Raw genomic sequence first — 100083 nt, forward strand, 5'->3', positions numbered from 1 at the left:
CGCCGGCACCCTCCACGACACCCCCCTCACCACCCAAACCCCCCACACCCTCCACACCACCCTCACCGCCAAAATCGACACCACCCACACCCTCCACACCACACTCCAACACCACCCCGACGTGAATCTCGTCGTCTTCGGCAGCGCCACCGGCACCCTCGGCAACGCCGGTCAGGCCAACTACGCCGCGGCCAACACGTTCCAGGACGCCCTGACGCACCACCGTCACACCCTGGGGCTCGCCGGCACCACGATCGCGTGGGGGCTGTGGCACACCGAGTCGGGGATGGGCGCCGGCCTGCAGCAGCAGGATCTCCAGCGGCTCGGCCGGATCGGCGTACGGCCGATGGACGTCGCGGACGGCCTGACCGCCCTCGACGCGGCCGTCGACCTGGGGCAACCGGTGACCGTCGCGATGGGGCTGCACCTGCCCACCCTCGCCGCCCGTGCGCGTGACGGGCTGCTCGCGCCGCTCTTCCGGGCGTTGACCGGGCCGGTCGACGCAGCCTCGTCGGAGCGGGACGGTCCGGCGACGCTCAGGCCGCTGCCAGAACGACTCGCCGGGCTCACCGACAACGACCGGCACGCCCTGCTGCTGACCCTGGTCTGCGAGAACGCGGCGATCACCCTGGGCCATGCCGGGACGGCGGGCATCCCCCCGGAGCGGCAGTTCAAGGACCTCGGCATCGACTCGCTCACGGCGGTGGAGCTGCGTAACCGGCTCGCCACGGCGACCCAGCTGCGGCTCTCGGCCAGTCTGATCTTCGACCACCCGAGCCCGGCACAGCTGGCGAGGCACCTGGGTGAACGGTTGACGCCCCGGGAGCAGGACCCGTTCGCGGTGTTGTTCGCCGAGTTGGACCGGCTGACCGCCGACCTGACGGTGGCGGCACCCAACGCCGCGGCGATGGGCCGGCTGGCCGCCCGGCTGACCGGCTTCCAGGACCGGGTGGAGGAGCAGCGGTCCGCCGTGGTGGCGGAGACCGGTGACGAGGTGACCGCGATCTCGACGGCGACCGACGACGAGATCTTCGACCTGATCGACAACGAACTCGGCATCGGCTGAAGGAGTCGCACATGACCGCACCAGTGATCATCGCCGGGGGCAGCCTGACCGGGCTCATGCTCGCGCACGAGCTGACCCTGTGGGGGATCGACGTCGTCGTGCTGGAGCGCAGCCCCGGCCTGACCGACGAGTCGCCCGGACAGGCGATCAACACCACCACCGCCGAGCTGCTCGACCAGCGGGGTCTGCTCGCCGGCCTGCGCGGGCACGTCTCCCCCGTGCAGGGCACCCACTTCTCGCTGATGTGGTTGGACATGTCGCCACTCGACGGCCGGCATCAGCCGGCCATGCTGCTCGGGCACCAGTTCATCGCACGGCGGCTCGGCGACGCCGCCGTGGCCCGGGGGGCCGACGTGCGCCACGGCCACCGGGTGACGGCCTTCCACCAGGACGACGACGGCGTACGGGTCCGGGTCGCCACCCCCACCGGCGAGTACCACCTGCACGGCAGCTTCCTGGTGGCGGCCGACGGCGAGGACAGCACGGTGCGCGCGGCGGCCGGCATCGACTTCCCGGGGGCCGGCCCGGCGAACTGCGGCCTGGTGGCCGACGTGGAGGTAGCGGTCGCGGACCTGCCCCCGGAGCACCGGGGGTCGAAGTTCTGCCCCGGCGGGGGCGTCTACTCGGCGGTGCCGGTCGGGCCGGGGCTGCTGCGGGTGATCACGGCGGAGTTCGACGTCGCGCCTCCCGCCGACACCGCGCCGACGACCGCCGAGCTGCGTGCGGCGATCGCCCGGCTCACCGGGGCGGAGTTCCCGGACGCGCCGGTGCGCTGGGTCCGTCGCTACGGCGGCCAGACCCGGACCGTGGACCGGATGCGCAGCGGCCGGGTCTTCCTGGCCGGCGACTCGGCGCACACCTTCTACCCGTTGGCCGGCCTGCGCCTCAACCTGTGTCTGCAGGACGCCGTGAACCTGGGCTGGAAGCTCGCCGCGGAGCTGTCCGGGTGGGGCCGCCCCGACCTGCTGGACACCTACCACGAGGAGCGCCATCCGCAGGCGGTCCGGGCGGCAGCGGCCACCGATGCGCAGCTCGCGCTGATCCATCCGATCGACCGGGTGACCCCGCTGCGTGGCCTCTTCGCCGATCTCCTGCGCCTGCCGCAGGTCAACACCTACCTGTTGGAGCTGTCCACCGGGCTCGACGTCCGCTACGACGTCGGGGTGGAGCCGACCGGTCCGGTGCCGGCGGGTCGCCGGCTGCCGCATGTGCCGCTGACCGGCGTACGGCCCCTGGCCGCCCCGGCGACGGGGGCGACGACGTCGGGCGGCGTGGCCGACCTGCACCATGGCGGGCGCGGGGTCTACCTGGACCTGGCCGGCCGGACGCCCGAGCCGGCCGGACGCACCCTGGCGGCGCTGGGTGACCGGGTGGACGCGGTTCGCGCGGACCCGACCGGGGAGATCCCGGTGGACGCCGTCCTGGTGCGCCCGGACGGTCACGTCGCCTGGGCCGGGGATCCGGTCGCGGATGCCGAGGGGTTGTCCGGCGCGCTCAAGTCGTGGTTCGGTGAGCCGGCCGGGTGACCGGTGGCACGGCCAGCGCCCCCGACCGGTGGTCGGGGGCGCTGGCCGTCAGGGCGGTCGGGTCGGACCGGTTCGGGGCGGGCGGGTCAGGGTGCGGTGACGGCGTCGGCGAGCTGCTGCGACCAGGCGGTCACGGTGGGTGCGGCGGCGAGGTCGCCGAAGCGCACGCGCATCCCGGCGCGACGCCAGCCGTTGACCAGCCGCATCAGTTGCAGGGAGGTGAGGCCGAGCTGGACCAGGTTGGCGTCGTCGCCGATGGCTGCGGCGTCGAGGCCGATCACGACGGCGATCGCCTGCCGGATCTCCTCACGTGTGGTTGCCGTGGTTTCCTGCTGCACGGTGGGTCCTTCCGGTCGACTCAACGGTGCTCTTCGATGATCTTGACTACCGCGCAGCCGACCTCGATGCCGACGCCGACCGCGAGCAGCAGGACGTGGTCGCCCGGGCCGACGGCACCGGTGGTCACCAGGTGGTCCAGGGCGAGAATCTGGTCGCTGGCGCCGCAGTGCCCGACCGTGCGGCTGAAGTCCCACACGGTCTGCTCGGCGGTGATCCCCAGCGGGTCGAAGATCCCGTTCTGGAGTTGGTCGAGGGCCACCCCGCTGTGGGCGACCCGGGCGATGCCGGCCATCGTCACCCCGGCCTCGTCGAGCACCCGGTCGACGGTCTCGGTGACCAGGTCGCCGAGGTGGAACACCGGTGGGGTGACGCCGTTGGCCCACTGCTCGGCCCAGTAGCGGGAGCGCGCCTCGAGGTCGACCCGCTGCCCGGTGGTGATGCTCGGCGGGAACAGTGGTTCGCCGCCCCGGTGCAGGACCTCGGCCGCCGGGTTGGACGCCGAACCGACCGCGAGGAGTTCGGCGAAGCCGCCCCGGGTGGACAGCAGGGCGGCGCTCGCGCCGTCGGCCAGCACGTAGTGCGAGCTGATCCGCCAGCGGTCGACGACCGGGGTGGAGAAGTTGTCGGCGGCGGTGAGCAGGACGGCGGTCGACTCCGGGTCGGCCATCAGTTGCGCCGCCGCCAGCCGCAGCGCCGACAGCATCCCGTTGCAGCCGTGGTGGATCTCCAGCGCCGGCACCCCCCGCCCGCCGAGCGTCTCGTGCAGGATGTAGTGCGGGGCGGACCAGGTGTCGGGCCCCTGGTAGTGGACCGGGCAGTGCATCAGCGCCGCCACGTCCTCGGGGCGGTGGGCGGACCGCTTCATCGCCTCCGAGGCGGCCTGGAACGCCATGTCGGGGGCGGGCATGTCCGCTGCGACCGCGATCGAATGAAGATCGCTGTGGGTGCGGTTCGCCTCGTCGTACCAACCGCGTTTCACGGCTTCTTCGGTGGTGATGCGGTCCGGCAGATACGTGCCGACACCAGCGACAAAGACGTTCTGGACTTTCATTGCCACCCGCTTTCGGGAAATGGTGCGGCCAACATCCCCAACGGTCCCCGGCCCGCCTAACGGCGACCTAAAGAGGATCTTGGTACGGGCCGGTGGTGGCGCACCCGCCCGTCCGGCGCCCCCACCCGGTGGCACGGATCCGGTCGGCGCAGCCGCCAGCACCGCCCCGACCGTCGGTCCGGGCCCGCCCGCTCGTGGCGAACGAGCAGGTGTCGGTACTTGCGGGGCGGCTTTTCATGAGGGAGAGTCACAGCGCGGGCGAGTCGCATCGCCGACAAGAGACCTCTATTCGAAACGCTCCCGTGCACGTCGTTCCCGGCACCCGACACCGCTGGCCCGGGCCCTCCCGCACAAACACCTTCGGCAAAATTCTCGGAACGGTCTTAACGACCATATCGACAACATGAAATAAAGCAGGTTGACACTCTCGCCGAAACATGATTAATTGCGATTCGTCACATCTCTTGGGGAGGGACACGTTGCCATCCGGGGATGATCGAGAGTCGTTGATCACCGCCGATCAACCAATTGTCTTCAAACTCCTCGGTCCCCTGGAAGTGTGGGTGGACAGCGTCCGCGTACCCCTCGGCGGCACCCGGCAGGAACTGGTGCTCGCGGCCCTGCTGCTGGCCACCGGATGCGTCGTCACCCTGCAACAACTCGTGCAGGTCGTCTGGGAGACGCAACCACCCTCGACGGCGGCGCACCAGATCCGGAAGATCGTGGCGGACCTGCGTCGGCGGCTGCCCCCCGGGCTGATCGTCACGGACGGGCCGGGCTACCGGATGGACGTCCACGACACGGCGGTCGACCTGAAGATCTTCGAGAGACAACTCGTCCGGGCCCGGGCCGCCGAGGACGGCGGCCGTCCCGACGAGGCCATCGACGCCCTGTCCACCGGCCTGTCCCTCTGGCGCGGCGACGCGCTGAGCGGCATGAACGGCCTCACCGTACGCACCGCTGCGGCCCGCGCCGACGAACGACGCCTGATGACTGTCGAACGTCTGATCACCCTGCAACTGGAGATCGGCGAGGAGGGTGACCTGGTCGGCCAGCTCCGGGCGCTGGCGGCCGAGCACCCGATGCGGGAGCGGCTGCTGGTCCTGCTGATGACCGCGCTCTACCAGGCCGGCCGGCAGGCCGAGGCCCTCCAGGTCTATGCCGACGCCCGGCAGTCGCTCGCCGACCAGTTGGGCATCGACCCCGGGCCGGAGCTGAACCGGCGGCACGAGCAGATCCTGCGCAACGACCCGGTCCTCGACCCGCGCGCCGCCACCCGGGCGTCGGCACCCACGGCCCGGGTCGTGACGTCGTCGAACCGTCCGATGACGATCCCCCGGGACCTGGTCGACTTCACCGGGCACGTCGACACCCTGGAGTCGCTCGTCGGTTACGCCCGACCGGACGCCACGGCGCTGACCCTCGTGTCCATCAACGGAATGGGCGGTGTCGGCAAGACCACCCTGGCGATCCACGCCGCACACCGCCTGGGCAAGGGCTTCCCCGACGGTCAGCTCTTCCTGGACCTGCACGGCTTCACCTACGGCCGGGAGCCGGTCGACCCGGTCGAGGCGCTGGGCATCCTGCTGCGGGCGGTGGGCACCCCGGGCGAGCAGCTCCCCACCGACCAGGTCGGCAGGTCGGCGCTGTGGCGGGCCAAGACCGCCGACCGGTCGCTGCTGATCCTGCTGGACAACGCCAGCAGCGCCCAGCAGGTCCTCCCGTTGCTGCCCAGTTCGGCCACCAGTCTGGTACTGATCACCACCCGGTCACGGCTCAACGGGCTGGACGGGACCCACTCGATCACCCTCGACCCCCCGCTCGACGACGAGGCCAGCGCGATCGTCCACCGGCTGCTCGGTGACCGGCACCGGGCGACCGAGGCCGAGGTGCAGGCCCTGGTCGAGGCGTGCGGACGACTGCCGCTGGCCCTGCGCATCGCCGTGGCCCGGCTGCACAACCGCCCGAAGTGGACGCTCGGCTATCTGATCGGCCGGCTGCGCCGCGAGGGACGGCTCATGCGGGAGTTGGTCCTCGACGACCGCAGCGTCGCGGCCAGCATCGGCCTGTCCTACCACGGGGTCGGTCCCGACCATCAGCAGATGTTCCGCCTGATCGGGATGTTCCCCGGGGAGAGCTGCGACGCCTACACCGCCGCGGCGCTCGCGGGCGTCGCGCAGGAGCGGGCCGAGCAGATCCTGGAGGACCTGCTCGACTCGCAGTTGCTCATCCAGCGGCAGCTCGACCGGTACGAGATGCACGACCTGGTCCGCAACTTCGTCCGCACCGTCCTCGCCCAGGACGACGACGAGAACGCCACCGCCCTGCACCGGTTGCTCGACTACTACGTCGTCACGGCGGAGACCGCGGCGAACCGGGTCCAGCCCGGTCGGTTCGTGACCGAAGCCCGGGTACGGCATCCGCCGCAGGACGTTCCGCCGCTGGACGACCAGGCGGAGGCGCTGGAGTGGTTCGAGGCCGAACGACGCAACCTGCTCGCCGCGATCGACCTGGCGACCGACCGGGGGCACGACTTCCACCTGTGCCACCTGCCCCGCACGATGGCCTTCTTCCTCTACGTCCGGGGCGAGATGCACGAGCACGTCGCCACCTTCCGCAACGCCGCGGCCGCCGCCCGCCGCATCGACGAGCCGGTCCACGAGGGACTGAATCTGATCAACGTGGCGATCGCGCACTGGTATCTCGGTGAGTTCACCGAGGCGCTGGAGTGTTACGCCGACGCGCTGGCCATCGCCCAGGACACCAACGACACCGTCGGGGAGGGCACCTGCTTGGGCCGGATCGGCATCGTCTGCGCCAGCATGGGCCGGTTCGAGGAGGCGCTCAGCTACCAGCAACGGGCGCTGGCCATCCACCGTACGATGGGCGGCCTGGCCGAGCAGGGCAATGCGCTGAGCAACATCAGCCAGCTACAGAACGTCCTCGGCATGCACGCCGAGGCGGTGACGAGCGCCCGTGAGGCGGTACGCCTGCTCGACGGCCGCGACCAGCCGGCCGACCTCGCCTCGGCCCTGACCCGGCTCGCCTCGGCGCAGAGCAGCCTGGGCGAGGGGACCGCCGCGCTGGCCACGCTGACCCTGGCGGCCGTTCCGGTGCAGACCACGAACAGCCGCCGGGCCCGGGCCATGCTCGAGACGCGGTACGCCGAGGTCCTGATGCGGCTGGGTCGGCTCGCCGAGGCCGAGCGGCACGGACTGAGCGCGCTGAGCCTGCTGGGTGGCCTGGAGAACCCGGCGCTGCGCGCGGAGGTGGAGAACGTCCTCGGTCGGGTCTGCACGGAACGCAGCGACTTCACCGGTGCCCTGACCCGGCACCGGACGGCCCACGAGAACGCAGACCGGATCGGTCTGCGTCTCGAACAGGCGCGCGCGTTGGACGGTATGGGACGCGCCCACGCGGGTCTCGGGGACCTGGATCAGGCGATGACGGACTGGCAGGCCGCGCTGAGCCTCTACCGTGCCATGGGCGTCACCGGCGACGATCTGGAGCAGCACCTCGGGCGGCTGGAGCAGTCCCGGTCGGCCGTCGCGCACTGACCGCCGGCCCGGTGCCGGGCGGCCACCGTCACGGGGCACGGCATCCGCACCCCGAAACAGCACCGCCCGACGACATCGATCAATGCGTTGCCATGGTGGGGCGTCATAGAATCCGCTACGGATCGATGACGTTATTCGGCCGGCGGGCGCGTCAGCGTGGTCCACCATTGTCGAGCAACGGCCCGTCGGCGACCACCGTGACAACGGTGTGGCCCTCCTGACCGGCAGCTACCTGACCGCGATCTGCGCCGAGCCCGGTAACCGCGGAGGCCCCAACAGCCAGGCACAATACGACAGCGGCCCGAACCAGGATGCGGATCTTGAACATGACGTTCCCCCGATGCTCGTCGGTCGTTTTGACAATGCCACTGTCACAACCGTCGCTACCGGAACGATCCCACATCGCTACCCATGAATACCATTGCGATCCCAGATGGCGAGGACGACGACAGTGCGGCACTTATGGGCGCATGACGCAAAACGCATTCAAAACCAACGGTTGTGGCGACTTCGGTCTATCGGGTAAACATGGTGTGCCGGCGTGGACCGCCGTCGCCGCACCCGGGTGCCGCCTCCGCCACCGGCCGACGACACCCGCCCGGCGTCCCGCCGCCGTCGTTCCCCGCTCCCGGCGGCCCGCCCTCCCCACCGCGAACTGCGGCGATGCGGCCGGCGGGAACGGATCGGGACTGATTCGGTATCGCCCTGCGCCACAGTGGCGTAGTGACTTGGGTTGACCAGACGGCGGACTGACTCGCCACGACAGCGCCGGCACTCCACCCGATGCCACGCACCGCCGACACCGCGCCGGCGGGCCCACTCGACGGGGGGGAACATCCGTGAAGTACGAGATCCTTGGCGAGATACGGGTCCATGGCGTCGGCGGTGTCGTCACACCACGTACCCGCAAGACCGAGACCCTGCTGGCGGTGCTGCTGGCGAAGACGAACCAGATGGTCACCTCCGACCAGTTGCTCAGCGAGATCTGGGGCGAGGACACGCCCAGCCGGGCCAACGACGCGCTCTACGTCTACATCTCCCAGCTCCGCAAGGTGCTACGCGCCAGCGGCCACGACGCCGCCATCATGACCCGGCCCCGGGGGTACACCATCCTGACCGCCGAGGGCGACCTGGACGCCGACGAGTTCCGCCGGCTGGCCCACCTCGGCCAGCAGCTACGCCGGGCCGGCCAGTTCTTCCCGGCTGCCCAGACCCTGCGCAGGGCCCTCCTGCTCTGGGGCGGACCCGCGTTCAGCGGACTGATCGACAGCCCGGTCGTGTACGCGTACGCCACCCTGCTCAACGAGCTGCGCATCGAGTGCCTGGAGCAGCTGATGGAGATCGAGCTGACCCTCGGCGGCCACCGTGAGATCGTCGGCCAGCTCTCCGCCCTCATCACCGAGCAGCCCCTACGCGAGAAGCTCTACCAGTACCTGATGCTCGCCCTGCACCGTTCGGACCGCCGGGCCGAGGCGTTGGCCGTCTTCCACACCGCCCGCCAGCGGCTCGACATGGAGATCGGCATCGAGCCCTGCCAGGCCCTGCGCGATCTGCACCAGGACATCCTCCAGGACCGCGACCTCGGATCGTCGATTCTGGTCAGCCCGCTGGCGGCGGCGTCGTGACCACGACCACGGCGAACGCGCCGTACCGCACCGACGAGCCCGACCTCTGGCTACGCCGGTTCGGCACCCGCAGCAGCGGCGGACCCACCCTGATCTGCCTGCCGCACGCCGGCGGCGCGGCGACGTTCTTCCGGCCGCTCGTCGAACTGCTCGCCGCCGAGGCGGACGTCACGTGCGTGCAGTACCCCGGCCGGCAGGACCGCCGCAATGAGCCGCCGGTCGGCACCATCGACGCCCTGGCCGACCTGCTGACCGAGGTGATCCGGGCGGCCGTGCCCGGACCGGTGGCGCTGTTCGGGCACAGCATGGGCGCGATCCTCGGCTTCGAGGTGGCGTTGCGCCTGGAACAGCTCGGGGTCGCCCCGCTGTGGCTGTTCGCCTCCGGTCGCCGGGCGCCCGGGGTGTCCCGGCACGAGACGGTCCACCTGCGCGACGACCGGGGGTTGCTCGCCGACGTCGCGGAACTCAGCGGCACCGATGACGACGTCTTCGCCGACGAGGAACTGACGGCGATGGTGTTGCCGGCCATCCGGGCCGACTACCGGGCGATCGAGACGTACGCGCCCCGGGCCGGGGTGCCCCGGCTGCGGTGCCCGGTGACGGCGCTGCACGGCAGTTCCGACCCCCGGGTCGAGCTCGCCGACGCGCGGGCCTGGGCGGGCCACACCGACGGCGGATTCCGACTGCAACCGTTCGCCGGCGACCATTTCTTCCTGCTGCGGCACTGGGCCCCGGTGGCCCGGGCGATCCGGGTGGATCTGCGGCTGGGCTGAGCCCCCATCGACACGGACCGGCCCCGGTGCGCACAGGCAGCGGGGTCGGTCGGATGGCGTCCCCCATTGCCGTCCGCAGTGGCGAAGATCGGCATCGATCGACGCGTGGTCCGGCTTTAGAACGGTTTCAGTGACCGGCCATAGCGTTCCCCAGACGGACAGTGGAGCGAGGGGACCGAAACACGATGAATGAATCGACCACCTGGCGAGCATTGACGACAGGCAGCACCGACGAGGTCGCGTTGGCCATCGACTTCGACGCCACCGGCCGCCCGGAGGCGCGGTTCGCCGACCTGGCACCGCACCTGGGGCCGGATTCGAGCGTGTGGGAGACCGTTCCGCTCGGCATGGACGCGTTGGCCGGGCCCAGCGGCGAGGGATACGTGAAGCGCTGGGCCGACGAGGTCCGCGACAGCGGCCGTACGGTGACGGCGGTCATGGGATTCTGCGCCGGGGGCGCACTGGCTCCGGCCCTGGCCGCGCAGGTGGGTCAGTGGCAGGCGGAGCCCCAGCTGATCCTGTTCGACCCCGAGACCGTCACGCCGCTGACCATGTACTGGCAGTTCGCCAAGATCATCGAGGTGGCCACCTCCTCGCTGACGCCGACCGAGCTGGACGAGGCGCGGGAGGCGGGCCGGCAGGCCCAACGCGACCTCGCCGGCCTGGAGCCGCTGGCGGACCGGCTCAGCGAGATCTTCGGACAGGTCGGCGCGGTGGCCTTCCCCCGGCTCGGCCTGGACGCCACGAGCGGCGCCGAGGTGGTCACCCTCTTCCGCTCCTTCATCAGCTACCTCTGCGCCGCCGGCCAGTTCGACCCGCTGCCGGCGTGGTCGCGGGCGACGGTGCTCACCTCGGCGAGCCCCACCAGCGGCCTCAACGGGTACCGGACGATCAACCCGCAGGCCCCGACGAACCTCGCCGGCAACGAGATCACCTTCCCGGTCGAGCACGCCGGGATGCTCGCCGACCCGGCGGTCGCCGCAGCCACCCGCGAGCTGCTCAGCCGGGTGCGGGTCCACGGGGGGGCACGGTCGTGACCGGGCCGGCCGCCGCCACCCGCAAAGAGGAGGCGCTGTGGATGCTCGACCAACTCGTCCCGGGCTCCGGCGTCAACAACCTGGCGGTGGCCCTCGACGTCGAGGGTGAACTCGGGGACTGGGAGCTGGAGGAGACCCTCGCCCGGCTGCTGGAACGGCACGCCACGCTGCGTACGGTCTTCCGCGACACCCCGGCGGGGCTGTTGCGGCACGTCCTCGGCCCGACCGAGATCACCATCACGCTGGACCAGTACGAGGTCACCCGGGCCGACCTGGAGGAACTGCTCACCGACTACGTGGGTCGCCCGTTCGCGATGGACGGCAGCCCGCTGCTGCGCGCCGGACGGTTCCGCACCCCCGAGGGGGACGTGCTCTGCCTCGCCGTGCACCACCTCAACTTCGACGCCCTCTCCTCGGTGGTGCTGACCGAGGAACTGGTCGCCCACTACACCGCGATCTCGGAGGACGCCGAGCCGCCCGCCGAACTGGCGCAGTCGGCCCCGGTCTGCGTGGAGACGGCACCGAGCCAACGCAGCCTCACCTACTGGCGGGACCAGCTGGCCGGGTTCGACCCGTCCGGTCTCGCCCTGTGGTGCGAGGCCCCGGACGTGGCCCAACCGACCCTCACCGGCGACCGGGTCAGCGCCCGCCTGTCGGCGGCGGCGTACGACGCGGTGCGTACCCTCGCCCGGCAGCTGCGGGCACCGGAGGCGGTCATCCTCTACGCGGCGTACAGCCTGCTGCTGTCCCGGCACGGCGCCGGCCGGGACGTCGTCGTGGGCGCACCCGCCTCGCTACGGACCGCCGAGAGCAGCCGGGCCGTCGGCTACCACATCAACACGCTGCCGCTGCGGCTGCGCATCCCGCCGGGCGTCACCTTCGCCAGCCTGGTCGGGGAGGCCCGTGGGGTGTTCCTCGCCTCGATCATCCACCGCGAGGTGCCCGTCGAGGCGCTGATGGCGCAGTTCCGACCGGCCACCGGTTCCTGGCGCAACCCGGTCTTCAAGCACCTGTTCAACTACGTCCCGGACGAGGGGCAGGCCAGCTACGACCTCGGTGGGCTGCGGGCCGAACGACGCATCGTGGAGAACGGCTTCAGCAAGTTCGACCTGGAGTTCTTCGTCATCTCGACGACCGGCGCGCTGGACGTACGGGCGGTCTTCTACACCGAGGTCCTCGGGCGGGCGGACGTGACCGCCATGCTGGCGCGCTTCGACGCGCTGCTGGTGACGCTCGGCCAGCGCAGCGGGGAGCCGGTCGACGCGCTACCCCTGCACGCCCCGGCGGACCTCGCCACCATCGGCGCGGCGAACGCGACCACCCGTCCGGTACGAAGCCCCTCGGTGCTGACGGCCATCGCCGCCCGGGTCGCGGCGGCACCGACGGCGGTGGCGGTCCGCGACGGCGACCGCGAGGTGTCGTACGCCCAGATCTGGGCGGCGGCGGAGCACACCCGGACGGCCCTACGCGCGGCCGGGGTGGGCCCGGGCGGGGTGGTCGCCCTGCTGGGCCGGCGGGGTCCGGAACTGGTCGGCGCGGTCCTGGGCACCTGGCTGGCCGGGGCCGCCTACCTGCCGATCGACCCGGCCCACCCGTACCAACGGATCGTCCACCAGCTCGACGACTCGGGCGCGGGGGTGGTGATCGCCGATCCGGGCACCCCGGTGCCGGAGGTGCCCGGCCGGGTGGTGCTGCACCCGGTGGAGGTCACCACCGCCGAGCCGACCCCGGTCGACCCGGCCACCGACGGGTTCGCCGCCGGTGCGGACCCGGCCTACCTCATCTACACCTCCGGGTCGACCGGACGCCCGAAGGGCACCTGGATCACCCACCGGGCGCTGGCCAACCTGATCGAGCACTTCGTCGAGCTGCTCCACGCCGACGCGCGCACCGCGACCCTCTGGCTGACCACGTTCAGCTTCGACATCTCGGCCCTGGAACTCTTCCTGCCCCTGGCGGCCGGCGGCTCGACCGTGGTCGCCCCGGACGCCGCCCGCACCGACGGGTCGGTGCTGCTGGACGTGCTGCGGCAGCATCCGGTCGACATCGTGCAGGCGACACCGACGACCTGGCGGCTGGTGGCCGAACAGGCGGGGGACGTCCTACGCGACGTCCAGCTGCTCAGCGGCGGCGAGGCGCTGCCCGCCGGGCTGGCCCGGCAACTCGCCGGGGCCGGCCGGGAACTGCACAACGTCTACGGCCCCACGGAGACGACCATCTGGTCCACCGCGGCGCTGCTCGACTCCCCGTTCAGCGGGCCCGTCCACGTCGGTACGCCGATCGCGAACACGCAGGTCCTCGTCGTCGACCCGGAGGGTCGCGAGCTGCCGGTGGGCCTGCACGGGGAACTCTGCATCGCCGGCGCGGGTGTGGCGATCGGCTACCACCGCCGCCCGGAACTGACCGCCGAACGGTTCGGCGGGCACGAGCGGTACGGGCGGTTCTACCGCACCGGGGACCTGGCCCGCTGGCGGCCGGACGGCACCATCGAGGTGCTCGGCCGGATGGACCGCCAGGTGAAACTGCGGGGCAACCGGATCGAGCTGGGCGAGGTCGAGTCGGTGCTCGGTGAGCATCCCGCGGTCGACGCGGCGGCGGTGCTGGTGCACGGTGGCGCGGACGGCACACTCGTCGCGTTCGTCGTCGGCCCCGACCCGGACGACGCCGTCCACGACGACCTCTGGCGGCACGCCATCGGGGTGCTGCCGCACGCCGCGGTGCCGCAGGAGTTCATCGTCGTGGCGGGCTTCCCGACCACCGGCAACGACAAGGTCGACTATCCCGCGCTGGGTCGGCTCGCCGAGGAGCGGCAACGCCGGGCACGCGAGGCCGTACGCCCGGCGGCGGCCAGCGGCGACCCGGTGGTCGACGAGCTGATCACCCTGTGGCAGGACCTGCTCGGCCACGCCGACGTGCACGCCGCGTCCAACTTCTTCACCGCCGGGGGGCACTCGTTGCTCGCCGCCCGGCTCGTCCAGCAGGTCGAGGCCCGGCTGCGGGTCCGGCTCGCGCTGGCCGACATCTTCGCCAACCCCACGCCGACCGCACTCGCCGAGGGCGTACGGGCGGCCCAGCGGCAGCGCCTCGACCGGATCTCACTCAACTAAGGAGCATCCACCATGACAATCACCAGCGACCTGCCCGTCGTCGACCTGCCCGCGCTGCCGTTCGAGCGCGACCAGTTCGACGTCAACGGCATCGCACCCCTGTTCCGCGAGCTACGGGACACCCAACCGATCGTCCGGGTGCGTACCTCGGCCGGTGACGAGGCGTGGCTGGTCACCCGGTACGAGGAGGTCAAGACGCTGCTCAACGACCCGCGTCTGGGCCGATCGCACCCGGAGCCGGCCAAGGCGGCCCGGGTCGCGAACGCGGCCGTGCTGACCGGGCCGCTGGGCACCCCGGACAAGGAGGTCGCCGCCCGGCAGCGGTTCCGGCGGCTGATCGGGCCGTCGTTCGCCGCCCGCCGGGTGGAGAAGCTGCGCGGGCAGGTGCAGGAGATCGTCGACCAGCTGCTCGACGATCTCGCGGCGAGTCCGCAGCCGGCCGACTTCCACGAGGCCCTCTCGTTCCCGCTGCCGGTCCTGGTCATCTGCCAGCTGCTGGGCGTGCCGACGGAGGACCGCACCGAGTTCCGGCACTACTCGGCCGGCGCCACCGCGCTCGACGACCCCGCCGCGGCGAAGGCCGCCTGGGAACGGCTCGTCGCCTACATGTACCGGCTGATCGACATCAAGCGGGCCGAGCCGGGCGAGGACGTCTTCTCCGACCTGCTCGCGGTCGCCGAGCAGGAGAACCTCACCGACGACGAGATCGCCCGGATGGGTGCCGGCCTGCTCTTCGCCGGCCATGAGACCACGGTCACCCGGCTGGACCTCGGCACCCTGCTGCTGCTCACCCACCCCGACCAGCGGGAGAAGCTGCAGAACGACCTGAGCCTGGTGCCGTCCGCGGTCGAGGAGATGCTGCGCATGGTCGCCCCGTCCACCCAGGACGTCCTGCCCCGCTACGCGCACCAGGACATCACGGTCTGCGGCACCGACGTACCGGCCGGTGACCTGGTCCTGCTGGCCTTCACCGCGACCAACCGGGACCCGGACGTCTTCGTCGACCCGGACCGCTTCGACATCACCCGCGACTCGGACCGGCACATCGCGTTCGGGCACGGGCCCCGGTTCTGCATCGGGTCGAGCCTCGCGCGGGCCGAGTTGCAGTGCCTGTTCGCGACGTTGCTCGTCCGCTTCCCCAACCTCCAGCTCGCTGTCCCCCCAGCCGAGCTGGAGTTCCGCGACTTCACCCTCACCGGTGGCGTAACCTCCCTTCCCGTCACCTGGTGAGCTGAATTCGCGGAACCAATTGGCACCGCCGGCCACGTCCCGCCGGCGGTGCCAGTGCCGTGCCCGCCACCACCCTTCCGGCATACCCGGACCCGGCCCCACGGGATGCCCCGGCCCACATGGGCCGGTCCCCGCGAAACCCCGGTCCCCGCGAAACCCCGGTCCGCGCGAAAGCCCGTTCCCCGCGAAAGCCCGGTCCGCGCGAAAGCGAAACCGCCGTCCACACCCGCCCGGAGCCCGGTCCCTGCACAGGTCCGCCGGCCGCGCCGACCGCTACCTGCCCGACCCGACTGCCGGGCACGGATCAGGTGCGAACAGCGCGGTGGCCGCCATCGGGGGGATGATGGCGGCCACCGCGGGTGGAGGGAAATGTCACTCGGCGACGCGGGTCTGCGCCGTCCAGCGGTAGATGACGACGTCACCGTCGACTGCCGTCAGCGACTCTTCGGTGCGCTCGAAGTGCTCGTAGCCGCAGCCGTACCGGACTTTGATCTTCGGCTCCAGGCTGCTCACCAGTCGGGCCCGAAAGTCGTCGGGAAAACCGTTCGGGCCGCCCTCGAGACGAACCTTCACCTGCGACGTGGTCATGGCCATACCTCCGGCTCTGTGCGGTCGACGGGCTGTGCCCGACGGTGGGGTCGGGAAGCGCCGGTGCCGACGTCCCGGTCGGTGACGATGTCGGGCCGGTCCCCGGCCCGCACGGTCCGGGGACGTCCTCGGCCCCGCCCCTCTCGTCTCCGGTGCACGGCGATCAGCCGATCGTCCAGGTGTCGCCGCTGTCGAGCAGTTCGGCGAGCATCCCCGTCGGATCGTGCGGCATGGTCGCGGTGGCGTGCGCGAGCTGCGTGCGTACGGTGTCGTCGTAGCAGGGCCGGTCGATGGCGCGGAACACGCCGACCGGGGTGGTGCCCAGGTCGGAGCCGGAGAGCCGGGTCAGCGCGAACGCGTACGCCGGGTCGGTGACCGACTCGTCGTGCACCACGATCTCGCCGGCGGGCACCTCCGCGGTGCGGCGTACGACGAGCCCGAAGCCGCCCGGCGGATGCGTGACGCAGAACCGGCCGTCCGCACCGAACCGGATCGGCTCGCCGTGGGTGAGCCGGATCAGGTGGTCGTCGCGGACGTCCGGGTCCTTGAGCGGCGCGAAGGCACCGTCGTTGAAGATGTTGCAGTTCTGGTAGATCTCGACGAACGCCGAGCCGCGGTGGGCCGCGGCGGCCCGCAGTACCGACTGCAGGTGCTGACGGTCGGCGTCCAGGGTACGGGCGACGAAGCTCGCCTCGGCGCCGAGCGCCAGCGAGAGCGGGTTAAAGGGTGTGTCGGGCGAGCCGACCGGCGTCGACTTGGTGGTCTTGCCCAGCTCGGACGTCGGCGAGTACTGCCCCTTGGTCAGGCCGTAGATCCGGTTGTTGAACATCAGGATCTTGAGGTTGACGTTGCGGCGCAGGGCGTGGATCAGGTGGTTGCCCCCGATCGACAGCGCGTCGCCGTCACCGGTGACCACCCAGACCGACAGGTCGGGCCGGCTGACGGACAGGCCGGTGGCGATGGCGGGGGCACGCCCGTGGATCGAGTGCATCCCGTAGGTGTCCAGGTAGTACGGGAAGCGCGACGAGCAGCCGATACCGGAGATGAAGACGATGTTCTCGCGCGGGATGCCCAACTCGGGCAGGAACCCCTGCACCGCGGCGAGGATGGCGTAGTCACCGCACCCGGGGCACCAGCGGACCTCCTGGTCGGAGCGGAAGTCCCGGGCGGTCAACGACAGGGCGACCTCAGGCATCACCGATCATCCTCTCGAAGACGTTCGCCAGTTCGCCGGTGGTGAACGGCGAACCCTCGACCTTGGTGTGGGACACCACGTCGACCAGGTACCGGGCGCGCAGCACCCGGGCGAGTTGCCCCAGGTTCATCTCGGGGACGACCACCCGGTCGTAGCGGGCCAGGACGTCGCCGAGGTTCGCCGGCAGGGGGTTCAGGTGCCGCAGGTGGACCTGCGCCACGGCAAGTCCCCGTCGGCGCAGCGCCCGGCACGCCGCCGTGATCGGCCCGTACGTCGAGCCCCAGCCGAGCACCAGCACCCGGGTGTCCGGGTCCGGGTCCTCCACCTCCAGGTCGGGCACCGGGATCGACGCGATGCGGGCCGCCCGGGTGCGGACCATGAGGTCGTGGTTGGCCGGGTCGTACGAGATGTCGCCGGTGCCGTCCGCCTTCTCCAGGCCGCCGATCCGGTGCGCCAACCCCGGGGTGCCCGGCACCGCCCACGGCCGGGCCATCGTCTGCGGGTCCCGCAGGTACGGCAGGAACCGGCCGTCCGGGCCGTTGGGTTCCCGGGCGAAGCTGACCCGGAGGTCGGGCAGCCGGGACACGTCGGGCAGCAGCCACGGCTCGGAGCCGTTGGCCACGTAGTTGTCCGACAGCAGGATGACGGGGGTGCGGTAGGTCAGCGCGATCCGGGCCGCCTCGATCGCCGCGGCGAAGCAGTCCGCCGGTGTCGCCGGGGCGATCACCGCCAGTGGCGCCTCGCCGTGGCGGCCGAACAGCGCGATGTCCAGGTCGGCCTGTTCGGTCTTGGTCGGCATCCCGGTCGACGGGCCGGCGCGCTGCACGTCGATGACGACCAGCGGCAATTCCAGCGCGACCGCCAGGGAGATCGTCTCACCCTTGAGCGCCACCCCCGGCCCCGAGGTGGTGGTCACCCCCAGCGCCCCGCCGTAGGAGGCGCCCAGGGCCGCGCCGATCGCCGCGATCTCGTCCTCGGCCTGCACGGTGGTGATGCCGAACCGCTTGTGCTTCGACAGCTCGTGCAGGATGTCCGAGGCGGGCGTGATCGGGTACGCCCCCAGGAAGACCGGCAGCTCCGACCGGACGCCGGCCGCCACCAGGCCCAGCGCCAACGCCGCGTTGCCGGTGATGTTGCGGTACCGCCCGGGCGGCATCGGGGCCGGCGCGACCTCGTACCGGACGGTGAAGTCCTCGGTGGTCTCGCCGTAGTTCCAGCCGGCCCGGAAGGCGGTGACGTTCGCGGCGGCCAACTCCGGGCGGGTGGCGAACTTGCGTTCCAGGAACCGCAGGGTCGACGCGAACGGACGGGCGTAGATCCAGCTCAGCAGGCCGAGCGCGAACATGTTCTTGGCCCGTTCGGCGTCCCGCTTCGACACCCCCGTGTCGGCGAGCGCGCCGATGGTCAGCGTGGTCAGCGGCACCGGATGGACCTCGTACCCGTCGAGCGAACCGTCCTCCAGCGGGTTGGCCCGGTAACCGACCTTCGTCAGTTGGCGTCCGGTGAACTCGTCGGTGTCGACGATGATCGCCGCGCCGCGCCGCAGGTCGGCGAGGTTCGCCCGGAGCGCGGCCGGGTTCATCGCGACCAGGACGTCGGGTGCGTCGCCGGGGGTGAGGGCGTCGGAGGCGGAGAAGTGGAGCTGGAAGCTCGACACGCCCGGCAGGGTGCCGGCTGGCGCCCGGATCTCGGCCGGGAAGTTGGGCAGCGTCGCGATGTCGTTGCCGAGTTGGGCGGTCTCCGAGGTGAACCGGTCCCCGGTGAGCTGCATCCCGTCGCCCGAGTCACCCGCGAAGCGGATGACCACCCGGTCGAGCTGCCGGACCGGAGCCTGTTCCGTCGCCGCGCCGGTCGTCGTCGTGTCGTGCACCATCGTCGTCATGGTCTCGCCTCCCGATCGTCAGACGCCGAAACTGGAGAGCACCTCGCGCAGCCGGGCGGCGAAGGCGCGGGGGTGGGTGGTCAGGCCGGCGTGCCCGCCGGGGAAATCCGTGGTCGCCACCCCGAGGTGGGCCGCGAGGCGCTCGGCGGCGACGTAGCCCCACACGCCGTGCGAGTCCTGCCCGCCGGCCGGGACGACCCGGGTCGGCGCGGTCTTCATCGCGTCGAGATCGTCCATGTCGAGCCGGTAGTCCCGGAACGCGGGCAGGTCCCGGGCCAGGAAGAACTCGATGTTCGCGGTGCGCCGCTCGTCGGGTGGGGACATGGTCACCCCCGGCTCGGTCTCCAACCGGCGGAAGTCCACGCCGTTGAGCGCGCCGAGGCGTAGCAGGGCCGGCAGGCCACCGGTGCCCCGGTGCAGCTCCTCCGCCTCGTCCAGACCGGCGTTGACCGTGCGGCACATGTCGTCGGCCAGCAGGTCGAGGATCGGCGGCTCGTGCGTGACCAGCACCCGGACCTGTTCCGGGTGCCGGGTGGCCAGGTGCAGCCCGGTGAGGCCGCCGATGCTCGAACCGAACACCACCGCCGGCTCCGAGGTCACCTCGGCCAACAGCCGGTGCACGTCGTCGGCGTGGGTCTCCACGGGCACCGGACGCCCGTCGTCGGGGTCGATGACGCTGCGCGACAGGCCACGCCGGTCGTAGGTGACCACCGTGTACGCGTCGGCGAGCTGCTCGACCAGACCGGCCGCCCGGTCGGCGTCCCCGTCCCCGCCCTGGAGTATCAGCAGCACCGGCCCGGAACCACAGATCTGGTAGTACAGGTTGGCGTCCGGAACCCGAAGCGTGCGACCGATCTCACTCATACGCCCGATCGTCGCGGGCGGACCTAACGCGAACCTTGCGTGTGGCTGTAGCGCACCGCCCGCCCGACGCGGGCCATCCTGCGGCGTGCCTGGGCGGCGGCAACGTCCGACGCGCGGGCATGCCCACCGGCAGCGCACCCGGCGGTGGCGTGCCTGACCCCGTCGCCGCCCGGCGGTGGCGCGCCTGACCCCGTCGCCGCCCGACGGCGTGTCTAGGTGGTGGGGGCGAAGGTGGCGCGCAGCGCCGGTTCCAGCGACCGGCCGGTGGTGGGCGTGATGAACAGTTCGGCCAGCAGCAGGTCGCCGAGGTGGGTCGGGTTGAGGCCCGCCTCCCGGCGCGCGAGACCGTGCAGCAGGCCACCGCAGCCCAGCGAGGCGCGGACGACGGGGGCGGGCAGACGGCCGACCCGACGGGGACGGCCGACCGCGTCGGCGATGCGGCCCATCATCGCCGCCCAGGTGAGATTCTCGTCGGCGACCGGGACGTCCTCGCCCCGGGCCTGTTCGAGCGCGTCGACGGCGACCTCGGCCACGCTGCGCGCCGAAGCGGCGGCCGTTCCACCGACGGGGACCGCCAGCGGCGCCCGGGACCGTGCCCACCGGTCGAGCGGGCCGGCCCAGTTGGGCAGCCGGTCGCCGGTCCGGCCGAACACGAACGGCAACTCCAGCACGGTGACCGGCAGATCCGGGCCGGCGGCGGCCCGGCCCTCCCGGGCCTGTTCCCACCGACACCTGATGTACGAGTGGCGGGTCGTGAGACGCCACCGTGGATGCAACCGGTCGAAGTGGGTGTAGTAGGAGCCCATGACGACCCCCCGGGTGAGCCCCTCCTCGCGGGCGGCGGTGAACAGGCGCACCACCGGGTCGACGAGTTCCCGACGCAGGAGCGGGTGGATCGGCCGGGGCAGCACCCGCTGCTCGTCCGCCCGGGTGGCGAGGACGACCCCGTCGTGGCCGGCGAGCAACGACCGGAGGTCGTCGATCGCGGCGGACTCCAGATCGAGCAGGTGGTCGACGCCCGGCTGGGCGGTACGGGCCACCGTGGTGACCGGGTGGCCCCGCCCGCGCAGCACCCCGACCACATGGGTGCCGATCAGGCCGCTGCCGCCCACCACGAGAATTCTCACGTCCCATCGTCCACTCCGGACGGGGCGGCTTGTCAAGCGGTGCACCGCCGCGAGGTGCTGTCAGGTGCCGAAACCGAACGGCACGTAGCGGTCACCGAGGACGTGCCGGAGGCCGTACGGCAGGATGCCCGCCACGGTCGACGCCGCTATCGCGTGGGCAGGGTCGCCAGTTCGGCGAGGAGCCGTTCGGCGCGACGGGTGTGCAGGAACGCCCCCCGCTCGGCGGACACCGCCCGTGCCTGCTCGGCGGCGGCGGTCACGACCTCGACCGGCGCACCCTGGGCCCGCAGGAGCCGGGCCCGTAGCAGGAGCAGCAGCCCTTCCGGATGGCGCTGACCGCAGGATTCCAGATAGAAGTCGGCCTGGTCGAGCGCCGTCGCGGCGGCGTGGACCGCCCCACCGGCGATGAGCATCTCGCCGAGCAGCCCGTGCCAGGCGGCGACGTCCGAGCGGGGCGGGTCGAGCAGGTGCGAGGCGATGAGCTGTCGCGCCCGGTCCGCGTTGCCGATCGGGTCCCGGCCGGTGACCGCCAGCGCCCAGTAGCGGGCCAGCCGCTGGTAGGTGCCGAGGAAGACGAAGGAGAACCCGGGATCGACCGCTATCCCCCGCCCGGAGGCGCGCAGCGCCAGCACCGGATCGCCGACGATCACCGCGATGCGGGTGGCGGCGCACGCCCACACCGTGAGCATGTACGGGTCCTCGCCGGCCAGGTCTTCGAGCCCGGCGAGCAGGGCCCGCCCGTCCGCCACCGCACCGTGCAACGTGGTGACCTCGGCCAGCATCGCGGCCATCAGCAGCTGGAGGTCGTGCCGCACTGGGTCCCCGTCCCGGCGCGGAATGTCGAAGATCATGTCCCGGGACCGGTCGAGCCAGCGGATCGCCTCGCCGATCTCCCCGTAGTCCCACTGTTGCAGGCCCCAGGCGTGCAGACCGCAGGCGAGCACCCACGGATCGCCGGACTCCTCGCCCCAGCGCAGCAGCCGGCGGGCCAACGGGGCGCTGCGGTCCAGCTCGATCGCTTGGACCAGGGCGGCCCAGCGGGAGTAGAGGAAGCTGGCCGCCTCCCGTTCCAGGCCGAGGCCACAGGCCAGGTGCTCGGCCCGCTCCAGCAGGTCGGTCACCGCGAAGCCGTACATCGACCGCATCCCGAGGACCGCGGTGAGCTGGGCCAGCGCGGCCAGCTCCCACTCGGCGAGGCCCGCGCCGCGGGCCACCTGCACCGCCGCGCGCAGGTGTCGCTCGGCGACGTCGAGCGCCGACTTGCCCGCCGCGTGCCGGCCCGCGCGGATCAGCGCCCGGGCCGTCCGGGCCGGCTCGGCGAGCAGACCGGCGGACCACAGGTGGTGCGCGAGGCGCTCGGCCACCGTCTCGGCGTCCGGCCCGCCCCGTTCCAGCGCGTCTGCGATACGCAGGTGCAGCTGCCCGACCTGTGCCGGTCGGGTCGTCGCGGCCACCGCCTCGCGCACCAGGTCGTGGGCGAATCTCAGCGAGAACGGATCGTCCGGCCGGCTCTCCAGCATGCCGAGCGCCTGCACCGGTTCCAACCGTTCGAGGCAGCCGTCGAGGTCGAGGCCGGCGGCGCGGGCGAGCAGTCCGAGTTCCACGTCCCGGCCGATAAACGCGGCGATCCGGAGCAGGTCGCGGGCGTCGGCGTCCAGCCCGGCCATCCGGTCGATGACCACGTCCCGTACGGTGGCCGGCACGCCGGCCCGCCCCCGGGGCCGGTCGTTGAGCAGGCGGGACAGCTCCCGGACGAAGAACGGGTTCCCGGCGGTGCGGGCGAGGATGCCGCGGGTCGCATCGGGGGTGGGCACGGCACCGGTCTCCCGGCGGATGAGTTCGGCCACCTCGGCTTCGTTGAGGTTGCCGAGGATGATCCGCTGGTGGCCGGGGAGCCGGCTGAGCGTGGCGAGCATCCGGGACAGTGCGGAGCCGGGGGTGGGGGCGCGGTCGCGTAGCGCACCGATCAGCGTGGTGCGGTCGGGCAGGCGGGCCGCGAGGTGGCTGACCAGTTGGAGTGACGCACTGTCAGCCCACTGCAGGTCGTCGAGCACGAGCACCATCGGCCGCTGCGCCGAGGCCGCCGCGATGATCGCGACGACCTGCTCGAAGAGCCGGAACGGGAAGCCGTTGTCGGGCAGCACCGGCGCGGCGAGGACATCCCGGCGCGGTTCCAGGAGGCTGCCCAGTTCCCGGCCGACCGAGGTGTGTCGTTGCCCGGCGGGCAGCCCGTCGAGGACGGCGCGGATGACCTGCACCCACGGCCACATCGCGGGGGCGCCGCCGCCCTCGGGGCAGTGCCCCCGGACGACGAACGCGCCGCGCTGCTCCGCCTCTGCGGTGGCCTCCCGGAGCAGCCGGGTCTTGCCGACCCCGGGCTCGCCCTGGACGACCACGAGCGCGGTGCCCCCGGCGAGGGCCGCCGTGGTCGCGTGGCGCAGTGCCGCAAGTTCGCCGGCCCGGCCGACCAGGCCGCCACCGGTCGGGGCCTGTAGCGGGGGTGTCACGGGCGGCACCGACCGCGGCGACGCCGGGCCGAACGCCCGGTGGTAGGCCTGCCCCAGGGCCGGGCCGGGGTCGACCCCCAGTTGCTCGGCGAGGTCGGTGCGGACGGCCCGGAACACGGCCAGTGCCTGTGCCTGCTGACCGGCGGCGGCCAGCGCGGTGACCAGGCTCGCCTGCACCGGCTCGTGCAGGGGTGCCATCGTCGCCGCCAGGCGCAGGGGGGCCAGCACGTGGTGCGGCTGCCCCAGCGAGACGGCCAGGTCGGCGGCGGCGACGGCGGCGGCGAGGAACTCCCCGTCCAGCGCCGCGAAGAGGGCGACGGCACCCGGCCGGTGCACGTGCCCGTCACCGGCCGGCCCCCGCCACAACGCGAGCGCCCGCAGGTATGCGTCGAGGGCGGCCACGCCCCGCCCTCCGACCCGGTGGGCGTCGGCGGCCACGACGTGCTCGCGGAAGGCGATCAGGTCGAGCATCTGCGCCGTGGCGGACAGCCGGTAGCCGGTCGGGTGCCGGTGCAGGTAGGAGCCGACCGCGCGGGGTGGTAGCTCGGGCTCCAGCAGGCGGCGCAGCGCACCGACATACTTGTGGATGACGTTGAGCGCGGTCGCGGGGGCGTCGTCTCCCCAGACGAGGTCGATCAGCTCGGTGGCGCTGACCGGCCCACCGGCGCGGGCCAGGAGCAGGGCGAGCAGGTAGGCCCGCTGGCGGGGACCGGGGTCCAGCTCGACGCCGTCCCGCCAGGCCCGGAGCGGGCCGAGGATCTGCAGTCGCAGTGCGCCTGGCGAGCGGATCCGGTGCTCGCCCCCGACGCCCTGTCCCGACATCAGCCCCGCCACACCTCGGTACCCCCGGCCGTCGACGACATCGACGGCCTTCAGCTTACGCGAAAGGCCGCAATGCCGACCGGAGAGCAGGGCGTGCCCGAGGCGGTGGCCGGCTGACCGGGCGTCACTCACCAGCGCCAGCCGTCGCGCCCGTTGTCCGGCACGGACTCCACACTCAGGTGCGCGTTCAGGCCGTGGCCGGTCAGGTAGGTCTGGACGAGTTGGCCCTGCACGACCGTGTTGTTGTAGATGCTCATCGAGGTGCTGTCCTGGTGGACGCACCAGAGCTGTCCCTCGCTGTGCGGGTCGTAGTCGTCGAGCACGACGTGGGCGCCGGGCCGGGGCAGGCCCCCGTCGGGGGTGGACGTCAGGTACTCGTCGCCGTGGAGCAGATAGAAGCACCGGTCGGCACCGCGCTGCCCGGCCGGCACCGGCTGCCACTCCCTGGTACCGGTCGTGGTGGGCAGCAGTTGTACCGGTCGGCCCTCGACACCGTCCGGGCCGGCCACCCCCAGCTCGGCCTCCGTGCCGGCGGGGGCGGTGACGGGCAGGATGTCCCGCCGCAGTTCGAGGTCCGTCGATGAGGAGAAGAACCAGCGTTGGTACGGCGAGTCGGTGGCGTCCCGGGCGGCCAGCAGGAAGTCGCCCGGCAGCGCGGTGAGCGCCTGCCCGGTCAGGTAGTTGAGCAGGGTGTACGTGCCGTCGCCGTTGCTCACCGGCCGCCACAGCTGGGCCAGCGACGGTGACCAGCCCAGTGCGGCACGGGCGTCCGGGGCGGCGTCGGCCAGGCCCAGGTAGCGGTCGTCGGTCGAGTTGCCCTCCCGTACCCGTTGCAGGCGCAGGTGACCGGGGAACTCGTTGTCCCATTCCAGCCGCCACTGTTGCGCCCGCGACGGGTCGTACGCGGTGTCCACGACGAGCGGCCCGCCGTTGGGCTCGGCGTCGGCCACCCGGGTGGTGGCCGCGTTGCGCAGCAGGGCCCGGCCGGGCATCGTCGGCGTGGACAGCGGTGGCACCTCCGCGGCGGCGCGCAACTCGAAGCCGTAGGTCACCGGGTGGTGGTCGGAGTTGATGATCGTCGTCTCCGTGTGGGCCTGGAAGAGCCTCGGCGCACCGTTGCCGTAGGCGGTGACGGCGTAGTCCAGCGTGCGTACCGGCCCCAGGGTCGGGTGGGTGTTGCCGTCCGGGGCCATCACGCCGTACTGGTTGGCCGGTAGGGCGTTGCGCAGATCCTGGGGCTCACGGTTGAAGTCGCCGAGCACGATCCACTCGTACGGGCCGTTCGGGCCCGGATTGTTCTGGATGTACGTGCGGATGTTCGCCAGCGTGGTCGGGATGTCGTTGCCGGCGCCGTTGCCCGACCAGCCGTGCACGGTGAAGAAGAACGTCTCACCGATCCGCACGCCGAGCGCCGGCCGGGCACCCGCCTGCCCGGCGACCAGGGCGATCTGGTCGGCCCGCTGGGCGGTGGCGATGGCCAGGTTGACCCGGTTCGGGCCCTGCGTCGAGGTGTCCGTGTTCAACCAGTACAGGTGACGGGTGGGTTCACCGAGCAGGGTGCCCAGGTAGTACTCGTACACCGGAGGGAAGACACCGTTGTTCTGGAACACGTTCTGGGTGTACTGGCCCCGCTCGTGCGCGCTGCCGGCCGGTGGCGACCCGGCCTCCTGGAGCGCCACCGCCAGCGCCCCCGCGCTGAGGAAACCCGTCACGGTCGCGTACTTGTTCTCGTAGGTGCCGCCCGCGCTGGAACCCGCGCCCTGCATGTTCCAGGTCACGACCGTCCGGCGGTTGCCGTCGCGTGGTTCGAGTTGGCCGACGTCGCGCAGGAACAGCGACGGCCACCGTTCGCCGGTGCGTACCGCGACACCCTGGCCGGCGTAGTTCACGGTCTCCCGGCCGGACCAGTCCTTGATCGCCGCACCGCCCTGGCTCAGCGGGGTGAACGCGCGCGGATTCGCCTGGTCGGACCCGAACTGGTAGATCGCCTCCGCATCGGCGCCGTCGCTGGAGTACGGCTCGTAGGGCAGGTAGGGACCCCCGGCGACGGACTGTTTGATCATCGTGTTGCGGTGGAAGACGTTCTGCGGGCCGGACGCGCCGGACCACTTGATCGCCTTTGCCGCCGCCGCCCACCAGATCGGGAACCAGGTGCCGTCCTCCAGTTCGCCGCCCTCGCCGCCGCAGTTGGCGGTGCAACTGCCGGACCGGTGCTCGTACGGGACGCGGACGGTGTTGCCCTCGAACAGGTTGTAGCGTTCCCAGCCGCCGTGCAGGTTGAGGTCGGAATCCAGGTCGTTGCCGAACGCCACGTTGCCGCTGGCCGACCACTGGAACGTGAAGTGCCGCAGGTTCCGGCTGGTGTTGTAGGCCCAGAGCGAGTCCCAGACCCGGCTGCCGCGCAGGTAGCCGTTGCCGCCCTTGCCCTTGTTCCACGCCCCGTCGAACGTGTTGTGCTCGATCTGGAGGTTGCGGGCGACCTCGGTGACGATCGGGTGCGAGCCGGTCATCGACCCGGCCAACCCACGCGCCCAACTGTTCGCGGCCCACTTGAAGGCGATGCCGTGCATGGCGTACTCGGGGGCCAGGTTGCCGTAGTTGTGCACGGCGTCGGTCGGGCTCGGCTGGTAGACGCCACCGAGCAGCTTGGGCAGGCCGGACATCTCCTGGGAGAACGCGAAGTTCTCGAAGCCGACGCCCTCCACCGCACGCAGCGGGGTGATCTTGCTGGTGTAGACGTTGCCGGCGATCGGCGCGGAGCCGTCCGAGGTGGAGTCGACCGGCGCGTCGTACTCCAGCGGGCGGTCCAGGGTGACGGTCTTCGCCGACGTGTTCACGGCGGTCGCCCGGAACATCTGCTGGCGCATGTGCAGGTTCTCGCGGGTGCCCGGGTCGTCCGGCGCGAGCCCCTGCTGCTCGTAGAAGCGCAGGCTGTTGGCGACCCCGACCCAGACGTAGCCGCCGACCCGGAAGCCGTCCATCTTCGCCTTGACGTCGAGCCGGATCACGTTCTGCCCGGCGCGGGCCGAGAATCCCGGGTCGGTGGAGGCCGATCCCAGTTTCTGGCCGGAGGCCCAGTGCTGGTTGATCGAGCCCTCGAAAAGGTCCTTACGGTTGGCAGGGGCGGCGGACCACTCGTCGGCGTACCGTTCGGCGACCTCGCGGGTCTGCACCTTGAACAACGCCCGGCCCGGCCAGATCCAGCCCCCGGTGCCGGTGTCCGGTGCCGAGCCGAACGTCATGGTGTCCTGGTTCCACCGGCTGCCGTCGGCGGTCAGCGTGTCGTACCGGGTGTTGACGTCCGGCCGGAACACCACCCGGGTCCCGCCGCTGCCCGCGCCCTGGCCCCGCAGCACCAGGAAGTTCGCGTCGACGTAGATCTGCCGGGAGATGTCGATCCGCCCGGCCGGCAGCGCGATCAGCGAGAGCCGGCGGGCGTTGCCGGACGGCGAGCAGTTGGCCTTGATCCGGTCGATGGCCGACTGGAGGCCCACGCTGTCGTCCACCGAGTCGTCCGCGCGGACCCCGAACTCACCGGCCAGCCGGGCCGGGTCGATCGTGCAGGCGCCGCCGGCCAGATCTCCGTCGGTCGGCAACGACTGGCCGCCGAGATAGCCGACCCGGGACCAGTCGGGCATCCCGGCGACCCCGCCGATCCGGTTGCCGGCGGTCAGCTCGGCATCCCCCGCGACGCCCGCCACCAGCGACGCCGCCCCGCCTGTCGACGGCGGCACCCCCGCCGGCCGGGCCGCCGCCTGCGCCGACGACGGCGGGGGCACGGCGACCGTCGAGATGAGCAACAGCCCCAGCAGTACGCGGGCAGCGCGGACCATGAGCGTCTCCCTGTTCAGGGTGGATCAGTACCGGTAGTAGTGCGCGTCCTTACGGCCACCGGAGGCGGTCGTGCCCTCGGCGGCGATGCCGATCCCGGTGACGCCGTTGTAGAACGTCTCGTACTTCCGGTTCGGGCCGATCACCAGGAAGGTGTCGGTGCTGGTGTTGAAGTGCCCGACGACCGAGATCAGGGTGGCCTCGCTGCCGGTCGGCACCGGCCCCCACCAGCAGTCGGCCCCCGGGTCGAGGACCGGGCCCAGGGGCAGGGTCTGGTTGTTGAGCGCCAGGTACTCGAGGTGCACCCGGTAGTTGCCCCAGGGGCAGAGCTGCACCCACCCGTCGCGGATGGTGGAGGCCGAGGCGGGCGTCGTGGGCGCCACGACCAGCGCGACCGCGCCGATCGACGCGACGACCGTCGCCAACACCCGCCGGAGCTCGAAACGCTTCGATGTCATGCCAGGCAGAGTAGGTCGCCCCAGTGGACAGACAGTGAATCCCCGATTCAGTACGCCACACCACGCGGCCCGGCCGGCCACGTCAGTGCGGTGGTTACCTTTACCCAGCGAGGACGAAGGGCCGGGCCGCATCTGCGATCATGGCCTCGTGCAGCCCAACCTGGACCGAATCCCGGGGAAGCAGGACCACCTGGCGGCGGCGATCCTTACGCGCGCACCCCGTCGTCTGGATCAGGGATTCGTCGGCTCCCTTGATCCCGCTGTCGCGGTTGCCCTCGGACGTTACGGCATCCGTCTCGCCACGCTGGCGCTCCGGAAGAGGTCTCCCGAACTGCTCTGTCGCTCGGTGCTCGCCACCGGGCTCGCCGCATGTCTGGAGCCTGCCGACTTCCGGGACCTCATGGAGGGTCTGGCACTGCCGTGGTGCGTGGCGCAGCAGCTCGACGCATCCCCCGCAGCGGTGTTCACCGACGGGGCCGACAGTCTCCCGGATGGCCCGGTCGCCGAGCTCATCAGGACTTTCGGTGCCCGGACCGACATCACCCTGGAGGCGTTCGGCTGGGAGCTGGTCACCACACCGGACGGACCCGACTTCCGTCCGCAGCGGTGACCTCTCGGCTCGCTCACACCACCGGCAGACCCGGAGTTGCCATGCGACCGGAGCCCGCCGCCGAGTTGTCCGATGGCACTGCTGCCGGGGATCCCTATCCGAGACTGAGATCGTGCTGCTCCAGTGCGCTCTGAATGATCCTGAGCGCTTTCGGTCCCACCCCGTGCAGGACGACCAACGCGGCGCGCGGCACGCCCGCGAGGTCGCGCAACGTCGGGTAGCCCGCTTCGGTCAGCGCTCGGGTGGCTGGTGCACCGATCTTCGGCAGCGTGTCGAGGGCGGCACTCACATCGCCGACCCTACGCACCCACAGCCAACAACGCGACCGTGGCACGAGGCCCGACGGCCGCTGCTGTCGACAGCAATAGGGCCATCGCCACTCAGCGCTGGTCGGCAACCGACACTTGTTGTCCGAGGAACTCGCGGAGGAGTCCCCGAGACGTCTGGCAGCGAAGCCCCGGCTCGTAGGTTCCGCGCGCTCCGCTCAGATCACGTACTGCTCGAAACGAATCCCGTCGGGCAACTCCACCTCGGCGGTACTCAGCCGCGCCCGCCTTGTGTCGTCCACGACCTGCCCGCCACGGATGGTCCACCGGGTCAACTCCGTCGCCTACCCATCCACCACCCCCGTCCGCATCCGCGCGAGCCCCATCCCCGTAGCAAGCGGCATCTCCTGGCGCACCCCCCAGACAAACACCCAACACCGCCCCCTCTCGGAAGGACGCGGTTTCAGACCATCGACCGCTGCCAGCAGGTGGCGGCCAGCATCGACGAACAGGTCAGACCGTCATCAATTGCCTCCACTGTCGACCTGCGTCGACCTCACGCTGCCTTCTCACCGCCTCGCCGCTGCCCGACGTCTGGCTTACAAGTTTCGAGCCGCCACACCGGCGTTACCTATTCGTTACCTTCAAGGACAATGCAGCTCCAATTCGTACGGCATCATCATTCACATTAAGCGATCAAGAAGAGCGGGGATGGAAATGAATTACCGCAAGTCAGTTCAGGCTGCCTGCGCGGCCATGGTGATCACGACGACGGCCTTCGCCGGTGTAGTCGCGCCTGCGAGTGCGGCAGCAGTTCGGCGAGAGGTGTCGAATCGCGCCGACGGTAAATGCCTTGACGTTACGAGCGATGTCTCCACCAAAACCTGCACTGGCGCGAGCGGACAGAAGTGGACGATCAACCCGAACAGCTCGGGTGAGTCGACGTTTGTCAACTACCAAACCGGCCTGTGCCTGGACAGCAACTCGTCCGGGAGCGTATACGCGATTGCGTGCAACGGCGGCGCCTACCAACGCTGGTATCTCGGCGGAACGGGTGGCATGTTCATCCACAATGCCGCTACGGAGCGGTGCCTTGAAAGCGCCGCAGGAAACGTCACCACTGCTCGCTGCGACGGAAGCAAGAAGGGTCAGACGTGGCTGTTGTCCTGAACTGCGAACCGCAGCGGCGCGGACTGCACTACTAGCGATCCCACCTGCCCACGACCCGCCTTCCTGGGCGGAGACCACCGCCCGGTACGCCACGTCAAGCGGACTTTACGGCTCGCACGGATGCGCGCGTGCCGGGCGGTGGTCTACTCGGCCAGCCTGCGTCAATGGCGGGCGGGATGGCCGCGCACAACCACCCACGGACCCCGAGCCGCTGGCAGCACCCCGGCCATCCTGGATCCGGAGCGGCCCCCACCAGCGGTGCAGGAACCGCAACCCCGCGCAAGCCGCCAGTTCGCCGGCCAGCCAGCGTGCGCACTCCGACGAACTGTGGCGGCGCAACAAACAGGCCATCGAACGCCACCTCACCGCGCTGTGCCGCCGACGCGGCCTCCCCCGGTCCAGGTCGTCACCGCCTCCTACCGGGTGCACCGGCGCGGATATTCCACGGCAAGGTCTCCGGGATGCAACGCCGGAGCGCGGTGCACTTCCACGTTCTGCTGCGCCGCTACGACGTCGACCCGCACGACCGGCATGCCCTCGTCCCGCCGATCACCATCCACGATCCCCGGCGGACCTGCGCCACCCTCCTGGCCGACCTCGACGGGGCGTCATGCGGATCCCCCGGGACGCCCTCAAGCGCCTCGGCGCATCGCTCACCCCGTAGCCGGGCTGCTGTGCTTCGCTGCGGTACGACAGCAGAAAGGCCACCTCCCGAACTCGGGAAGCGGCCTCTGACCTGCGGAACTGAGAGTGGGCGATGCTGGTATCGAACCAGCGACCTCTTCGGTGTGAACGAAGCGCTCTCCCACTGAGCTAATCGCCCTCAGCGCCGTTGACTCTACCCGATCGTGGGGCGGAGCCAAAAACCCGGGGTGCCCGTTCAGGTCGTGGCGAGGTAGCGCAGCAGTTGGGCGACCAGGTCGATGCCGAGGCTGTACTTGAGCGAGAGCCAGAGCACCACGGCGACGAAGACCAGGCCGACGGAGCCGAGCAGGAACCGCACCGGCAGCGACCTGGTGGTGGCCCACCGGGTCCAGGCGTGGACGTGGCGGCGGGTGAAGCCGAGCAGTCGGCGGGCCCAGTGGAACTCGACGGCCCAGATGGCGAGGCCGGCGATGACGATCAGCCAGCCGGGGCCGGGCAGCGGGATGAGGGCGATGCCGACGGTCACCACGAGCGCCCCGGCGACGGCGATGAATATCTTGAGGGCGACCCGGCCGGTGGGGTTGGCCCGGATCAGCTCGAGGGTGGTGCGCAGCCGCCAGCGCCAGCCGGTGGGGCGGGCGGCCAGGGCGGTACGGCCCGACCGGCCCGCGCCGCCCCGGGCCCGTCCGTTGGCGGCCGGTCGGGACCGGCCTCGGGCGGCGCGGGAGGCGCCGGCGGTGCGCCCGGTGTCGGAGGTCGTCCGACCGTCTCGGTCCGATGGTGTGATCGGCACCCTGTCACCCCGCCTTTTGGCTGCTCGGGCCCCTACTTTCGGTGACTCGGCCGTACTCACCGCATCCACTGAGGAACGCTTCGTGGCCATTTCACCCCCCAGTGTCGTCCTGGACCGTCACTTGCGCAGACCACTGGACGTTACCGGAGTAAGTCGACGACTGAACCACCCGACTTCGGACGGGCTCCCGACTGGGCAGAACCGGAAATCCTACAAGAATTCTCACATTCTCACGGCGATTCGGACCCCCTTCCCACCACTGGGTGAAGTCAGCGTATGGCGGAGCGTAGCCAGCAGTAGCACCTGAGTATGGGAAAAGCGGGACACGCGCGTTCCGCAGCGGTGCCGGGGGGAGAACGTCCATGAGTGTCATCCGACCGACGACCGTAGAGGTCGAGACGTCACTAAGGCTCGTCGCGCCTGACGCCACCGCATTGCCGGTGCGTGCCAGCCTGCGTTACGACCCTGCTGATCCGTATGCGGTCCATGTCCTGTTCCACGCCGAATCGGCCGGGGGCGAGGCGGTGAGCTGGTCCTTCGCCCGCGAACTGCTGGTCACCGGCCTCGACGAGCCGGCCGGCATCGGCGACGTCCGGGTCTGGCCCTGGGCCACCCCGCGCGGCGACTTCGTCGCGCTGGCCCTGTCGTCGCCCGACGGTAACGCCCTGTTCGAGGTCCCGCGCAGTGTGCTGGTGCGCTTCCTGCGCCGGACCTACGTCGTCGTCCCGCGCGGCCGGGAGGCCGAGCACCTGGACGTCGACACGGCGGTGACCCGGCTGCTCGCCGGCCGCTGACCGACCCGTACCGGAGCCGCGCGGATCTGCCGAGTCCGCGCGGCTCCGGCCGTCCACTTCCAGTCCGCACCGCCGGTACGGACCGACCGTCGGGCACCCGGCGCGACCCAGCCCGCCGGCCCGACCGCCGGACCCCCAGGCCCGGCCGCCCACCGCCGGACCCCGGGCCCGGCCGGCCACCCGTCGGGTACGCCGGTCAGCCGTGGGTGGTGATGCCGCCGTCCACCGGGATCACCGCGCCGGTCAGGTACGCCCCGGCCCGCGACGACAGGTAGATCGCCGTGCCGGCCATGTCCTCGGGGCGGCCGATCCGACCGAGCGGCACCTGCTGGGCGATTGCCGCCCGCGACGCCGGGTCGTCCAGGGCGAAGGCCATCATCTTGCTGTCGAACGGGCCCGGGGCGATCGCGTTGACCGTGATCCGCTCGGCGGCGAGCTGGTGGGCCAGGCTGCGGGTGAGCATGTGCACGGCTGCTTTCGTCGCGGAGTAGGCGTACACCTCCATGGCCGGCACCCGGAGGCCGTCGATGGAGCCGATGTTGATCACGCGGGCCGGGTCGTCGTCGTCGGCTGCCGCGCGCAGCAGCGGCAGCAGTGCGGTGGTGAGCCGGAAAACCGCCTTCACGTTGACCGACCAGAGCTTGTCGAACGCGGCGTCCGGGTACGACTCCAGCGGCGCACCCCAGGTCGCGCCCGCGTTGTTGACCAGCACGTCGAGCCGGTCGTACCGTTCGCCGACGGCGGTGGCGAGGGCCTCGGCGCCCGCGTCGTCGCTGAGGTCGGCGGGGATCGCCTCGCAGCGCCCCTCGGCGGACAGTTCCTTGGCCACCGCCTCGCACACGTCTGCCTTGCGGGACGAGATGACCACGGTGGCCCCGGCCCGGACGAAGCCCCGGGCGATCATCAGCCCGATCCCCCGGGAGCCGCCGGTGACCAGGACCGTCTTGCCGTCGACCGAGAACAGATCCGTCATGAGCACCCCATCGCACGTCGCGGTCCTTACCGATCGGTAACGTAGCCCGGCCCCGGCGGGCGGACAACCCCGCGACGGTCGACGGGCCACCCGGAGCGCGACCGGGTCCCGTCGCCGGGATGCGACCCCGGCCGTCCCCGGTTACGGTCGAAGACGATGGTCCCTTCCGGTCAGCTCCCCCCGGCAACCCGTCCCGACCTGCCCAGCCCCGAGATCGACATCCTGGAGCTGGGCGACCTCACCCCCGGCGCCGGCCAACCCCGGCCGGTCCTGCTCGACGACGATCTGCTCATCCTGGTCACCGGTGGGCACGGCATCGTCGAGCTGGACTTCCACGCGCTGCCCTGCCGGCCCGGCACCCTGCTGCGGGCCACGCCCGGCCAGGTGTTGCGCTGTCCCGCGCGGCTCGACGCGATCGTGCTGCGCTGGCACGCCGACGCCCTGCACGGGCTGGACGTCGACCCCGCCGCGGTGCCGCACCACCACCAGCTGACCGGTGAGGACGAGGACGCCGTCATCAACGAGGTCTCCCAACTCGTGGTGGACCACCGGCGGCACCGGGACGACCCGGCCGTCCGCGCCCTGCTCCGGCACCAGCTCGCCGTCCTGCTCATCCGGCTGGCCCTGCTGCCCGGTGCCCGCGACTCCGAACGGGCACCCGACGACACCGATCCGCAGCGGACCGAGGCGGCCACGTTCCGCCGGTTCTGCCGGGAGGTGGAGGCGGGTTACCCGTACACCCGCCGGGTGGAGGACTATGCGGCCCGCCTGGGCTGCTCGGTGCGTACCCTGACCAGGGCCTGTCTGGCGGTGACCGGGCGCAGCGCCAAGCAGGTGGTCGACGAGCGGGTCGCGCTCCAGGCCCGCCGGCTGCTCGCCGCCACCGACGAACCGGTGGCCCGGATCGGTCGCCAGCTCGGCTTCCCCGAGCCAACGAACTTCGGCCGGTTCTTCACCCGGGAGGTGGGGGTGAGCCCGGGTGCGTTCCGGGCCGCCCGGGGGCGGTCACCGCAGCGGATCGTCGCGCCACGTCGACCCGGCGACCCCTGCACCCCCGCCGGACGGGCATGATGGCAGGGTGCAGATCTCCGCGCGCGGCGACTATGCGGTTCGAGCGGCCCTGAGCCTGGCCACCGCCTACCCCTCCCTGCTCTCCACCCAGGCGATCGCCAGCGAGCAGGACATGCCGCGCAAGTTTCTCGAAGCGGTCCTGGCCGACCTGCGTCGGGCCGGCGTGGTCCGCGCGCAGCGCGGCGCCGAGGGCGGTTACACCCTGGCCCGACCGCCGCGCGAGGTCACCGTCGGGGCGATCCTGCGCGCCGTCGAGGGCCCGTTGGCCGGGGTACGCGGGCTGCGCCCCGAGGAGACCAGGTACGAGGGCTCGGCGGAGAACCTTCCCCGGCTCTGGGTGGCCGTCCGCGCCGCCGTCCGACAGGTGCTCGACGAGGTGAGCCTCGCCGAGGTGGTCAGCGGCCGGCTCCCGACGCACGTGCGGAGGCTGACAACCCTGCCCGACGCGTGGGAGCCGCGCTGAGTCACCGCGTCCGTCCAGCTCGGACCGGAGCAGGTTTCGGATTTGGTGGATGCGGGCATCTACCGGGTCGAGACGGCAACGACGACAGGGAACGCGAAGGGAGCGCCACGATGGGCCTGATGTTCCGTAAGCGCAAGAAGTACGGGCCGATCATCCTGAACTTCACCGAGAACGGCTTCTCGTCGTGGAGCATCAAGATCGGCCGCTGGTCCTGGAACTCCAAGGCCAAGGCGCACCGCGTCGACCTGCCGGGGCCGCTGTCCTGGAAGCAGGACAAATCCCGGGCGTGACGTCCTTCGTCGAACGGGGCACCGGTGGTTCACCGGTGCCCCGTTCGACGTCTGTACCCCGCTGCGGCACCGGTCGGGTTCCGGATTCGCCGGGCCGGCCCCGTCCCCACGGCGCAGAATCGCCGCATGGCACGCGACGACGGGAGCTACGCGCGGGCACGCCGGCACACCCTGGCGGCCTGCGCCCTGCTGTTGGTCAGCTACTTCCTGATCCCGTTGGAGCCTGATCCGAACGGCCTGCGGCTGACCCTGCGCGCGGTGGGCACCCTGCTGCTGATCGCCGTGGTCACCTTTCTGGTGACCCGCCAGGTGGGTCGTCAGCTCGGTGCCGCTGCCCCGGTCGGCGAGGACGAGGTCCGGTCGCTGAGCCGCCTGGTGGTGGCGCTGGTCGCCGGGCTGCTCGCCTTCGCGGTGGCCGACTACGTCGTGGCGGGCAGCGGGCCGGACCAGTTCTCCGGGCTGCACACCCGGCTGGACGCGCTCTACTTCGCCCTGACCACCCTCACCACCGTCGGCTACGGCGACGTACACGCCCAGGGGCAGCTCGCCAAGGCGATCGTCTGCGTGCAGATGGTGTTCAGCATCGGGGTGATCGCCACCGGGGCGTCCATCGTGGTCAGGCAGTTGACCGGGCGGCCGGGGCGGGGACCGCGCTGATCAGCACGTCCCCGCCGAGCCGCCCGTGCTCCGGGTCCCGGCTGACCGCACCGGTGTCGAGCAGCTCGGTGAGCGCGCGCCCGGCGTCCACCGCCCGGTACGCCGTCGCGGTCAGCGCGTGCCGCCGCAGCTCGGTCACCGTACGCGGACCGTGCCGGGTCAACTCGGCGAGCAGTTCGCCGCACAACGGACCGGCCGCCGGTGGCCCGGCGACGTCGAGCAGCCCGCCGGCCGGGTCGCGGTAGCGGATCGCAGCGCCCCCGCCGGTCACCATGGACCCGTCGGCGGCCATGGACCCGTCGCCCGCACCGGGCCCGTCGGTGACCCTGGACCCGTCGCCCGCACCGGGCCCGTGGGTGGCCCTGGACCCGTCGGCGGCACCGGACCCGTCGGCGGCCCAGAGGGCGTCCTTGAACGCCTCCAGGCTCTTGTCCAGCCCGGTGCCGAAGGCCACCCGGCGGGCCGGTGACCCGTCGACGGGCACCAGCTCGACCTCGGCGACCAGCGGAAACCCGGCGGCGGTCAGAGCCGGCCGCAGGGCGGTGGTCGTGGCGGCGGTGAGCAGCACCTCGGCCGGTCGGCCGGTGGTCGTGGCGGCCAGCAGCGCCCGGTCCGGCGGCACGCCGTCGACCAGGGTGAGCAGCGGTGCGCCCGCCGCGCCGGCCGCCTTGAGTGCCACCGGCAGCCGGGCCGGGTCGCCGGGCACCACGTGCACAGCCACGTCACCGGGCAGGCCGGCCTCGACGACGCCGAGCCGGGCGGGCAGTTCGGGGCCGCCGTCGGCGAGCACCAGCACGGTGAGACGCCGGCCCCGGAGCCGGTCCGCGTGGCCGGCCACCACCCGCAGGGCCGCCTCGGCGCTGCCGGGGTCACCGGCGTACGCCAGCGCGAGGGTGGCCCGCCGGGAGCGGTGCAGCGCCCCCGGCAGCCAGTGGTCGAGCTGGCGGACGAGCAGCTCCCGCAGGACGGCGTCGATCGACATGCTGTCGTTCTACCCTACGGCCGTTCAGACCGGGACGGAGATCCCCACCCCGCCCCGGGTCTGGCCGCCGTAGCGGGCCCGTTCGCGGTCGAGGTCGAGCCGGCCGATCCGCTTGCGGGCGGCGAGGGTGTCCTCGTCGAGCTGGTCGGCCGGGACGATCCAGACGATCTCGAACTCCAACCCGTCGGGGTCGCGGCCGTAGAGGCTCTTGGTGGTGCCGTGGTCGGAGGTGCCGACCAGGGCGTCGGCGGCGGCCAGCCGCTGTGCGGTCGCGGCCAGCTCGTCGAGGGTGTCCAGCTCCCAGGCCAGGTGGTAGAGGCCGACGGTGGCCCGGCCGGCCTGCGAGCGGCCGGCGTTCGCGCCGATCTCGAACAGGCCGAGGTCGTGGTCGTTGGTCGAGTCGGGGGCCTGGAGGAAGGCCGCGCCCCGGAACCCGTCCGGGGTCATCGGCACCGGGCGGAAGCCCAGCACGTCGCGGTAGAAGTCGATGCTGCGACGCAGGTCGGAGACGTAGAGCACGGCGTGGTTGAGGCGGTGGATTCCCATGCCACCCACGGTAGCTCGTTTTGGTTGAGCGTTCAACTATTACGGCTATGATGACGGTCATGACCCGCTGGCTGGACCACGACGAGCAGCAGACCTGGCGTGCCTTCCTGACCGCCTCCCGGGCGCTGAGCGACACCCTCGACCGCGAGCTGCAACGCGACGCCGGGATGCCGCACGCCTACTACGAGATCCTGGTCCGGCTCTCCGAGGTGCCCGACCGACGGCTGCGGATGAGCGAGCTGGCCGACCTCACCGGCTCGTCACGCAGCCGACTCTCGCACGCCGTCGCCCGGTTGGAGACCGCCGGCTGGGTCCGCCGCGACGAGTGCCCCACCGACCGGCGCGGCCAGATCGCCGTCCTCACCGACGACGGTTTCGCGGCCCTCGCCGCCGCCGCGCCCGGCCACGTCGAAGGGGTACGCCGGCACCTGTTCGACGCGCTCAGCCCCGCCCAGGTGGACCAGCTGCGCCGGATCAGCGAGACGTTGGTCGCCCACCTGACCGGTTCTTGACCAAGTTGCCGACCGGCAAGGGTTGTACTAACGGTTGCCGGCCAAGCACGATGGGGCGTGTCTTCCGGCTTCGGTGAACTGACCCTCCAGGCGCAGCACCTGGTGTCCGCCGGCGACCTGGCCGGCGCCCAGCGTCTGCTGGCCGACGCGCTGACCGACGCGGACCCCCGCCCCGACCACGCCTCACCCGAGCTGGCCGAGGCCGCCGGCCTCCAGGCCCGGCTACTGGTCACCCTCGGCGAACCACACTCGGCACGCGGCTGGGCCGCCTTCGCGTACGCGGCGTCGAGCCGGTTGTACGGCATCTCCGACCAGCGGACCATCTCCACGGCGGCCACCCTGGCGGCGGTGCTGCACCGGGTCGGCAGCGACGCCCGCGCCGCCCGGCTCTATTCCGAGGTGATCCTGGAGCTGACCGCCTGGGACGGCCCCGAGTCGCTGCGGGTGCTCGCCGCGCACGCCGACCTGGCCACCGTCGAGTACGCCCGGGGCCAGTGCGCCCAGGCCCGCGAACGCCTCCAGGACGCATGGGAGCTGCACCGCGAGGTCTACGGCGACGGGCACGCCAGCGGGATCAAGATGCTCGCCCGGCTCGGTGCGATGCAACGCGACTGCGGCCGTTTCGACGAGGCGCACGACAACCTCGCTCTCGCCCGCGAGCTGGCCCGCCAGCACCTGGCCGCCGACGACCCGCTGGCCCGGCAGGTCGCCGCGCTGGCCCGGGCGGCTGCCGACCCGGATCACGTCTGCGACGACGAGCCCACCCCGGAACGCGACGCGCCGGTGGTGCCGGCCGCCCGTACCCCACCACCCGCCGAAGGGCCGCCCGACCTGTCGGCCTGGTCGGCCGGGGTGGTGCCCGCTGACGAGGCGTACCCGCCGACGGTGCCCGGCCAGCGGCTACCCCCCGACGACACCGGCTACCCACAGGGCACCGGGCGGCCCACCGCTTTCGGTCACCCGGCGGGCTTCGACCCCCCCGACCAGCCGACCGGCGCCGGCTACCCCACCCGTGACGGCACCGGACACCCCGGCGGCACCGGCTATCCGGCCACGTCGGACCATCAGGCGGCATCGGGTTATCCGACGACGCCCGGCTATCCAGCGGCATCCGGCCACCCCTCGACACCTGACTATCCGGCGGCACCCGGCTATCCGGCGGCACCCGGCTATCCGGCGGCATCGGACCATCAGGCGGCGTCGGGCTATCCGACGACGTCTGACTATCCGGCGGCACCCGACTATCCGGCGGCATCGGAAACCTCGGCCGGGTCGGGCTATTCGGCGACGTCGGACCATTCGGCTGACTCTGGCTATTCGGCCAGATCAGGGTGGGGTGGGGACGACGGTCACTGGCCGCCCGAGTCGGCCAGCACGACGGCCAGGTCCGGGGCGACCGGCGACCGGCGGGAATCCCCCTACGCCCCGCCGCCGGGCCACCCCGGGCAGGAGGCCGCCGGGGTGCGCCGGGTGGTGCCGGCGGAGCCGCCGGTGGACCCGTCCCGGCTGCTGCCCGTGCTGGTGCCGCGCCGGCACGCCCCGCCCCCACGCCGCCCGGGTGCCGTACCGCTGGTGGCGGTCGGGGTCGCGGTGGTGCTGCTGGGCGCGGTCGCGGTGATCGCCGGGGTGTCCCAGGTGGGCAGTTCCGACGACCCGCCGCCCGTCGCACCGAGCGGGGCAACGCCGACCGCCGCGACGCCGAACGCCGTCCCACCCGCCTCGCCGGGGACCCCACCAGGCAAGGTGACGCTGCGCGACCGACCCGACGGCATCACCCTGACCTGGACGTACCCGGCCGGGAGCGAGGGGCCGGTGATCCTCTCCGCCGCGAAGGCCGGGCAGGATCCCCGCCCGTTCCAGACCCTCCCGCCCGGCACCGACAACTTCGTCGTACACGGCCTGGACCGCACCACCAACTACTGCTTCACCGTCGCCGTGGTCTGGTCCACCGACGTCGTGGCCCGCGCCAAACGCATCTGCACCACCCGCCGCTAACCCCTCCCCCCTCCCCCCTCGCCCCCGCCCCCGCCCTCGCCGGAGTTGATCAAGAGCTTTACGTCACCCAACCCTCGATCTTTGACGCAAACCTCTTGATCACCCAGGCACTCGGTTGGACGCGGCGGTGATCAAGAGGTTTGCGTCACCCACAACGAAAATCGTGACGCAAACCTCTTGATCAACTCGGGTGGGGGGGGTGGGGGGTGGGGGTGGGTTAGTCGGGGTCTGGGAGGACCGGGAGGTGGAGCCGGACTGTCAGGCCGGGTTTCGCGTCGGTGAGGTCGACCGTGCCGCCACCCCGGCGGACCAGTTCCCGGACGATGGCCAGGCCGAGCCCGGCGCCGCCCGCGTCCCGGGCCCGGCCCTCGTCCAGCCGGGTGAACCGGCGGAACACCCGGTCCCGGTCCGCCACCGGGATGCCCGGCCCGTCGTCGGTCACCGTCACCAGGTGGTACGCCCCATCCGTCGTCGACTCGACGGCCAGCACGACCCGGGTACGCGCGTGCCGGACGGCGTTGTCGACCAGGTTGCCCAGCACCCGGCGCAGTTCGTCGGGGACGCCAACCGTCCATGCCGGCCCCGACGCCGCAGCGACGAGCACGACCGGCGGCCCGGACGGATCCCCGACACCCGGCGGGACGGTCGCGCTGCCCCCACCCGACAGCACCGATGCGCTGCCCCCACCCGACGGAACAGGCGGAACGCCGACACCAGGCGGAGCAGACGGATCGCCCCCACCCGACGGAACAGGCGGAACGCCGACACCAGCCGGGACGCACCGGCTGACCACATCCGACGGGACAGACGAAGCGCCGGCCCCGGGTGGGGTGGACGGGTCGTCCCCGTCCGGTGGCTCCGTCGCGGGGACGGGCGGTGGGCCCGGCCAGCGGGCGGCGACCTCGGCGAGCAACCCGCCCAGCTCCACCGGCCCCGCCTCGCGGGCGTGACCGGCCCCCGGTGTCGGCTGCTCGTCGAGTCGGGCCAGCAGCAGCAGGTCGTCGACGAGCCGACCCAGCCGTTCGGTGTCGGCGAGCAGGTCGGTGGCGACGACCGGCCAGTCGGTGCGGTCGCCGAGGCGCTGGGCCACCTCCAGCTCGGTACGCATGTTCGTCAGCGGGCTGCGCAGCTCGTGTGCCGCGTCGGCGAGGAACGACCGTTGCCGGGCGCGGGCCGCCTCCAGCCGGTCCAGCATGTCGTTGAGGGTGACCGCCAGCCGGTGGATCTCGTCCTGTGAGGCGGGCACCGGCAGCCGGTCGGCCGCGTCCCGGCCGGTGATCTCGGCTGCCCCGCTGCGCAGCGCCTCGACCGGCCGCAGGGTCGCCCCGACCACCCGCCAGGCGACCACCGCGAGCAGCCCCACCAGCAGCGGGAAGGCGACCAGCAGCACGGTCCGGGCGGCCTGGGTGGCGTGTCGGATGTCGACGGTGGAGCGGCCCACCAGGACGGTCAACGGTTCCCCCGCGGACTGGGCGGGCACCGCCACCACCCGTACCGGCCCCTCCCAGCCGAGCCGTTGGCCGGGCACCACGGTGCGTTGCCGGCCGGTGCCGGTGAGCTGGTCGGGGCGGACCATCGGCACCAGCCGGTCGGCGTCGATGGAGGCGGCCCGGATCCGCCCGGCGGAGTCGACCACCTGTACCCGGAGCTGCCCGCCGGCCACCGGCAGCGGGTCGGGCAGGGCGTTCTCGCCGGCCAGCCGGGCGACCGCGTCGGCGGTGCGGAACGCCTCCTCGTCGACGGTGCGTTGCAGCGTCCAGCCGAGCGCGACCAGCAGCACCACCCCGCCGAGGGCCAGCCCCACGGAGAGGCCGGCCACGCCGAGCACCATCAGTCGGGCGCGCAGGCCGAGCACCGGCCAGCGGGGGCGTCTCACGAGGTCAACCGGTAGCCGGCACCCCGGACGGTCTCCAACCGGTCCCGGCCGATCTTGCGGCGGAGGTAGCCGACGTACACCTCGACCGCGTTCGGGGCGGTACGCAGACTGGCGTCCCAGACGTGGTCGAGCAGTTCGGTCTTGGAGATCACCTCGCCGGGGCGGCGGATCAGGTACTCCAGCAGTGCGAACTCCCGGGCGGTGAGCACCACCTCGGTGTCGGCGCGGGTGACCCGGCGGCGGGCCGGGTCCAGTCTCAGGTCCCCGACGGCGAGGACGGTCGGCCGTTCCGGGGCACCCCGGCGCAGTAGCGCCCGCAGCCGGGCCACCAGCACCACGTACGAGAAGGGTTTGGTCAGGTAGTCGTCGGCCCCGCAGTCCAACCCGTCGGCCTGGTCGTACTCGCCGTCCTTGGCGGAGAGCATCAGCACCGGCAGCCAACACTCGTCGGCGCGCAACCGGCGGACCACCTCGTAGCCGGACAGGCCGGGGAGCATCACGTCGAGGATCATCGCGTCGTATCCGCCGTGCCGGGCGGCGTCCAGCCCGGCCGGCCCGGTGCCCGCCGTGTCCACCACGAACCCCTCGGCGGTCAGGCCGCGCTGCAACGCCGCCGCCAGCCGCGTCTCGTCCTCCACCACCAGCACCCGCATCATCCCAGCGTGCCACCCCGACGCGACCGACCGGAACGCCGTCCTCAGCCGGCTCACAGCACCCGACGGGCAGGATGGTCCCAGGAGGTGCCCCATGTCCGTACTGAAGAACCGTTCCACCCTGCGGTGGCTGGTGCCACTGGCCGCCGCGGTCACCGTCGTGGGCGGAGGTGCCGCGATCGGCACGTTCGCCGCGAACGCCGAACCCGCGCTGCCGCCGCGCAGCGCCGCCCAGTTGCTCGTCGACCTGCAGACCGCCCGGTTGGACGGGCTCTCCGGCACGGTGGTGCAGCGCGCCGATCTCGGGCTGCCGAAACTGGTCGGCCTGGCCGGTGGGGATGCCGCGCTGCTCAGCGGCACGCACACCCTGCGGGTCTGGTATTCGGGTCCGGACCGGCAGCGGGTCGCGTTGCTCGACACCCTCGGTGAGCGGGACGTCATCCGTTCCGGCCGGGACGTGTGGACCTGGGACAGCAAGGCCAACACCGCGACCCACCGGACCCTGCCGGAGTCGACCGGGCGGGCGGCGGAGGGCGCGTTGCCGGTCACCCCGAAGGAGGCCGCCGAGCGGGCGCTGGCCGCCGTCGACCCGAGCACGCTGGTCACCACCGGCCGGTCGGCCACCGTCGCCGGTCGGGACGCGTACGAGCTGGTGCTGACCCCGCGTGACGAGGCGTCCCTGGTGCACCAGGTGCGGATCGCCATCGACGCGACCGAGCACGTGCCGCTGCGGTTCGAGGTGCTCGCCAACGGTGCCGACCAGCCGGCCTTCGAGATGGCCTTCACCCAGGTCGACTACCGCCGGCCGGACGCCGACCAGTTCACCTTCAACCCGCCGCCCGGGGTGAAGGTGACCGAGGCGACCGGCGACCTCCCGGGTGCGGAGGCCGGGTCGAAGGACGGAGCCGGGTCGAAGGACAGGGCCGGGTCGAAGGCCGACGCACACCGGAAGGCCGGGGCCGCGGCGAAGCCCGGGGCGGGCGACGACGCCGGTCTGCGTACGGTCGGGACCGGCTGGACCACCGTGCTGGTGGCGCGGACGGACGCGGCGGACGCGGCGCGCACCCCGGTCGGTGGCGCGGCGAAGCCGGGACCGGCCGACGGACCCGGCGCGGCGCAGGCCCTCGACATGCTCAACGGGTTGCCGAAGGTCAGCGGGGACTGGGGCAGCGGCCGGCTGTTCGCCGGGAAGCTGTTCAGCGTGCTACTCACCGACGACGGGCGGGTGCTCGCCGGGGCGGTGACCCCGGAGCGGCTGTACCAGGCCGCGCGGGGCTGAATCCCGCACGCTACGACCCTCGGGGGTCCGGGCCGGCGCGAGCCGGTACGGGCCCCCGTCGGCGTGTGCCGGTACGGGCCCCCGTCGGCGTGTCCGACCCCGGCAGCGCCGACCTCGCCTGCCGGGAGGGTGGCAACACACCGGGTGGGACGCCCTGCGGTGTGCCACGGGAGGGTGGCGTCGGCCGGGGCAGGGTGAAGGCTTGGTGGAGTGCCGACGCAGGCGGTATCTTGAACAGTTCCCGAAATGCAAAAAGGAATGGCACAAAGCCATTCCAGAAGCGATTTTAATCGACGAGGAGACGGCTTGTCAACGCACCCGGACGAGCTGCGGCAACCCGACGACGAGATCGGCCGCGAGCAGGAGTACGTCTCGATGCTCTACGGCCGGCTGGACGACCTGCGTGAGCAGGCCACCCGACGGCTCACCGACGAGCTGCGCACCGGCGGCGGCACCCTGCAGGACCGCTCACAACGCGACAGCGCCGTACGGATGTACGCCGACCAGGTCGAGCAGTTCTCGGCGGTCGAACAGGGGCTGGCCTTCGGTCGGCTCGACGGTGCCGACGGCAGCCGGCACTACGTCGGCCGGATCGGTATCTTCGACACCGACGGCGACTACGAACCGCTGCTGATGGACTGGCGCGCTCCCGCCGCCCGGCCGTTCTATCTCGCCACTGCCGCCAACCCGCAGGGTGTCCGGTTGCGGCGGCACCTGCGTACCCGGGAACGGAAGGTCACCGGCCTCAACGACGAGGTGCTCGACATCGAGACCGCCTCCCCCACCGGGCACGAGGAGCTGACCGGTGAGGCGTCCCTGCTCGCCGCGCTCAACGCCGGCCGGACCGGTCGGATGCGGGACATCGTCGAGACCATCCAGGTCGAGCAGGACCGCATCATCCGGGCCGACCTGCCCGGGGTGCTGGTCGTGCAGGGCGGCCCCGGCACCGGCAAGACGGCCGTCGCGCTGCACCGCGCCGCGTACCTGCTCTACACCCACCGCCAGCAGCTCTCCACCCGGGGCGTGCTGCTGGTCGGGCCGAACGCCACCTTCCTGCGCTACATCTCCCAGGTGCTGCCGGCCCTGGCCGAGACGGGGGTACTGCTCAGCACCCCCGGCGACCTCTTCCCCGGGGTCAGCGCCCGCCGCGCCGAACCGGCCCGCACCGCCGCACTCAAGGGTCGGTCGGTGCTGGCCGAGGTGCTCGCCGCCGCCGTCCGGGACCGGCAGTGGGTGCCCGACGCGCCGCTGGAGATCGAGTTGCCCCAGCGGGAGGTGCTGCGGCTGGACCCGGAGACGGTACGCCTGGCCCGCGACCGGGTCCGGCGCACCGACCGCCCGCACAACCTGGCCCGCGCCCTGTTCGACATCGAGGTCGTACACGCCCTCGCCGAGCAGGTCGCCGAGCGGATCGGGGCCGATCCGCTCGGCGGGGACAACCTGCTGGAGGAGGCGGACCGCGCCGAGATCCGCCGGGAACTGCGCGAGGAACCGGAGGTCACCGCCGCGCTGGACCAGCTCTGGCCGGTGCTCACCCCGCAGCGGCTGCTCGCCGACCTGTACGCCTCGCCGGAGCGGATCGCCGCCGCCGCGCCGATGCTCACCGACGACGAACGTGCCCTGCTGCACCGGCCGGCGGGCGACGGCTGGACGCCGGCCGACGTGCCGCTGCTGGACGAGGCCGCCGAACTGCTCGGCGAGGACGAGCGGGCCGCAGCCGCCCGCCGGGAACGCATCCGCTCCTTCCAACGCGAGTACGCCGAGGGTGTGCTGGAGATCGCCCGGGGCTCCCGCTCGATCGACGTGGAGGACGAGGCCGAAGGCGGTGAGATCCTCGGTGTCACCGACCTGATCGACGCCGACCGGCTGCTGGAACGGCAGGAGGAGACCGACCGGCTGACCACCGCGCAGCGGGCCGCCGCCGACCGGAGCTGGGCGTTCGGGCACATCATCGTGGACGAGGCGCAGGAGTTGACCCCGATGGCCTGGCGGCTGCTGATGCGCCGCTGTCCGAGCCGGTCGATGACGATCGTGGGGGACGTGGCGCAGACCGGTGCGCTGGCCGGCACCCCGTCCTGGGCCGAGGCGTTGGAACCGTACGTGGCGCGGCGCTGGCGGCTGGAGGAGCTGACCGTCAGCTACCGCACCCCGGCGGAGGTCATGGCGGTCGCCGCCGAGGTGCTCGCCGGGATCGACCCGCAGCTGCGCCCACCCCGCTCGGTACGCCACAGCGGGGTGCCGCCGTGGGACCGGACCGTCGAGCCGGACCGGCTCGGCGTGGAACTGGTCGAGGCGGCCCGTCGGGAGGCCGCCGGGCTGGACGGTGGCGGTACGGATGCCCGCCCGGGTGACCGGGAGGGGCGGCTCGGGGTGATCGTGCCGGTCGGGCGGGCCGACGAGCTGGCGGGTGTACTGCTGGCCGCGCTGCCCGAGGCGGCGGTCGGCGAGCAGCCCGAGCTGGAGAGCCGGGTGGTGCTGCTCACCGTCGGCCAGGCCAAGGGGTTGGAGTTCGATTCGGTGCTGGTGGTCGACCCGGACGGGATCGTCGCCGAGTCCCCCCGGGGTCGCAACGACCTCTATGTCGCACTGACCCGCGCCACCCAACGCCTGGGGGTGCTCCGCCCGACCCCTTGACCCCCACCCTTCGAAGCGGGCCACCGCGTTCACCGGGCGACCACCGTGGGGGCGCCCGACCCCTACGCCCACCCCGACGCACCGGGCCCGTGATCGGCAAGATCGTGCTGCAACATGGATGTAGTGGCCTCCCGGCGAGAGGAGGCCACTACATCCATGTTCGAGCGTGATCATGGGGCGGGTGCCCCTCCAGCAGCGCGGTCAGTCGTCGGAGAAGTCGCCGATCTCGACGGCGCTGGCCGACTGGTCACTGACGGGGCCGCCGGTCGGGGTGCTCAGCCCGCCGGTGGTGGCGTCGCCGGTGGTCGTCGGTGCGACCGTGCCCGGGTGTCGTCCGGGCTGCCGGGCCACCCGCCGCACACTGGCCGGGCCGGCGGTGCCGCCGGTGGTGGTCACCGCCCCCTGGCCCCGGGTCGGGCCACCGTCGCGCAATACCTCCGGGTCGATCGGCACGTCGGCCACGTCGTCCGGGTCGTCCTCCTGGAGGGCTCTGGTCACGTCGACCCGGGGCACGGTCACCTCGTCGAGCGCCCCGGGGCCGTACACCCCGGCGGTGAGCCGCTCCTCGGCCTTACGGGTGGAGTTCCGCATCACGTCGTCGTCGCGCACGTCCATCACCTCGCAGAGTCTCGGCGGAACCCGCTGCGTGCCCGTGGCCCGCACGACCAAACACCGCATCCAGCCCCGGGGACCAGGCCGGGAGCAGGCGGTCGAGACAGCGACCGCACCCCGTCCCACCCTCGCCCTCGCCCTCGCCCTCGCCCTCGAGCGGACCGCACCCGCCCGACCACGCACAGGTCCCACCCCGCGACCCCGGACGGGCCGCACCCGCCCCGACCACGCATAAGCCGCACCCCGCGGCCCGGACGGACCGCACCCGCCCGACCACGCATAAGCCGCACCCCGCCCCGACCACGCACAGGCCGCACCCCGCTTCGGCCCGGGCGGACCGGAGCTGGGTCGGCGCGGCGTCGCCGCGTACCACGGTCGGGGCACCGGAGGGCGGGCCCGGCGGCGGAATTTCGGCCGGAAGCCGGTGTTACCTGCTCGCCGTCGGGGGGTAGACCCAGGGTGCCCCCGCCACAGCAGGCGAACCGTGCCGTGGCCGACCGCGGTAGCGGGGTGAGGGAGCGCAGGTACTCATCAAATCCTGAGGAGGACCAGATGAGCACGCAGGCTGCATCCACCAGGCCCATGAACCGGCCGATGGACACCGCCCAGCGCAACGCCATGATGAACGAGCAGACCCGGCAGATGCCGATGATGCACGACGGGCACCGGGAAGCGATGCCGTCTCCGGGTACGGAGACCAAGCAGTCGTTCCTGACGACCGAGTTCTGGGTGTACGCCGCCGCAGTCGCGGTCGTGGTGATCTCCGCCTTCTGGCGTGGTACCGCCACGAACGGCCTGAACATCAACAACCCGACGCAGGCGTGGTGGTTCCTGACCGCCCTGACCGGCGCCTACCTGGTGAGCCGGGGCCTGGCGAAGGCGGGTTCGGCGCGGCGTTCCGGCGCGGAGCGCAAGGGTCGTCGCTGACCGTAGCTGACCCGAGCAGCACGAGCTGCGCGGGACGATGGCCCCCGGGACTACTCCCGGGGGCCATCGCTGCTCTGGGGACCGCCGAGCACGGTCCGGCCGTCCCGAAATGTCACACTGGGACCGCCGAGCACGGTCCGACCGTCCTGAAATGTCACACTGGGACCGCCGAGCACGGTCCGACCGTCCTGAAATGTCACACTGGGACCGCCGAGCAGGGTCCGGCCGTCCCGGTATGTCCACACCGGACCGGGGACCCGCCCGGCGACGGCCCGTCCGCCGGACGTGACCTCAGTTCACTCGTCGCCGCCGAAGTCGCCGCCATCGTCGTCGCCCTCGAAGGCGTCCTCGATCAGTTCACCGGCGACCAGGCCACCGGCGACACCGAGCGCCGCACCGGCCACCACGCCACCCATCCCCGGGCCCCGGCCGTGGTGGCCGTGGCCGTGGCCGTGCATCGGGTAGCCGTGGGTGGGGGCACCGTATCCGGAGGAGGCGCGCAGGTTGCCGTACGTGGAGGTGGTCTCGCGCAGCCAGCCGTCGACGACCTGGACCCAGTCGACCCGGTCGACGTCGGTGTGGGAGACGGTGTAGCGGCCGAACACGTCGTGCCCGGAGCTGAGGAAACCACCCCGCTTGTCGCACTCCAGCACCACCTCGACCCCGTGCGGGCCGGTTACGAAGGTCAGCTCCAGCTCGGTGATGGCCTGCGCGTACTGGGGTGCGGCGAAGAACTCGATCTCCTGGTAGAACGGCAACGTCTGCTGGGAGCCCCGGATGTGGCCCCGCTCCAGGTCGGCGTGCTTGAACCGGAAACCGAGCTGCTGGAACGCGCCGAGGATGTGCTCGTGCACCGGCAGCGGGTGCACGTTGACCTGGTCGAGGTCGCTCTTGTCGACCGCGCGGGCGATCGCCAGCTCGGTACGCAGCCCCATGGTCATGCCGTGCAGGCGCTGACCGTAGACGTCGGTGATCGGGGTCTCCCACGGCACCGGCAGCTGGAACGGGATGGCGAGCTGCTGCTTCGGCGCGAGCTGGAGGGGGCCGCTGACCACCATCCGGTGGAACTCCATGACGCCTGCGTACTCGCTGTCGCCGCCCTCGATCTCGACCCGGGTGACCAGGCCGATGACGACCTGCTCGATGTTGGCGGGGGCGTCCCCGCCGACCAGGTTCACGTTGCCGTCGAGGGTCAGGCCGGGCCGGGTGTTCGGGTTGGCCAGGACGGTGTCGACGCTGGGCCCACCGACCCCGAACGCGCTCAGCATCTTTTTGAAGACCATCGGAACTCCCGCTTCACGGTCGGCGCGTACTCCACCGTGGAGCACGCACGGTTACCCGCCGCACCCTAATTGCCAGGACTGTGAAGTGCCTGAAAGGACGCACCGGGGCGGACCAGCAGCACCAGCATCACGCAGGCCGCCACGAAGAAGACCGCCATGGCCGCCGCCATCGGCAGCAGGCTCGCGTACCCGAGGAGGCCGGTGAGGGGTGTGACCAGCGCGCCCGCGAGGAAACCCAGACCACCCTGGAGCGCGGCGGTGGTGCCGGCGGAACGCCGGCCGGCCTCCTGCGTCAGGGCGGTGCTGGCCGGCAGGGTCAGACCCATGCCGGCGACCACCACGGCGAGCAGCGTCCACGGCACGGCCAGCGGCCACCCGGCCTCCCGGTCGACCAGGGCGACGACGAGCAGCACGAGGGTGGCCACGGTGGACGCGGCGAGCCCGGCGGCCCGCAACCGGCCGGCTCCGACCCGCCTGACCAGCACCCGGAACAGCAGCCCGGCGGCGGCCATGCCGGCGGCGTTGGTGGCGAAGATGAGGGTGTATCGGGACTCGTCCACCCGGTAGGCGGTCTGGAAGACGAACGCCGAGCCGCCGATGTAGGTGAAGAACCCGGCGATGGCCAGGCAGAGCACGATCAGGTTGGTGAGCACCGTCCGGTCGCGCAGCAGGCCGGCCATCCGCGCCAGCGCCGGGCGTGGGCCGCCGTCGTGCCGGCGGTGCGCGGGCAGCGTCTCCGGCAGGCCGACCAGCGCGGCCACCGCCATCGCCGCCCCCAGCCCGGTGAGGGCGACGAAGACGGTACGCCAGGTGCCGTGGTCGAGGATCACCCCGCCGACGGCCGGTGCCAGCACCGGGCCGAGGAACGTCACCGAGGCGATGCTGCCGAACCGGGCGGCGGCCTGGTCGCCCTGCCACGCGTCGGTCACCATCGCCCGGCCGAGCGCCACCCCGGTGCCGGCGGCGATCCCCTGCCCGAGCCGGGCGAGCACCAGCACCCCGGCGGTCGGGGCGGCGGCGCAGAGCAGTGACAGCAGCACGAAACTCACGGTGCTCACCAGGACGATGCCGCGCCGGCCCCGTACGTCGCTGACCGGGCCGAGCAGGAGCTGACCGGCGGCCACACCGATGATGAACGCGGTCAGGGTCAGCTGCGCCATGGTGGCGCTGGTGTCCAGGGAGCGCCGCAGTTCGGGTAGGGCGGCGATGTACGCGTCGGTGGCGAACGGCCCGACCCCGGTCAGCAGCACCAGCGCGATCATGGAGGGCTTGCCCGCCGCCCGGTCGGGCCGGTACGACGTGGACGGTGTCTCGACCCGCGGAGGTGTCACCCATGGACCGTAGACGAGCCACAGGTGGAGTGCCGGTGGACCGTACGGGTCGGGCTTCGCGACCAGTCCTGGGGGCGAGGGTCCTCCCGCCGACTCAGTCGGCGTCGTCGAGGAGTAGGCCGCGCAGGACGCTGCGTACCGTCGTCGCGAAGAGGTCGTGGGGCGCGGACGGTGACGGGTCGGTGACGGCGGCGACCAGGTTCGGGTACGCCGCCAGGTCGGTGACGGCGAAGCCGACCGGCGGCGCGGCGGTCTCCTGCCGGGCGAACAGCGACGTCACCCCGGTCATCATGGCGATCGCCTCGAACTTGGTGGTGGTCGCGGCCGGCACCGGCCGCAGGACGGCCAGGCAGTGGTCGAACCAGGCCAGGCTCTGCGGGCCGGGGGCGGTCGGCCGGGGCAGGACCTCCACCAGCCAGGGGTGCCGGCGGTACAGGTCGAGTTGCCGCCGGGCGAGGCGCAGCATGGTGTCGAGCCAGTCGTCGCCGGCCTCCGGGTAGGGGCGCAACTCCCCCGCCGCCCGGTCGACCATCAGGTCGAGCAGGTCGTCGCGGGAGGACAGGTAGCGGTAGAGCGAGCCGGCGCCGGTGTGCAGCGCGGCGGCGACCGCCCGCATGGAGACCGCGCCGATGCCGTCGGCGTCGGCGGTCGCGATCGCGGCGGCGACGATCTCGTCCCGGGTGTGTGTCGGAGCGGGCCCGCGCTGCCCACGGGCTGGCCGGGACCAGATCGGGGTACGCGCTGGCTCGTCGGGTGAGGTCACCGCTACACTCTAAAACTGCAAACGGCGTTCGCAGTTTTGCTGGGGAGGACGACATGCAACAGCACTGGACCGAGCAACGGGTGCCGGCGGCCGACGACGCCGAGATCGTGCTCCACTCCACCGGCAGCGGCCCGGGCATCATCGTGGTGCACGGCGGCGGCGTCACCATCGAGGTCTACCGCCGACTGGCGGTGCGGCTGGCCGACCGGTTCACCGTGCACCTCTACAACCGTCGCGGCCGGGCCGACGCGGCGGCCCGCGCCGAGCCCTACGACGGCGAGCAGGACGTCGACGACCTCGCCGCACTGCTGACCGCCACCGGGGTCGGCAACGTGCTCGGCCACAGCGGCGGCGGCTTCGTGGCCCTGCGCGCCGCCGCCCGTGGACTGCCGATCGACCGGCTCGCCCTCTATGACCCGGCGGTCCAGGTCAACGGCTTGTTCCCCCTCGACTGGGTGCCCGCCGCCCGGGCGGCGGCACACGCGGGCGACATCGCCCGAGCCATGGCGCTCACCGGGGCCGGCCTCAACACCCAGTCGGCCACGTCGCGCCTGCCACTGGCCGTCCAGGTGGCCATCTGCCGGCTGTTCCTGCGTACGCCGATCGGGCGCACCATGGGCGACCTGCTGCCGACCACCCTCGACGAGAGCGCGCTGATCCAGCAGCACGACAGCTCGCCGCAGCGGTGGGCCGGCATCACCGCCGAGGTGCTGCTGGCCTACGGCGGCAGCGGGCCGCCGTACTACCGGCCGACCAACGAGGCACTGGCCCGGGTCATGCCGCACGCCCGCACGTTGGCGGTGCCCCGCGCCGGCCACGACGCGCTCAACCGCGCCCCGCGACACCTGGTCGACGCGCTCGCCGACTTCTTCGCCACCCCGGTCACCTCGCAGCAGGCCCACTCGTGACCCGACGGCGGGCCGGCCTCAGCCGTGCGACGCGGCCGACGCCGGCCCGCCGCCGAGGAAGCCCTCCAGGGCTTCGGTGAACCGCGCCGGCTGCTCCTCGGCGGCGTAGTGACCGCAGTCGTCGATGATCGCCTCGGTGACGTCGTCGGCGGCCAGCCGCATCGTCCGGGCGACCAGTGCGCCACTGTCGAGCGCACCGCCGATGGCGAGCACCGGCAGCGTCAGCCGGGTCTTCGCCCGCCGTTCGTTCTGCGCGATCGTCTCGTCCAGCGCCCGGTAGTAGCCGAAGCTGGCCCGCAGCCCGCGCGGGTCAGCGACGAGCCGCCGCCCGCCCCGGGACTAGCCGTGCCGGTTACGCCGACCCCGCCCTCACCGACCGGTGAGCACCGGCGACGTGATCACCGACAACTCCAGCACGGCCGGCACCGCCGCCACACCCGGACCACCGGCCCGAACCCAGGCGACCAGATCAGCCACCACGGCGTCGTCGGCGACAAGCCCGAACCAGACCGGCCGCGCACCGCGGCGTCGCGCGGCCGGACCGGGGTGCACCACCATCACGTTGGACTGCGCGCACACGTCCAGGCACAGACTGGTCCGCACCCGATGATCCGGCTCCAGGGCCGCTCGCAGGCCGTCGAGCTGCGCGTCGTGATCGACCGTCGGATGCTTGGTCCGGCTGCCGCAGCAACAGTCCCGGCACACCGTCACCGTGCAACCCTCGGTCAAGCCCGTTCCTCCCGTAGTGCCCCCTCACCACGGTAGCCGCACCTCCGCCTTCGACCTCGGCCCAGAACTCGTCCGCGACGATCCACGGGGTTGCCCACCCCTCCTCATGCGGCTACTGGCCCGTACGTCCGTCGATGCATTCGCGGAGCAGGTCCGCGTGGCCACAGTGCCGCGCGTACTCCTCGACCATATGGATCAGGATGTCGCGGACGCTGACCTGCTCGCCGTTGGCCATGCTGACCATCGTGCCGAGATCGGTCACCGAATCCAGCCACCTGTCAGCCATCGCGATCTGTTCCCGCCAGGTGGTGAACGCGTCGTCCACGACGTTCGGGTCAGCCACCGCACCGTCGAAGTCCAGGTCGTGTTCCTCAGTCGACCAGTAGAGCCGAGGCGCGTCCAGGTTGCCCTGCAGGGTCCGGTAGAACCAGTTGTGCTCCACGGCGGCCATGTGGCGGAGCAGGCCGAGCAGGCTCATCGTCGACGGCGGCACCGATCGAGAGGCCAACTGCTCCGGTGAGAGATCTTCGCACTTCATGCCCAGCGTCAGGCGATAATTGGACAGATATTCACGGATGGTCGCCAGTTCGCCCACGGGGCTGACGGCGGACCTGGGGTCCGCTTCGGGTTCGGCCCACATGCCGTTGTAGCCGACTTTCCGCTGACTGGTCATGCGTGCACCCTCCCCGATGGCTGCAACCCTGCCAACCCCGCCCGCCCCGAGAGCTGTCAACGCGTCCAGAAGGTCGCCGGAAGGGCTTCGACGTCGGTCGCGGACCGTTCGAGCAGTGCCGCGATAGGCAGCAGAGCGGTCCCCGCAGCATCCCCGGCGTCGGCCAGGTGTCGGATCACTCCCGCCTGCCGTCGGGCCCGCTGCGGCACGGCGGCGGCGAACCCACCCCGGTCACCCTCGTAGCCGTACGCGTCGAGCAGCAGACGCAACCGGCGGGCCCGCTCGCGCAGGTCGCCGTCGCCCAACGGGCTGCCGTCGCGCGGTGAGGCCAGCGGCACCCAGGTCAGCGCGGAGAACGCCAGGTCCCACTCCCGCGACGACGGGCCGGCGGTGTCCCAGTCGCAGAACCCGACCAGCCGGTCACCGTCCACCACCGCGTTGTAGGGGGACGCGTCCTGGTGCCCGACGACCAGCCCGGGGCCCATCGCGCGGCCGACGAACCAGCACTCGTCCGGCGGCGGCGTGAAACCGGCGGTCAGGTCGTGGACCCGGCGCAGCCACCGGCCGACCTGCACCAGCATCGCGTCGGCCGCCGCCCAGTCGGGCCAGGGCTCCCGGCCGCCGATCGTCTCCCCCGGCAGATAGCTGAGCATCTCGCGCCCCTGCTCGTCGAAGCCGAGCGCGCGGGGGGCGGCGTCGAACCCGGCATCCTCCAGATGCCGCAGCACCGCGTGCACGGTGGTCGTCCACCGCGACGCCCGCTTGTGTACGACACCATCGATCAACACGGCACCCGTGGTGTTACCGCCGGGCAGCACCTCTTCACGCATCTGCCCGGTATACCGGGCGTCACGACGCTGACGACACCGAATTTCGTCCGACCGGACCCGACCACGACCCGACTGTCCCACCCTTGTGGTCGAATCCCGGCATGCACATCGTCGTCTGCGGAGCGCTCGTGGTGAATGAAGCGGTCCTGCTGGTGCACCGCAGTCCGGCCCGCCGGGCGTACCCGGATCTGTGGGATCTGCCCGGGGGCCACGTCGAGGCGGGCGAGTCCGAACGCCAGGCCCTCGCCCGTGAGCTGTGCGAAGAGGTCGGCGTCGAGATCGTCGCGGAGTCCTGCTCCCGGCTGGGCGAGCTGCGGTCCGGCAGCGGCGAGGACGCCGTACACGTGGGTGTGTGGCACGTCGGAGCCTGGCTCGGCTCGCCCACCAACCGTGCGCCCGACGAGCATGACGACCTCGCCTGGGTCGGGCTCAGCGAGCTGGGCGGCCTCCCCCTCGTGCACAGCGGCCTACCGGCGCTGCTCCGCGCCCTGGACCGGCCGCCCGCCTCACGCCTGATCGAGGAGGTGGCGTGACGGCAGGTAGTCGATCTTCGTGTCGGCGTAGACGCCGAGCGTGCCGTCGTCGAGGCACCTCAGGCCGACGCTGACCCAGCGCACCTCGCCGTCGGCACCGAGCGCGTAGCCGACCGCGACGGCGAACTCCTCACCCCCGCAGGGGCAGGAGCAGGACTCGTGACCGGTCCCGTCCCAGTAGTCGGCGCTGTCGCCGATGAAGGCGACCGCGCCGCAGGCGAGGCAGGTCCGCCGGGTCGCCTCCTCCTCGTCGATGTCGACGCGGAAGGCACGGCCGTCGCACCCGGCGCACCGGGACTCCACCACCGTGGCCACCGGGTAGCCGCCCGCCGCGAAGTAGCGGAGGTAGTCGGCGAGGTCGTCGACGTTCTCCCCGCGCCACAACTTCCCGGACCTGTCGAGTGCCATCCCGGCATTCTGCCTGGTGCGGGCGGTGCGTCGGCGAGCGGACGACCCTCGTGCAGCTCAGACCCAGGTGGTGGCCAGCCAGATCGCGACGGCGGCGGTCACCAGCAGGACGATGTTGAGCCCGATCTGGCGGGTCTCGCCCCGGGACAGGTGCACCGCGATGCCGCCGACCTGGATCAGGACGAACCCGACGGCCGCCGCGACCGCGAGCCAGGGTGCGATCCCGGTCAGCGGCGGCAGGATCAGGCCGGCCGCGCCGAGTACCTCCAGCACCCCGATGGTCCGGACCAGCGGCATGGGTACGCGGTCGACCCAGCCCATCATCGGCCGGAGCTGCTCCCGGCTCTGGGTGGCCTTCTTGCCCCCGGCGTAGAGATAGAAGACGGCCAGCAGGGCGGCGATGATCCAGTAGGCGAGTGTCATGACGGATCCTCCAGCTCTGAACACGATGGTTACGAGAAGGAACTAGCCACATCATGTGTCAGTATCGGAGGGCTTACAAAAGGCACACGGGTGTGCGTAAGGCACAGGGGGTGGTCATGTCGCAGTACGAACACACCTGCATGATCCGGGGCGACGGCGGCCGGACCATCCGGGCGATCCTGGACCGGATCTGCAACAAATGGACGTTGCTCACCGTGGCGACGCTCGACGCGGGCGCACTACGCTTCACCGAGCTACACCAGCAGATCCCCGGCATCTCCCAGCGCATGTTGACGCTCACCCTGCGCCACCTGGAGCACGACGGCCTGGTGTCCCGCACGGCGTACGCGCAGGTCCCACCCCGGGTGGAGTACGCACTGACCCCCACCGGCAAGAGCCTCATCCCGCCCGCGCTGGCCCTCGCCGGCTGGGCCATCGAACACGTCCCCCACATCGAGGCGAACCGAGCCCTCCACCAGACCCCGCCGGAATGACAGACCCCCGCCAGCCCCGGGCCGACGCGACACTGCAGGTGCGGCACCCAGCGGGCGAGATGTCGCCACCCGCCGGTGACGCTGGTGGTTGACGCAGGCGCGCGCCTCGCCGGTGGCGCTCAGCCGCAGACACTCGTCACGACCGTCGCGAACTCCGCACGTCATCGTCGTCGGGGCTGCACAGTGGAGAGAGGCTGACAGATCGCAGCACGGGCTCCTACCGGGAGCGCGGCGTTCTCTGTGGGAGACCCACGCGGGGGCGGTCGAGTGTGGACGGATTTCCCGTGGCGCTATGGTCGGCGAATGTCAGACAGCCGCTGCTCGCCGGGAAGCGCCCCCGGCGGGAAGCCTCCCGCGCTGCAAGGGGTCGGCCCGGTCCTGGCCGTGGTCGTCGCCGCTGCCGCCCTGGCAGGGGCAGCGGCCTGGGCGGCGGTACCTGCCAAGCTGAGCGTCCACGGAGAATTCGTGGATCTCTCGGTCTACCAGTACGGCGGCCGGTTGGTCCTCGACGGTATGCCGCTCTACGGGTCCCGCGACCCGGCGACCAACCTGCGGTTCACCTATCCGCCGTTCGCGGCCCTGGCGATGGTGCCGCTGGGTCCGCTGCCGTTCTGGCTCGCTACGGCGTTGTGGACTGCGGCCTCGGTGGCCGCGTTGGCCGGGGCCGTCGCGCTGGTGGGCCGCGCGCTCGGCCACCCCGTGGCAGGGTGGCACGTCGCGCTGCTGACCGTGGGTGCGCTCGCTCTGGAGCCGGTGTGGCAGAACCTCACGTTCGGCCAGATCAACCTGTTGCTGATGCTGGCGGTGCTCATCGATCTGGTCCATCCGGAACGACGCTGGTCCGGCGTCCTCGTGGGCATCGCAGCCGGGGTGAAACTGACCCCGCTCGTGTTCGTCGTGCTGTTGGTGATGGTCGGTCGCCGTACGACGGCAGGGCGGGCGCTCCTGGCTTTCGCCGGTACCGTGGCGATCGGGGTCGCGGTCATCCCGGGCTCGGCAAGGGCGTACTGGACCGAGAATCTCTTCTCGGCGGGCCGGGTGGGTCCCCCGCAACTTACCCACAACCAGTCGGTGTTCGGCGTACTCACCCGGCTGCTCGACGCTCCGCCGCCGAACCTGCTGTGGCTTGCGGTCGCCGGGCCGCTCGCTGCCGCGGTCGTGGTCATCGGCGCCGTGTGTTGGCGACGCGGCGATCGGGTGCTGGGCACCGGCCTGGGAGCGTTGGCCATGTTGCTCGCTTCGCCGATCTCATGGTCCCACCACTGGGTGTGGGCCGTTCCGGTCGGGCTGGCGCTGTGGCAGCACAACCGATGGGCGGGCCTCGCGTGGATCGCGGTCTTCGTGGCCCGTCCGTTCCTATGGCCACCGTGGGGTTGGCGCCGCGAGTACGAATGGACCCCGGTGGAGCACGTCGTCGGCAACGCCTACGTCCTCGCCGCCCTCGCCGTGTCCGTCGGGGTGGCGGTGGCGCTCGGCCGTCGGGTCGGCCCGCTCGCCCGGCGACCAGATGACGGTGTCGCCCGGCGACCAGATGACGGTGTGGGACGCCAGGATGGCCGGTCGTTCACCGGCCACCCTGGCCCGTCCGGTGGATGATCGCCAGGCCGCTAAGGCACACGGGTGTGCGTAAGGCACAGGGGGTGGTCATGTCGCAGTACGAACACACCTGCATGATCCGAGGCGACGGCGGCCGGACCATCCGGGCGATCCTGGACCGGATCTGCAACAAATGGACGTTGCTCACCGTGGCGACGCTCGACGCGGGCGCACTACGCTTCACCGAGCTACACCAGCAGATCCCCGGCATCTCCCAGCGCATGTTGACGCTCACCCTGCGCCACCTGGAGCACGACGGCCTGGTGTCCCGCACGGCGTACGCGCAGGTCCCACCCCGGGTGGAGTACGCACTGACCCCCACCGGCAAGAGCCTCATCCCGCCCGCGCTGGCCCTCGCCGGCTGGGCCATCGAACACGTCCCCCACATCGAGGCGAACCGAGCCCTCCACCAGACCCCGCCGGAATGACAGACCCCCGCCAGCCCCCGGGCCGACGCGACGCCACCCGCCGGTGACGCCCGGATGAGCCTGGTGTCGGCGTTCGTACCGATCTGGGTCCTCACCGTGGTCGGCTACGCGGCCTGTCGTGGGGGCCTGCTGGGCGCGGCGGGAGCGTCGGTGCTCGGCCGCTTCGTGTTCCATCTGGCGATGCCGGCCGCCCTGTTCCTGGCCCTGTCCCGGATGCCGCTCTCCGGGCTCGCCGGCCGCCCGCTGCTCGCCTTCGGGGTGAGCACGGCCGCGGTCGTCGGGTTCGGGTGGGTCGGCGCGGGCCGGCTGTTCGGTCGCGAGCCCGGCGAACGGCCCCTCTGGGGCATGGCCGCCGGCTACGTGAACTCGGCGAACCTCGGCATCCCGATCGCCACGCAGGTCCTCGGCGACGTGTCGTTCCTGGCGCAGGTCGTGCTGCTGCAGGTGCTCGTGGTGACGCCCGTGATCCTGATCGCCCTGGACCGGCACAGCGACCCGGCCGGGCGGGTACGGGTCCGTCGTATCGCCTCCCTGCCGGTACGCAACCCGGTGATCCTGGCGTCGCTGCTCGGTGTCGCGTGCTCGGCCGCCGACCTGCACCTGCCGTCGGCGGCCGGCGCGTCGCTCACCCTGCTGTCGGGCGCCGCGGTTCCCGCCGCCCTGGTCGCGCTCGGCGCGTCGCTGCACCACACCGCGCCCTCACCGGCAGAGCCGGCCGAGCCCGCCGCCCTGGCCGTGATCACCGCGCTGAAGCTCGTCGCGCAACCGGTCATCGCGTACGCGGCCGGGCTGGCCCTGCACCTGTCCGCGCCGCAGGTGCTGGCTGTGGTGGTATGCGCGGGCCTGCCGACGGCGCAGAACACGTTCATTTTCGCCCAGGAGTACGGCGTCGGCGAGGCGGTGGCCAACCGGGCGGTGGTGCTGACCACGACACTGTCGCTGGCCACCCTGGCCACGGCAGCCGCACTGCTCGGGTAGGTCCGCGTCGGCGATGTGGTTGCCTCGACAGCGGAGCTGCCCACCATCGTTGAGGCAGTGGGCAGCCCACGCTACCTGTGGATCAGAGGTTGCCGCCGCGGTTGAGCCAGGCGCGGACTGCGCCTTCGCGGTAGACGACGAGGTAGTCGGCCTTCCCGTCGCCGGGTTGAATGCCGGATGGCCGGTCAGGCCCCGGCGCTCGCGAGGTTCGGCACTCCGTCTTTGACGCCGCCGACGAAGCCCGTCCGGCCAACGGCCGACCCTCTGCCATCGGAGGGCCGGCCGTGCCGCATCGCGGTCGTCAGGTGCCGTTGGAGACGTAGATTGAGTAGCGGGTGACGTCGGTGTCCGTGCCGTCCGCCTTGTGGCCGGTCACCGACAGGGTGTGCGTCTCGAAGTTCTGCGTCGGCGTATAGGTGATCGACGCCCTCCCTTGGCTGTCAGCCGGCACGTCGGTCGACGGGCCGTCGTCGATCTGCCAGGAGAAGGACACGATTCCCGCAGTGCCGCCGCTGAACTCGAAGGTGCCTGGGACACCGGCACCGCCCGACCAGGTGCCGCTCGGATACTGGGCGCTCACGACGTAGGGTGCATCGCCGACCGTGAAGTCGTAATCCGTCACGGGCGAGAGTTCGCCGCCCGCCGTCGAGCTCCGCACGTGCAGCGTGTTCGTACCGTTGCGGTCGAACGGCACCGCGACGCGCGTCGCCGTACCGTCGGCGTTCGCCGGCAGGATCTGCTCCGGGCCGTCGTTGACCCGATAGTGGTACTCGGTCACCTCGCCGAACAGTTGGGTACTGAAATAGAAGTACCCGGTCCAGCCGATCCCCACCCGGGACCAGTCGTAGGTGCTGTAAACGGCGACCTTGTTATCCCGAACGCTGAACGGCGCGATCCGCAGGTCCGATTCGGTGCCGTCCGGGCCGATGCTCGTGACCCGCATGTCGTTGTAGCCCCACGAGCCCGGCGTGTACGTGACCGTCGCGGTGCCGTCGGGACCGGCCTGGATGGTCTCCTCGTCGGCACCGTTGAACGAGTAGCGGTAGGAGGCGACGTCCGGCAGCCCCGGATGGAAAGTGAACGTCATGGCCCGACCGACGGTGCCGTCGCCCTCCGGCGTCTGCGTGACCACCGGGCCGGACCAGATGCCGAACGTGTAGGTGGTGGCGGGCGAGCGCGTACCGTCCGCCAGCAACGCCTGAACGACCACGGTGTTGTCGCCGGCGTGCGTCGGCGTGACCGTGATGAGAGCGTACGGATTGCCCTCGGTGGGCACGGTCTGCTCGGCGCCGCCGTCGAACCGGTAGACGAACCCGGTCAGGTTCGGCAGTTGGCTCTCCAACTCGACACTCAGCGGCACGCCGACGCCGTCCCGGCGCGGCCAGCTGTGCAAATCATGGGCGTAGGCGGTCGGGCGGGTGTCGATGATGTTGAACTGGTGGTTCGCTTCCATCGACGTGGAACCGTCCGCCCGCACCGACCTGACGACCATCGAGTGCCAGCCCGGCGTCGCCGTCCATGGCAGTACGGCGGTGTCGTCGTCGGCTGCCGGAACGGTCTTCCACTCGTCGTCGAGGTTGTACTCGTAGGCGACGACATCGTTGCTGTGCGGGGTGAACCGGAACGAGCCGACCTTGCCCGCGACCTGGTCGGTGTCCAGGTTGAACTCCGCCGACTCGACGCCGGGAGCGTCGGTGACCCAGACCTGCAGGGTCTCCTGCCCGATCAGCTTGTTGTTGGCGTAGCTCCGGACAGCCACCTCGATCAGGCCGGTGGCGGTGAACGTGACAGGGCCGGTGGCCTTGCCGTCGACCGCCGGGAGGCGGACCTCCGCGCTGTCCTTGAGCTGGTACCCGAACGCGGTGGTCTCGGGCTTCGAGGCGATGAACGTGATCGTGCTCGGCAGGCCGACGCCCTGCACGACGACATCGACGCGCGGTGCCGTCTCGGCGACCCTGAACCGGTAGTTCTTCTCGGGCCCCCGGTTACCCGCCGCGTCGACGGACGCGACATAGAGGTCGGTGATCATCCGTAGCTTGGGGGTGTACTTCAGGGTCGCCCTGCCGCCCGGGTGCCGGGCCGGAACCTGGCCGGAATACCCCATGGAGTCACGCCAGGTGAACGCGACCACGTCGCGGTCGCCAGCCCCGTCGAAACGGAACGTTCCCTCGATGCCGGTGCCACCGCCGGGGGAGTCACCCTCGGGATAGGTCCGCGACGACACCTTCGGCGGATCGGCCGGTGCGGTCAGATCCATGACCAGGTAGCAGGTCCTGCTCCATGGGCCCTGGTCGTAGTAGTCGCTGGCCTGTGCCTGCCAGGCGAGGACCGTACCGTCGGCGTACTGGCTCAGGTCGGTGCCGTAGTAGTCGTGGAACTCGCGACGCTGGTCGGGATGGTCGACCGGCCAGATCGCGTACAGCACGGTCGGGTGGTCACCCTCGTCCGCATCACTGGGGGTGGCTGAGAAGACCGTGTTCCGCGCCGCCGGCGACGGCTTGGCCAGCGTGCCGCACGGCCGGTCCGGGTACTTCAGTTTGAGGTCCGTGACCGTGGGCGGGTGGTTCACCGTCGCACTGAGCACCGGCTTGTCGAAGGTACGACCGGTCCACCCGACGCCTTCCTGGTCGGCGGCGACCCGGAACTCCAGGGTGATGCTCTTTTCACCTCGGCTGAGCGCCGCGTTGAGCGTGGCAACCATGTCGAAGCCCAGGTAGCTGGGGCAATAGGCGGCGCCGGCACCCCGCTTGGCGGTCAACAGCTTCTCGATCTCGGCCGGCGGACGCAGCCAGGTGGTGTTGCTCTTGACCGGGCGGGTCCGCCACACCTCGATGGTTGCCGGGGCGGAGCAGTCGACGACCGTCTTCTCGTTCGTCCACAGGTATGAGCTGTGGACGACCGTGCCCTTCAGCGCGGTCAGGTCGTAGGTGAAGTAGGAGCGGTAGATGTGCGTCCGGTCGGCCTCGTCGCGGGAGGTTCCGACCGGCGGCGCCACCGCCGCATCGACGACCTTCGCGTCCGGGTTCTGCGAGTCGAGATAGGCCCAGCTCTTCAGCGTCACATCGAACGAGTCGGCGGCCGAGGCTGGAGAACCGGTGGTCACCATGGCTGCCACAACCGCAAGAACCGTCAGCGGTATGGCCGCTCTGAGGCGTCTCATATGGACTTGTACCCTCCCCCGTGGCGGCGTCTCTGTCGACGCCGAGGGCGTCATCGTAGCGAGGGGAGCGCAAACCGTAGGGGCGGTTTTCGACGCCCTCCGGGGTGCGGGACCAGGCAGCTCGGGTGGTGGCCGGCCCCAATGACATGGCCGGCGGGTGTCGGGAATGGCAGATCCCAGGACGACGAGTTCCCGGAACGGGTCACGTCAAATTGTGCGGATCGTGATCAGGTCTTCGAGTCCTGCGAGATCGCTGGCGTTGCGGGTGTAGACGGCGGCGTCGTGGGCGTGTGCGGTCGCGGCGATGAGCAGATCCATCACTCTGGCGCGCGGCTGACGGCCGGTCTCGACGACGCGGGCAGCCAGTCGTGCGTAGCTGTCGGCGATCACGTCGTCGATGGGCAGTGGATCAAATCGGCGCTGGATGGCGCTCAACCGCGCCAACCGGAGTGCCCTCGCCTCGGCGGTCTTGGCGACCAGGACACCGAACTGGAGTTCGGCAAGGCTGGCAACGCTGATGGCCAGCTCACCCGGGATCGGCGTTACGTCGTTGGCGATGAGGACGCTGGTGTCGAGGATGCCCCGACTCACCGCTCGGCCCATGGGTCGGTGACGACACCATCCAGGAGATCCCGATCATCTGCCCAGGCGGGGTCCGTAGGTTGGTCGAACACCCCGGCGAGGTCGTCCCACTCCCGCCAGGTCCGGGGGCTGACCGGGCCGAGCACGGCTGCCGGACGGCCGGCGACGGTGATCGTCAAGCGTTCACCCGCCTGCGCACGACGCACCAGGTCGCTGGCGTTCTGCCGCATCTCCCGAAGCCCCACCTCATGCATACGACCAACGTAGCACATGTGCTACGCGGTGCTGGCGAACCTCACTACGGACAGGCGCACCGCGATGCCGCGGCGGCGGAGGATCTTGGCGGCAGATGGCGCCCTGGAGGGCTGAATTCGCCAAGATCCTCCCGGAACCGACGTTCAGTAGGAGGCGTTGGCGAAGTCGAACTCGCCGTCCTTGACTCCGCCGACGAAGGCCGCCCACTCGTCAGCCGTGTAGACGATCGTCGCCGCGTCACGCGCCTTGCTGTGTCGCACGGCCACCCGACCCGAGCCGTCAAGCAACGGCCCCGCCTCCACACAACTCCCGCCGTTGCTGTCGCTCTTGGTGCTGATGTGCCAGGCAACCGCAGGCAAAGCCTCGTTCATGCCAACTCCTCTGCAATGGCCCCCATCAGGGCGGTGGACTCGTCCTTGCCGAGTGCGGACTTCGACAATCGATCGTACGCACGAAGAAAGCGCTCGGCCTTCGGCGACTCCATGTAGAGCCGGCCGCCGAGTGATTCGACGTAAGCAACCGCAGGGTACGGTTCAGGAAGATGGAAGATCCAGAACGTGCCGTCGAGTCCCTGGTGGAGAGCGACCGACGACGGCATGATCTGGATACGAACCTGCGGTAGGGCCTGGAGTTTCACCAGGTGTGCGAGCTGGTCCCGAAGAACCTGGGCACCACCGACCCGGCGACGCATGACGGATTCGTCGATGACGGTATGAATCGTGATCGGGCGTTCCTTGGAGAGCACTTCCTGGCGGGAGAGCCGCAGCTCGACCCAGCGGTTGATCATCGACTCGGACGCCTCCGGCTCGGCCGCGTTCCGGATCACCGCCTCGGCGTAGGCCCGGGTCTGGAGCAGCCCCGGCACGAGGGTCATGTGAAAGCAGCACACCTTGTCGGCCCGGCCCTCCAGCCACGGGTATTCGATGAAGGACGAGTCGACGACGTCGCCGTAGTCCTCGTCCCAGCGGTCGGTACGCCACACGTCCTCGGCCAGCGCCAGCAGGCGGGCCCGCTCGGCGGCGTGGTGGAAACCGTAGAGGTCGAGCAGTGCGACGACGTCACCCTTGCGGATCGGCCAGTCCGCCCGCTCGTAACGGCCGAGCGCCGACATGTCGCGTTGCAGGTGCTCCGAGACGAGTTTCAAGGTCATTCCGCGTTCTTCCCGGAGTCCGCGGAGTTGTTGGCCGAGCCACTGCGCGCGCAGGGTCCGTATGAACGGCTTGTGCGGCATGATCCACCTCTCGAAAAAGTTGACGAGGCCCGCGAAGGAACCATTGCTCCAGTTCCAGCCCACTGGAAACGTGGCCTTCGGGTGAGGGTGATCACCGGCCCCCGGGGACGCCCGGTGCAAGCGCAGTAACCGCGGCTGTGCCAACAGCCGAGAAGGTGACGAGAGACGGCCTCGCGGATGGCAGCCGCATACCGGATCTCGTCGGGTCTCAACATGAAGCCGAGTTCCGGCTCCGACCGACTTGCTGAATACCTATCACGGCGGCGTGGGTTCCCGCGACCCCGTACCCATCAGGAGGCGACGAATGATCCGCGACGACGGCACCCTGCCGGCCCGGCTGCATCCGCTTCTGGTCCGCGACCACCAGTTCCCCACCGCCGGCTTCGGCCGGCGGGGCCTCGATCCCCGGGAGGTACGCCGGTTCCTGATCCGGGTCGCCCTGGAGCTGGCCAGCCTGCATCAGGAGGTGTCCCGGCTGACCGGGGAGAACACCAGACTCAAGCGGCTGCTGCGGGACCGCCGCAGCGCCCAGGCCAACCGTCCCCCGTGCTGAGCGATGACCCGGCGTCCGGCCGGGACGACGGTCACCGCCACGTGCTGCACCTGCCCGTCACGGCCGCCGACCAGGACCAAGCGCTGCGTTTCGCGTACGCGCTGGCGCGATCGTTGGTGTTGGTGCCGGGGCTCGAAGTGGCCGGGGCCACCGTCTCCGCCGAGGACGCCCAGCACGTACGACGGTGGGTGTTCTGTGACCGGATCATGGCTGACCGGCGGCGCTGCCTGGCGCGGGCCGACCACGACGGGCCGTGCGACCCGGACCGGTGAGCCGGGTCGGTGAGCGGGACGGACGGCGGTCAGTCGACCTCGACGACGACCAGCTCACCTACCTGTTCGCCGATCTGCTGGCGGCCGTCCGCCGGCAGCCCGGCGTCGGTGATCAGCAGATCGGCCTCGGCCAGTGGGGCGATGGTGGCGATGCCGATGGTCTCCCACTTGGTGTGGTCGGCCAGCACCACCAGGTGCCGGGCCGCGCCGATCAGCCGCCGGTTGACCGCCGCCTCCAGCAGGTTGGGGGTGGTGAACCCGGTGCGCGGGCTCATCCCGTGCACGCCGAGAAAGAGCAGATCCACGTTCAGGGTACGGATCGCCGCCTCGGCCACCGGCCCGGTCAGCGCGTCCGACGGGGTACGCATGCCGCCGGTCAGCACGACCGTCTGGTCGACGCGCGGATTCTGGTAGAGCGCGTCGGCGACCGGGATCGAGTTGGTCACCACGGTCAGCCCGGGCACGTCGCCGAGCAGGGTGGCCAACGCGGCGGTGGTGGTGCCGGCGGACAGCGCGACGGCCATGCCGGGCTCGACCATCCGGGCGGCCCGGCCGGCGATGGCCCGTTTCTCGTCCTGCTGACGGATCGACTTCGCGGCGAAGCCGGGTTCCTCGGCCGACCCGGGGCCGGCCAGGGTCGCCCCGCCGTGCACCTTGTCGACCAGCCCCCGCTCGGCCAACACCTCCAGGTCGCGGCGGATCGTCATGTCGGAGACGCCGAACCGGGCGACCAGGTGGCTGACCCGCACCCCGCCGCGCTGCCGGATCAGCTCCAGGATGGCGTTCTGCCGTTGCTGAGCGAGCATCGAACCTCCCAACCGCGCGGACGAAGGAACGGTACGCAGGTCAGGCCGCTGCGGCCGGGGGCGGTTCAACCGCTGGGACCGCCTCCGTCACCGCCTGCTCCTCCCGGACCACGGCCACCTCCCCGGCGGGCACCCGCAGCGTGCCGCCGCAGGGCTGACCGGTGAGCAGGTCGGTGCCGGTCGCGTCGAGGGTCACCTCGGCGTCGGTGTGGTTGACCACGAACAGCCAGGACCGGTCGTCGGCCCGGCGGCGGACCACCTCGACGCCCGTCGGGGCGGCGACCGGTGGGCGTACCCCGGCCTCGGTGAGCAGCCGGCCCACCAGGGCGTCGGTGGCCGCCTCGTCGAGCCGGGTGGCCAGGTACCAGGCGGTGCCGTCGCCGACCCGGTGCCGGGTCAGCGCGGGCACACCCGGCAGCGGACCGTCCTCGTAGGACGCCACGACCTCCGCGCCGGCCGGGTGCAGCCACTCGGTCCACACGTCGGCGGTGGACCCGTCGTCGAGGACGACCCGGTCGCCGGCCAACAGCGGGAAGAACTCCTCGGTACGCACCCCGAGCAGCTCCCGGAACGCCCCCGGGTAGCCGCCGAGCCGGATGTGGTCGTGCTCGTCGACGATCCCACTGAAGTACGTCACCAGCGCCGTGCCGCCCCCGGCGACGTACCGGCTCAGTGCCTCGGCGTCGGCGTCGCGCACCAGGTAGAGGGTGGGCACGAGGACCAGCCGGTAGCCGGACAGGTCGGTCGACGGGTGCACCACGTCGGCGGTGACGCCGGCCCGCCACAGCGCGTCGTAGAGCGCCCGCATCCGGTCGGCGTAGGTGACGTCGACGCTGGGGTGGGAGTCCAGCTCGACGCCCCACCACGCCTCCCAGTCGAACAGGATCGCCACCTCGGCGTCGACCCGGCTGCCGCGTACCTCGGCCAGGGCCCTGAGGTCGGCACCCAGCCGGCAGACCTCGTCGAAGACCTTGGTGTCGGGGCCGGCGTGCGGGACCAGTGCGGAGTGGAACTTCTCCGCGCCGGCCCGGGAGGCCCGCCACTGGAAGAACAGCACCCCGTCGGCGCCGCGCGCCACGTGGGTGAGGCTGTTGCGGCGCAGCTGGCCGGGGGTCTTGGCGACGTTGCGGGGCTGCCAGTTGACCGCGCTGGTGGAGTGTTCCATGAGCAGCCACGGGTCACCGCCGGCCACGCCCCGGGTGTGGTCGGCGGCGAACGCCAGGCCCAGGTGGGCGTTCGGGTCGGTGACGGTCAGGTAGTGGTCGTTGGCGACCAGGTCCACGTCGGACGCCCAGGAGTGGTAGTCCATGTGCTTGATGCCCATGCCGATCATGAAGTTGGTGGTGACCGGCTGGCGGACCCGCCGCTTGAGCACCTCCCGTTCGGCGCGCAGCTGGGCGCGCTGGGCGTCGGAGGAGAAGCGCAGGAAGTCGAGCTGTTGGGTGGGGTTGGCGAAGGTGAGCGCGGCGCGCGGCGGGTTGATCTCGGCCCAGTCGTGGTAACGCTGGCTCCAGAAGGTGGTGCCCCAGGCGTCGTTGAGCCGGTCGAGGTCACCGTAGCGCTCCCGCAGCCACTCCCGGAACGCATCGGCGCTGACATCGCAGTAGCAGTGCACGTTGTGGCAGCCCAGCTCGTTGGAGATGTGCCACATCACCACGGCGGGGTGCTCGGCGTAGCGGTCGGCGACCGCCTCGACCAGGGCCAGCGAACGCTGGCGGAAGATCGGCGAGCTGGGGCAGTAGCCCTGCCGGCCGCCGGGCCACAGCACGGTGCCGTCGGCGGTACTCGGCAGCGTCTCGGGGTGCCGGTGCGCCAGCCACGGGGGCGGACTGGCGGTGGCGGTGGCCAGGTCGACGTGGATGCCGCCGGCGTGCAGGACGTCGAGGGCGCGGTCGAGCCAGTCGAACTCGTACCGGCCGGGGGACGGTTCGAGCAGGGCCCAGGAGAAGATCCCGACCGAGACGAGGTTGACACCGGCCCGGCGCATGAGCGCCACGTCGTCGGCCCAGACCTGCTCGGGCCACTGCTCGGGGTTGTAGTCGGCGCCGAAGTAGATCCCGTCGCCCTGCCAGCTGCCGTGTTGCCGCATGAGAGCAGAGCGTGCCCCTAGCGGTCGATCAAGTCAACACTTTCCAACACGAGCGGATTTTCCAACGTTTACCTCCCAGGCCGACTGCCAACGCTCCGATACCGATCCGGAGCTGCCCTCTTGACAGGGCCGCACGGACGGGTAGCTTCAAGCGCCACCGGGAGTTTGTGTTGGCCAATGTTCATTCTCGGTGGATCTATGTTGGCATTCCCCACTCCCTCCCCCACCACTGACGGCCCTCGGGCGCAGCGCACCTCTTCATCCGCAGGAGGCACCATGTCCCGTCCCCGCACCGAAGCCGAGTACCTCTCCCGGCTCGTACCGTCCTCCGTCGCCGGCATCGGACGACGCTCCCTGCTCACCGGGGTCGGCGCGGGCGCGCTGCTCGGCACCGGACTGCTCGCCGGCTGCGGCTCCGACTCCGGGTCGGGCAGCGACAGCAAGGAGGTGTCGGTCGGCTCCAACCAGTCCGACCCAAAGCCGAAGGACGTCATCGCCAAGGTGATGGACGGGTTCAAGACCTCGTCCGGCATCACGGCCAGCATCAACACCGTCGACCACAACACCTACCAGGAGAACATCAACAACTACCTCCAGGGCAAGCCGGACGACGTGTTCATGTGGTTCGCCGGCTACCGGATGCGCTTCTTCGCCGGCAAGGGCCTGGCCGGCGACATCAGCGACCTGTGGGGCAAGCTCTCCGGCTACTCCGACGCGTTTAAGAAGGCGTCCACCGGGGACGACGGCAAGCAGTACTTCGTGCCGTCGTCGTACTACCCGTGGGCGATGTTCTACCGCAAGTCGGTCTGGAAGCAGCACGGCTACCAGGTGCCGACCACACTCGACCAGCTCACCGCCCTCAGCGCGCAGATGAAGCGGGACGGGCTCACCCCGATCGCCTTCGCCGACAAGGACGGCTGGCCGGCGATGGGCACCTTCGACATCCTCAACCTGCGCATCAACGGCTACCAGTTCCACATCGACCTGATGGCCGGCAAGGAGGCGTGGACCTCCGACAAGGTCAAGAAGGTCTTCGACACCTGGGCCGGGCTGCTGCCGCTGCACCAGCCGGACAGCCTGGGCCGCACCTGGCAGGAGGCCGCCCAGTCGTTGCAGCAGAAGAAGAGCGGCATGTACCTGCTCGGTCTCTTCGTCGCCCAGCAGTTCGGCAACGACGAGCAGGACGACATCGACTTCTTCACCTTCCCCGAGATCGACCCGGCCATCGGGGCCAAGGCGCTGGACGCGCCGATCGACGGCTACATGCTGGCCCGCAAGCCGAAGTCCGAGGCCAACGCCAAGAAGCTGCTGGAGTACGTCGGCTCCAAGGAGGCCGCCGACATCACGGTGAAGAACGACCCGACCACCCTGGTCGCCAACAGCGGAGCGGACACCAGCGGCTACACCGCCCTGCAGAAGAAGGCCGCCGAGCTGGTCGGCTCGGCCACCGAGATCGCCCAGTTCCTCGACCGCGACACCCGGCCGGACTTCGCCTCCACCGTGATCATCCCGGCGCTCCAGCAGTTCATCAAGAACCCCAGGGACATCGACGGGCTGGTCAACAGCATCGAGAACCAGAAAAAGTCGATCTTCACCAGCTGACGGCGAGAGGGGGAGGACCGTCGTGTCCGACCTGCCCCTGATCCAAGCGGATCACGCCGTACCGGCACCGACCCCGGCCACCCCCACCCGGGGTGGTCGTGGTCGGCGGCTACGGCTCCTGTCCCGCACCGACCGCGTGGTGATCACGCTGATGGTGCTCGTACCGCTGCTGCTGGTGGTCGCCCTGGTCTGGTTTCCCGCGCTGGCCACCGTGGCGCTCTCCGGCACCGACTGGGACGGCATCGGCCCGCTGAGCGAGATCGACTGGGTCGGTGGCCGGAACTACTCCGACGTGGTCAACATCTACCCGCCGTTCGTGCCGGCGATGCAGAACAACCTGCTCTGGCTGGCCGCGCTGTTCGTGGTCGCCACCCCGTTCGGGATGTTCCTCGCCGTGCTCCTCGACAAGGAGATCCGCGGCAGCCGGTTCTACCAGACCGCGCTCTACCTGCCAGTGGTGCTGTCGCTGGCGCTGATCGGTTTCGTCTGGCAGCTCATCTACTCCCGGGACCAGGGTCTGCTCAACGCCGTCCTGGGCAGCCAGACCGACTGGTACGGCGACCCGAACGTCAACATCTGGGCGGTGCTGGTGGCGGCCGGCTGGCGGCACGTCGGCTACATCATGCTGCTCTACCTGGCCGGGCTCAAGGGCGTCGACCCGTCACTGCGGGAGGCCGCCTCGGTCGACGGGGCATCGGAGACCAGCACCTTCTTCCGGGTGATCTTCCCGGTGCTGCGGCCCATCAACATCATCGTGCTGGTGGTGACGGTGATCGAGTCGCTGCGCGCGTTCGACCTGGTCTGGGTGATCAACAAGGGGCGCAACGGCCTGGAGCTGATCTCCGCCCTGGTCACCCAGAACGTCGTCGGCGAGGCCAGCCGGATCGGCTTCGGCTCCGCCCTGGCGACGATCATGCTGGCCGTCTCGCTGGTCTTCATCACCGTCTACCTGGCCGTCGTCATGAGGGAGAACCGGCGATGAGCGCGTCGACCACGACCCGTCCGCCGACCTCGGAGCCGGCGTCCGGGGCCGCCCCGCGCCGTCGGCCGCTGCGCCCCGCCCGGGTGGCGCTGCACCTGTTCCTCGGCGCGGTCGCCGTCGGTTGGCTCTTCCCGATCCTCTGGGCGGTGCTGACCTCACTGCGCTCCTACGAGTACACCGCCGCCAACGGGTACGTCTCGTTCGGCGGGTGGACGTTCGACAACTACGTCACCGCCTGGCAGACCGCCGAGTTCGGCAAGCACTTCCTCAACTCGGTCTACATCACCGTCCCGGCGGTGCTGCTGACCCTGTTCCTCGCCTCGTGCGTGGCGTTCGTGATCGCCCGGTTCAGCTGGAAACTCAACATCGTCCTGCTCGGGCTGTTCACGGCCGCCAACCTGCTGCCCCAGCAGGCGCTGCTGATCCCGCTGTTCCGGATCTTCACCGAGGTGCCGCTGCCGGAGTTCATGAGCGACTCGGAGCTGCTCTACGACAGCTACTGGGGGCTGATCCTGGTCAACGTGGCCTTCCAGTGCGGCTTCTGCGTCTTCGTGCTGAGCAACTACATGAAGGCGCTGCCCCGCGACCTCTACGAGGCGGCCATGGTGGACGGGGCGAGCATCTGGCGGCAGTACTGGCAGGTGACCATGCCGCTGTGCCGGCCCGCGCTGGCGGCCCTGGCCACCCTGGAGGTGACCTGGATCTACAACGAGTTCTTCTGGGCCACCGTGCTGATGCGCACCGGCGACAAGTTCCCGGTCACCAGCTCGCTGAACAACCTGCGCGGCGAGTTCTTCACCGACAACAACCTGGTGTCGGCCGGCTCGGTGCTGGTCGCCATCCCCACCCTGGTGATCTTCTTCCTGTTGCAGAAGCAGTTCGTCAAGGGCCTGACCCTGGGCGCGTCCAAGGGCTGAGGTCACCGCCCCCACCCACCCGCACCTGCGCGAGCTGACGATCTCGATGGCCCCCACCCACACCCACGCGCGAGAGCGGTATTCCTGGCAGGCATAACTATGACCCACAGGCATACCGCTCTCGCGCGCTACTGACACCCCTCGACCTCACCCACCGTGACGGACGCCGGGGTGCCCGCACCGGAGATGAGCGCCATGACCGATCCGACCGTGATCCACCTGCGCCGGGGCCGCACCAGCCTGGTGCTCGACGCGCGCGGCCCGGGACTGCCCCGGATCGTGCACTGGGGGGCCGACCTCGGTCCGGTGCCCGCCGAAGACCTGCCGGCCCTGGTCGACGCCACCGTACCGCCGGTGGTGCCGAGCAGCTTCGACGCGCCGACCGTGCTGTCCCTGCTGCCCGAGGCGAGCGCCGGCTGGAGCGGCCGGCCCGGCCTCGCCGGCCACCGCGCCGGCCACGACTGGTCCACCGCATTCCGGCTCGACAGCCTCGACGTCGACGACCCGGGTGGGGCGGCGCGGGTGGGCGTGCGGGCGACGGACCCGGGCGTCGGGTTGACCCTGACCATCGAGATCACCCTCGACCCGGTCGGGGTGCTGACCGTGCGGCACCGGCTGCGCAACGACGCCGACCACCCCTACGAGGTACGCGAACTGACGCCGGTGCTGCCCGTGCCGCCGGTCGCCACCGAACTGCTCGACCTCACCGGGCGCTGGTGCCGCGAACGCGCACCGCAACGGCACACATGGTCGCAGGGCGCGTGGGTCCGCGAGGGGCGGCACGGCCGCACCGGGCACGACGCCACCCTGCTGCTGGTCGCCGGCACCGCCGGGTTCGGCTTCGGCCACGGCGAGGTGTGGGCGGTGCACACCGCGTGGAGCGGCGACCACGTGACCGTCGCCGAACGCCGCCCGACCGGGGAGTCCACCCTGGGCGGCGGGGAACTGCTCGCCCCCGGCGAGATCGTCCTCGGCCCCGGCGACGAGTACGCCACCCCGCTGCTCTACGCGGTGCACTCCCCCGCCGGGCTGGACGGGCTCAGCGACCTGCTGCACACCCACCTGCGGGCCCGACCCGGCCACCCCCGCACGCCGCGCCCGGTCACCCTCAACGTCTGGGAGGCGGTCTACTTCGACCACGACCTGGACCGGTTACGGACCCTCGCCGACCGGGCCGCCGAGGTGGGGGTCGAGCGGTTCGTCCTCGACGACGGCTGGTTCACCGGCCGCCGGCACGACCGGGCCGGCCTGGGCGACTGGCAGGTCGACGCCGACGTCTGGCCCGCCGGCCTGGGGCCGCTCATCGAGCATGTTCGCGGGCACGGCATGCAGTTCGGGCTCTGGGTCGAACCGGAGATGGTCAACCCCGACTCGGAGCTGTACCGCGCCCACCCCGACTGGGTGCTCGCCGCCCCCGGCCGGCTACCCCTGCCGTGGCGGCACCAGCAGGTGCTGGACCTGGCCAACCCGGCGGCGTACGCGCACCTGCTCGGCCGGCTCGACGCGCTGCTCACCGGGAACCCGGGGATCAGTTACCTCAAGTGGGACCACAACCGGGACCTCACCGAGGCCGGGCACGCCGGCCGGCCCGGGGTGCACGCGCAGACCGTGGCGGCCTACCGGCTCTTCGACGAGCTACGCGCCCGGCACCCGCACCTGGAGATCGAGAGCTGCTCGTCCGGCGGGGCCCGGGTCGACCTGGAGATCCTGCGGCGCACCGACCGGGTCTGGGCCAGCGACACCAACGACGCCCTGGAACGGCTGTCCATCCAACGCTGGACCGGCCTGCTGCTGCCCCCGGAACTGGTCGGCACACACATCGGCCCGGGGCGTTCGCACACCACCGGCCGGGTGCACACCCTGGGCTTCCGGGCGGTCACCGCGCTCTTCGGCCACCACGGCATCGAATGGGACATCGTCGCGATCGACGCCGAGGAGCGGGCCGAGCTGACCGCCTGGGTGGCCCTGCACAAGCGGCTCCGACCGCTGCTGCACACCGGGCGGGTGGTGCGGTTCGATCATCCGGACCCGGCCGTACAGGCGCACGGCGTGGTCGCCCACGACCGCTCCCGCGCCGTGTACGCGGTGTCCCGGGTGGCCACCTCCGGCACGCAGACCCCCGGCCCGGTGCGCCTGCCCGGCCTCGACCCGACCCGCCGCTACGCCGTCCGCCCCGCCGAGGGGGTGCCGCAGCCGGCGGCGATGCAGATCACCGAACCCCGCTGGCTGCCCGGTGTGACGCTGGGCGGCGCGGTGCTGGCGACGGTGGGTCTGCACCTGCCGGCCCTGCACCCGGAACAGGCCCTGCTCCTGGAGGTCGACGCGGTCGACTGACCGCCCCGGGTCCGGCCGCAGGGCGCCATCCCGGCGAGGACGGTGGTGGCCGGGCCCCAGGGGACCCGGCCACCGGTGGTGCGGAGGCGGTCAGCTCGCGGTGCAGGTCACCGTGGGGGCCGGGTTGCTGCCGGTCCAACTGCCGATGAAACCGAAGGCCGCGCTGGCCCCGGCACCGAGCCGGCCGTTGTAGTCGACGTTGCGCGCGGTCACCGTGCTGCCGCTGCTGCTCAGCGATGCGTTCCAGGCCTGGCTGACGGTCTGGCCGTTGGCGTAGGTCCACTTCGTCGTCCAGCCGTTGATGGCCGCGCTGCCGGCGGTCACCTTGACCTCACCCTGGAACCCGCCCTGCCACGAACCGATGATCGTGTACGTCGCGGTGCAGCCACCGGTCGCCGGCGGGGTCGTGACCGGCGGGGTGGTGGGCGGCGGGCTGGTCGGCGGGGTCGTGGGCGGGGTGGTCGGCGGCGTGGTGGGCGGCGTCGTCGGGGTGGTGCCGGAGTAGACCGACGCCTCCTTCGCGGTCGACTTGATGCCGTTGACGCCGTTGAAGATCCGCTGCCCCCAGGTGGTCAGGGCGGCCGGGTTGAAGTTGGTGGTCATGTCGAGGTACTCCACGCCACCGCCGTTGCCGCTCCACGACCAGCCGAGGTAACCGATCCCGTTGGCCTGGGTGTACGACAGGATGGTGTCCTCGTCGGGGTTGCCGTCGGAGTGGTCGAAACCGAACTCGCCGACCACGATGGGCAGCTTGGCGGTGCGGAACCGGCCCAGGTAGTCGCTGATCTCGGCGGCGGTGTCGAAGACGCCGTACATGTGGATCGAGAAGACGGTGTTCTTCTGCGGGTCGGCGGCGAACACCCCGGCCGCGTTGTCGCGCATGGTGAACGACCAGTCCTGACCCCAGTTCGGGGCGTCCACCATGATCGTGTGGGTGATGCCGCCGGCCCGCAGCCGCTTGATCGCGTTGGCGTTGTCGGTGGCCCAGGTGGCGTAGCCCTGGTTGCCGTACGGCTCGTTGCCGATGTTGACGATGACGTACCGCTCCTGGCCCTGCAGGGCGCTGGCGATGCTCAGCCAGTAGTCGACCGCCCTGTCCAGGGTGATCGCCCCGGCCTGCTCGCCGTAGCCGGTGGTGTCGTGCACCTCCAGCACGCAGATCAGCTTGTTGGCCTTGCAGAGCGAGATGACGTTGCTGACGTCGGCGGCGGTGTTCTTGGTCCAGCGGTCACCGCTGGCCAGCACCACCCGGACGGTGTTCGCACCGAGCGCCTTGATGTTGGCGAAGGAGGTGGTCTGCTGCGGGTACCAGGTGTGGGCGTGGTTGACGCCCCGCATGATGAACTCGTTGCCGTTGGCGTCGTAGAGCTTGCCACCGGAGACCGTGAAACCGGCTGCGGCCTGGGCCGGCTGGCCGAAGGCGAACACGGCGGCGAGGACGGTGAGCAGGGCGACACCGGCGACGGAAAGTCGCTTCTTCATGGGTTTCCTCAGGAAGGGTCGACCCCGTTGCCCTGGCGGGGTGGCGATGCTGGTGGGTGGCGCTCGGCTGCAGCCCGACAGCCGCCGCCGGAACTCCCTGGCCGCGTGCGGATCAGCGTATGCCGATGGAGCCGGGAAGGCAACCGGTTAAGTTACTGGCGCGTTTCCCGCCGGGCCTGTGGCGACCCACACCGACCATGGGCCGCCACAGGGGGCAGTCATCCCCACCACAGGATGTGACACCACCAGCCTGAACCGGTTAAGTCGGACCCTAGACCCCCCTCCCGGGACCGTCAAGGGTCACCCGGTCGGGCGAGCCGGCCGCACCGGCGAGGTTGACCGGCGTCGCGCAGGGGTATCCGGTGACGATCGTCGCCCGGGAGGAGAAACCAGGATGGTCCGCGTCGGCTACACCCTGATGTGCGAACAGACCGGCCCCAAGCAGTTGGTCGACCACGCGGTACGGGCGGAGGCAGCCGGCTTCGACCAGCTGGTCATGTCCGACCACTACTACCCGTGGCTCGACGCGCAGGGCCACTCCCCGTACGCCTGGTCGGTGCTGGGCGCGGTCGCCCACGCCACCAGCCGGGCCGAGCTGATGTCCTTCGTCACCTGCCCGATCCGCCGCTACCACCCGGCGGTGGTGGCGCAGAAGGCCAGCACCATCGGGGTGCTCTCCGACGGGCGGTTCACCCTCGGCCTCGGCGCCGGGGAGAACCTCAACGAACACGTGGTCGGCGGCTGGCCGCACGTGCAGCAGCGGCACGAGATGTTCTCCGAGGCGCTCCAGATCATCCGTCCGCTGCTCAACGGCGAGACGCTGACCTTCTCCGGCAACCACTTCGACGTCCCCGACGCCTACGTCTGGGACCGGCCGGGACGCCCCGTACCGATGGCCGTCGCCGCATCCGGACCGTCGTCCGCCGCCCTCGCCGCCGAGTACGCCGACGGCATCGTCGCCACCGAACCCGACTCCCGGATCATCCAGCTCTATGACGACGCGGGCGGCGCCGGGCAGCCCCGCTACGGCCAGGTGGCCATCTGCTACGGCCCCGACGAGGCCGAGTGCCGCAAGATCGTGCACGACCAGTTCCGCTGGTTCGGCAACGGTTGGAAGGTCAACGCCGACCTGCCCGACCCGGATGCCTTCGCCGCCGCCACCCAGTTCGTCCGGGAGGAGGACGTCGCCGACGGTATCCCCTGCGGACCGGACGTCGAACGGCACGTCGAGGCGTTCCGCGCCTTCGTCGACGCCGGTTTCACGCACGTGGCGATCGTGCAGGTCGGCGGGGACAGCCAGCCGATGTTCCTGGACTGGGCGCAGGAGCAGCTACTGCCCCGGCTCCGCGAACTGTGACCGCCGGGCCGGGCCGGGTCTCGCGTACCCGTCCCGGCCCGTCCGGTGCCGGACGACCGGCTTGTTCACCATGCCGGTGCCGCCCAGCACGTGCTCACCACCACCCCGGGCCGGTGGCCGGTGCGATCCGTGACCTGCCTGCTCCTCTGACGACGGCGGGGAGCGGCTGCTCGCCTCGTCGCGCTCTACAGGGGACGCCAGCGGGTCGGGTCGTCGCTGCCGTCGACCAGCCTGATCGAGGCTGCCAGGTCCAGCGCCCCGGTACGCCCACCCGCCGCAGCGTTACCCGCCACCGACTCCGTGTCCACCTCAGCGACGCAACCCGCGCAGCCTGGCACTTGAGCCACCCGGTAGGCACCGAACCCCTTCGGCCCCTCGTCCGCCGAGCCGACCCGCCCGCCCACCATCACCCGGGTACGGACGAAATCCGACCCGTCGCCGGCGAACACCCCGTCGGAGACGCCGATGAGGATGTCGCGCCCGGTCGACTTACCGGTCTTCATCACATAGTGCGCGGTCACGTCCAGCCACCTTCCCCGGAACGTCCGGATCTCCACACCCCTGAGCATGCTGCCGGGTGGATCGGCGACCGGCGCATACGGGACGGTGATCGGCTGGTCCTCCCAGAGCAGACCGGCGGCCACCTGACGGGCGACCACCTCCGGCCGACCGAACCCCATGACCCCCACGGAGATCCACCCGTCCGGCGCGTACTGCCAGGACAGCACGGTGTCGCCGCCGCCGGCCCACAGGTGGGCGGGGTACCCCGCCACCGGGGTGACCGGGGGACCCGGCAGGGCGACCGACGGGGAGGCCGACGGCATCCCCGGCATCGGTTCCCGCCGGTACTGGTCGAAGACGTCCTTCCCGCGCGCACCCACCCGGACGACCACCGAGCCGCTGGAGGCCATCATCGGGCCGGCTTCCACCGGGCCGCCGGGGCTCAGCGCCTCCGGCACGTCCGCCCGCACCGTGATCACGGACAGATCCGACTGGTACGACTGGTGGCCCGCGCCCGCCGGCAGGCTCCCGAGCCGGAGCAACCGGCGGGTCGGGTCGAAACGCTCCGGGGCCACCGTCGGCGGCCCGGGGCGACTCACCGTCGGTGCCGGTCGGCCGTCGTCACCGGGGACCCTGCCCGGCCGTAGGCCGACGACCGCGACCGCCACGCCGACCAGGGCGCACACCGTCACGACGGCCGACGCGGCGGTCACCACCCGGCGGCGACGCCGCACCGCCCGATCCCCCGCCGCCAGCCAGGTCTCCGGCCCGTCCCCGCCGTCGGGCAGGTCGTCGGCGGCCCGGGTCAGCATCTCCCGGACCAGGGTCTCGTCGTCGTGGATCACCGGGTCACCTCCGTCGGGTCCGCCAGCGGCAACTGCCGGCGCAGCGCAGCAAGTCCCCGCGCGGTCTGGCTCTTGACGTTGCCGGCCGAGCAGCCCAGCACCTCGGCGGTCTGCTCGACGCTCAGGTCGGCGTAGAAGCGCAGCACCAGCACCATCCGCTGGCCGGGTGGCACCGCCGCCAACGCGGCCCGCACCGCGACCGTGTCCACCACCGCGTCGGTCGGTGGAACTCCCCTGGGCTCCGGCTCCGGCGGGCGGTCGAGCAGGCGTACCCCGAACCAGCGGGACCGGCGCTCCTGCCGGAACGCGTTGACCAGCATCCGGTGCACGTACGCCCCGATGTCGTCGGCGGACCGTGCCCGACCCCACTTGACGTAGAGCCGGGTCAGCGTCTGCTGCACGACGTCGTCGGCACGGTGGGCATCTCCCCCGGTCAGCAGGTACGCCGTCCGGCGCAGCTTCGGTGTCGCCCCCGTCACGAAGTCGACGTACTCCTGCCGTTGCGTCGCGTGCATCGACCACTCCCCGTCCCGGACGCTGGCACTGTCACCGTACGGATGGCCCCCGGTATGGAAACGGTTGCACGGGGGAGAGAACTCAGAACGGACGCCAGCCGGCTTCGTCGTCAGGGTCGGTGACCAACCGGACCCGGGCGGCGAGGGCGAGCGCGGCCCGGTCGCCGCCGAGCGCGGCCCGGTCGCCGCCGAGCGCGGCCAGACCGTGCGGCGTCAGTACCCCGACCTCGGCCACCGTGCGCGGGGCCGCACCGGGAACCCGCCCGACCCGGTACGTGCCCAGGCCACCGGCCGACCACGCCGGCCGGCCGTCAGCGGTGGTGTTCCCCGGCCCGCCCGACCAGTCCCGGCGCACGCCGATGGTCAGGTCGCCGTACGGCGCGGGGGAGCCGGACGCGAGGTAACCGCCCCACACCCGGTGCCACCTGCCGTCGCGCCGCTCGACCGCCACCCGTTCGAGTCGGCAATCCGCAGGCGGTGGCACCCGGAGGAAGGGAACCGTGAGCGGTCGGTCGTCGCCGACCAGCCCTTCGGCGATCTGCCGCAGCACCCGGGCCGACCCGGGCTGGTTGGTGGACAGCACCGCGGCCCACGCGTCGTGGGCGTACCGCCAGGACAGGGCGGCCCGTGAGCCGTCGGGACTGACGTACAGGTGCGCCGGACGGTCCCGCACCGGCGCGACGGCGACCCCGGGCGGAGTCGACGGTGCGGCCGACCCGGCCAGTTCCGGATCCCACTCGCGCAGCGGCCGGCAGACGTCCACGCCCCGGGCCCCCACCGTCACCGTCACCACCCGGCCGGCGCGCACCGGAGCGGCTCCCCGGCCCGGGGTCCACGCCGGCAGCAGGGCGGTGAGCGAGTGCTCCCACCGCTGCCCGGTGTAGGTCAGGTGGGTCAGCTCCCCGGGCAGCCAGGAGAGTCGGAAGACCCGCCGACCGGGATCGAACTCCGACGGCACCCCCGTCGTGCGACACCCGGCGTTCTCCTGCTCCCGCATGCTACCCATCGACCACTCCCCGTCCCGGACGCCGGCACTGTCACCCGTAGCGATGACGGCGGGACCGGAATGGGTTGCACGGGTTCCGTGGTGGGCGGTCAGGCCGGGTCGAGGTCCAGCTCGGCGACGACCGGGTAGTGGTCGGAGGCGTACTCGGTGTCGCCGCCACGTACCACGTGGATGTCGCGCAGCCGGGCGGCGAGCGCCGGGGTGCCGAGCAGGTAGTCCAGCCGCATGCCGGAGAACTCGCCGCCGCCGCCGTGCCGGGTCGGCGCGGTCAACCCGACCTCGGCCGGGCCGGCGGCGTGGGTCGGATCGGCCGGCCCGCCGCCGCGGGGCAGCTCAGGCGGCCCGGCGGCGTGGGTCCAGAGGTCGACCAGGCCGGCGGCGAGCAGCCGGGCCACCGCCCGGGTGTCCACGGTCCGCCCGTCGCGGCGCAGGTGCCGCCGCCGGTACGCCGCCGGCAGCCGGGCCACCCGGTCGGCGTGGTCGGTGCCCGGGTCCAGGGTGTTCAGGTCACCGGCGAGCAGCGCCGACTCCCCCGGCGCGCGGCCTACCGCACGGGCGAGCCAGCCGGCCTCGATGCGCCGCCGCAGCCCGGTGTACGGGTCGAGGTGGGTGCCGAACACGGTGAGCGGGCCGGCGGTGGTGGCCAGCTCGACCCGCTGCGCCGCGTGGTGCAACGGTCGACGGACCGGCCCGGCGGAGCGGATGCGCCACGGCGGGCGGACCAGCACGGCAACCGGCTGACCGAAGCAGCTGCGGGCCAGGTGGGGGCGCATCCCCACCCGGTCGGCGAACCCGGCCAGCACCCCCGGCCGGTCGAAGCCGCGCAGCTCCTGCACGGCCAGCACGTCGGGGGCCTGCGCGGTGACGACCCGGCACACCAGGTCCCGCCGGTCGGGGCCGGTCCGGTCCCGACCGCCGGTCCTGATGTTCCAGGTCATCATCCGCAGCACGGTGGCCGGCTCACCCGGGACGGCCGGCCTTGGCCAGCTCGTCGTCCAGCTCGTCGACCTGTTCCGACTCGATCTCGGGCCGGTTGCCCTCGTAGACGTCGGCGTTGGGTCGGATCACCCAGTAGAGCAGGCCGATCCACAGGCCGCTGAGGATGAGCGCGCCCATGAAGTCGGTCGGGTGGTGCATGCCCCGGTACATCCGGGAGACCGCCACCCCGACCGGCATGATCACGGCCATCGCCACGAAGAGCCACCGCCACCAGCGGTCGGTACGGACGAACACGATGATCGCGATGACCAGCCAGAGGCAGGTGGTCGCGGCGATGTGCCCGGACGGGAAGGACGAGGTGGGCATCTGCCCGTCGAGGTTCTCCACCGCCGGGCGGGGCCGGTCCACCACCCGGGCCGAGGCGAGGAACAGGCTCAGCTCGCCGAAGAGCGCCAGCACCACGAAGAGCACCGGCCGCCACCGCTTCCAGATGGCCAGCACCAGCGGGCAGAAGACCAGCGAGACGATCAGGATGGCGTGGGTGTCGCCGAACTTGCTCCACCACCAGCTCAGCTCGGTGAGGAAGTCGGTGTGCCGGGCGGCGAACCAGCGCGGCACGTCGGTGTCCAGGGTCTCGAAGATGGTGCCCTTGGCGTGGTAACTGACGTAGGTGCCGAAGGCGTAGAGCGCGCCGAAGACGATCACCCAGCCGACCAGCAGTTCGGCTACGGCGGAGCGCGGGTGCTCCAGCACGTGCTCCTCGGCCGGGGCGGGGGTGATCTTGTCACCGGCCTCCGGTTCCAGCCCCTCGCTCAGCGGCGGCACCGGCCGGCCCCGCTCGCGCCGCCACAGCCGGAAGGCGTACGCGGTGACACCGAGCCAGGCCGCGCCGAGCAGCCAGCCGCCGATCACGTCGGAGACGAAGTGCACGCCGAGCGCGATCCGGGTCAACCCGATCAGCGCCACCAGCACGGCGACGATGGCAATCGCCAGCTTACGCCAACGGTGCGCCATGGCGGGCAGAAAGACCAGCAGCAACGCCCCGTACGCGACGAACGAGCCGAGCGCGTGCCCGCTGGGGAAGCTGTTGCCGGGGGCGCTGGCGACGGGCACGTCGACCACCGGGCGGAGCCGGCCGACCAGGGCCTTGAGCGACGGGTCGAGGATCAGCCCGCCCACCCCGGTCACGATCAGGTAGACCGCCAGCCGGGACTGGCGACGGATCAGCAGGGTGACCACGGCGATCGTGACCAGCCAGATCAGCACCGGTCGGCCACCCAGGTCGGTGACCGCCTGGAGCACGGTGACCAACGCGTGGTGCGGCGCGACGAGCCCGTTGAACCATTCGGCCGCCTCGTGGTCGGCGTGGTACATCGGGCTCCACTTGAACCGTACGAGCATCAGCAGCAGCCCGAAGGCCACGCCCGCGCCGGCCACGGCCAGCAGGCCGGCGACGCTCCGTTCGGCGAAATGGCCGAGCGGCCGTCGGGCCGTCGTGTCCTTGACCGCGGTCACCCCGCACCTCCCTGCGTCAACGTGGCGAGGCGCGCTGTACCCGATTCTGCCGTCCCGTACACGCCCGTCCGGTGTGGCGGGCTCAGAGTGCGGTCATGTCACCGGTGTCGAGCAGTTCCTCCCGCTCGGCCTCGGGCTCCCACAGGTCCGGCTGGGCCGGCTCCGGAGCGCCGATCCGCATCGCCTCCAGCTGGGCGGCGAACGACAACCCGCCGAACAGCGCCATGCCGGTGAGGTTGGCCCACAGCAGCAACGCCATCATCCCGGTCAACGCCCCGTACGTCTGGCCGAAGCCGCCGCTGAACTTGACGTACGCGGCGAGCAGCAGGCTGGCCAGCCACCACAGGGCGGTGGCGATGCCGGCGCCGAAGTAGAGCCAGGACAGGCCGGGCTGCTTGCGTCGGGGCGCGTGCCGGAAGATCACCGCCACCGCGACCACGGTCAGCACGAGGCTCAGCGGCCAGCGCACCACCTCCCAGAGGCCGGCGGCGAGATCACCCCACTCGTAGTGGCGCTGTACCGACTCGCCCATCGCCCCGCCGCCGACCAGGATCAGGAACCCGGCCAGGGCGGGCAGGCCGGCGACCACGGCCAGCACCGCCGCGCGCAGGTACTTCCACAGCGCGGGGCGGTCCCGTTCGACGCCGTAGATCCGGTTGGCGCCGCGCTCGATCTGGGCCATGGTGGTGGTCAGCGCCACCAGGCCGGTGATCAGGCCGAGGGTCAACGCCAACTCGCCGGTGCTCTCGGTGCGGTCCCCGTCGCCGAGGAGATCCTGCACCACCTGCTCGCTCTGCCCGGGGGTCAGCGCCAGCACGGTGTCGGCGACCACCCGGCCGCCCTCCTCGACACCCAGGTCGCTGATCAGGCCGGTGAGCGCGATCAGGAACGGGACCACGGCGAGGCAGAGTTGCAGGGCGAACGCGCGGGAGTGGCTGAACCCGTCGCCGTAGCGGAACCGGATGAACGCGTCCCGCAGCAGTTGCCAGCCACCGAGCCGGCGCAGCGTACGCCAGGCGTCGTCGGCGGCGAGTTCGTCCGACGCCATCAACCGGGTCTCGGGGACGAGCTTGGTGCTACTCACGGCGGGCTTCCTCGATCAGCTTCTCGCCGCGCTGCGCCGCCGCGTCGGCGTCGTACGCCAGATCCGGGTCCTGGGCCGGGCGCGGCACGCAGAGCCAGAGCGACCCGGGTCTGATCTCGGCGGTCAGGGTGCGGCCGGGTGCGATCAGGTCGCCGTCGAGCTGCCGGGGCTGGGCCCTGGTGCTGGTGATGACGACCTTGCGGGCCCGGTGGACCTCCATCCGGGGGACGCTGCCCTGCCGGCGGACCAGCGCCCAGCCCATGGCGAGCCAGTGCCGGACCCGGTTGGGGGTGAGCACGGCGACGTCGAGCCAGCCGTCGTCGGGCTCGGCGTCGGTGAGCAGGCGCACCCCGCCCTGGAGCCGCCCGACGTTGGCGACGAGCACGGTGCGGGCCCGGCGGCGCATCGGGGGCCGGTCGTCGATGCGGACGGTGAGCCGCATCGGCCGGTCCCGCAGGTGCTTGGCCGCCCCCACCACGTAGGCGGGCCAGCCGATGCGGGCCTTGGTGGTCTCGGAGGTGTCGGCCAGCATCTGCGCGTCGAAGCCCATCCCGGCCATGACCGCGAAGCACTGGTCGTCGACGACGCCGACGTCGAGTCGGCGTCGGCCGCGTTCGACGGCCACCTGGAGGCCGGCGGCCAGGTCGTTGGAGAGTCCCAGGTTGGCGGCGAGCAGGTTGCCGGTGCCCTGGGGCAGCACGGCGAGTTCGACGTCGGTGCCGGCGAGCGCGGTGACGCAGGCCATCACGGTGCCGTCGCCGCCGCAGGCGAAGACCAGCTCGGCCCCGGCGGCGACGGCCTGCTCGGTCTGGCCCCGGCCGGGGTCCTCGGCGGTGGTCTCGTACCAGGTCGGGGCCGGCCAACCGGCGGCGGCGAGCGCCTCCTCCACGGTCGCGCGGAACTCGTCGAGATCAGTCACCTTCGTCGGGTTGACCACCACCGCCGAGCGCGGGGCTCGGTCGCCGTCGGTCACCGTACGCTTCTGCTCTGCACCGTCCACGGCGTCAGTGTGCAGCACCCCGGCCGGGTCAGCGACCCGACGACGACCGACGTTGCATTGACCGCAAACAGGTTTGATCCGGGTTGGGACCTACCCGACCGGTCAGGCCGCCGTCCGCAGCGCCAACTCGATCCGTCGGCGCAGGTCGTCGAGGTCCACGCCCGCCTCGGTCAGCACCACCGCGCCCAGGCCGCCACCCTCGCGGAGCACGCCGAGCAGCAGGTGTTCGGTGCCGATGTGCCGGTGCCGCAGCCGGAGCGCCTCGCGTAGCGCCAACTCCAGCGCCTTGCGGGAACGGGGCGAGAAGGGCCCGCCGACCGGCCGGCGCAGCGGCCACCGTCGGCGTGGGGCCGGGACCGCCTCGCGTAGGGCGTCCGGGCCGAAGTTGTCCTCGATCCGGGCGACGATGGCCGCGAGGTCGATGCCGATCTCGCGCAGCGCGGCCGCGTCCGCCTCGCCTAGCCCGATCCCGCCGGCACCGACGTGCCGCCGGATCCGGGCGCGCAGGTCGTCGGCGTCGACGCCGGCGGAGGTGAGCACCCGGCTGGCGAGCGCATCGGTGTCGGCCAGGACGGCGAGCAGCAGGTGTTCGGTACCGACGGGACGTCGCCCGTCGCGCTGGGCCTGTTCGACCGCGCTCCGGACGACGGCGCGGGCCCGATCGGTGAACCGCTCGAACATCATTCCTCCCAGGTTCCTCGGACCGCCGGTCGCCCGGCGTGCTTCTTGTGGACCGCCTGCCGGCTCACCTCGAGCGCGTCGGCGATCTCCTGCCAGGACCAGCCCTGCCGTCGGGCGTTGTCCACCTGGACCACCTCCAGCCGTTCGAGGAGCCGACGCAGGGCGAGCACCGCGCGCAGGCCGACCCGGGGGTCGGTGCTGCCGGCGGCTGCCGCGAGTTCCGTTGCCTGACTCATGCTGTCAACTTACGTTGACAATTCGGCCGTGTCAACCACAGTTGACGCACCCGACCTGCGCCGACACGACGCCGGACGCCCCGGTCCAGGCCCGCGACGGTGCTACCGTCCGCTGGTGTTCCGTCGCCGCACCACCGACCAGCCCATCGAGGCGGCCCGCCGGCTGCCCGTCGGCCGGATCGAGTGGGAGATCGCCGGCGGCACCGTGGCCGGTCACCGCTACTCGGCCAACTTCGACGTCCTGCACGTCGACCCGGAACTACCGTTCGCGGTGGTCGTCGACGGCATGGGCGAGGGCGAGGGCAGCCGGGTCGCCGGCAGCACCGCACGCGACACACTGCGCGAACTGGTCCACGCCGGCTGGCCGGCCGTCGGTCCCCGCGAGCTGCGTGCCGCCGTCACCGAGGCCCAGATCCGGGTACGCCGGGCCGGCGCCGCCGTCGACGAGCTGGCCGGCTGCACGCTGACCGCGCTGCTCGCCGCGCCCGACGGCGAACTGGCCTGGATCGTCCAGCTCGGCGACTCCCGGGCCTACCGGCTGCGCGACGGGCTGCTGGAACTGGTGACCGTGGACCACACGATGGCCTGGCTCGGGGTGCTGCACGGCTGGTGGCCGGCGAACTCCCGGGAGGCGTCCCGCGCCCGCTACCAGCTGCTGCGCTACCTCGGCCACCCCGACCGGCCCGACCCGGACCTGCTCGGGGTGCCGCTGCGCCCCGGTGACACCTGGCTGCTCTGCACCGACGGGGTCAGCGACCAGCTCGACTACCACCGGCTACGCGAACTGCTCGCCGAGCCGGACCCGACCCGGGCGGTACGCGCCCTGCTCGCCGCGAGCCTGGCCGAGGGCGGCAGCGACAACGCCACCGCCGTCGTGCTACGCGTACACCCGGGGACCGGACCGACCCGTCCGGCTGATCGGGCTCCACCGCCTCCCCGGCGCGACTAGCGTCGGTGGGGACGGCGCGGGGCGTAGGTGCGGGCGCCCGGGAGGTGAACCGGATGACCGGGTCCACGGGCGGGCCGGTGGTGGTCGGTGTCGGGCCGGCGCCGACGGACCTCACGATGGTCCGGCTGGCCGCCCGGGAGGCCGCCGCGCACGGCCGGGACCTGGCCCTGCTGCACGCCTTCAACTGGGAGGCCGCGTTGGAAGGCCCGTCGGTCGCCGGCAGCCGCGACGCCGCCGAGGAACTGGTCGCCCGGGCCGCCACGGCCGCGAACGAGGTCGAACCAGCGCTGCCGGTCAGTGGGGAGATCGTCGAGGGGGCACCGGTCGAGGCCCTGATCCGCCGTTCCGGGACGGCGTTCCTGGTGGCCATCGGGGACGGCGGGATGGCCGGCTGCGGCGGCTGCGTACCCGCCGACGCGCCCGCCGTGCAGCTCGCCGCCCGCGCCGGCTGCCCGGTGCTGGTGGTCCGCCGCGACCCACCGCCCCCGGGCCCGGTGCTGGTCGGCGTGGACGGCTCGCCCAGCTCCCGGGCCGCGCTCGCCTTCGCCTTCGGCTGTGCCGCCCGCCGCCGGGCCCGGGTCATCGCGGTACGGGTGATCGAGCCGGGACGACCCGACGACGGCGACGACGTGCTCGGCACGCTGGTCGGCCAGGCCCGCCGGCACCACCCGGACGTGCCGGCGGAGTGCCACACCGTACGCGGCGATCCAGGGACCGTCCTGGTGGAGCAGTCCCGGTCGGTGCAGGTGGCGCTGGTCGGCGCCCGGGGCGACCAGCCGGGGCGGGGGATGCTCGGCGAGGTGAGCCAGACCCTGCTCTACCACGCGCCCGCGCCGGTCATCGTCGTCCGTGGGTTGGTTTCCGCCGGGGCGGGCGGGGCATGACGACCCGGCGAGGCCGGGACCAACGGCCCTGACCGGTGACCGGGCAATCACGAAGACTGGGTCTGCCCGGGGCGAATCGGCGCTTCCGGGTGCAGAACTCCCCGAACCGCGAGAGGCTTTGGCAGCATGGACACCGCTCTCGACCTGCACAGCCCCCTGACCGACGACGAGCTGCGCCGGCTGGACGCCTACTGGCGGGCGGCAAACTACCTCACCGTCGGGCAGATCTACCTGCTCGACAACCCGCTGCTGCGCGAGCCGCTCGCCCCCGAGCACGTCAAGCCCCGGCTACTCGGCCACTGGGGCACCAGCCCCGGCCTGAACCTGCTCTACGCCCACCTCAACCGGGTCATCGTCAACCGGGACCTGTCGGCGATCTTCGTCACCGGCCCCGGCCACGGCGGCCCAGCGCTGGTCGCCAACACCTGGCTGGAGGGCACCTACAGCGAGCTGTACCACTCGGTGAGCCGTGACGAGACCGGCATGCAGCGGCTGTTCCGCCAGTTCTCCTTCCCCGGCGGCATCCCGAGCCACGTCGCACCGGAGGTGCCGGGCTCGATCCACGAGGGCGGCGAGCTGGGGTACGCCCTGAGCCACGCCTACGGCGCCGCCTTCGACAACCCGGACCTGCTGGTGGCCTGCGTCATCGGCGACGGTGAGGCGGAGACCGGCCCGTTGGCGGGCAGCTGGCAGTCCAGCGTCTTCCTCAACCCGGCCCGCGACGGCGCGGTGCTGCCCATCCTGCACCTCAACGGCTACAAGATCGCCAACCCGACGGTCATGGACCGGATCCCCACCGAGGACCTGCTCAACCAGATGCGCGGCCACGGCTACCAGCCGTACCTGGTCGCCGGGGACGACCCGGAGCAGGTGCACCAGCTCCTCGCGGCCACCCTGGACCGGGCCTGCGACGAGATCGCCGAGATCCAGCGGGTGGCCCGCTCCGGCGGCCACGTCGAGCGCCCCCGCTGGCCGATGATCATCCTGCGGACCCCGAAGGGCTGGACCGGCCCGGCCCAGGTCGACGGCAAGCAGGTCGAGGGGACCTTCCGCGCCCACCAGGTGCCCATCGCCGAGGTGCGCGACAACCCGGAGCACCGGGCCGAGCTGGAGCGCTGGCTGCGCAGCTACCGTCCGGAGGAGCTCTTCGACGCCACCGGCGCCCCGGTCGCCGAGCTGACCGCACTGCCGCCCAAGGGCGAGCACCGGATGAGCGCCAACCCGGTCACCAACGGCGGGCGGGTGCTGCGGGACCTGACCCTGCCGGACTTCCGCGACTACGCCGTCGACGTCAAGCAGCCGGGTGAGCCGGTGGTCGGCGCGGCCGGGGTGCTCGGCACCTGGGTCCGCGACGTGATCACCGCCAACCCGCAGACCTTCCGGCTGTTCGGCCCGGACGAGGTCGCCTCCAACCGGCTCGGTGCCGCGTTCGAGGTCACCGACCGGGCCTTCGACGGCCGGATCGAGGCCACCGACGACCACCTGTCCCCCGACGGCCGGGTGATGGAGGTGCTCTCCGAGCACCTCTGCGAGGGCTGGTTGGAGGGTTACCTGCTGACCGGCCGGCACGGCATCTTCACCAGCTACGAGGCGTTCATCCACATCGTCGACTCGATGGTCAACCAGCACGCCAAGTGGCTGAAGGTGACCCGGGGCATCCCCTGGCGGGAGCCGATCGCCTCGCTGAACTACCTGCTCTCCAGCCACGTGTGGCGACAGGACCACAACGGTTTCTCGCACCAGGACCCGGGCTTCATCGACCACGTGGTCAACAAGAAGGCCGAGGTCGTCCGGGTCTATCTGCCGCCGGACGGCAACACCCTGCTCTCCACCATGGACCACTGCCTGCGCAGCCGGCACTACATCAACGTGGTGGTGGCCGGCAAGCAGCCCGCCCCGAACTGGCTGACCATGGACGAGGCGGTCCAGCACTGCCGGCGCGGCCTGGGCATCTGGGACTGGGCCAGCACCGACGACGGTCAGGAGCCGGACGTGGTGCTCGCCTGCGCCGGTGACGTGCCGACCCTGGAGACCCTCGCCGCCGCCGACCTGCTCCACCAGCACCTGCCCGAGCTGAAGGTGCGGGTCGTCAACGTGGTCGACCTGATGCGGCTCCAGCCGTCGTCGGAGCACCCGCACGGCCTGCCGGACAACGAGTTCGACACCATCTTCACCCGCGACAAGCCGATCATCTTCGCCTACCACGGCTACCCGTGGCTGATCCACCGGCTCACCTACCGCCGGGCCAACCACGACAACCTGCACGTGCGCGGCTACAAGGAGGAGGGCACCACCACCACGCCGTTCGACATGGTGATGCTCAACGACCTGGACCGCTTCCACCTGGTCATCGACGTCATCGACCGGGTGCCCGGCCTGGCCGCCCGCGCCGCCCACCTGCGGCAGGAGATGGTCGACACCCGGCAGGCCTGCCGCGACCACACCCGCCGCCACGGTGAGGACGACCCCCGGGTCGCCGAGTGGCGCTGGATCCGGGAGACCGAGCCGCAGCAGCTCGACGGGCAGTGACACCCCCGGGGTCCGTGGTGGGCCGGTCACCGGCCGGCCCACCACGCCCCACCAGCCAGGAAAGGACGAGACGATGAACTCCGACGAGATCCTGGTCGGCTACGACGGTTCCGCCGACGCGGGCGTCGCCGTGGACTGGGCGCTGGCCGAGGCGCGGCGCAGCGGACGCCCGGTCCGGCTGGCGTACGTCTTCGAGTGGATGACCGTCGCCGGCTGGGTCGGCCCGGGGGTGGCCCCCGGGGTCTGGCCGGACGACGACGCCCGACGGCAGGTCGAGGAACTGGTGCACAAGGCCGCCGCGGACGCCACCGCCGCCTGGCCCGGCGTCACCGTGCACGGCGAGGTCTTCGACGGCCCGCCCGCGCTGGTGCTGGAGGAACGCTCCGCCGAGGCCGGGCTGCTGGTGCTCGGCAGCCGGGGCCACGGCGGCTTCACCGGTCTGCTCGCCGGCTCCACGGCGGTGTCGGTGGCCGCCCACGCGCACTGCCCCGTGGTGGTGGTGCGGGAGGCGCAGGCCAAGGTCGACGGGCCGGTGGTGGTCGGCTACGACGGCTCCGATCAGGCCGGCACCGCGCTCGGGTTCGCCGTGGAACGGGCCGCGCAACGCGACGCCCCGCTGCGGGTGCTGCGGGCCTTCGAACCGCCGGACGACCGCTGGCGGCCCTCCGACCCGGACGCCGAGGCCCGGCTCGCGGCGGACCGGGCCGAGATCGACCAGGCCCTCGCCGGGTGGCGGGAGACCTTCCCGCAGGTGCCGGTCACGGTGGAGATCGCACCGGCCCGGCCGGCCGCCGCGCTCGTCGAGGCGAGCCGGGACGCGCAGCTCGTGGTGGTCGGCAGCAGGGGACGGGGCGGGCTGCGCGGGATGCTGCTCGGCTCGGTCGGCCAGCAGCTCATCCAGCACGCGCACTGCCCGGTAGCGGTCGTCCGCGAACGCTGACCACCCCGACCGGGGCGGCATTGCATGATCAACCTGCTGGCCGATGTCGCGGTGTCCCGGACGACCTGACACCGCGACATCGGCGGCCGAGGGCCGTGAGGGCGTGGCGGCGTTCCGCGAGCGGTGGGACGCCGCCTGGGTACCGACGGATTGAGCCGGCGAGTGGATCAGGACCCGGGGGTGGGCGGGGCGGGATCGAGGGAAAGGTAGTCCTCCTCTTCCCCGGCCAGGTGCAGGCGCAGCACGGCGTCCAGTCCGTAGAGGCTGGCGAGCAGGTCGGGCACCTGGTCGGGGTGCAACCGCCCGTCGGCCCGGGCCAGGTGACCGCCGATCCGGTCCACCAGCCCGTGGATCTCCACGTGTTCCCGACTCATCGTGGCCGTCGCCTCGTCGCCGCCCAGCGGGCCGGCCAACGCCGGATAGAGCTGCCGCTCCTCGGCGTCGGCGTGCGGCAGCACCTCGTCGGTCAGCCGCCGGTGCGTGTCGCGCAGCGCCGGCAGGCACCCCTCGGCGGTCGGCCGGGTCGCCACCAGGTCGGCGGTGTCACGTACCCGGGCGAGCACGTCGCGTACGCCGGCATGCTGGCCGGCGTACCGGTCGAGCAGGGCACGGGTGGTCGGCGGCACGTCCCGGCGGCGCAGCCCGCCACGCAACGCCCGCAACGCGTTGAGGATGACCAGCACGTCGATGCCCTCCTGGAGGAAGGCGCCCGCCACCGGCGGCAGCCGACCGGCGGCGGCCACCAGCATCGCGAGCACCGCCAACCCCATCCCGACGGCGGCGCTCTGCACCGCGATCCGGCGGGCGTGGCGGGCGATCTCGACGGCGTCGGCGAGCCGGTCCAGCCGGTCCACGGTGATCACCGCGTCGGCGACGTCCGCCGACGCGGTCGCCCCGGTCGCCCCCATCGCCACCCCGACGTGCGCCGCCGCCAACGCGGGCGCGTCGTTCACCCCGTCACCCACCATCACGGTCACCGCCCGCCGCGACTCCCGCCGGACCCGGTCCACCTTCTCCTGCGGCGAGCAGCGGGCCAGCACCTCGTCCACCCCCACCAGCCGGGCCACCTGCTCGGCGGTACGCGGCCGGTCCCCGGTGAGCAGCAGCAACCGGGACAACCCGGCCTCCCGCAGCCGGCGTACCGTCCGGCGGGCATCGGGACGGACCGGGTCCGCCAGCAGGATCGCGCCGAGCGGGCCCTGGTCACCGCTCACCCACACCGTCGACCAGCCGGCCAACTCGGCCCGGTCCCGGGCCAGCTCCGCCCAGTCGGGCAGGTCACCGCCGAGCTGCCCGACCCGCACCAGCCGGCCGTCGACCCGGCCGCTCACCCCGCGCCCCGGCTCCTCGGTCACCTCCGTCGGCGTGGCCAACACCAGCCCCCGCTGGCGGGCCTGCCGCACCAGCGCCACGGCCAGCACGTGCGGGGACAGCTGCTCCACCGACGCGGCCAGCCGCAGCACCTCGTCCCGGTCGCCGCCGGGAGCGACCACCGTCTCCGCCGCCCAGGGCCGGCCCGCCGTCAGCGTGCCCGTCTTGTCGAGCAGCAGGGTACGGGCCCGGCCGAGCAGCTCCAGCGAACCACCGTCGCGCACCAGGACACCCCGCCGGGCCACCCGCGACAACCCGGAGACGATCGCGATCGGGGTGGCCAGCAGCAGCGGGCACGGCGTCGCCACCACCAGCACCGCGACCGCCCGGACGAACTCCCCCGACCACACCCCGGCCACCGCGGCCAGCGCCAAAGTGAACGGGACGAACGCCGCCGCGTACCGGTCGGCGAGCCGTACCGTCGGGGCCCGGTGGGCGGTCGCCTCCCGCGCCAGCCGGACGATCCCCGCGTAGGTGCTGCCCGCCGCGTCCCGGGTGGCCCGCAGACCCACGGCGGCACCGGCGTTGACGACCCCGCTGGGCACCTGTTCCCCGGCGGCCCGGCCCACCAGTTGCGACTCCCCGGTCACCACCGACTCGTCCAGCGTCGCCGGGGCCGTCAACACACCGTCGACCGGCACCACGTCCCCCGGCCCGACCAGCAGCTGGTCACCCACCGCGACCCGGTCCAGCCCGATCACCTCGATGCCCCCGTCGGGGGTACGCCGCCGTGCCCGCCGGGGTGCCCGCTCCAGCAGGGCACGCAGGTCGCGGGTCGCCCGCCCCTGCGCGTACGCCTCCAGCGCCCGCCCCGTCGCCACCATCACCGCGATCACCGCACCGGCCAGGTACTCCCCGACGAGCAGCGCACCGGCCAACGCCAGCACCGCGATCACGTCCACCCCGAACCGCCGCCGCCACAGCTGACGCAGCACCGCCCAGACCGCCGGCACCAACGCCACCAGGGTCGACGCCGCCCAGACCACGTCGGCCGTTCCCCGCCGGCCGGCCGCCCACAGGACCGCCCCGACCAGCACCGCCCCGGCGAGCAGGGTCAGCGGCGTCCACTCACGCCAACGCGCCCGACGCCGGCCGACCGGTCGCCCCGGAACGCACTCCCGCTGTTCCGTGCCCACCTGCGGATCGTCCCAACGGCACCGCGTCAGTGGCGCCGAACGGGAAAACGACAGGCCGAAGTGCCCGTCCGGGTGGGACCTGCCGCCGTGTCCGTACCGGGGCGGACGGGGCAGGATGGGACGGTATCCCCACCCGTGGACCGACCGGGTGGGGCACGATGGGAGAAACGGAAAGGTCGTGCCGATGAGCCACCAGACGCCCGCGACGGACCGCCCGCTGACCACCGCGCTCGCGGAGGCAGCCGCGACGGCCGGCCACGCCCCGTCGGTGCACAACACCCAGCCGTGGCGCTGGCGGGTCCTGCCGGACGCCCTGGAACTGCGGGTGGTCCGGGACCGGCAGCTCACCGCCGCCGACCCGGAGGGCCGCCTGCTGGCGCTCAGCTGCGGCGCGGCCCTGCACCACGCCCGGGTGGCGTTGGCGGCCGAAGGCTGGACGGCGGTGGTCGAGCGGCTGCCCGACCCGCAGCAACCGGACCTGCTGGCCCGGTTGACCGGCCTGACCCCTGCCGGGGCCGACCCGGACGCGATGCGGCTGGTGCAGTGCATGCAGGTCCGGCACACCGACCGCCGGCCGGTCAGCGACGAGCCGGTGCCCGCCGAGGTGGTCGACGACATCACCCGCGCGGCGGACGACGAGGGTGCCCGGTTGCAGATCCTCGACGCCGACCAGGTGATGGAGCTGGCCGCCACCGCCTCGCACGCCGGCACCGTGGAGGCGGAGGACCCGCAGACCCGCGAGGAGTTGCAGTACTGGACCCACCGGGCCGACACCGGCACCGGACTGCCGCCGGAGGTGCTGCCGCAGGACCAGCCGCAGACCACCGTCCCGGCCCGCGACTTCGGCAGCCCCGGCAACCTCCCGGTGGGGCCGGGGCATGACAAGGCCGCCGTGTACGGGCTGCTCTACGGCGACGAGGACGAACCTGACAGCTGGCTGGGGGCCGGTGAGGCACTCTCCGCGCTGTGGCTGACCGCCACCCGGCACGGGGTGTCGGTGGTGCCGCTGTCCGGCGTGGTCGAGGTGCCCGGCACCCGGCAGAAGCTGCGGCAACTGCTCAGTGGGCTCGGCTACCCGTACCTGGTGCTGCGGATCGGGCTCGCGGACCCGGCGCACGCCGGCCCGCCGCACACCCCGCGGCTGCCGGCCGCGCAGGTGGTCGACACCTCCGCGGTACGCGACCAGCGGTCCTGACGATCTCGTGCCGGGCGGTCACCGGGCGCTAAACTCGCCCGCGTGGCCGCCAGCACCCCTGCTTCCCGCAACGAACATCCGGTCCCCTCGTTGGGGCTGAGCCCGTTGTCCCGGGTCCGCCTCGACGAGCTGCTCCAGGAGATGCTCGACCGGGTCGGCGACGTGGTGACCAGCCGGGAGCGGCTGCGGGCGCTACTCGACGCGGTGGTCGGCATCGGCACCGACCTCGACCTGCGCAGCACCCTGCGACGGATCGTGCAGGCGGCCTGCGAGCTGGTCGGTGCGCGTTACGGCGCGCTCGGCGTGATCGGTCCCGACCGGCTGTTGCACGACTTCATCACCCACGGCATCGACGCCGAGCTGCACGCGAAGATCGGTGACCTGCCGCACGGGCGGGGGGTGCTCGGCCTGCTCATCGACGAGCCCCGCCCGGTCCGCATGCCCGACATCACCCAGCACCCCCAGTCGTACGGCTTCCCGCCGAACCACCCGCCGATGCACAGCTTCCTCGGCGTGCCGGTGCGCATCCGCGAGCAGGTCTTCGGCAACCTCTACCTGGCCGAGAAGCAGGGCGCCGCGGAGTTCACCGAGGACGACGAGGAGATCGTCGTGGCGCTGGCCGCCGCCGCCGGGGTGGCCATCGAGAACGCCCGACTCTATGCGCTGGCCCACCGTCGGGAACGCTGGCTGGCCGCGACCGCCGAGATCACCTCGGTGCTGCTCGGCGAGGTACGCCGGACCGACGCGTTGACCCTGGTGGCCCGCCGGGCCCGCGAGGTCGCCGAGGCGGAGCTGGCGCTGGTGCTGCTCTACGACGAGGACGCCGGGCAGTTCACCGTCGAGGTGGTCGACTCCGCCGACGGTGACGCCGACGGGCTGGTCGGCGCGCTGCTGCCGGCCAGCGAGACCAGCTTCGCCGGCTCGGTCACCGAGCGTCGCCGGGAACTGCTCGACAATCTGGCCGAGGCGGCACCCTGGCCGGTGCCGGTGGTCGCCGGCCCGGCGGTGGTCTCCCCGCTCGCCGCCGCCGACACCCTGCACGGGGTGCTGGTGGTGGCCCACCGGCCCGACGCCGGCCGGGCCGCCGACGCCGACGTCACCCTGCTGGCCAGCTTCGCCGGCCAGGCCGCCCTGGCCATGGAGCGGGCCCGGGGCCAGGAGGAACGGGAACTGCTGGTGGTCCTGGAGGACCGCGAACGCATCGCCCGGGACCTGCACGACGTGGTGATCCAGCGGCTGTTCGCCACCGGCCTGCAACTGCAGAGCGGCGCGATGCACGCCCGCCCCGACGTCGCCAAGCGGATCAATGCGGCCGTCGACGACCTCGACGCCACCATCCGGGACATCCGCCGCACCATCTTCGAGCTGCGTACCCCGATGAGCGCGGCGCTGCGTACCGAGATCCGGGAGGCGGTCGACGTGGCCGCCGGGTCGCTCGGTTTCCGGCCCGCCGTCGAGTTGGACGGGCCCATCGACAGCGCCGTGCCGGATCCGGTCCGCCCCGACCTCACCGCCGTGCTCCGTGAGGCGCTGTCCAACGCGGTACGCCACGCCGGGGCCAACCGGGTCGCCGTAGCCGTCCGGGTCGACGCCGGCCGGGTCACCGTGACGGTCACCGACGACGGGGTGGGCTGTGACCCGGCCGCCGCCCGGGGTGGCCTGGTCAACCTGCGCGAACGCGCCGAACGTCACGGCGGCGAGTTCGAGGTACGCCGGGTCGAGCCGCACGGCACCCAGCTCTACTGGTCGGTCCCGCTGCGCGACTGACCCGGGCCACCGGCCGATTCGGGCTCAGCCGGGACGGTGCGACCGGCTCGGGCTCAGCGTGCGGCCGGTGTCCGGCTCAGCGCGTGGTCGGCCCGTTCGGACCTGGCGGACGGTGGGTCAGGATGTCGGCCGGCGCTGGGGTGGGTCAGGGGCGTTGGCCGAGCAGGCGGGTGGCGAGCACGGCGGCCTGGGTGCGACGCTCCAGGCCCAGCTTGGCCAGCACACTGGAGACGTAGTTCTTCACGGTCTTCTCGGCGAGGAACATCTTGCCGGCGATCTCCCGGTTGGTCAGCCCCTCGGCGACGTACTCCAGGATGCGGCGTTCCTGCTCGGTGAGGCTCTTCAGCTCGCGCGGCTGCTCGACGCCGCTGCGGATGCGCTCCAGCACCCGGGTGGTGATCGCCGGGTCGAGCAGCGACTGCCCGGCCGCGACCCTGCGCACCGCGTCGACCAGGTCGGTGCCCCGGATCTGCTTGAGGACGTAACCCGCCGCACCCGCCATGATCGCGGCGAACAACGCCTCGTCGTCCTCGTACGAGGTGAGGATCAGTCCCTTGATCGACGAGTCGACCGCCCGGACGTCCCGGCACACGTCGATGCCGTTGCCGTCGGGCAGCCGGGCGTCGAGGATCGCCACGTCGGGGCGGAGGGCGGGAATCCGTCGGGACGCCTCCTGGGCGGAGCCGGACTCGCCGACCACTTCGATGTCGCCGCTGCTCTGCAACAGGTCGGCCAGGCCACGGCGGACGACTTCGTGGTCGTCGAGGAGGAACACCCGGATCATCCCTCGTTTCTACCCGCCCGGACGCGCTCGTGCACGGGCCGAAGGTCCCTAACCTGGCACGTCGCACCGTCCTTCCTCGGGTGTCACGCCGACTGGGCCGGCCTGGCGGGTCGGGCACGGGCGCTCCGCCGGTGGGAAGGGCGGCCCGGTGGGTCGGGACGTCCGGCCCTGCCCGGCCCACCTGCCGGTGACGGACCGTGGAGGGGAACCACCACCGGGAACCGGGGCGGCGTCGGCCGGCCGGGGCGACACGTTCCCCGCTCGGGGTGGAGCGGCACGAACCGCCACGGAAGGAGCACGACCATGGGCACCGGGTACACCGAGACGCAACTGCGGGCCGCCGTCGCGGACGCCGTCCGCGCGCCCTCCCTGCACAACACCCAGCCGTGGCGGTTCCGACTGCGCGACGGCGGAATCGAGGTGTCGGTCGACCCAGCCCGCCGGCTGCCGGCCACCGACCCGAGCGGTTGGGGCACCCGGGTCTCCGGCGGGGCGGCCCTGTTCAACCTGCGGTTGTCGTTGGCGGTGGCGGGCACCCCGGCGACCGTACGGCTGCGACCGTACCCGGCTGACCCGGACGTGCTGGCCCGGCTGGTCCCGGAGCTGCCGCGCCGTCCCACCCCGACCGAGCAGGGTCTGTACGCGGCCATCGGCCGCCGGTTCAGCAACCGGGCGCCGTTCTGGCCCGACCCGGTGCCCGCCGAGGCCCGCTGGCGGCTCGGCGAGGCGGCCCGCGCCGAACAGTGCTGGCTGGAACTGGTGATCGGGGTGAGCGCCGTCAACGCCTTCGCCGAGATCGCCCGCAGCGCCCACCGGGTGCTCGAACGCGACCCCGCCTACCGGGCCGAACGCGCCGACTGGGTGCGTACCGAACCCGCCCCCGACGGGGTGCCGGCCCGCGCCGGTGGTCCGCAGAGCGAACCGCAGGACCTGCTGCCGTCGCGGGGCTTCGGCGGCCTGGACCGCGCTCCCGGCCGCGACTTCGAGCCGGAACCGCTGGTGGCGGTGCTCGGCGCGGCCGGCAACACGGTCGTCGACCAGGTGCTGGCCGGGCAGGCGTTGCAGCGGGTGCTGCTGACCGCCACCGACGCGGGGCTCGCGGTGTCGATGCTGTCGCAGCCGATCGAGGTGTCGGGGGCGCGGGAGGCGCTGCGGCTGTCGCTGGGTCGTTTCGGCACGCCGCAGATGGTGATGCGGATCGGGTACGGCCAGCCGGGGGTGGCGACACCGAGGCGAAGCGTGGACGAGGTGCTGGACGTTGCGGTGGCACCCGGCTGAACCCCCGCCGCCCGGCCTGTACCGCGCTCGCCTCGCGCGGTCCGGGTCAGGCTGGATGGTGCGCGGTGAGCAGGGCGGCTTCCCGGGCCGGGTCGAGGCCGACGGTCGCCCGCGCCGGCCGCCCCGCGCGGGGCGGGACCGACCCCACCCGGTCCAGCCAGCGCCAGGTGTCACCGACCGTCTCGGCCACCGGACGGCAGGTCAGTCCCGCCGCGTACGCCTTCTCGACGCCACGCTCCTGCAACCAGCGGTACTCGTGGCCCGGGGGAATCCAGATCGGCAGGTCGTTCCACGGTTCGATCCCGGCGGCGAGCAGCACCTCGGGGTCGGTCCACCGCAGTCGGGCGTCGGCCCCGGTCGTCGCCACCGCCTCGGTGAGCAGTTCGCCCATGGTGGTGTGCCCCGGGCGGCTGATCACGTTGAACGCGCCGCCCACGCCCTCGGCGGCCCGGTCGAGCGTGAAGGCCGCGAGGTCCCGGACGTCGACGTACTGCACCGGCAGGTCGGCCGGGCCGGGTGCGAGGACGTCACCGCCCCGGGCCACCCGGCGCAGCCACCACGGCAGCCGCCCGATGTCCTCCCCCGGCCCGAGGATCAGCCCGGCCCGCACCAGCAGGGCGCGTTCCCCGAACACCTCGGTCGCGGCCAGTTCCCCACCGGCCTTGCACCGGGCGTAGTCGTCGTCGCCGGTGTCGTCGGCCGCCGACGCCACCACCGCCGATTCCTCACCGACCCCGGGGCGCACAGGCGGGGCGTAGACGGAGCCACTGGAGATGTAGGCGTAGTGCCCGGCACAGTGCAGCAGCGTGGCGGCGTCGCGTACCGCGCGGGGTGCGCCGTCCCAGGTGTCGACCACCACGTCCCACCCGCCGCCGGCCAGTTCGGCCAGCCCGCCCGGCGCGGTCCGATCACCCCGCAACCGGTGTACGCCCGGCGGGGTGCCCCCGTGTATCCCCCGGTTGAACATCGTCACCGTCCAGCCCCGGCGTACCCCTTCGGTCACGATGGCGGACCCGACGAACCCGGTGCCGCCCAGCATCAGCAGTCTCATCCGTCCCACCCTGCCGGTCGGGGGCACCGATGCGGCACCCTGTTCACCGGCAGCGGATCTGCCGTCGGCAGAATCCGGGCCAGAGCACTGCTCGACTCCCCCGTCGGTCCTTCGTCGACCGACATACGGGTCGGTTCGGTCCACGTCACGCGCGGCCCGGTGCACCCGGTGTGGGTGGTGCAGGGGCGGTGGCGTGTCGACAGCAGGGACGGACCCGCCATATCGCCCCACGATCATCATGCACACGCCTACGCCCGGCCGGGTACCGGCCACCCGCCTCAAATAAAAAGGGACGAACAGGATTTTCGGCTGGTAAAAGCAAGCATTTCACTGGGCGGCTGAAAACGGTCCACGGGACGGGCAACTCCTCGGGCTCCGTTATGCCTGTGAGGCATATTCATGACGCACAGGCATATAGCTTTCCGCGCAACATGATGCAGGGGACGCTGCACCCAGCACAGGCATAAGGACGGCTCGGCGGCCCGGCGGCCCGGCGGCCCGGCGGCCCGGCGGCCCGGCGGCCCGGCGGCCCGGCGGCCCGGCGG

General features: G+C 72.2%; 88 protein-coding genes, 1 tRNA gene and 1 pseudogene. 41 read left to right on the plus strand and 49 right to left on the minus strand.

All coding sequences use genetic code 11. The features are described from left to right. A partial coding sequence (locus JQN83_RS26325) for a KR domain-containing protein (protein WP_208569848.1) occupies positions 1-1066 on the plus strand: 1066 nt, incomplete at its 5' end. Between the two features lie 11 nt (positions 1067-1077). Then, entirely contained in the window at positions 1078-2592 is a 1515-nt protein-coding gene (locus JQN83_RS26330; protein ID WP_208569849.1) for an FAD-dependent monooxygenase, read from the plus strand. A gap of 86 nt (positions 2593-2678) precedes the next feature. Here the strand turns inward: JQN83_RS26330 and JQN83_RS26335 are convergent, their stop codons facing one another. After that, on the minus strand, positions 2679-2930 hold the full coding sequence (locus tag JQN83_RS26335; RefSeq protein WP_208569850.1) for a phosphopantetheine-binding protein: 252 nt from the start codon (positions 2928-2930) through the stop codon (positions 2679-2681). A 20-nt stretch (positions 2931-2950) separates the two neighbouring features. Continuing rightward, entirely contained in the window at positions 2951-3982 is a 1032-nt protein-coding gene (locus tag JQN83_RS26340; RefSeq protein WP_244253278.1) for a ketoacyl-ACP synthase III family protein, read from the minus strand. Between the two features lie 563 nt (positions 3983-4545). On the opposite strand from JQN83_RS26340, the gene JQN83_RS26345 reads away from it, so the two are divergent. The 7 genes from JQN83_RS26345 (at position 4546) to JQN83_RS26375 (ending at position 15311) form a co-directional block, all read left to right on the plus strand. Continuing rightward, positions 4546-7539, plus strand: a complete 2994-nt coding sequence (locus tag JQN83_RS26345) for an AfsR/SARP family transcriptional regulator (protein ID WP_208569852.1) — start codon at positions 4546-4548, stop codon at positions 7537-7539. A 208-nt stretch (positions 7540-7747) separates the two neighbouring features. After that, positions 7748-7954 carry a hypothetical protein gene (locus JQN83_RS26350; protein WP_208569853.1) on the plus strand — a complete coding sequence of 69 codons (207 nt, stop codon included), beginning with the start codon at positions 7748-7750 and terminating at the stop codon, positions 7952-7954. Between the two features lie 424 nt (positions 7955-8378). After that, positions 8379-9164, plus strand: coding sequence for an AfsR/SARP family transcriptional regulator (locus tag JQN83_RS26355; RefSeq protein WP_208569854.1), 786 nt, complete (start codon positions 8379-8381; stop codon positions 9162-9164). After that, positions 9161-9937 carry a thioesterase II family protein gene (locus JQN83_RS26360; RefSeq protein ID WP_208569855.1) on the plus strand — a complete coding sequence of 259 codons (777 nt, stop codon included), beginning with the start codon at positions 9161-9163 and terminating at the stop codon, positions 9935-9937. The genes JQN83_RS26355 and JQN83_RS26360 overlap by 4 nt, the downstream gene beginning before the upstream one ends. A 185-nt stretch (positions 9938-10122) precedes the next feature. Further along, a complete protein-coding gene (locus tag JQN83_RS26365) occupies positions 10123-10974 on the plus strand; it encodes a hypothetical protein (RefSeq protein WP_208569856.1) in 852 nt (283 codons plus the stop codon). Then, entirely contained in the window at positions 10971-14081 is a 3111-nt protein-coding gene (locus JQN83_RS26370) for a non-ribosomal peptide synthetase (RefSeq protein ID WP_208569857.1), read from the plus strand. Before JQN83_RS26365 ends, JQN83_RS26370 begins: the two co-directional genes overlap by 4 nt. Positions 14082-14093: 12 nt before the next feature. Then, positions 14094-15311 (plus strand): cytochrome P450, encoded by a 1218-nt coding sequence (locus tag JQN83_RS26375; RefSeq protein ID WP_208569858.1) that lies wholly within the window; start codon positions 14094-14096, stop codon positions 15309-15311. 372 nt (positions 15312-15683) lie between these two features. Here JQN83_RS26375 and JQN83_RS26380 read toward each other — a convergent pair whose 3' ends face one another. The 8 genes from JQN83_RS26380 to JQN83_RS26415 all read right to left on the minus strand — a co-directional run bounded on the left by JQN83_RS26380 (position 15684) and on the right by JQN83_RS26415 (position 28585). Further along, positions 15684-15899, minus strand: coding sequence for a DUF5988 family protein (locus JQN83_RS26380; protein ID WP_244253270.1), 216 nt, complete (start codon positions 15897-15899; stop codon positions 15684-15686). Positions 15900-16062: 163 nt separating this feature from the next. After that, entirely contained in the window at positions 16063-17097 is a 1035-nt protein-coding gene (locus tag JQN83_RS26385; protein WP_208569860.1) for a 2-oxoacid:ferredoxin oxidoreductase subunit beta, read from the minus strand. Next, the gene (locus tag JQN83_RS26390) at positions 17087-18967 is read right to left on the minus strand and encodes a 2-oxoacid:acceptor oxidoreductase subunit alpha (protein ID WP_244253283.1); all 1881 of its coding nucleotides are present in this window, start codon (positions 18965-18967) and stop codon (positions 17087-17089) included. The genes JQN83_RS26385 and JQN83_RS26390 overlap by 11 nt, the downstream gene beginning before the upstream one ends. A gap of 27 nt (positions 18968-18994) precedes the next feature. Next, a complete protein-coding gene (locus tag JQN83_RS26395; RefSeq protein ID WP_208569862.1) occupies positions 18995-19840 on the minus strand; it encodes an alpha/beta fold hydrolase in 846 nt (281 codons plus the stop codon). A gap of 212 nt (positions 19841-20052) precedes the next feature. Further along, complete coding sequence (locus tag JQN83_RS26400; RefSeq protein WP_208569863.1) at positions 20053-20967, minus strand: NAD-dependent epimerase/dehydratase family protein; 915 nt, start codon at positions 20965-20967, stop codon at positions 20053-20055. Positions 20968-21113: 146 nt separating this feature from the next. Next, the gene (locus JQN83_RS26405) at positions 21114-24296 is read right to left on the minus strand and encodes an ATP-binding protein (protein WP_208569864.1); all 3183 of its coding nucleotides are present in this window, start codon (positions 24294-24296) and stop codon (positions 21114-21116) included. 128 nt (positions 24297-24424) lie between these two features. Then, complete coding sequence (locus JQN83_RS26410) at positions 24425-28129, minus strand: hypothetical protein (protein WP_208569865.1); 3705 nt, start codon at positions 28127-28129, stop codon at positions 24425-24427. A gap of 24 nt (positions 28130-28153) precedes the next feature. Beyond that, on the minus strand, positions 28154-28585 hold the full coding sequence (locus JQN83_RS26415; protein WP_208569866.1) for a hypothetical protein: 432 nt from the start codon (positions 28583-28585) through the stop codon (positions 28154-28156). A gap of 148 nt (positions 28586-28733) precedes the next feature. On the opposite strand from JQN83_RS26415, the gene JQN83_RS26420 reads away from it, so the two are divergent. After that, positions 28734-29195 (plus strand): hypothetical protein, encoded by a 462-nt coding sequence (locus tag JQN83_RS26420; RefSeq protein WP_208569867.1) that lies wholly within the window; start codon positions 28734-28736, stop codon positions 29193-29195. 94 nt (positions 29196-29289) lie between these two features. On the opposite strand, the gene JQN83_RS26425 is transcribed toward JQN83_RS26420, so the two are convergent. Further along, positions 29290-29484: a helix-hairpin-helix domain-containing protein gene (locus JQN83_RS26425; RefSeq protein ID WP_208569868.1), complete on the minus strand. Its 195-nt coding sequence runs from the start codon at positions 29482-29484 to the stop codon at positions 29290-29292. Between the two features lie 198 nt (positions 29485-29682). Next, positions 29683-29796, minus strand: a pseudogene (locus tag JQN83_RS26430) (NUDIX hydrolase); the annotation flags it as partial. A gap of 376 nt (positions 29797-30172) precedes the next feature. On the opposite strand from JQN83_RS26430, the gene JQN83_RS26435 reads away from it, so the two are divergent. Next, complete coding sequence (locus tag JQN83_RS26435) at positions 30173-30631, plus strand: RICIN domain-containing protein (RefSeq protein ID WP_208569869.1); 459 nt, start codon at positions 30173-30175, stop codon at positions 30629-30631. A gap of 751 nt (positions 30632-31382) precedes the next feature. On the opposite strand, the gene JQN83_RS26440 is transcribed toward JQN83_RS26435, so the two are convergent. Then, a tRNA-Val gene (locus tag JQN83_RS26440) sits at positions 31383-31454 on the minus strand. A 57-nt stretch (positions 31455-31511) separates the two neighbouring features. Then, positions 31512-32138 (minus strand): TIGR02611 family protein, encoded by a 627-nt coding sequence (locus tag JQN83_RS26445; RefSeq protein ID WP_372444140.1) that lies wholly within the window; start codon positions 32136-32138, stop codon positions 31512-31514. 293 nt (positions 32139-32431) lie between these two features. Between JQN83_RS26445 and JQN83_RS26450 the strand changes: the two genes are divergently transcribed. Further along, complete coding sequence (locus JQN83_RS26450) at positions 32432-32863, plus strand: SsgA family sporulation/cell division regulator (RefSeq protein WP_053653619.1); 432 nt, start codon at positions 32432-32434, stop codon at positions 32861-32863. Positions 32864-33059: 196 nt separating this feature from the next. On the opposite strand, the gene JQN83_RS26455 is transcribed toward JQN83_RS26450, so the two are convergent. After that, positions 33060-33836: a glucose 1-dehydrogenase gene (locus tag JQN83_RS26455; RefSeq protein WP_208569871.1), complete on the minus strand. Its 777-nt coding sequence runs from the start codon at positions 33834-33836 to the stop codon at positions 33060-33062. Positions 33837-33992: 156 nt separating this feature from the next. Here JQN83_RS26455 and JQN83_RS26460 point away from each other — a divergent pair, with 156 nt between their 5' ends. From JQN83_RS26460 to JQN83_RS26475, 4 genes are all read left to right on the plus strand, one after another. Then, positions 33993-34907, plus strand: coding sequence for a helix-turn-helix domain-containing protein (locus JQN83_RS26460; protein ID WP_208569872.1), 915 nt, complete (start codon positions 33993-33995; stop codon positions 34905-34907). 7 nt (positions 34908-34914) lie between these two features. Next, positions 34915-35370 (plus strand): RrF2 family transcriptional regulator, encoded by a 456-nt coding sequence (locus JQN83_RS26465; protein ID WP_208569873.1) that lies wholly within the window; start codon positions 34915-34917, stop codon positions 35368-35370. A gap of 110 nt (positions 35371-35480) precedes the next feature. Next, a complete protein-coding gene (locus JQN83_RS26470) occupies positions 35481-35660 on the plus strand; it encodes a DUF4236 domain-containing protein (RefSeq protein WP_208569874.1) in 180 nt (59 codons plus the stop codon). Positions 35661-35786: 126 nt separating this feature from the next. Continuing rightward, entirely contained in the window at positions 35787-36317 is a 531-nt protein-coding gene (locus JQN83_RS26475; RefSeq protein WP_208569875.1) for a potassium channel family protein, read from the plus strand. Here JQN83_RS26475 and JQN83_RS33450 read toward each other — a convergent pair. After that, positions 36277-37299 (minus strand): hypothetical protein, encoded by a 1023-nt coding sequence (locus tag JQN83_RS33450; protein ID WP_244253272.1) that lies wholly within the window; start codon positions 37297-37299, stop codon positions 36277-36279. The genes JQN83_RS26475 and JQN83_RS33450 overlap by 41 nt on opposite strands. 24 nt (positions 37300-37323) lie before the next feature. Continuing rightward, the gene (locus JQN83_RS26485) at positions 37324-37845 is read right to left on the minus strand and encodes a VOC family protein (protein ID WP_208569876.1); all 522 of its coding nucleotides are present in this window, start codon (positions 37843-37845) and stop codon (positions 37324-37326) included. A 50-nt stretch (positions 37846-37895) separates the two neighbouring features. Here JQN83_RS26485 and JQN83_RS26490 point away from each other — a divergent pair, with 50 nt between their 5' ends. Then, the gene (locus JQN83_RS26490; protein ID WP_208569877.1) at positions 37896-38357 is read left to right on the plus strand and encodes a MarR family winged helix-turn-helix transcriptional regulator; all 462 of its coding nucleotides are present in this window, start codon (positions 37896-37898) and stop codon (positions 38355-38357) included. A 57-nt stretch (positions 38358-38414) separates the two neighbouring features. Then, on the plus strand, positions 38415-40352 hold the full coding sequence (locus JQN83_RS26495) for a tetratricopeptide repeat protein (RefSeq protein ID WP_208569878.1): 1938 nt from the start codon (positions 38415-38417) through the stop codon (positions 40350-40352). Between the two features lie 217 nt (positions 40353-40569). Here JQN83_RS26495 and JQN83_RS33455 read toward each other — a convergent pair whose 3' ends face one another. Together JQN83_RS33455 and JQN83_RS26510 are read right to left on the minus strand one after the other, a co-directional pair. Beyond that, positions 40570-42183, minus strand: coding sequence for an ATP-binding protein (locus JQN83_RS33455; RefSeq protein WP_244253288.1), 1614 nt, complete (start codon positions 42181-42183; stop codon positions 40570-40572). A 41-nt stretch (positions 42184-42224) separates the two neighbouring features. Beyond that, positions 42225-42881, minus strand: coding sequence for a response regulator transcription factor (locus JQN83_RS26510; protein ID WP_208569879.1), 657 nt, complete (start codon positions 42879-42881; stop codon positions 42225-42227). A 94-nt stretch (positions 42882-42975) separates the two neighbouring features. Here JQN83_RS26510 and JQN83_RS26515 point away from each other — a divergent pair, with 94 nt between their 5' ends. Both JQN83_RS26515 and JQN83_RS26520 read left to right on the plus strand, forming a co-directional pair. Further along, positions 42976-44160, plus strand: a complete 1185-nt coding sequence (locus tag JQN83_RS26515; protein WP_208569880.1) for a LolA family protein — start codon at positions 42976-42978, stop codon at positions 44158-44160. A 306-nt stretch (positions 44161-44466) separates the two neighbouring features. Continuing rightward, positions 44467-46794 carry a HelD family protein gene (locus tag JQN83_RS26520; protein WP_504739807.1) on the plus strand — a complete coding sequence of 776 codons (2328 nt, stop codon included), beginning with the start codon at positions 44467-44469 and terminating at the stop codon, positions 46792-46794. Positions 46795-46995: 201 nt separating this feature from the next. On the opposite strand, the gene JQN83_RS26525 is transcribed toward JQN83_RS26520, so the two are convergent. Then, positions 46996-47403 carry a hypothetical protein gene (locus JQN83_RS26525; protein ID WP_372444141.1) on the minus strand — a complete coding sequence of 136 codons (408 nt, stop codon included), beginning with the start codon at positions 47401-47403 and terminating at the stop codon, positions 46996-46998. 645 nt (positions 47404-48048) lie between these two features. Here JQN83_RS26525 and JQN83_RS26530 point away from each other — a divergent pair. After that, complete coding sequence (locus JQN83_RS26530) at positions 48049-48333, plus strand: hypothetical protein (protein WP_208569925.1); 285 nt, start codon at positions 48049-48051, stop codon at positions 48331-48333. A 296-nt stretch (positions 48334-48629) separates the two neighbouring features. On the opposite strand, the gene JQN83_RS26535 is transcribed toward JQN83_RS26530, so the two are convergent. The 3 genes from JQN83_RS26535 to JQN83_RS26545 all read right to left on the minus strand — a co-directional run bounded on the left by JQN83_RS26535 (position 48630) and on the right by JQN83_RS26545 (position 51710). Continuing rightward, entirely contained in the window at positions 48630-49616 is a 987-nt protein-coding gene (locus tag JQN83_RS26535; protein ID WP_208569881.1) for a sporulation protein, read from the minus strand. Positions 49617-49681: 65 nt separating this feature from the next. Beyond that, on the minus strand, positions 49682-50947 hold the full coding sequence (locus JQN83_RS26540; protein ID WP_208569882.1) for a multidrug effflux MFS transporter: 1266 nt from the start codon (positions 50945-50947) through the stop codon (positions 49682-49684). A 94-nt stretch (positions 50948-51041) separates the two neighbouring features. Then, positions 51042-51710 carry a TetR/AcrR family transcriptional regulator gene (locus JQN83_RS26545; protein ID WP_208569883.1) on the minus strand — a complete coding sequence of 223 codons (669 nt, stop codon included), beginning with the start codon at positions 51708-51710 and terminating at the stop codon, positions 51042-51044. Positions 51711-51763: 53 nt separating this feature from the next. On the opposite strand from JQN83_RS26545, the gene JQN83_RS26550 reads away from it, so the two are divergent. Further along, positions 51764-52618 (plus strand): alpha/beta fold hydrolase, encoded by an 855-nt coding sequence (locus JQN83_RS26550; RefSeq protein WP_208569884.1) that lies wholly within the window; start codon positions 51764-51766, stop codon positions 52616-52618. 18 nt (positions 52619-52636) lie between these two features. On the opposite strand, the gene JQN83_RS26555 is transcribed toward JQN83_RS26550, so the two are convergent. The 4 genes from JQN83_RS26555 to JQN83_RS26570 all read right to left on the minus strand — a co-directional run bounded on the left by JQN83_RS26555 (position 52637) and on the right by JQN83_RS26570 (position 54850). After that, positions 52637-52831, minus strand: a complete 195-nt coding sequence (locus JQN83_RS26555) for an alpha/beta fold hydrolase (RefSeq protein ID WP_208569885.1) — start codon at positions 52829-52831, stop codon at positions 52637-52639. A gap of 156 nt (positions 52832-52987) precedes the next feature. Further along, on the minus strand, positions 52988-53329 hold the full coding sequence (locus JQN83_RS26560) for a hypothetical protein (RefSeq protein WP_208569926.1): 342 nt from the start codon (positions 53327-53329) through the stop codon (positions 52988-52990). A gap of 130 nt (positions 53330-53459) precedes the next feature. Next, positions 53460-54020 carry a DinB family protein gene (locus JQN83_RS26565; protein WP_208569886.1) on the minus strand — a complete coding sequence of 187 codons (561 nt, stop codon included), beginning with the start codon at positions 54018-54020 and terminating at the stop codon, positions 53460-53462. Between the two features lie 56 nt (positions 54021-54076). Then, the gene (locus JQN83_RS26570; protein WP_208569887.1) at positions 54077-54850 is read right to left on the minus strand and encodes a phosphotransferase; all 774 of its coding nucleotides are present in this window, start codon (positions 54848-54850) and stop codon (positions 54077-54079) included. Between the two features lie 101 nt (positions 54851-54951). Here JQN83_RS26570 and JQN83_RS26575 point away from each other — a divergent pair, with 101 nt between their 5' ends. Beyond that, complete coding sequence (locus JQN83_RS26575) at positions 54952-55383, plus strand: NUDIX domain-containing protein (protein WP_208569888.1); 432 nt, start codon at positions 54952-54954, stop codon at positions 55381-55383. Here the strand turns inward: JQN83_RS26575 and JQN83_RS26580 are convergent. Continuing rightward, positions 55357-55791, minus strand: a complete 435-nt coding sequence (locus tag JQN83_RS26580) for a hypothetical protein (RefSeq protein ID WP_208569889.1) — start codon at positions 55789-55791, stop codon at positions 55357-55359. The two genes, JQN83_RS26575 and JQN83_RS26580, sit on opposite strands and share 27 nt — an antisense overlap. 57 nt (positions 55792-55848) lie before the next feature. Then, on the minus strand, positions 55849-56214 hold the full coding sequence (locus tag JQN83_RS26585) for a DoxX family protein (RefSeq protein WP_208569890.1): 366 nt from the start codon (positions 56212-56214) through the stop codon (positions 55849-55851). Between the two features lie 116 nt (positions 56215-56330). On the opposite strand from JQN83_RS26585, the gene JQN83_RS26590 reads away from it, so the two are divergent. From JQN83_RS26590 to JQN83_RS26605, 4 genes are all read left to right on the plus strand, one after another. After that, positions 56331-56708 carry a winged helix-turn-helix transcriptional regulator gene (locus tag JQN83_RS26590; RefSeq protein ID WP_244253275.1) on the plus strand — a complete coding sequence of 126 codons (378 nt, stop codon included), beginning with the start codon at positions 56331-56333 and terminating at the stop codon, positions 56706-56708. 465 nt (positions 56709-57173) lie between these two features. Then, on the plus strand, positions 57174-58304 hold the full coding sequence (locus JQN83_RS26595) for a glycosyltransferase 87 family protein (protein WP_208569891.1): 1131 nt from the start codon (positions 57174-57176) through the stop codon (positions 58302-58304). Between the two features lie 50 nt (positions 58305-58354). After that, complete coding sequence (locus JQN83_RS26600; RefSeq protein WP_244253275.1) at positions 58355-58732, plus strand: winged helix-turn-helix transcriptional regulator; 378 nt, start codon at positions 58355-58357, stop codon at positions 58730-58732. Positions 58733-58786: 54 nt separating this feature from the next. After that, positions 58787-59710: an AEC family transporter gene (locus JQN83_RS26605; RefSeq protein ID WP_208569892.1), complete on the plus strand. Its 924-nt coding sequence runs from the start codon at positions 58787-58789 to the stop codon at positions 59708-59710. A 301-nt stretch (positions 59711-60011) separates the two neighbouring features. On the opposite strand, the gene JQN83_RS26610 is transcribed toward JQN83_RS26605, so the two are convergent. The 5 genes from JQN83_RS26610 to JQN83_RS26630 all read right to left on the minus strand — a co-directional run bounded on the left by JQN83_RS26610 (position 60012) and on the right by JQN83_RS26630 (position 64938). Next, on the minus strand, positions 60012-62771 hold the full coding sequence (locus JQN83_RS26610) for a hypothetical protein (protein ID WP_208569893.1): 2760 nt from the start codon (positions 62769-62771) through the stop codon (positions 60012-60014). Between the two features lie 306 nt (positions 62772-63077). Further along, the gene (locus JQN83_RS26615; RefSeq protein ID WP_208569894.1) at positions 63078-63461 is read right to left on the minus strand and encodes a PIN domain-containing protein; all 384 of its coding nucleotides are present in this window, start codon (positions 63459-63461) and stop codon (positions 63078-63080) included. Beyond that, a complete protein-coding gene (locus JQN83_RS26620) occupies positions 63458-63706 on the minus strand; it encodes a type II toxin-antitoxin system Phd/YefM family antitoxin (RefSeq protein ID WP_204957158.1) in 249 nt (82 codons plus the stop codon). Before JQN83_RS26620 ends, JQN83_RS26615 begins: the two co-directional genes overlap by 4 nt. Positions 63707-63850: 144 nt before the next feature. Continuing rightward, positions 63851-64078, minus strand: coding sequence for a DUF397 domain-containing protein (locus JQN83_RS26625; protein ID WP_208569895.1), 228 nt, complete (start codon positions 64076-64078; stop codon positions 63851-63853). Further along, a complete protein-coding gene (locus JQN83_RS26630; RefSeq protein ID WP_208569896.1) occupies positions 64075-64938 on the minus strand; it encodes a helix-turn-helix domain-containing protein in 864 nt (287 codons plus the stop codon). Before JQN83_RS26630 ends, JQN83_RS26625 begins: the two co-directional genes overlap by 4 nt. Positions 64939-65242: 304 nt before the next feature. On the opposite strand from JQN83_RS26630, the gene JQN83_RS26635 reads away from it, so the two are divergent. Together JQN83_RS26635 and JQN83_RS26640 are read left to right on the plus strand one after the other, a co-directional pair. After that, entirely contained in the window at positions 65243-65491 is a 249-nt protein-coding gene (locus tag JQN83_RS26635; protein ID WP_208569897.1) for a DivIVA domain-containing protein, read from the plus strand. Further along, a complete protein-coding gene (locus JQN83_RS26640; RefSeq protein WP_372444143.1) occupies positions 65485-65763 on the plus strand; it encodes a hypothetical protein in 279 nt (92 codons plus the stop codon). Before JQN83_RS26635 ends, JQN83_RS26640 begins: the two co-directional genes overlap by 7 nt. A 29-nt stretch (positions 65764-65792) precedes the next feature. Here JQN83_RS26640 and JQN83_RS26645 read toward each other — a convergent pair whose 3' ends face one another. Both JQN83_RS26645 and JQN83_RS26650 read right to left on the minus strand, forming a co-directional pair. Then, the gene (locus tag JQN83_RS26645) at positions 65793-66569 is read right to left on the minus strand and encodes a DeoR/GlpR family DNA-binding transcription regulator (RefSeq protein ID WP_208569898.1); all 777 of its coding nucleotides are present in this window, start codon (positions 66567-66569) and stop codon (positions 65793-65795) included. 40 nt (positions 66570-66609) lie between these two features. Beyond that, complete coding sequence (locus JQN83_RS26650) at positions 66610-68658, minus strand: beta-galactosidase (RefSeq protein WP_208569899.1); 2049 nt, start codon at positions 68656-68658, stop codon at positions 66610-66612. A 276-nt stretch (positions 68659-68934) separates the two neighbouring features. Between JQN83_RS26650 and JQN83_RS26655 the strand changes: the two genes are divergently transcribed. The 4 genes from JQN83_RS26655 to JQN83_RS26670 all read left to right on the plus strand — a co-directional run bounded on the left by JQN83_RS26655 (position 68935) and on the right by JQN83_RS26670 (position 74493). After that, positions 68935-70260 carry an ABC transporter substrate-binding protein gene (locus JQN83_RS26655; RefSeq protein WP_208569900.1) on the plus strand — a complete coding sequence of 442 codons (1326 nt, stop codon included), beginning with the start codon at positions 68935-68937 and terminating at the stop codon, positions 70258-70260. Positions 70261-70282: 22 nt separating this feature from the next. Beyond that, positions 70283-71242: a carbohydrate ABC transporter permease gene (locus JQN83_RS26660; protein ID WP_208569901.1), complete on the plus strand. Its 960-nt coding sequence runs from the start codon at positions 70283-70285 to the stop codon at positions 71240-71242. Next, entirely contained in the window at positions 71239-72159 is a 921-nt protein-coding gene (locus JQN83_RS26665) for a carbohydrate ABC transporter permease (RefSeq protein ID WP_208569902.1), read from the plus strand. The genes JQN83_RS26660 and JQN83_RS26665 overlap by 4 nt, the downstream gene beginning before the upstream one ends. A 195-nt stretch (positions 72160-72354) precedes the next feature. Further along, on the plus strand, positions 72355-74493 hold the full coding sequence (locus JQN83_RS26670) for an alpha-galactosidase (RefSeq protein ID WP_208569903.1): 2139 nt from the start codon (positions 72355-72357) through the stop codon (positions 74491-74493). A 90-nt stretch (positions 74494-74583) separates the two neighbouring features. On the opposite strand, the gene JQN83_RS26675 is transcribed toward JQN83_RS26670, so the two are convergent. Next, complete coding sequence (locus JQN83_RS26675) at positions 74584-75975, minus strand: cellulase family glycosylhydrolase (RefSeq protein ID WP_208569904.1); 1392 nt, start codon at positions 75973-75975, stop codon at positions 74584-74586. A gap of 394 nt (positions 75976-76369) precedes the next feature. On the opposite strand from JQN83_RS26675, the gene JQN83_RS26680 reads away from it, so the two are divergent. Next, positions 76370-77332, plus strand: a complete 963-nt coding sequence (locus JQN83_RS26680; protein WP_208569905.1) for a TIGR03557 family F420-dependent LLM class oxidoreductase — start codon at positions 76370-76372, stop codon at positions 77330-77332. Positions 77333-77517: 185 nt separating this feature from the next. Here JQN83_RS26680 and JQN83_RS26685 read toward each other — a convergent pair whose 3' ends face one another. The 9 genes from JQN83_RS26685 to JQN83_RS26725 form a co-directional block, all read right to left on the minus strand. Further along, positions 77518-78678, minus strand: a complete 1161-nt coding sequence (locus JQN83_RS26685; protein WP_208569906.1) for a hypothetical protein — start codon at positions 78676-78678, stop codon at positions 77518-77520. Continuing rightward, positions 78675-79193 carry a SigE family RNA polymerase sigma factor gene (locus tag JQN83_RS26690; protein ID WP_208569907.1) on the minus strand — a complete coding sequence of 173 codons (519 nt, stop codon included), beginning with the start codon at positions 79191-79193 and terminating at the stop codon, positions 78675-78677. The genes JQN83_RS26685 and JQN83_RS26690 overlap by 4 nt, the downstream gene beginning before the upstream one ends. A gap of 82 nt (positions 79194-79275) precedes the next feature. Further along, entirely contained in the window at positions 79276-80199 is a 924-nt protein-coding gene (locus JQN83_RS26695) for a hypothetical protein (protein ID WP_208569908.1), read from the minus strand. 89 nt (positions 80200-80288) lie between these two features. Then, a complete protein-coding gene (locus tag JQN83_RS26700) occupies positions 80289-81149 on the minus strand; it encodes an endonuclease/exonuclease/phosphatase family protein (RefSeq protein ID WP_208569909.1) in 861 nt (286 codons plus the stop codon). A gap of 10 nt (positions 81150-81159) precedes the next feature. Beyond that, entirely contained in the window at positions 81160-82653 is a 1494-nt protein-coding gene (locus JQN83_RS26705; RefSeq protein WP_208569910.1) for a phosphatase PAP2 family protein, read from the minus strand. Between the two features lie 82 nt (positions 82654-82735). Further along, positions 82736-83737 carry a YihY/virulence factor BrkB family protein gene (locus JQN83_RS26710; RefSeq protein WP_208569911.1) on the minus strand — a complete coding sequence of 334 codons (1002 nt, stop codon included), beginning with the start codon at positions 83735-83737 and terminating at the stop codon, positions 82736-82738. After that, positions 83730-84737: a diacylglycerol/lipid kinase family protein gene (locus tag JQN83_RS26715; protein WP_208569912.1), complete on the minus strand. Its 1008-nt coding sequence runs from the start codon at positions 84735-84737 to the stop codon at positions 83730-83732. Before JQN83_RS26715 ends, JQN83_RS26710 begins: the two co-directional genes overlap by 8 nt. Positions 84738-84839: 102 nt before the next feature. After that, a complete protein-coding gene (locus JQN83_RS26720; protein WP_208569913.1) occupies positions 84840-85418 on the minus strand; it encodes a Clp protease N-terminal domain-containing protein in 579 nt (192 codons plus the stop codon). Beyond that, positions 85418-85654 (minus strand): HTH domain-containing protein, encoded by a 237-nt coding sequence (locus JQN83_RS26725; protein WP_067310060.1) that lies wholly within the window; start codon positions 85652-85654, stop codon positions 85418-85420. The genes JQN83_RS26720 and JQN83_RS26725 overlap by 1 nt, the downstream gene beginning before the upstream one ends. A 115-nt stretch (positions 85655-85769) precedes the next feature. Between JQN83_RS26725 and JQN83_RS26730 the strand changes: the two genes are divergently transcribed. From JQN83_RS26730 to JQN83_RS26745, 4 genes are all read left to right on the plus strand, one after another. After that, positions 85770-86603, plus strand: a complete 834-nt coding sequence (locus JQN83_RS26730; RefSeq protein WP_208569914.1) for a PP2C family protein-serine/threonine phosphatase — start codon at positions 85770-85772, stop codon at positions 86601-86603. 53 nt (positions 86604-86656) lie between these two features. After that, positions 86657-87487: a universal stress protein gene (locus JQN83_RS26735; RefSeq protein WP_208569915.1), complete on the plus strand. Its 831-nt coding sequence runs from the start codon at positions 86657-86659 to the stop codon at positions 87485-87487. A gap of 126 nt (positions 87488-87613) precedes the next feature. Next, a complete protein-coding gene (locus tag JQN83_RS26740; RefSeq protein WP_208569916.1) occupies positions 87614-90016 on the plus strand; it encodes a phosphoketolase family protein in 2403 nt (800 codons plus the stop codon). Between the two features lie 73 nt (positions 90017-90089). Then, positions 90090-90956, plus strand: a complete 867-nt coding sequence (locus JQN83_RS26745; RefSeq protein WP_208569917.1) for a universal stress protein — start codon at positions 90090-90092, stop codon at positions 90954-90956. Between the two features lie 167 nt (positions 90957-91123). On the opposite strand, the gene JQN83_RS26750 is transcribed toward JQN83_RS26745, so the two are convergent. Further along, positions 91124-93463, minus strand: coding sequence for a heavy metal translocating P-type ATPase (locus tag JQN83_RS26750; RefSeq protein WP_208569918.1), 2340 nt, complete (start codon positions 93461-93463; stop codon positions 91124-91126). A gap of 184 nt (positions 93464-93647) precedes the next feature. Here JQN83_RS26750 and JQN83_RS26755 point away from each other — a divergent pair, with 184 nt between their 5' ends. Continuing rightward, positions 93648-94658 (plus strand): Acg family FMN-binding oxidoreductase, encoded by a 1011-nt coding sequence (locus tag JQN83_RS26755; RefSeq protein ID WP_443674024.1) that lies wholly within the window; start codon positions 93648-93650, stop codon positions 94656-94658. A 96-nt stretch (positions 94659-94754) separates the two neighbouring features. Then, positions 94755-96425 carry a sensor histidine kinase gene (locus JQN83_RS26760; protein WP_208569929.1) on the plus strand — a complete coding sequence of 557 codons (1671 nt, stop codon included), beginning with the start codon at positions 94755-94757 and terminating at the stop codon, positions 96423-96425. A 145-nt stretch (positions 96426-96570) separates the two neighbouring features. Here the strand turns inward: JQN83_RS26760 and JQN83_RS26765 are convergent, their stop codons facing one another. Beyond that, positions 96571-97209, minus strand: coding sequence for a response regulator (locus JQN83_RS26765; protein ID WP_208569920.1), 639 nt, complete (start codon positions 97207-97209; stop codon positions 96571-96573). A 303-nt stretch (positions 97210-97512) separates the two neighbouring features. On the opposite strand from JQN83_RS26765, the gene JQN83_RS26770 reads away from it, so the two are divergent. Continuing rightward, positions 97513-98487: an Acg family FMN-binding oxidoreductase gene (locus JQN83_RS26770; protein ID WP_208569921.1), complete on the plus strand. Its 975-nt coding sequence runs from the start codon at positions 97513-97515 to the stop codon at positions 98485-98487. 46 nt (positions 98488-98533) lie between these two features. On the opposite strand, the gene JQN83_RS26775 is transcribed toward JQN83_RS26770, so the two are convergent. Next, positions 98534-99538: an NAD-dependent epimerase/dehydratase family protein gene (locus tag JQN83_RS26775; RefSeq protein WP_208569922.1), complete on the minus strand. Its 1005-nt coding sequence runs from the start codon at positions 99536-99538 to the stop codon at positions 98534-98536. Between the last annotated feature and the right edge of the window lie 545 nt (positions 99539-100083).

Origin of the sequence: Micromonospora antibiotica (genome assembly GCF_017599305.1) — a bacterium.
GTDB classification, from domain to species: Bacteria; Actinomycetota; Actinomycetes; order Mycobacteriales; family Micromonosporaceae; genus Micromonospora; species Micromonospora antibiotica.

Bases quoted from the DNA above. Each gene is read 5' to 3' on its own strand.
- JQN83_RS26720 (WP_208569913.1), bottom strand. From the start codon at position 85,418: ATGTTCGAGCGGTTCACCGATCGGGCCCGCGCCGTCGTCCGGAGCGCG.
- JQN83_RS26695 (WP_208569908.1), bottom strand. From the start codon at position 80,199: ATGGGTAGCATGCGGGAGCAGGAGAACGCCGGGTGTCGCACGACGGGG.
- JQN83_RS26650 (WP_208569899.1), bottom strand. From the start codon at position 68,658: ATGCGGCAACACGGCAGCTGGCAGGGCGACGGGATCTACTTCGGCGCC.
- JQN83_RS26415 (WP_208569866.1), bottom strand. From the start codon at position 28,585: ATGACATCGAAGCGTTTCGAGCTCCGGCGGGTGTTGGCGACGGTCGTC.
- JQN83_RS26535 (WP_208569881.1), bottom strand. From the start codon at position 49,616: ATGGTCTTCAAAAAGATGCTGAGCGCGTTCGGGGTCGGTGGGCCCAGC.
- JQN83_RS26740 (WP_208569916.1), top strand. From the start codon at position 87,614: ATGGACACCGCTCTCGACCTGCACAGCCCCCTGACCGACGACGAGCTG.
- JQN83_RS26645 (WP_208569898.1), bottom strand. From the start codon at position 66,569: ATGCTCGCTCAGCAACGGCAGAACGCCATCCTGGAGCTGATCCGGCAG.
- JQN83_RS26585 (WP_208569890.1), bottom strand. From the start codon at position 56,214: ATGACACTCGCCTACTGGATCATCGCCGCCCTGCTGGCCGTCTTCTAT.
- JQN83_RS26755 (WP_443674024.1), top strand. From the start codon at position 93,648: ATGAGCCACCAGACGCCCGCGACGGACCGCCCGCTGACCACCGCGCTC.
- JQN83_RS26725 (WP_067310060.1), bottom strand. From the start codon at position 85,654: ATGAGTCAGGCAACGGAACTCGCGGCAGCCGCCGGCAGCACCGACCCC.
- JQN83_RS33450 (WP_244253272.1), bottom strand. From the start codon at position 37,299: ATGTCGATCGACGCCGTCCTGCGGGAGCTGCTCGTCCGCCAGCTCGAC.
- JQN83_RS26625 (WP_208569895.1), bottom strand. From the start codon at position 64,078: ATGAACGAGGCTTTGCCTGCGGTTGCCTGGCACATCAGCACCAAGAGC.
- JQN83_RS26450 (WP_053653619.1), top strand. From the start codon at position 32,432: ATGAGTGTCATCCGACCGACGACCGTAGAGGTCGAGACGTCACTAAGG.
- JQN83_RS26475 (WP_208569875.1), top strand. From the start codon at position 35,787: ATGGCACGCGACGACGGGAGCTACGCGCGGGCACGCCGGCACACCCTG.
- JQN83_RS26745 (WP_208569917.1), top strand. From the start codon at position 90,090: ATGAACTCCGACGAGATCCTGGTCGGCTACGACGGTTCCGCCGACGCG.
- JQN83_RS26460 (WP_208569872.1), top strand. From the start codon at position 33,993: ATGGTCCCTTCCGGTCAGCTCCCCCCGGCAACCCGTCCCGACCTGCCC.
- JQN83_RS26690 (WP_208569907.1), bottom strand. From the start codon at position 79,193: ATGCACGCGACGCAACGGCAGGAGTACGTCGACTTCGTGACGGGGGCG.
- JQN83_RS26590 (WP_244253275.1), top strand. From the start codon at position 56,331: ATGTCGCAGTACGAACACACCTGCATGATCCGGGGCGACGGCGGCCGG.
- JQN83_RS26530 (WP_208569925.1), top strand. From the start codon at position 48,049: ATGCCGATGATGCACGACGGGCACCGGGAAGCGATGCCGTCTCCGGGT.
- JQN83_RS26665 (WP_208569902.1), top strand. From the start codon at position 71,239: ATGAGCGCGTCGACCACGACCCGTCCGCCGACCTCGGAGCCGGCGTCC.
- JQN83_RS26770 (WP_208569921.1), top strand. From the start codon at position 97,513: ATGGGCACCGGGTACACCGAGACGCAACTGCGGGCCGCCGTCGCGGAC.
- JQN83_RS26655 (WP_208569900.1), top strand. From the start codon at position 68,935: ATGTCCCGTCCCCGCACCGAAGCCGAGTACCTCTCCCGGCTCGTACCG.
- JQN83_RS26670 (WP_208569903.1), top strand. From the start codon at position 72,355: ATGACCGATCCGACCGTGATCCACCTGCGCCGGGGCCGCACCAGCCTG.
- JQN83_RS26635 (WP_208569897.1), top strand. From the start codon at position 65,243: ATGATCCGCGACGACGGCACCCTGCCGGCCCGGCTGCATCCGCTTCTG.
- JQN83_RS26485 (WP_208569876.1), bottom strand. From the start codon at position 37,845: ATGGGAATCCACCGCCTCAACCACGCCGTGCTCTACGTCTCCGACCTG.
- JQN83_RS26375 (WP_208569858.1), top strand. From the start codon at position 14,094: ATGACAATCACCAGCGACCTGCCCGTCGTCGACCTGCCCGCGCTGCCG.
- JQN83_RS26620 (WP_204957158.1), bottom strand. From the start codon at position 63,706: ATGCATGAGGTGGGGCTTCGGGAGATGCGGCAGAACGCCAGCGACCTG.
- JQN83_RS26550 (WP_208569884.1), top strand. From the start codon at position 51,764: ATGCAACAGCACTGGACCGAGCAACGGGTGCCGGCGGCCGACGACGCC.
- JQN83_RS26395 (WP_208569862.1), bottom strand. From the start codon at position 19,840: ATGAGTGAGATCGGTCGCACGCTTCGGGTTCCGGACGCCAACCTGTAC.
- JQN83_RS26510 (WP_208569879.1), bottom strand. From the start codon at position 42,881: ATGCGGGTGCTGGTGGTGGAGGACGAGACGCGGCTGGCGGCGGCGTTG.
- JQN83_RS26390 (WP_244253283.1), bottom strand. From the start codon at position 18,967: ATGGTGCACGACACGACGACGACCGGCGCGGCGACGGAACAGGCTCCG.
- JQN83_RS26600 (WP_244253275.1), top strand. From the start codon at position 58,355: ATGTCGCAGTACGAACACACCTGCATGATCCGAGGCGACGGCGGCCGG.
- JQN83_RS26630 (WP_208569896.1), bottom strand. From the start codon at position 64,938: ATGCCGCACAAGCCGTTCATACGGACCCTGCGCGCGCAGTGGCTCGGC.
- JQN83_RS33455 (WP_244253288.1), bottom strand. From the start codon at position 42,183: ATGGTGCTCGGCGTGGCCGGCCTCTCCGTGGGGCTGGCCCTCGGCGGG.
- JQN83_RS26405 (WP_208569864.1), bottom strand. From the start codon at position 24,296: ATGTCGGGACAGGGCGTCGGGGGCGAGCACCGGATCCGCTCGCCAGGC.
- JQN83_RS26435 (WP_208569869.1), top strand. From the start codon at position 30,173: ATGGAAATGAATTACCGCAAGTCAGTTCAGGCTGCCTGCGCGGCCATG.
- JQN83_RS26330 (WP_208569849.1), top strand. From the start codon at position 1,078: ATGACCGCACCAGTGATCATCGCCGGGGGCAGCCTGACCGGGCTCATG.
- JQN83_RS26675 (WP_208569904.1), bottom strand. From the start codon at position 75,975: ATGAAGAAGCGACTTTCCGTCGCCGGTGTCGCCCTGCTCACCGTCCTC.
- JQN83_RS26410 (WP_208569865.1), bottom strand. From the start codon at position 28,129: ATGGTCCGCGCTGCCCGCGTACTGCTGGGGCTGTTGCTCATCTCGACG.
- JQN83_RS26765 (WP_208569920.1), bottom strand. From the start codon at position 97,209: ATGATCCGGGTGTTCCTCCTCGACGACCACGAAGTCGTCCGCCGTGGC.
- JQN83_RS26775 (WP_208569922.1), bottom strand. From the start codon at position 99,538: ATGAGACTGCTGATGCTGGGCGGCACCGGGTTCGTCGGGTCCGCCATC.
- JQN83_RS26735 (WP_208569915.1), top strand. From the start codon at position 86,657: ATGACCGGGTCCACGGGCGGGCCGGTGGTGGTCGGTGTCGGGCCGGCG.
- JQN83_RS26490 (WP_208569877.1), top strand. From the start codon at position 37,896: ATGACGGTCATGACCCGCTGGCTGGACCACGACGAGCAGCAGACCTGG.
- JQN83_RS26580 (WP_208569889.1), bottom strand. From the start codon at position 55,791: ATGGCACTCGACAGGTCCGGGAAGTTGTGGCGCGGGGAGAACGTCGAC.
- JQN83_RS26565 (WP_208569886.1), bottom strand. From the start codon at position 54,020: ATGACCAGTCAGCGGAAAGTCGGCTACAACGGCATGTGGGCCGAACCC.
- JQN83_RS26570 (WP_208569887.1), bottom strand. From the start codon at position 54,850: ATGCGTGAAGAGGTGCTGCCCGGCGGTAACACCACGGGTGCCGTGTTG.
- JQN83_RS26515 (WP_208569880.1), top strand. From the start codon at position 42,976: ATGTCCGTACTGAAGAACCGTTCCACCCTGCGGTGGCTGGTGCCACTG.
- JQN83_RS26340 (WP_244253278.1), bottom strand. From the start codon at position 3,982: ATGAAAGTCCAGAACGTCTTTGTCGCTGGTGTCGGCACGTATCTGCCG.
- JQN83_RS26470 (WP_208569874.1), top strand. From the start codon at position 35,481: ATGGGCCTGATGTTCCGTAAGCGCAAGAAGTACGGGCCGATCATCCTG.
- JQN83_RS26455 (WP_208569871.1), bottom strand. From the start codon at position 33,836: ATGACGGATCTGTTCTCGGTCGACGGCAAGACGGTCCTGGTCACCGGC.
- JQN83_RS26680 (WP_208569905.1), top strand. From the start codon at position 76,370: ATGGTCCGCGTCGGCTACACCCTGATGTGCGAACAGACCGGCCCCAAG.
- JQN83_RS26380 (WP_244253270.1), bottom strand. From the start codon at position 15,899: ATGACCACGTCGCAGGTGAAGGTTCGTCTCGAGGGCGGCCCGAACGGT.
- JQN83_RS26575 (WP_208569888.1), top strand. From the start codon at position 54,952: ATGCACATCGTCGTCTGCGGAGCGCTCGTGGTGAATGAAGCGGTCCTG.
- JQN83_RS26365 (WP_208569856.1), top strand. From the start codon at position 10,123: ATGAATGAATCGACCACCTGGCGAGCATTGACGACAGGCAGCACCGAC.
- JQN83_RS26605 (WP_208569892.1), top strand. From the start codon at position 58,787: ATGAGCCTGGTGTCGGCGTTCGTACCGATCTGGGTCCTCACCGTGGTC.